At 52.3% G+C, this 115,343-nt stretch carries 96 protein-coding genes and 1 pseudogene; 33 read left to right on the forward strand and 64 right to left on the reverse strand.

The features are described from left to right. Positions 1-400 precede the first annotated feature (400 nt). On the reverse strand, positions 401-964 hold the full coding sequence (gmhB, locus tag DDT52_RS04360; protein ID WP_136155287.1) for a D-glycero-beta-D-manno-heptose 1,7-bisphosphate 7-phosphatase: 564 nt from the start codon (positions 962-964) through the stop codon (positions 401-403). A gap of 179 nt (positions 965-1,143) precedes the next feature. Here gmhB and metN point away from each other — a divergent pair, with 179 nt between their 5' ends. The 6 genes from metN to proS all read left to right on the forward strand — a co-directional run bounded on the left by metN (position 1,144) and on the right by proS (position 6,885). Continuing rightward, on the forward strand, positions 1,144-2,175 hold the full coding sequence (metN, locus tag DDT52_RS04365) for a methionine ABC transporter ATP-binding protein MetN (protein ID WP_136155288.1): 1,032 nt from the start codon (positions 1,144-1,146) through the stop codon (positions 2,173-2,175). Beyond that, the gene (locus DDT52_RS04370) at positions 2,168-2,821 is read left to right on the forward strand and encodes a methionine ABC transporter permease MetI (RefSeq protein WP_136155289.1); all 654 of its coding nucleotides are present in this window, start codon (positions 2,168-2,170) and stop codon (positions 2,819-2,821) included. Before metN ends, DDT52_RS04370 begins: the two co-directional genes overlap by 8 nt. 71 nt (positions 2,822-2,892) lie before the next feature. After that, positions 2,893-3,708 (forward strand): MetQ/NlpA family lipoprotein, encoded by an 816-nt coding sequence (locus tag DDT52_RS04375; RefSeq protein ID WP_136155290.1) that lies wholly within the window; start codon positions 2,893-2,895, stop codon positions 3,706-3,708. A 117-nt stretch (positions 3,709-3,825) separates the two neighbouring features. After that, entirely contained in the window at positions 3,826-4,236 is a 411-nt protein-coding gene (rcsF, locus tag DDT52_RS04380; RefSeq protein WP_136155291.1) for an Rcs stress response system protein RcsF, read from the forward strand. Then, positions 4,233-4,940, forward strand: coding sequence for a tRNA (N6-threonylcarbamoyladenosine(37)-N6)-methyltransferase TrmO (gene tsaA / locus DDT52_RS04385; protein ID WP_136155292.1), 708 nt, complete (start codon positions 4,233-4,235; stop codon positions 4,938-4,940). Before rcsF ends, tsaA begins: the two co-directional genes overlap by 4 nt. A gap of 226 nt (positions 4,941-5,166) precedes the next feature. Further along, positions 5,167-6,885 carry a proline--tRNA ligase gene (gene proS, locus DDT52_RS04390; RefSeq protein ID WP_136155293.1) on the forward strand — a complete coding sequence of 573 codons (1,719 nt, stop codon included), beginning with the start codon at positions 5,167-5,169 and terminating at the stop codon, positions 6,883-6,885. A gap of 109 nt (positions 6,886-6,994) precedes the next feature. Here proS and rpoS read toward each other — a convergent pair whose 3' ends face one another. From rpoS to ftsB, 7 genes are all read right to left on the reverse strand, one after another. Further along, positions 6,995-7,987, reverse strand: coding sequence for an RNA polymerase sigma factor RpoS (rpoS, locus tag DDT52_RS04395; protein ID WP_109052649.1), 993 nt, complete (start codon positions 7,985-7,987; stop codon positions 6,995-6,997). Positions 7,988-8,040: 53 nt separating this feature from the next. Further along, the gene (gene nlpD, locus DDT52_RS04400) at positions 8,041-9,045 is read right to left on the reverse strand and encodes a murein hydrolase activator NlpD (protein WP_168709729.1); all 1,005 of its coding nucleotides are present in this window, start codon (positions 9,043-9,045) and stop codon (positions 8,041-8,043) included. A 275-nt stretch (positions 9,046-9,320) separates the two neighbouring features. Further along, positions 9,321-9,947 carry a protein-L-isoaspartate(D-aspartate) O-methyltransferase gene (locus DDT52_RS04405; protein ID WP_136155295.1) on the reverse strand — a complete coding sequence of 209 codons (627 nt, stop codon included), beginning with the start codon at positions 9,945-9,947 and terminating at the stop codon, positions 9,321-9,323. A 78-nt stretch (positions 9,948-10,025) separates the two neighbouring features. Further along, positions 10,026-11,072, reverse strand: coding sequence for a tRNA pseudouridine(13) synthase TruD (gene truD, locus DDT52_RS04410; RefSeq protein WP_136155562.1), 1,047 nt, complete (start codon positions 11,070-11,072; stop codon positions 10,026-10,028). A gap of 19 nt (positions 11,073-11,091) precedes the next feature. Beyond that, the gene (gene ispF, locus DDT52_RS04415; RefSeq protein ID WP_136155296.1) at positions 11,092-11,589 is read right to left on the reverse strand and encodes a 2-C-methyl-D-erythritol 2,4-cyclodiphosphate synthase; all 498 of its coding nucleotides are present in this window, start codon (positions 11,587-11,589) and stop codon (positions 11,092-11,094) included. Positions 11,590-11,608: 19 nt separating this feature from the next. Further along, a complete protein-coding gene (gene ispD / locus DDT52_RS04420; protein WP_136155297.1) occupies positions 11,609-12,325 on the reverse strand; it encodes a 2-C-methyl-D-erythritol 4-phosphate cytidylyltransferase in 717 nt (238 codons plus the stop codon). 2 nt (positions 12,326-12,327) lie between these two features. After that, positions 12,328-12,654 carry a cell division protein FtsB gene (gene ftsB, locus DDT52_RS04425; protein WP_109052644.1) on the reverse strand — a complete coding sequence of 109 codons (327 nt, stop codon included), beginning with the start codon at positions 12,652-12,654 and terminating at the stop codon, positions 12,328-12,330. A 345-nt stretch (positions 12,655-12,999) separates the two neighbouring features. Between ftsB and DDT52_RS04430 the strand changes: the two genes are divergently transcribed. From DDT52_RS04430 to DDT52_RS04440, 3 genes are all read left to right on the forward strand, one after another. Further along, on the forward strand, positions 13,000-13,770 hold the full coding sequence (locus tag DDT52_RS04430) for a basic amino acid ABC transporter substrate-binding protein (RefSeq protein WP_136155298.1): 771 nt from the start codon (positions 13,000-13,002) through the stop codon (positions 13,768-13,770). 125 nt (positions 13,771-13,895) lie between these two features. Continuing rightward, a complete protein-coding gene (locus DDT52_RS04435) occupies positions 13,896-14,660 on the forward strand; it encodes an amino acid ABC transporter permease (RefSeq protein WP_109052642.1) in 765 nt (254 codons plus the stop codon). Then, positions 14,647-15,369, forward strand: coding sequence for an amino acid ABC transporter ATP-binding protein (locus tag DDT52_RS04440; RefSeq protein ID WP_136155299.1), 723 nt, complete (start codon positions 14,647-14,649; stop codon positions 15,367-15,369). Before DDT52_RS04435 ends, DDT52_RS04440 begins: the two co-directional genes overlap by 14 nt. Before the next feature lie 57 nt (positions 15,370-15,426). Here the strand turns inward: DDT52_RS04440 and DDT52_RS04445 are convergent, their stop codons facing one another. Genes DDT52_RS04445 through cysG form a run of 5 tightly spaced genes read right to left on the reverse strand, consistent with a single transcriptional unit; the run spans position 15,427 to position 20,298 of the window. Further along, positions 15,427-15,771, reverse strand: a complete 345-nt coding sequence (locus tag DDT52_RS04445; RefSeq protein ID WP_136155300.1) for a DUF3561 family protein — start codon at positions 15,769-15,771, stop codon at positions 15,427-15,429. 57 nt (positions 15,772-15,828) lie between these two features. Then, positions 15,829-16,512 carry an adenylyl-sulfate kinase gene (gene cysC / locus DDT52_RS04450; RefSeq protein ID WP_210732673.1) on the reverse strand — a complete coding sequence of 228 codons (684 nt, stop codon included), beginning with the start codon at positions 16,510-16,512 and terminating at the stop codon, positions 15,829-15,831. Beyond that, a complete protein-coding gene (cysN, locus tag DDT52_RS04455; RefSeq protein WP_136155301.1) occupies positions 16,451-17,926 on the reverse strand; it encodes a sulfate adenylyltransferase subunit CysN in 1,476 nt (491 codons plus the stop codon). The genes cysC and cysN overlap by 62 nt, the downstream gene beginning before the upstream one ends. A gap of 11 nt (positions 17,927-17,937) precedes the next feature. Further along, on the reverse strand, positions 17,938-18,846 hold the full coding sequence (gene cysD / locus DDT52_RS04460; protein ID WP_136155302.1) for a sulfate adenylyltransferase subunit CysD: 909 nt from the start codon (positions 18,844-18,846) through the stop codon (positions 17,938-17,940). A 9-nt stretch (positions 18,847-18,855) separates the two neighbouring features. Beyond that, positions 18,856-20,298 carry a siroheme synthase CysG gene (gene cysG, locus DDT52_RS04465; protein WP_136155303.1) on the reverse strand — a complete coding sequence of 481 codons (1,443 nt, stop codon included), beginning with the start codon at positions 20,296-20,298 and terminating at the stop codon, positions 18,856-18,858. Between the two features lie 428 nt (positions 20,299-20,726). On the opposite strand from cysG, the gene DDT52_RS04470 reads away from it, so the two are divergent. Together DDT52_RS04470 and eutR are read left to right on the forward strand one after the other, a co-directional pair. After that, a complete protein-coding gene (locus DDT52_RS04470) occupies positions 20,727-22,106 on the forward strand; it encodes an aldehyde dehydrogenase family protein (RefSeq protein ID WP_136155304.1) in 1,380 nt (459 codons plus the stop codon). A 134-nt stretch (positions 22,107-22,240) separates the two neighbouring features. Next, on the forward strand, positions 22,241-23,281 hold the full coding sequence (gene eutR / locus DDT52_RS04475) for an HTH-type transcriptional regulator EutR (protein WP_136155305.1): 1,041 nt from the start codon (positions 22,241-22,243) through the stop codon (positions 23,279-23,281). Positions 23,282-23,285: 4 nt separating this feature from the next. On the opposite strand, the gene DDT52_RS04480 is transcribed toward eutR, so the two are convergent. The 3 genes from DDT52_RS04480 to cysJ are packed head-to-tail and all read right to left on the reverse strand — an operon-like array spanning position 23,286 to position 27,604. Then, positions 23,286-24,020 (reverse strand): phosphoadenylyl-sulfate reductase, encoded by a 735-nt coding sequence (locus DDT52_RS04480; RefSeq protein WP_136155306.1) that lies wholly within the window; start codon positions 24,018-24,020, stop codon positions 23,286-23,288. Between the two features lie 12 nt (positions 24,021-24,032). Continuing rightward, positions 24,033-25,766 carry an assimilatory sulfite reductase (NADPH) hemoprotein subunit gene (gene cysI / locus DDT52_RS04485; RefSeq protein ID WP_136155307.1) on the reverse strand — a complete coding sequence of 578 codons (1,734 nt, stop codon included), beginning with the start codon at positions 25,764-25,766 and terminating at the stop codon, positions 24,033-24,035. Beyond that, positions 25,766-27,604 carry an NADPH-dependent assimilatory sulfite reductase flavoprotein subunit gene (gene cysJ, locus DDT52_RS04490; RefSeq protein ID WP_136155308.1) on the reverse strand — a complete coding sequence of 613 codons (1,839 nt, stop codon included), beginning with the start codon at positions 27,602-27,604 and terminating at the stop codon, positions 25,766-25,768. The genes cysI and cysJ overlap by 1 nt, the downstream gene beginning before the upstream one ends. Before the next feature lie 281 nt (positions 27,605-27,885). On the opposite strand from cysJ, the gene DDT52_RS04495 reads away from it, so the two are divergent. Beyond that, a complete protein-coding gene (locus DDT52_RS04495) occupies positions 27,886-29,580 on the forward strand; it encodes a hypothetical protein (protein WP_136155309.1) in 1,695 nt (564 codons plus the stop codon). Between the two features lie 11 nt (positions 29,581-29,591). Here the strand turns inward: DDT52_RS04495 and DDT52_RS04500 are convergent, their stop codons facing one another. Continuing rightward, positions 29,592-30,884 (reverse strand): ABC transporter substrate-binding protein, encoded by a 1,293-nt coding sequence (locus DDT52_RS04500; RefSeq protein ID WP_136155310.1) that lies wholly within the window; start codon positions 30,882-30,884, stop codon positions 29,592-29,594. Between the two features lie 626 nt (positions 30,885-31,510). On the opposite strand from DDT52_RS04500, the gene DDT52_RS04505 reads away from it, so the two are divergent. Then, on the forward strand, positions 31,511-32,845 hold the full coding sequence (locus tag DDT52_RS04505; RefSeq protein WP_136155311.1) for a glycoside hydrolase family 28 protein: 1,335 nt from the start codon (positions 31,511-31,513) through the stop codon (positions 32,843-32,845). A gap of 103 nt (positions 32,846-32,948) precedes the next feature. Beyond that, a complete protein-coding gene (gene queD, locus DDT52_RS04510) occupies positions 32,949-33,311 on the forward strand; it encodes a 6-carboxytetrahydropterin synthase QueD (protein ID WP_136155564.1) in 363 nt (120 codons plus the stop codon). A gap of 66 nt (positions 33,312-33,377) precedes the next feature. Here the strand turns inward: queD and queE are convergent, their stop codons facing one another. Beyond that, positions 33,378-34,049, reverse strand: coding sequence for a 7-carboxy-7-deazaguanine synthase QueE (gene queE, locus DDT52_RS04515; protein WP_136155312.1), 672 nt, complete (start codon positions 34,047-34,049; stop codon positions 33,378-33,380). A 201-nt stretch (positions 34,050-34,250) separates the two neighbouring features. Here queE and DDT52_RS04520 point away from each other — a divergent pair, with 201 nt between their 5' ends. Continuing rightward, entirely contained in the window at positions 34,251-35,216 is a 966-nt protein-coding gene (locus DDT52_RS04520; protein WP_136155313.1) for an MBL fold metallo-hydrolase, read from the forward strand. 40 nt (positions 35,217-35,256) lie between these two features. Here DDT52_RS04520 and bglB read toward each other — a convergent pair whose 3' ends face one another. The 7 genes from bglB to rlmD all read right to left on the reverse strand — a co-directional run bounded on the left by bglB (position 35,257) and on the right by rlmD (position 46,490). Then, a complete protein-coding gene (bglB, locus tag DDT52_RS04525; protein WP_136155314.1) occupies positions 35,257-36,396 on the reverse strand; it encodes a beta-galactosidase BglB in 1,140 nt (379 codons plus the stop codon). Positions 36,397-36,439: 43 nt separating this feature from the next. Further along, complete coding sequence (locus tag DDT52_RS04530) at positions 36,440-38,002, reverse strand: MFS transporter (protein WP_136155315.1); 1,563 nt, start codon at positions 38,000-38,002, stop codon at positions 36,440-36,442. Between the two features lie 454 nt (positions 38,003-38,456). Beyond that, the gene (gene eno, locus DDT52_RS04535) at positions 38,457-39,758 is read right to left on the reverse strand and encodes a phosphopyruvate hydratase (RefSeq protein WP_136155316.1); all 1,302 of its coding nucleotides are present in this window, start codon (positions 39,756-39,758) and stop codon (positions 38,457-38,459) included. Between the two features lie 89 nt (positions 39,759-39,847). Continuing rightward, on the reverse strand, positions 39,848-41,485 hold the full coding sequence (pyrG, locus tag DDT52_RS04540) for a glutamine hydrolyzing CTP synthase (protein WP_136155317.1): 1,638 nt from the start codon (positions 41,483-41,485) through the stop codon (positions 39,848-39,850). Between the two features lie 226 nt (positions 41,486-41,711). Next, positions 41,712-42,527 (reverse strand): nucleoside triphosphate pyrophosphohydrolase, encoded by an 816-nt coding sequence (gene mazG, locus DDT52_RS04545; protein WP_136155318.1) that lies wholly within the window; start codon positions 42,525-42,527, stop codon positions 41,712-41,714. A 328-nt stretch (positions 42,528-42,855) separates the two neighbouring features. Beyond that, on the reverse strand, positions 42,856-45,087 hold the full coding sequence (gene relA, locus DDT52_RS04550) for a GTP diphosphokinase (protein WP_136155319.1): 2,232 nt from the start codon (positions 45,085-45,087) through the stop codon (positions 42,856-42,858). A gap of 68 nt (positions 45,088-45,155) precedes the next feature. Further along, positions 45,156-46,490, reverse strand: a complete 1,335-nt coding sequence (gene rlmD, locus DDT52_RS04555) for a 23S rRNA (uracil(1939)-C(5))-methyltransferase RlmD (RefSeq protein WP_136155320.1) — start codon at positions 46,488-46,490, stop codon at positions 45,156-45,158. Positions 46,491-46,626: 136 nt separating this feature from the next. Here rlmD and barA point away from each other — a divergent pair, with 136 nt between their 5' ends. After that, complete coding sequence (gene barA, locus DDT52_RS04560) at positions 46,627-49,398, forward strand: two-component sensor histidine kinase BarA (protein WP_136155321.1); 2,772 nt, start codon at positions 46,627-46,629, stop codon at positions 49,396-49,398. A gap of 41 nt (positions 49,399-49,439) precedes the next feature. Here the strand turns inward: barA and DDT52_RS04565 are convergent, their stop codons facing one another. From DDT52_RS04565 to DDT52_RS04590, 6 genes are all read right to left on the reverse strand, one after another. Further along, positions 49,440-50,582, reverse strand: coding sequence for a glycerate kinase (locus DDT52_RS04565; protein ID WP_136155322.1), 1,143 nt, complete (start codon positions 50,580-50,582; stop codon positions 49,440-49,442). A 139-nt stretch (positions 50,583-50,721) separates the two neighbouring features. Further along, complete coding sequence (garR, locus tag DDT52_RS04570) at positions 50,722-51,612, reverse strand: 2-hydroxy-3-oxopropionate reductase (RefSeq protein WP_281728901.1); 891 nt, start codon at positions 51,610-51,612, stop codon at positions 50,722-50,724. A gap of 56 nt (positions 51,613-51,668) precedes the next feature. Continuing rightward, entirely contained in the window at positions 51,669-52,439 is a 771-nt protein-coding gene (garL, locus tag DDT52_RS04575) for a 2-dehydro-3-deoxyglucarate aldolase (protein ID WP_136155324.1), read from the reverse strand. A gap of 71 nt (positions 52,440-52,510) precedes the next feature. Then, on the reverse strand, positions 52,511-53,851 hold the full coding sequence (gene gudD, locus DDT52_RS04580) for a glucarate dehydratase (RefSeq protein ID WP_136155325.1): 1,341 nt from the start codon (positions 53,849-53,851) through the stop codon (positions 52,511-52,513). A gap of 38 nt (positions 53,852-53,889) precedes the next feature. Beyond that, positions 53,890-55,233: an enolase C-terminal domain-like protein gene (locus DDT52_RS04585; protein ID WP_136155326.1), complete on the reverse strand. Its 1,344-nt coding sequence runs from the start codon at positions 55,231-55,233 to the stop codon at positions 53,890-53,892. 487 nt (positions 55,234-55,720) lie between these two features. Further along, entirely contained in the window at positions 55,721-57,073 is a 1,353-nt protein-coding gene (locus DDT52_RS04590) for an MFS transporter (RefSeq protein WP_136155327.1), read from the reverse strand. Positions 57,074-57,618: 545 nt separating this feature from the next. On the opposite strand from DDT52_RS04590, the gene garD reads away from it, so the two are divergent. From garD to DDT52_RS04605, 3 genes are all read left to right on the forward strand, one after another. Next, positions 57,619-59,193, forward strand: coding sequence for a galactarate dehydratase (garD, locus tag DDT52_RS04595; RefSeq protein ID WP_136155328.1), 1,575 nt, complete (start codon positions 57,619-57,621; stop codon positions 59,191-59,193). Positions 59,194-59,762: 569 nt separating this feature from the next. Continuing rightward, entirely contained in the window at positions 59,763-61,298 is a 1,536-nt protein-coding gene (locus DDT52_RS04600) for a methyl-accepting chemotaxis protein (RefSeq protein WP_168709731.1), read from the forward strand. 210 nt (positions 61,299-61,508) lie between these two features. Next, positions 61,509-61,865, forward strand: coding sequence for a FlxA-like family protein (locus DDT52_RS04605; protein WP_136155330.1), 357 nt, complete (start codon positions 61,509-61,511; stop codon positions 61,863-61,865). Positions 61,866-61,931: 66 nt separating this feature from the next. On the opposite strand, the gene DDT52_RS04610 is transcribed toward DDT52_RS04605, so the two are convergent. Genes DDT52_RS04610 through DDT52_RS04630 form a run of 5 tightly spaced genes read right to left on the reverse strand, consistent with a single transcriptional unit; the run spans position 61,932 to position 69,970 of the window. Then, a complete protein-coding gene (locus DDT52_RS04610) occupies positions 61,932-62,156 on the reverse strand; it encodes a DUF3820 family protein (protein WP_136155331.1) in 225 nt (74 codons plus the stop codon). Between the two features lie 4 nt (positions 62,157-62,160). Then, the gene (ligA, locus tag DDT52_RS04615) at positions 62,161-64,215 is read right to left on the reverse strand and encodes an NAD-dependent DNA ligase LigA (protein WP_168709732.1); all 2,055 of its coding nucleotides are present in this window, start codon (positions 64,213-64,215) and stop codon (positions 62,161-62,163) included. A 29-nt stretch (positions 64,216-64,244) separates the two neighbouring features. After that, a complete protein-coding gene (gene hldE, locus DDT52_RS04620) occupies positions 64,245-65,678 on the reverse strand; it encodes a bifunctional D-glycero-beta-D-manno-heptose-7-phosphate kinase/D-glycero-beta-D-manno-heptose 1-phosphate adenylyltransferase HldE (protein ID WP_136155332.1) in 1,434 nt (477 codons plus the stop codon). Between the two features lie 49 nt (positions 65,679-65,727). Further along, positions 65,728-68,580 (reverse strand): bifunctional [glutamate--ammonia ligase]-adenylyl-L-tyrosine phosphorylase/[glutamate--ammonia-ligase] adenylyltransferase, encoded by a 2,853-nt coding sequence (gene glnE, locus DDT52_RS04625; RefSeq protein WP_136155333.1) that lies wholly within the window; start codon positions 68,578-68,580, stop codon positions 65,728-65,730. Between the two features lie 55 nt (positions 68,581-68,635). Beyond that, positions 68,636-69,970, reverse strand: coding sequence for a CYTH domain-containing protein (locus DDT52_RS04630; RefSeq protein ID WP_136155334.1), 1,335 nt, complete (start codon positions 69,968-69,970; stop codon positions 68,636-68,638). A 359-nt stretch (positions 69,971-70,329) separates the two neighbouring features. On the opposite strand from DDT52_RS04630, the gene DDT52_RS04635 reads away from it, so the two are divergent. Next, positions 70,330-70,950 (forward strand): TIGR04211 family SH3 domain-containing protein, encoded by a 621-nt coding sequence (locus DDT52_RS04635; RefSeq protein WP_109052605.1) that lies wholly within the window; start codon positions 70,330-70,332, stop codon positions 70,948-70,950. A gap of 130 nt (positions 70,951-71,080) precedes the next feature. Beyond that, positions 71,081-72,328 (forward strand): multifunctional CCA addition/repair protein, encoded by a 1,248-nt coding sequence (locus tag DDT52_RS04640; protein ID WP_136155335.1) that lies wholly within the window; start codon positions 71,081-71,083, stop codon positions 72,326-72,328. 50 nt (positions 72,329-72,378) lie between these two features. Here DDT52_RS04640 and bacA read toward each other — a convergent pair whose 3' ends face one another. Together bacA and folB are read right to left on the reverse strand one after the other, a co-directional pair. Further along, complete coding sequence (gene bacA / locus DDT52_RS04645; RefSeq protein WP_136155336.1) at positions 72,379-73,197, reverse strand: undecaprenyl-diphosphate phosphatase; 819 nt, start codon at positions 73,195-73,197, stop codon at positions 72,379-72,381. Between the two features lie 291 nt (positions 73,198-73,488). Next, the gene (folB, locus tag DDT52_RS04650; protein ID WP_109052602.1) at positions 73,489-73,842 is read right to left on the reverse strand and encodes a bifunctional dihydroneopterin aldolase/7,8-dihydroneopterin epimerase; all 354 of its coding nucleotides are present in this window, start codon (positions 73,840-73,842) and stop codon (positions 73,489-73,491) included. Positions 73,843-73,949: 107 nt separating this feature from the next. Here folB and plsY point away from each other — a divergent pair, with 107 nt between their 5' ends. Both plsY and ppa read left to right on the forward strand, forming a co-directional pair. Beyond that, on the forward strand, positions 73,950-74,579 hold the full coding sequence (plsY, locus tag DDT52_RS04655) for a glycerol-3-phosphate 1-O-acyltransferase PlsY (protein WP_136155337.1): 630 nt from the start codon (positions 73,950-73,952) through the stop codon (positions 74,577-74,579). 111 nt (positions 74,580-74,690) lie between these two features. Next, positions 74,691-75,221, forward strand: coding sequence for an inorganic diphosphatase (gene ppa, locus DDT52_RS04660; RefSeq protein WP_136155338.1), 531 nt, complete (start codon positions 74,691-74,693; stop codon positions 75,219-75,221). Positions 75,222-75,410: 189 nt separating this feature from the next. Here the strand turns inward: ppa and DDT52_RS04665 are convergent, their stop codons facing one another. The 3 genes from DDT52_RS04665 to tamA are packed head-to-tail and all read right to left on the reverse strand — an operon-like array spanning position 75,411 to position 81,492. Next, positions 75,411-75,758: a gamma-glutamylcyclotransferase family protein gene (locus DDT52_RS04665; RefSeq protein ID WP_109052599.1), complete on the reverse strand. Its 348-nt coding sequence runs from the start codon at positions 75,756-75,758 to the stop codon at positions 75,411-75,413. A gap of 2 nt (positions 75,759-75,760) precedes the next feature. Next, complete coding sequence (gene tamB / locus DDT52_RS04670) at positions 75,761-79,768, reverse strand: autotransporter assembly complex protein TamB (protein ID WP_136155339.1); 4,008 nt, start codon at positions 79,766-79,768, stop codon at positions 75,761-75,763. After that, a complete protein-coding gene (gene tamA / locus DDT52_RS04675) occupies positions 79,765-81,492 on the reverse strand; it encodes an autotransporter assembly complex protein TamA (RefSeq protein ID WP_247595489.1) in 1,728 nt (575 codons plus the stop codon). Before tamA ends, tamB begins: the two co-directional genes overlap by 4 nt. Before the next feature lie 426 nt (positions 81,493-81,918). Between tamA and msrA the strand changes: the two genes are divergently transcribed. Then, positions 81,919-82,560, forward strand: a complete 642-nt coding sequence (msrA, locus tag DDT52_RS04680; RefSeq protein WP_425591534.1) for a peptide-methionine (S)-S-oxide reductase MsrA — start codon at positions 81,919-81,921, stop codon at positions 82,558-82,560. Between the two features lie 226 nt (positions 82,561-82,786). Continuing rightward, positions 82,787-84,115 carry a polyamine export protein PaeA gene (gene paeA / locus DDT52_RS04685; protein WP_136155341.1) on the forward strand — a complete coding sequence of 443 codons (1,329 nt, stop codon included), beginning with the start codon at positions 82,787-82,789 and terminating at the stop codon, positions 84,113-84,115. A gap of 232 nt (positions 84,116-84,347) precedes the next feature. Here paeA and DDT52_RS04690 read toward each other — a convergent pair whose 3' ends face one another. After that, positions 84,348-84,554 carry a DUF1107 domain-containing protein gene (locus tag DDT52_RS04690; RefSeq protein ID WP_109052595.1) on the reverse strand — a complete coding sequence of 69 codons (207 nt, stop codon included), beginning with the start codon at positions 84,552-84,554 and terminating at the stop codon, positions 84,348-84,350. Positions 84,555-84,888: 334 nt separating this feature from the next. On the opposite strand from DDT52_RS04690, the gene DDT52_RS04695 reads away from it, so the two are divergent. After that, complete coding sequence (locus DDT52_RS04695; protein ID WP_136155342.1) at positions 84,889-85,449, forward strand: YtfJ family protein; 561 nt, start codon at positions 84,889-84,891, stop codon at positions 85,447-85,449. A 6-nt stretch (positions 85,450-85,455) separates the two neighbouring features. Here the strand turns inward: DDT52_RS04695 and cysQ are convergent, their stop codons facing one another. Further along, positions 85,456-86,196 (reverse strand): 3'(2'),5'-bisphosphate nucleotidase CysQ, encoded by a 741-nt coding sequence (gene cysQ / locus DDT52_RS04700; protein ID WP_136155343.1) that lies wholly within the window; start codon positions 86,194-86,196, stop codon positions 85,456-85,458. 242 nt (positions 86,197-86,438) lie between these two features. Here cysQ and DDT52_RS04705 point away from each other — a divergent pair, with 242 nt between their 5' ends. Further along, positions 86,439-88,394, forward strand: a complete 1,956-nt coding sequence (locus DDT52_RS04705) for a bifunctional 2',3'-cyclic-nucleotide 2'-phosphodiesterase/3'-nucleotidase (protein ID WP_136155344.1) — start codon at positions 86,439-86,441, stop codon at positions 88,392-88,394. A gap of 195 nt (positions 88,395-88,589) precedes the next feature. Here the strand turns inward: DDT52_RS04705 and DDT52_RS04710 are convergent, their stop codons facing one another. Then, positions 88,590-88,985 (reverse strand): DUF2502 domain-containing protein, encoded by a 396-nt coding sequence (locus DDT52_RS04710; RefSeq protein WP_136155345.1) that lies wholly within the window; start codon positions 88,983-88,985, stop codon positions 88,590-88,592. A gap of 356 nt (positions 88,986-89,341) precedes the next feature. Further along, positions 89,342-89,962: a BamJ family beta-barrel-assembly machinery protein gene (gene bamJ, locus DDT52_RS04715; protein WP_109052590.1), complete on the reverse strand. Its 621-nt coding sequence runs from the start codon at positions 89,960-89,962 to the stop codon at positions 89,342-89,344. Between the two features lie 257 nt (positions 89,963-90,219). On the opposite strand from bamJ, the gene DDT52_RS04720 reads away from it, so the two are divergent. After that, the gene (locus tag DDT52_RS04720) at positions 90,220-90,912 is read left to right on the forward strand and encodes an OapA family protein (RefSeq protein ID WP_136155346.1); all 693 of its coding nucleotides are present in this window, start codon (positions 90,220-90,222) and stop codon (positions 90,910-90,912) included. 78 nt (positions 90,913-90,990) lie between these two features. On the opposite strand, the gene rplI is transcribed toward DDT52_RS04720, so the two are convergent. The 4 genes from rplI to rpsF are packed head-to-tail and all read right to left on the reverse strand — an operon-like array spanning position 90,991 to position 92,432. Beyond that, the gene (gene rplI / locus DDT52_RS04725) at positions 90,991-91,443 is read right to left on the reverse strand and encodes a 50S ribosomal protein L9 (protein WP_136155347.1); all 453 of its coding nucleotides are present in this window, start codon (positions 91,441-91,443) and stop codon (positions 90,991-90,993) included. Between the two features lie 41 nt (positions 91,444-91,484). Then, entirely contained in the window at positions 91,485-91,712 is a 228-nt protein-coding gene (gene rpsR, locus DDT52_RS04730; protein WP_005974788.1) for a 30S ribosomal protein S18, read from the reverse strand. Positions 91,713-91,716: 4 nt separating this feature from the next. After that, positions 91,717-92,037, reverse strand: a complete 321-nt coding sequence (gene priB, locus DDT52_RS04735; RefSeq protein WP_109052587.1) for a primosomal replication protein N — start codon at positions 92,035-92,037, stop codon at positions 91,717-91,719. Positions 92,038-92,039: 2 nt separating this feature from the next. Continuing rightward, positions 92,040-92,432: a 30S ribosomal protein S6 gene (gene rpsF / locus DDT52_RS04740; protein ID WP_109052586.1), complete on the reverse strand. Its 393-nt coding sequence runs from the start codon at positions 92,430-92,432 to the stop codon at positions 92,040-92,042. A 529-nt stretch (positions 92,433-92,961) separates the two neighbouring features. Here rpsF and DDT52_RS21450 point away from each other — a divergent pair. Continuing rightward, a pseudogene (locus DDT52_RS21450) lies at positions 92,962-93,048 on the forward strand (Hcp family type VI secretion system effector); the annotation flags it as partial. 13 nt (positions 93,049-93,061) lie between these two features. Then, entirely contained in the window at positions 93,062-93,796 is a 735-nt protein-coding gene (locus tag DDT52_RS04745) for a DUF4225 domain-containing protein (RefSeq protein WP_136155348.1), read from the forward strand. 320 nt (positions 93,797-94,116) lie between these two features. On the opposite strand, the gene yjfP is transcribed toward DDT52_RS04745, so the two are convergent. Further along, positions 94,117-94,881 (reverse strand): esterase, encoded by a 765-nt coding sequence (gene yjfP, locus DDT52_RS04750; protein ID WP_136155567.1) that lies wholly within the window; start codon positions 94,879-94,881, stop codon positions 94,117-94,119. Between the two features lie 287 nt (positions 94,882-95,168). On the opposite strand from yjfP, the gene DDT52_RS04755 reads away from it, so the two are divergent. Together DDT52_RS04755 and bsmA are read left to right on the forward strand one after the other, a co-directional pair. After that, on the forward strand, positions 95,169-97,115 hold the full coding sequence (locus DDT52_RS04755; RefSeq protein ID WP_136155349.1) for a methyl-accepting chemotaxis protein: 1,947 nt from the start codon (positions 95,169-95,171) through the stop codon (positions 97,113-97,115). Positions 97,116-97,242: 127 nt separating this feature from the next. Further along, positions 97,243-97,554: a biofilm peroxide resistance protein BsmA gene (gene bsmA, locus DDT52_RS04760; RefSeq protein WP_136155350.1), complete on the forward strand. Its 312-nt coding sequence runs from the start codon at positions 97,243-97,245 to the stop codon at positions 97,552-97,554. Between the two features lie 80 nt (positions 97,555-97,634). Here the strand turns inward: bsmA and rlmB are convergent, their stop codons facing one another. The 13 genes from rlmB to DDT52_RS04830 form a co-directional block, all read right to left on the reverse strand. Then, positions 97,635-98,366 (reverse strand): 23S rRNA (guanosine(2251)-2'-O)-methyltransferase RlmB, encoded by a 732-nt coding sequence (gene rlmB / locus DDT52_RS04765; RefSeq protein WP_109052582.1) that lies wholly within the window; start codon positions 98,364-98,366, stop codon positions 97,635-97,637. 115 nt (positions 98,367-98,481) lie between these two features. Then, the gene (rnr, locus tag DDT52_RS04770) at positions 98,482-100,932 is read right to left on the reverse strand and encodes a ribonuclease R (protein WP_136155351.1); all 2,451 of its coding nucleotides are present in this window, start codon (positions 100,930-100,932) and stop codon (positions 98,482-98,484) included. Positions 100,933-100,973: 41 nt separating this feature from the next. Continuing rightward, complete coding sequence (nsrR, locus tag DDT52_RS04775; RefSeq protein ID WP_136155352.1) at positions 100,974-101,399, reverse strand: nitric oxide-sensing transcriptional repressor NsrR; 426 nt, start codon at positions 101,397-101,399, stop codon at positions 100,974-100,976. A 307-nt stretch (positions 101,400-101,706) separates the two neighbouring features. Then, positions 101,707-102,849: a sigma 54-interacting transcriptional regulator gene (locus DDT52_RS21030; RefSeq protein ID WP_210732674.1), complete on the reverse strand. Its 1,143-nt coding sequence runs from the start codon at positions 102,847-102,849 to the stop codon at positions 101,707-101,709. 3 nt (positions 102,850-102,852) lie between these two features. Beyond that, positions 102,853-104,463, reverse strand: a complete 1,611-nt coding sequence (locus DDT52_RS04785; protein ID WP_247595483.1) for a sigma-54 interaction domain-containing protein — start codon at positions 104,461-104,463, stop codon at positions 102,853-102,855. Positions 104,464-104,796: 333 nt separating this feature from the next. Next, positions 104,797-105,417 carry a Fe-only nitrogenase accessory AnfO family protein gene (locus DDT52_RS04790; protein ID WP_136155353.1) on the reverse strand — a complete coding sequence of 207 codons (621 nt, stop codon included), beginning with the start codon at positions 105,415-105,417 and terminating at the stop codon, positions 104,797-104,799. A gap of 22 nt (positions 105,418-105,439) precedes the next feature. Then, a complete protein-coding gene (locus DDT52_RS04795; protein WP_247595484.1) occupies positions 105,440-105,946 on the reverse strand; it encodes a pyridoxamine 5'-phosphate oxidase family protein in 507 nt (168 codons plus the stop codon). A gap of 36 nt (positions 105,947-105,982) precedes the next feature. Continuing rightward, complete coding sequence (locus DDT52_RS04800; protein ID WP_136155354.1) at positions 105,983-106,381, reverse strand: hypothetical protein; 399 nt, start codon at positions 106,379-106,381, stop codon at positions 105,983-105,985. 198 nt (positions 106,382-106,579) lie between these two features. Continuing rightward, positions 106,580-107,968 (reverse strand): Fe-only nitrogenase subunit beta, encoded by a 1,389-nt coding sequence (anfK, locus tag DDT52_RS04810; RefSeq protein WP_136155356.1) that lies wholly within the window; start codon positions 107,966-107,968, stop codon positions 106,580-106,582. Between the two features lie 12 nt (positions 107,969-107,980). Then, entirely contained in the window at positions 107,981-108,331 is a 351-nt protein-coding gene (gene anfG, locus DDT52_RS04815; RefSeq protein ID WP_136155357.1) for a Fe-only nitrogenase subunit delta, read from the reverse strand. 9 nt (positions 108,332-108,340) lie between these two features. Then, entirely contained in the window at positions 108,341-109,912 is a 1,572-nt protein-coding gene (gene anfD / locus DDT52_RS04820; RefSeq protein ID WP_136155358.1) for a nitrogenase iron-iron protein, alpha chain, read from the reverse strand. Between the two features lie 72 nt (positions 109,913-109,984). Next, positions 109,985-110,812: a nitrogenase iron protein gene (nifH, locus tag DDT52_RS04825; protein ID WP_136155359.1), complete on the reverse strand. Its 828-nt coding sequence runs from the start codon at positions 110,810-110,812 to the stop codon at positions 109,985-109,987. A 455-nt stretch (positions 110,813-111,267) separates the two neighbouring features. Further along, positions 111,268-111,972 carry a glutamine amidotransferase gene (locus DDT52_RS04830; protein ID WP_136155360.1) on the reverse strand — a complete coding sequence of 235 codons (705 nt, stop codon included), beginning with the start codon at positions 111,970-111,972 and terminating at the stop codon, positions 111,268-111,270. A 419-nt stretch (positions 111,973-112,391) separates the two neighbouring features. On the opposite strand from DDT52_RS04830, the gene DDT52_RS04835 reads away from it, so the two are divergent. Beyond that, positions 112,392-113,948, forward strand: coding sequence for a methyl-accepting chemotaxis protein (locus DDT52_RS04835; RefSeq protein ID WP_136155361.1), 1,557 nt, complete (start codon positions 112,392-112,394; stop codon positions 113,946-113,948). Between the two features lie 868 nt (positions 113,949-114,816). Here the strand turns inward: DDT52_RS04835 and DDT52_RS21455 are convergent. Continuing rightward, positions 114,817-115,032 (reverse strand): DUF4225 domain-containing protein, encoded by a 216-nt coding sequence (locus DDT52_RS21455; RefSeq protein WP_136155571.1) that lies wholly within the window; start codon positions 115,030-115,032, stop codon positions 114,817-114,819. Positions 115,033-115,343: the final 311 nt, after the last annotated feature.

Consider the following 115,343-nt stretch of genomic DNA (forward strand, 5'->3'; position numbering starts at 1 on the left):
AACTCTTCAATTTAAGAATGGTTTGATTCGCTTAATTAAAAGCTGTGCTCAAAGAATTAATAACTGTTTATTCGTAATGAATTTACTGTCAGTCACTCTTCAAGACTTTTTATATCATCAAGATACGGTCTTGTGAGTGCCCACACAGATTGTCTGATTAAATTGTTAAAGAGCGTTGCGTTTGGGCCTGAGCCGCTAACGCGAGGTGGCGTATATTACGCTTTCCTCTTTCAGAGTCAACGCTTATTTTCAGCATTTTCTCTTTCTTTTCTCTCCGCACCACTGTGATTAAGCTCACAGTGCCGTGTCGATGGAGGCGCATTATAGAGAGGGAATCTGGAAGCGCAAGCAAATATATTCAACTTCTTTCTGTTTGCACAACTTTCATTCACTTAGTCTATTAACTACGCTTTTTTATCCATTGAGGAAGATCCGCAAGACTATCAATGACGCCATCCGCCAATGTTTCCCCTTGTTCAGAGATCGGTTTGCCACTGCGAACCAGGACCTTGGTTCCAACACCAGCGGCGATCCCCGCCTGCATATCTTCTACTTTATCCCCTACCATATAGGAAGCAGCCATATCGATATTCAGGTGTCGTTGTGCAGCGAGCAGCATGCCTGGCTCTGGTTTACGACAATCACACGTCTGACGATAATCCCCTTCCCCCTGATCGGGAAGGTGTGGGCAAAAATAGATGCCATCCAGATCGACATCGCGGTCTGCCAAAGACCAATCCATCCACTCGGTCAGCTGCATAAACTGATTTTCAGTAAACTTACCACGCGCAATGCCGGATTGATTGGTGACAACCACCAGAGCAAACCCCATTTTCTTCAGTTCTTGCATGGCTTCAATCACACCGTCAATGAATTGAAACTGATCGATCTCATGCACATAACCGTGGTCGATATTGATCGTGCCGTCACGATCAAGAAAAACGGCTGGAACACTTTGTGCCACTTACTTAGCTCCCGATGGCGTAAATTACTCGTTAGTATCGCATGTTTTCACCGACAGAGAGAACGCCCGGTAACATCAATCTCAATTGACTCAGACGTCTAGACGCCCTAACATCCAATGACTATTCCGTCTCCACGGAATCTGGTTTATCCAGCCATAGGCACTAACGATAAAAATATATGATTGAACTTTCTAATATTACCAAGGTTTTTCAGCAAAATGGACGCTCGATTACTGCGCTTGCTGATGTCAACCTTCATGTTCCGACGGGACAGATCTATGGCGTTATTGGCGCATCAGGCGCAGGTAAAAGTACGCTGATCCGCTGCGTTAATCTGTTGGAACGCCCCACGCAAGGTAAAGTGCTGGTTGATGGTCAGGATCTGACCCAACTTTCAGATAGTCAGCTCACGCGCGCGCGCCGTCAAATTGGGATGATTTTCCAACATTTTAATTTGCTTTCGTCGCGCACGGTTTTCGGCAATATCGCCCTTCCGCTGGAACTTGATAACACGCCAAAGAGCGAAATTACCCGCCGGGTGAATGAATTACTGGATTTAGTGGGTCTGTCAGATAAGCACGACGCCTACCCCGCCAACCTTTCCGGCGGACAAAAGCAGCGTGTAGCCATTGCCCGTTCATTAGCCAGTAACCCTAAAGTTTTGTTGTGCGATGAAGCAACCAGCGCGTTGGATCCGGCAACGACCCGATCCATTTTGACGTTACTTAAAGATATCAATCGTCGTCTGGGACTGACGATCCTATTAATCACCCACGAAATGGATGTCGTAAAACGTATTTGCGACCAGGTTGCCGTGATCAGCGATGGATGTCTGATTGAGCAGGACACGGTGGGACAATTGTTCTCCCACCCCAAAACCCCGCTGGCGCAGAAATTCATCCATTCAACATTACATTTGGATATTCCCGAAGATTACGTTGAACGCATGACGCCAACGCAGCGGGAAGGCAGCGTGCCATTGCTGCGTATGGAGTTTACCGGTCAATCCGTAGACGCGCCGTTGCTATCCGAAGTCGCCCGGCGTTTCAACGTCAACAATAATATCATCAGCGCGCAGATGGATTATGCAGGCGGAGTAAAATTCGGCATTATGCTGGCGGAAATGCACGGACAGGAGGCGGATACTCTGGCGGCAATAAAATTCCTGCAAGATCACCATGCAAATATCGAGGTATTAGGTTATGTCTGAAGCCATGATGTGGCTAATGGCCCGTGGTGTGTGGGAAACCGTGGCAATGACATTGGTTTCCGGCTTTTTTGGTTTTGTGCTTGGCCTGCCGGTGGGCGTGCTGCTTTACACCACCCGACCGGGGCAAATTATCTCTAACCCCAAACTTTACCGGGGGCTTTCAGCCCTGGTAAATATTTTCCGTTCCATTCCTTTTATCATTTTACTGGTATGGATGATTCCATTCACCCGCATCATTGTCGGTACATCCATCGGTCTGCAAGCCGCAATTGTTCCATTAACCGTCGGCGCGGCGCCTTTTATTGCCCGTATGGTAGAAAACGCGCTGCTGGAGATTCCAACAGGATTGATTGAAGCGTCACGAGCCATGGGGGCGACGCCCATGCAAATCATCAGAAAAATACTGTTGCCAGAAGCATTACCGGGTCTGATTAATGCCGCGACCATCACGCTCATCACACTTGTTGGTTATTCCGCGATGGGCGGCGCCGTTGGCGCGGGCGGCTTAGGTCAAATTGGTTATCAGTATGGTTATATTGGTTATAACGCGACAGTGATGAATACTGTATTAATATTGTTGGTTATTCTGGTTTATCTGATTCAATTCTGTGGCGACCGCGCAGTAAAAGCCGTCACACATAAGTAAGCAAGCGTTGAAACCCGCATGTGCTTATTTCGAGCACATGCCACGAAGACATTTAATTTAGAGGGAAGGATATGGCGATCAAATTGAAATCCATCGCAGCCGTCGGCGCATTGATTGGCGCTCTGGCTATAGCGGGATGCGGTCAGGAAGAAAAAGACCCCAATCATATTAAAGTGGGTGTCATTGTTGGTGCCGAACAGCAAGTTGCGGAAATTGCTCAGAAAGTGGCAAAAGACAAATATGGTCTGGATGTTGAATTAGTCACCTTCAATGATTATGTCTTGCCTAACGAAGCACTAAGCAAAGGTGATATCGATCTGAACGCTTTCCAGCACAAACCTTATCTGGAGCAGCAAATCAAAGATCGTGGCTACAAATTGGTTTCCGTTGGTAATAGCTTTGTTTATCCGATTGCTGGATATTCAAAAAAAATAAAGTCACTGGATGAATTACAGGATGGTGCACAGGTTGCGCTGCCAAACGATCCAACCAATCTGGGCCGTTCATTGCTGCTGCTGCAAAAAGTAGGCTTAATTAAGCTGAAAGATAATGTTGGTCTGTTGCCGACGGTTCTGGATGTAACGGAAAATCCGAAAAGCCTCAAAATTGTTGAGCTGGAAGCCCCTCAATTGCCACGTTCCCTGGACGATGCACAAATTGCTCTGGCAATCATCAACACCACCTACGCCAGTCAGATTAACCTGACGCCGTCTAAAGACGGTATCTTTGTTGAAGAGAAAGATTCCCCGTATGTAAACCTGCTGGTTTCCCGCGAAGACAATAAAGATGCGGAAAACGTGAAAAAATTTGTTCAGGCCTATCAGTCAGACGAAGTTAACGAAGCAGCGAATAAAATCTTTAATGGCGGTGCCGTTAAAGGCTGGTAACATTCGGGTTACTCGTTTTATTAAAATATATCCTCAAGACGGGCCCCGGCCCGTCTTGTTATTTGTGCAATAGCTTGCTTCAATATCCGCTCTTTAAGAAAAAGCAGAGGTCATTCTATGCGCGTAATCCCTCTTATTCTGTTAACGATGTCGCTAACAGGTTGCTCTCTATTACAAAAACCAACGGAACCGGCTCCTCAACCTGCGAGTGAACCCAAGGCAGCAGAGCCGGTAGCCAAGCCAAAACCTGCTCCGCGCCCGGCACCTGCCGTTTTATATCAAAGCGCTGAAGAACTGGTTGGCAAACCATTCCGTGATATGGGTGAAGTGTCTGGTTCATCATGTCAGGTTACTGCTCAGGACGCGCCACCCAATACGGCCAATGCCCGCAGGCGAATGCAGAACAGGGCAACAGCCATGAAAGCCAATGCGGTTTTACTGCATGAATGCCAGATCATCAGCAGCGTCGCCGGTTGCTATCGTCAGGCGGTCTGTCAGGGCACAGCATTGAAAGTTTCAGATCAATGAGTCAGTTTGTTTTCAATCAGGTCGGTGTTATCCGTTCACCCTATAAAGAAAAATTTGCCATTCCGCGGCAGCCGGGTCTGATTGAAGATGGTGGTGGAGAACTCCAGCTATTGCCGCCTTATAATCAGGCGGAATGCGTGCGTGGACTGGCAGACTTTAGCCATATATGGATTTTGTTCATTTTCCATCAAACCATAGCGGGTGGCTGGCACCCCACCGTTCGGCCGCCAAGACTGGGTGGCAATGCACGCGTTGGGGTATTCGCGACACGCTCTACTTTCCGGCCAAACCCTATCGGGATGTCATTGGTGGAGCTGAAAGCTATCCATACGCAAGGCGATCGCGTCACGCTGGAATTAGGCAGTCTCGATCTGGTCGATGGTACGCCAGTCGTTGATATCAAACCCTATCTTCCTTTTGCGGAAAGCCATCCCAATGCATTGGCAGGCTTCGCACAGTCCGCCCCGGAAGCTAACATGTCCGTTATTTTCTCCCCGCTTGCAGAACAGCAGATCGCCAGCGGTCACCATAAGTATCCATATTTAAAACGCTTTATCAGTCAGGTCTTAGCTCAGGATCCGCGCCCAGCTTACCGAAAAGGAGAGGATGCGGAGCGGGAATATGCCGCTTTATTGCTGGAATTTAACGTGCGCTGGCGGGTATCTGGACAACAAACCGAGGTATTGTCCCTCGAATCCCGTTAAAAAACGTCGCCAGCAACAACCAGCAGGGCGATGGGCACGAATAAATAGCCCACCGTAAAAACGTCAGATGACGGTTACCACGAACGGGCTGCGGCTATTCATGCATAAATTTCTGCCGACTCTCTTTTGACGGACGGTCCACGCTGTTAAACTAAGCCACTTTTTATGCCTTCGGCTGCATTAGGCAGCACGATGCTATTTCTCGTTCTGACGGAACTAAAACACCATGCGTACTAGTCAATATATGCTCTCCACACTCAAGGAGACGCCTGCCGATGCGGAAGTTATCAGCCATCAGTTGATGCTCCGAGCCGGAATGATTCGCAAACTGGCCTCCGGTCTTTATACCTGGTTGCCCACAGGTCTGCGGGTTTTGAGAAAAGTTGAAACCATCGTGCGCGAAGAAATGAATAACGCTGGCGCGATTGAAATTTCCATGCCGGTTGTTCAGCCTGCCGATCTGTGGGTAGAAAGCGGTCGCTGGGAGCAATACGGCCCGGAGTTGCTGCGTCTTGTCGATCGCGGGGAACGCCCTTTTGTTCTCGGCCCTACGCACGAAGAAGTCATTACCGATTTGATTCGTAATGAAATCAGCTCATACAAACAGCTGCCATTGAATTTTTTCCAGATTCAGACCAAATTCCGTGATGAAGTCCGTCCACGTTTTGGCGTAATGCGCTCCCGTGAGTTTCTGATGAAAGATGCTTACTCTTTCCACACTTCACCGGAATCACTACAGGTGACATACGATGCAATGTATGCCGCCTATAGCAAAATTTTTAGCCGCATGGACCTCGACTTCAGGGCCGTTCAGGCCGACACCGGCTCCATCGGCGGCAATGCTTCTCATGAATTCCAGGTACTGGCCGCCAGCGGCGAGGACGATATTGTCTTCTCTACCGGCTCCGACTATGCCGCAAACATTGAACTGGCAGAGGCCGTCGCCCCCCAGTTAGGCCGAGCGGAAGCAACGGAAGAGATGCGTCTGATTGATACGCCAAACGCCAAAACCATCGCTGAACTGGTTGAGCAATTCAGGCTGCCGATTGAAAAAACGGTCAAAACGCTGCTGGTGAAAGCGGCGGAAGAGAGCGGCCATAAACTGGTCGCATTACTGGTTCGAGGCGATCATGAACTGAATGAAGTCAAAGCCGAGAAAATCGCCCTGGTCGCCAGTCCGCTGACTTTCGCAACGGAAGAAGAAATTCGCGCTATCGTCGGCGCAGGTCCTGGTTCCTTGGGGCCGGTGAATTTACCGATTCCCGCCGTGGTTGACCGTACGGTTGCCGCGATGAGCGATTTCGGCGCCGGCGCCAATACGGACGGTAAACACTATTTTGGCATCAACTGGGAACGTGATGTTTCCCTGCCGCTGGTTGCAGATATTCGCAACGTGGTAGAAGGCGATATCAGCCCGGATGGCAAAGGAACGCTGCAAATCAAACGCGGGATCGAAGTAGGCCATATCTTCCAACTGGGCAGTAAGTATTCAGAAGCGCTGAAAGCTACCGTTCAGGGAGAAGATGGACGTAATCAGATCCTGACCATGGGCTGCTATGGCATTGGGGTGACTCGTGTGGTTGCCGCCGCCATTGAGCAGAATCACGACGATCGCGGCATTATTTGGCCAGATGCCATCGCACCGTTCCACGTAGCGATTCTGCCAATGAATATGCACAAATCTTTCCGGGTGAAGGAAGTCGCTGAAGAGATCTATCAGCAGTTGCGCGCCCACGGTATTGAGGTCCTGCTGGACGACCGTAAAGAGCGTCCGGGCGTTATGTTCGCCGATATGGAATTGATTGGTGTGCCACACACGATCGTCATCGGCGATCGTAATCTGGATAACGAAGAGATTGAATATAAGAACCGCCGCGGCGGTGAAAAGCAGATGATTAAAACCAGCGAAATCATCGATTTCCTGCTGGAAAACGTTGTTCGCTAATCTTCATCCAAGCGCCCTTTCTGAATGGGAAGGGCCGCCATAAAAAAAGGTGGGTTACCCCCACCATTTTTATTCTGACGAATACCGCATCGGCTCCGTATTATTCACGTTATTCACGGAACAATTCTTCAATGTTAAGGCCCTGCACCTGCAAAATTTCACGCAGACGACGTAAGCCTTCAACCTGAATCTGCCGGACGCGTTCCCGAGTCAGGCCGATTTCCCGACCAACATCTTCCAACGTTGCGGCTTCATAACCCAACAAACCAAAACGCCGGGCCAAAACTTCACGCTGTTTGGCGTTAAGTTCAAACAGCCACTTCACGATATTCTGCTTCATATCGTTATCTTGAGTGGTGTCTTCCGGCCCGTTGTCTTTCTCATCGGCCAGGATGTCCAGCAGCGCTTTTTCCGAATCACCGCCAAGCGGTGTATCAACAGAGGTGATGCGTTCGTTCAGTCGCAGCATGCGATTGACATCATCAACGGGTTTATCAAGCTGCTCGGCAATTTCTTCCGCGCTCGGCTCGTGATCCAGTTTATGAGAAAGTTCGCGTGCCGTACGCAGATAAACATTCAGCTCTTTGACGATATGGATAGGCAAACGGATGGTGCGGGTTTGATTCATGATTGCCCGTTCAATCGTTTGTCGAATCCACCAGGTGGCATAAGTGGAAAAACGAAATCCTCTTTCAGGATCGAATTTTTCAACAGCCCGGATCAAACCAAGGTTCCCTTCCTCAATCAGATCCAGAAGCGCCAGCCCGCGGTTGTTGTAACGACGAGCAATTTTCACTACCAGTCGCAGGTTGCTTTCGATCATCCGGCGCCGCGACGGAACATCGCCGCGCAATGCGCGCCGGGCAAAATAGACTTCTTCTTCAGCGGTTAAAAGAGGCGAATAACCAATCTCTCCCAAATAGAGTTGCGTTGCGTCTAAAACACGCTGTGGGACGCCTTGTGCTAACAGCTCGTCTTCAGCCGAGTCATTATCAGCGGTTTCTTCCTCTGCCAGCGCCTTATCGTCAAAAACATCAAGTCCATTCTCTTCGAAATCAGCATCTTCCTGTAACTCGTTAACTTTCAGCGTACTTTGGCTCATAAGTGGCTCCTACCCGTGATCCCATGGCAGAATACCGGAATACTCTGCCCGATTTATCGCTGCGGAAGAAAACGCAGCGGGTTTACGGATTTCCCCTTGTAACGAATTTCAAAATGCAAACGAACTGAACTGGTTCCGGTGCTACCCATGGTAGCGATTTGTTGCCCCGCCGTGACCTCTTGTTGTTCCCGGACCAGCATAGTGTCATTATGGGCATAGGCGCTCAGGTAGTCATCATTATGTTTGATGATTATCAGATTCCCGTAACCTCGCAAGGCGTTGCCCGCATAAACTACACGCCCACTGGCGGTAGCCATGATAGGTTGCCCACGTGAACCGGCGATATCAATCCCTTTATTTCCCCCCTCGGATGCAGAGAAACTATCGATGACTTTCCCTTCGGTAGGCCAACGCCAGCTACCGACAGCAGCGGTACTACTTGCATTGCTGCTTGCCGGTGCGGTCACAGGCGCAGTGGCTGTCGCCCCTGCCGTAGGTAACATTTTACCTACATTCTGTTTACCCGAATTATCAGAATACGCGTTAGTTGACTGAGAATCAACCGGTGTAGTCTGTATTTGCGAACTTGACGGCGGCACTGGAACGCCTCCCGTCGTCGCATCCGTCGCGGCCAGCATACCGCCGCCGCTGGTCAAACCGCCGGTTGTACCGGCAGAACCATTGCCAAGACTCAGCGTCTGGCCGACATTCAGACTGTAGGGTTCCGGGATATTATTCCGCTGCGCCAGGTCCCGATAATCGTTACCGGTAATCCAGGCGATATAGAACAGCGTATCGCCCCGCTTGACGGTATAGCTATTGCCGCTATAACTTCCTTTTGGGATATTGTCATAGCTGCGGTTATAGACAATTCGGCCATCACTCGTGGTGGCCACTGCGTCACCCGATGTCGTTCGTGATGAGGACGCAGATAACGTTCTGCTGCCCGTATTTCCGTCGACACTGCTTATCGGTGCGGATTTGGTGTTATTGCTGGAACACCCAGCCACGCCTAAGATAATCACCATACAAGCAGCAATCTGACGCAAATTCATCATTCGGCTTCCCATGCGCCCATTCCCCTATAACTATAAAATTCATTAATCAATTCAGACATTTGCACCTCGCACCCATTGTAGCGCAGCTGATATCAGGTGTTTTTGTTCATCAGTCAGAACGAAAAGCTCGCCATTTCTTCATCACTGGCGCATAAGCAAAACAGGAGAGACAACAATCATTATCTGATGCTAGCAATATCAATGAGTTCGTACCATAAAACAGTTGTATTGAAATTTTAATGAATTAACAACAATACAAAACCATCGCAACGGTATCAGGCTAATTCGCCTTTGACTAGCGGAACAAACCGAACGGCTTCAACAGACTGGATAATGAACTCTCCCGCATGACGTTGCACGACCTGCAACGTTTGTGATTGATCGCCAACCGGCAAAACCATCACGCCGCCTTCATCCAGCTGTGCCAGCAAGGCTTTCGGGATCTCTGGCGGCGCCGCGGTCACAATAATGGCATCAAAAGGTCCGCGAGAAGCCCAGCCCTGCCAGCCATCGCCGTGGCGGGTGGAAACATTGTGCAAATCAAGCTGTTTAAGCCGACGTTTAGCCTGCCATTGCAATCCTTTGATGCGCTCAACAGAACAAACATGCTTGACCAGATGTGCCAGAATCGCCGTTTGATAGCCGGAACCCGTGCCAATTTCCAATACGCGCGAAACCGGCGTCAGGCACAGTAATTCCGTCATCCGCGCCACCATATAAGGCTGCGAAATCGTCTGACCGGAGCCTATCGGCAATGCGGTATTTTCATAAGCCTTGTGTTCAAACGCCTCGTCAACAAAGCGTTCTCTGGGTACAGCCTCAATAGACTTTAACAGGCGTTCATCCTGTATTCCCAACTGGCGCAGCTGCGCCAGCAACGTTTGCATGCGTTTGTTCACCATTCTCCGCTAACCTCAGATTTGGCTAACCCCATCATCATCGTCAAAGATACCCGATCAAGAAAAATAAACCGCAATACATCAGGCAACAATATCCGTTCCCTGTTGCTGGTTGATAATTTCACGCACCACGCTGGTCGCGAAACTGCCGGCCGGCAGCCAGAATGTCAGCCCAACCGTACTTTCATCCAGCCAGTTCCAGTTCATACGCTGCGGATACAACAAGATCGCACGCCGAGCGGGTTCGACCCGTTCACGTTGTAATAATGACCATAACGTTTCTTGCCCGACCAGACTTTGCTGCTCAAAGGCCAGTGCGATATCCTGAGTACCGAGAGCGCCATCACCGGGTAATGGCGCGGTTACCTGAAGCTCGCCCGCATCAAGTCTCGCCTGTAACTCCGCCAATTCATCCGACCTGGCGACAAACCAGCTCCCCCGGCCGGTCAATTGTAACGCATCGCCGGGTAAAACGGTTTTGGCCTGCTGTTGAGCAAGCCTGGCGGCAGCCACCTGATTAAACAACGCGCTACGGCTGGCGGAAAGATAAAAACTGCGTTTAGCGCGTTCTTTTACCCGAATGTCGTTGTTCGCCCAGAGACGAGCCTGCTCGAGATTATTTCCGTCTTTGCCGAATCTTTGGCTACCAAAATAGTTAGGCACCCCTCGTTCGGCAATCAGCCGTAAACGGGATTCCACCGCTGAGCGATCGCTGATCTGACGCAACACCAGCGAAAAATCATTACCTTGCAGCGTACCAATACGCAATTTACGACGATGACGCGCAAATTCAAGTACCTCACAACCTTCCAGTTCGAAGGCGTTCAGGTCAGGTGATGCCTTACCGGGAATATGGAGGCAAAACCATTGTTCTGTAACGGCATGACGGTCTTTCAGGCCGGCATAACTCACTTCGCGTTGAGGCAGGCGGCAAAACTTTGCCAGCGCTTCGGCCACAAACTGCGTATTGCAGCCGCGCTTACGAATACGAACCAGAATATGCTCACCGTCACCATCAGGCTGAAATCCCAGATCCTCAATCACGCTGAAATCTTCTGCTGTGGATTTCAGCATCCCCGATGCCTGCGGCTTGCCATGCAGCCAGATTAGCGCTTCGCTATTATCCATCGTTACCATCAGAGCGTACTTACCATGCGACGATTTCACCCGCTTCATTTTTTACCAGCAGCGCCACGGCTTCGCAGGCAATCCCCTCCCCCCGGCCGGTAAAACCCAACTGTTCCGTTGTGGTGGCTTTAACGTTTACATCATCCATATGGCACTGGAGATCTTCGGCCAGATTGACGCGCATTTGCGGGATATGCGGCGCCATTTTAGGCGCCTGGGCGATAATCGTGACATCCAGGTTTCCCAGACGGTAGCCTTTCTCAATAATCCGCCGCCACGCTTCCCGCAATAATCCACGGCTGTCGGCGCCTTTAAACGCCGGGTCAGTATCAGGAAACAACTTACCGATATCGCCCAACGCCGCCGCGCCTAATAAGGCATCCGTCACCGCATGCAGCACAACATCACCGTCTGAATGGGCCAGTAATCCCTGAGTATGGGGAATACGCACGCCACCGATCACCAGCGGTCCTTCTCCACCGAATTTATGAACATCAAAACCGTGACCGATACGCATTGCGCATTCTCCTTTATGTTTATTCAATCGTATGATTGTGGTGCAAATTCGTTAAATAAAATTCAGCCAATGCCAAATCTTCCGGACGGGTCACCTTAATATTATCAGCCCGACCGCTGACAATCTGTGGGCAATAGCCGCAATACTCCAGCGCCGACGCTTCATCGGTGACCACCACGCCATCGTTTAAGGCGCGTCGTAAACAGGTTTTCAGCAACGCGGACGGAAACAGCTGTGGCGTCAACGCATGCCATAGATCGCTGCGATCAACAGTGTGTTTGATAATCTGTCCTGAACCGCGCTTCATGGTATCACGAACCGGCGCCGCCAGAATTCCACCCACATCACTGTGTCCAACCAGACTCAGTAGCCGTTCCAGATCGTCCTGATGCAAACAGGGACGCGCGGCATCGTGTACCAATACCCATTCCGTCTCCGCAATATCCTGTAGCCCCGCCAATACAGAATCGGCGCGCTGTTTTCCTCCCACAACCACACTGACGCGGGGATCGCGGGCAATAGGTAAAGTATGAAATGAGAGATCGTCGGCGCTAATGGCAATGACAGCGCGATGAATCCGCGGGTGGGATAACAGCGCGCTCACGGCATGTTCAAGAATGGTTTTATTACCAATGGTCAGGTACTGCTTAGGGCAGTCGCTTTGCATCCGGCTGCCATTACCGGCAGCAGGCAGGACAGCGACAATCTCTGGCTGGGAAGCACTCTGTTTTAGCATGTTTAGCGCGATGTGTTGTTAGGTAAGGATGAAGACGTCGTCGCAGTACGATGGCTGGATTCCGGCACCAGACGATAGAAGTTCTCACCAGGCTTAATCATGCCCAGTTCGTTGCGCGCACGCTCTTCAATCGCTTCCTGTCCGCCGTTCAGATCGTCAATTTCGGCAAACAATTGTTCGTTACGGGCTTTCAGTTTGGCATTGTTCCCCTGCTGGACAACAACATCATCTTTTACCCGCACATAGTCGTGAATACCATTCTTGCCCAGCCACAGTGAATACTGAAGCCAGCCAAGCAACACCAATAATAACAGCGTAAGTTTTCCCATCCCGCCCCCTGAAAAAACGCCTAATCATCCCATAACTTTTGCTTCGACTCCACACTGTCAGGCGGCAGACGGAAAGATTCACGTCAGGAATACTCACCATGAACGCCTTCATCCCGGTTCATCATGGAAGGCAACGGCATGAATAACCATATTCATTACAGTGTTTTACTCAGCCATATCGCCTATCGACAGGCCAATCCCCTACCGTGTGATCATCAGCAAATATCCGGTTAAACAGAGACGTAAGTTGAACCCTTAGCACTATCTGTGTATTTTTATGCAGACAAAATGCATAAAAAAAGTGCATACACACAGAAGAAACTCAACCAAACACCAGGAGAGCTCATGTTTAAAAAACTGTTACTGATTGGCGCAATGTGTGCCACAGCCATGTCTGGCAGCGTATTTGCCGCAGAACCTACCTATGTCGTCGGTTCCGGAGGCACCTATCGTCCGTTTGAATTCGAAAACGCACAGAAAGAGCTGGAAGGCTTTGATATTGATATCATCAAAGCGATCGCCAGGACGGAAAACTTTAATATCAAGCTGATCAACACGCCATGGGAAGGTATTTTCGCCACCCTGAACTCCGGCGATCGCGATATTATCATTTCCGGAATAACGATTACCGATAATCGGAAACAAATGGTTGATTTCTCAGCCCCTTACTTCCCCGCCGAACAGGCCATCGTCGTACCTAAAGACTCCGCTATCGACTCAATCGCCGCGCTGAAAGACCACAAAGTCGGCGTTGTCAATTCCAGTACCGGCGATGTAGTCGTTTCCGATGTGCTGGGCAAAAACAGCACATCGATTAAACGTTTCGATAATACGCCGTTAATGTTGCAGGAGTTGTATGAAGACGGTATCGGCGCCGCGATCGGCGATGTCGGCGTGGTGAAATTTTACATTAAGACCCACCCTGAAAAACAATTCAATCTGGTTTCCGATGCCAAGTTTGAGCGTCAGTATTTTGGTATTGCCGTTGCCAAAGGCAATGATGAACTGCGCAACAAGATCAATGCCGGCCTGAAGAAGATTATTGCCGACGGCACCTATGCCAAAATCTATCAAACCTGGTTCGATAGCGATGTACCGGCTCTGCCTGCCGAATAATCCGCCAGTTGGAAACCACAACTGCATCACCTTCAGTAGAATCAAACGCATCAGCCGGACGGGCATCACCCGCCCGGCATCAATAGCAAACCATTACGTTAGTCTATTCACGAAAGGAAACAATCTTGACGGGATTTCGTTGGGAGATCATTCAGGAGTACGCACCATTATTTACGCAGGGTGCCTGGATGACCATAAAATGCACCTTTATCTGTGTCATCCTTGGCACCTGCTGGGGGCTGACGCTTGGCCTGGGGAGATTGGCGCAGGCGCCGCACGGCCCCTGGAAATACATCCTGCATTATGGCGTACAATGGCCGGTTCGCATCTATATCAGCGCGTTCCGCGGGACGCCGCTGTTTGTACAAATCATGGTGGTACACTTTGCGCTGGTGCCGCTGTTTATCAATCCGCGTGATGGCCTGTTGGTCACCAGCAACATCATGTCCGTGGATTTCGCCCGTACGTTGCGTTCCGACTATGGCGCATTTCTCTCCTGCATCGTGGCAATCACCCTGAACGCCGGCGCCTATGTTTCCGAAATTTTCCGTGCCGGCATTCAGTCTATCGATCGCGGTCAGATGGAAGCATCACGTTCGCTGGGGATGAGCTATGGCCGGACGATGCGGAAAGTCATCCTGCCGCAGGCATTCCGCCGCATGCTGCCGCCGCTGGGGAACAATGCGATCGCCATCGTGAAGGATTCTTCGCTGGCCTCGGCAATCGGCCTGGCCGATCTCGCCTACGCCGCCCGTACAGTTTCCGGCGCCTATGCTACTTATTGGGAACCCTACCTGACGATTTCTCTCGTCTATTGGGTTATTACTTTTCTGCTCTCACTGCTGGTTCGGCATATGGAAACGAGGTTCGGTAAAAGTGATTCACGTTAATAACCTGCAAAAAAAGTTTGGCGACACACACGTCCTGCGCGGTATTTCCTGTGATATCGCCCATCAGGAAGTGATCTGCATGATTGGCCCATCCGGCTCAGGAAAGAGTACGTTCCTGCGCTGTCTCAACGCGCTGGAAACGCCGTCAGCAGGCGAGATCACCGTCAACGGCTTTGCCATTCACGATCAGAAAACCAATTTGAACCGTATGCGTGAAAGCGTCGGTATGGTATTTCAGCGCTTTAATCTTTTCCCGCACATGACCGTGTTGGAAAATCTGATTATGGCGCCGATGGACGTCAAGAAATTATCCCGTTCGCAGGCCATAGCACGCGCCAGGGCCTTGCTTGAGAAAGTCGGATTACTGGATAAAATCGACGCCTGGCCAAACAGCCTGTCCGGCGGCCAGCAGCAGCGGGTTGCGATTGCCCGCGCCCTGGCGATGGAACCGGCCATTATGTTATTTGATGAGCCAACATCCGCGCTGGACCCTGAACTGGTGGGTGAAGTGCTGGCGGTCATGAAAACGCTGGCGCAGGAAGGCATGACCATGGTAATCGTCACCCATGAAATGGCCTTCGCCCGGGAAGTTGCCGATCGGGTGATCTTTATCGATCAGGGGATCATTCAGGAACAGGGTAAACCAGAAACGATCTTTACCGATCCCAGTAATCCGCGTACGCGCACTTTCCTGAGCAAAGTGCTGTAAGACGCGTTTACAGAACACGTTGATGTGTTAAGGCCAGCCGATACATGGGCTGGTCACCTACCAGCCGGTCAGGAAGGAGAACACCAGCCAGAACAGGCACACCACTGACAGCCCTGTGGCGGAGAGGGTATAGAAAACGTTTCCCCCCAGCATAAAACTGAGCCCGACGCCCATCAGCACCGACAGCGGCATCAAGGCCAGAAAAAAAGGCCAGGTGTAGAGCATGAAGAACAACGTGGTATTGGAGCCATACACCAGAAAAGGGAGCGTGAAAGCCAGCCAATAAAAAGAAAACCCCGCGACCGCGCCCATAAAGGGATACGAGACACGATCTTCATCATCTCGTATCGGTTTTGTCTTGCTGATCGTTAGCTGCGTGGCATTCGGCATCATCTTTTCCATTATTCTCCCGCATCACTCTACAAATCGTGAAATCTATCGGGTAGAGCGGCGAAAACGTCAGAGATTGATAATAGCTCGGCCACGCAGCAGATCTAATAATTGGTCCGTCAAATTTGTTACTAATTGTTCGCCATCCAGATGAATATCCGGCACTTCGGGTGCTTCATAAATCGAATCGATCCCCGTGAAATTACGCAGCTCACCCGCACGGGCTTTCTTGTATAACCCTTTGGGGTCGCGAGCTTCGCAAATCGCCAAAGGCGTATCGACAAACACTTCAATAAACTGCCCTTGACCCAGCAGGTCCTGCACCATTTTACGCTCGGCGCGATGGGGTGAGATGAAAGCGGTCAGCACGACCAGTCCGGCGTCAACCATCAGTTTGGCCACTTCGCCGACGCGGCGGATATTTTCCCGCCGATCGTCATCGCTGAACCCCAAATCGCGGCACAGACCGTGCCGCACGTTATCGCCATCCAGCAGGTAAGTGCTCACCCCCTGCTGATGCAACGCCTGCTCCAGCGCGCCCGCCAGCGTTGATTTACCGGACCCGGAAAGTCCGGTAAACCAGAGCACGACGCCCTGATGGCCATGCAGTTGCTCGCGCGCCTTGCGTGATACGGCATGTGAATGCCAGACCACATTCTCATCGGCAGATGATGGACGGCCTGAAGACACGTTATTTTCCTCCCAGCAAATCACGGGCGCCCCAGTGTGGGAAATGACGTCGAACCAGCGCATTCAGTTCCAATTCAAACGCACTGTATGCGCCGGGCTCCTGATAAACCTGTTCGATGGGCTCCCTTACCAGACCCGCCCCCACGGTGACATTACTCAGACGATCGATAAAGATCATGCCGCCAGTCACGTGATTTTGCTGATAATTATCCATCACCAGCGGCTCATCAAAGGTCAGTTCAACCAGCCCGATCCCATTGAGCGGCAGATTTTCCGTGACGCGCTGCGTCAGGGAGTTAATCTCCACCTGATACTGGATATTCTCCACCCGGCCGCGCGTTTTCTTACCGCTAATCTTGATATCGTAGCTTTGTCCCGGCACCAGCGGTTGTTCCGCCATCCACACCACATCCACCAATGCATTCTGCACGGCTTTCAGCGTTTCGCTGCTGTCTACCAGCAGATCGCCGCGGCTGATATCGATTTCATCCGCCAGAACCAGCGTAATGGCTTCACCAGCCTGCGCTTGTTGCCGATCGCCATCAAAGGTCACGATGCGGCTGACGGTTGATTCAACCCCGGAAGGCAGCACTTTAACGCGCTGCCCCACACGGACTATCCCCGATGCCAGCGTTCCCGCATAGCCGCGGAAATCCAGATTGGGTCGATTCACGTACTGAACCGGAAAACGCATGGGCAGTTTCAGACTACGCTGCGCCACATTGACGGTTTCCAGCACGTCAAGCAGCGTCGGCCCGGTATACCAGGTCATCGTAGTGCTCGGCGTGGCGACGTTATCGCCATCCAGCGCGGAAATCGGCACAAAGGTAATATTCAGATCGGCCGGCAGCTGCTGGGCGAAATCCAGATAGTCCTGCTTGAACTGTTCAAAAACCGCCTGCTGATAGTCCACCAGATCCATTTTATTCACTGCCACCACCAGATCCCGAATGCCCAGCAGCGTAGCAATAAAACTGTGACGACGCGTTTGATCCAGCACGCCTTTGCGCGCATCAATCAACAGAATAGCCAGTTCGCACGTTGATGCCCCGGTGGCCATATTGCGGGTGTACTGCTCATGTCCCGGCGTATCGGCAATAATGAATTTACGTTTTTCCGTGGAGAAGTACCGGTACGCCACATCGATGGTGATGCCCTGCTCACGCTCAGCCTGAAGTCCGTCAACCAGCAAAGCCAAATCCAGCTTCTCACCCTGCGTGCCAAGACGCTTACTATCACTGTGCAACGTGGTGAGCTGATCTTCGTAAATCTGGCGGGTATCGTGCAGCAAACGGCCAATCAGCGTACTTTTGCCATCGTCGACGCTGCCGCAGGTCAGAAAACGCAGCAGTGTTTTATCCTGTTGAGCATGCAGGTAGGCTTCAACCCCACCCTGTTCAGCAATCTGTTTTGCGATGGTACTGTTATTGACAACCGCATCTTTTACGACCAAATCTTTTACAACGCGCTGGCTCATTCGACGACTCCTCAGAAATACCCTTGACGCTTTTTCAACTCCATTGAACCGGCCTGATCGCGGTCGATCATCCGTCCCTGACGCTCACTGGTAGTGGAAATCAGCATCTCTTCAATGATTTCCGGCAGCGTTTGCGCGTTTGACTCCACCGCGCCCGTCAGCGGCCAACAGCCCAGCGTACGGAAACGAACCATACGTTGTTCGATCACTTCGCCCGGTTGCAAATCGATACGATCGTCATCCACCATCAACAGCATGCCATCACGCTCCAGAACCGGACGCATCGCCGCCAGATAGAGCGGTACAATATCGATATTTTCCAGATAGATATATTGCCAGATATCCAGTTCGGTCCAGTTGGACAACGGGAAAACGCGAATACTTTCCCCTTTGTTAATCTGACCGTTGTAGTTATGCCACAGTTCAGGACGCTGGTTTTTCGGATCCCAGCGATGAAAACGATCGCGGAATGAATAAATACGCTCTTTGGCGCGGGATTTCTCTTCATCACGGCGAGCGCCGCCGAACGCGGCGTCGAAACCATATTTGTCCAGCGCCTGCTTTAATCCCTCGGTTTTCATGATATCGGTATGTTTGGCGCTGCCGTGGATGAACGGATTAATGCCGAGCGCCTCGCCCTGAGGATTACGGTGCACCAACAGCTCACAGCCGTAGGCTTTCGCTGTCCGATCGCGAAACTGGTACATTTCACGGAATTTCCAGCCGGTATCCACATGCAACAACGGGAACGGCAGCGATCCCGGATAAAACGCTTTACGCGCCAGATGCAGCATGACCGAGGAATCTTTACCGATAGAATACATCATCACCGGATTGCCGAACTCTGCCGCAACCTCACGGATAATGTGAATGCTCTCGGCTTCGAGCTGCCGTAAATGAGTGAGTCGTTTCTCGTCCATAACCATTCCTTAAGCCAAATTCACTACCGCCGGACGGCTATCTTGCCGTGCCGCCAGCGTTTGCTGACCAAACCAGGCGATCTGATGATGCAAATTCACCACCTCACCAATCACCAGCAAGGCCGGCGTCGGCGCCTGCTGGGCCAATTGTTCCAACTGTTGCAATGTACCGACCAATACCTGCTGATCGTGTCGGGTTCCGCGTCCAATCACGGCGACGGGCGTTTCCGCCGAGCGACCGTGCGTAATCAGCTGTTGACTGATTTCTGCCGCTTTCACCGTTCCCATATAAATCGCCAGCGTCTGGCGTCCACGCGCCAGCGTTGACCAATTCAACGCATCGCCATCAGGTCGGCAATGCCCGGTAATAAACACCACGCTTTGGGCATAATCCCGATGGGTCAACGGGATACCGGCATACGCGGTGACGCCGGCGGCGGCAGTCACGCCAGGCACCACCTGAAAGGAAATGCCTGCCTGTGCCACCTTTTGCAGTTCTTCACCGCCGCGCCCAAAAATAAACGGATCGCCGCCTTTCAGGCGAACCACCCGTTTGCCTTGCTGCGCCAGCGTCACCAGCAGTTGGTTAATCTCGTCCTGAGAGACGGAATGATTGCTGGCGCGCTTGCCCACACAGATGCGCTCGGCATCACGGCGTACCAACTCCAATACGTCAGCGCTCACCAGGTGGTCATACAACACGACATCCGCCTGCTGAATGACCTGCAAACCACGCAACGTCAGCAGTCCGGCATCGCCGGGTCCGGCGCCCACCAGCACAACCTCACCGCGTGTCGCAGCCGGCTGTTGTTGCTCAGCGTGCTGTTGCTGCAATTGCTGTTGCAGTTCATCCTCTGCCTGCGAGAGTTGCCCCGCGGAAACCAGCGTGGCGAAGCGTCCCACAAACAGCCGTTCCCAGAAACGACGGCGCGCGCTCATCGAATGCAATCGCGATTTGATGCGATCGCGCCAGCTACCCGCGATCCCGGCCATGGCTCCCAGACTGGCGGGCAGCAGCGCCTCCAGTTTTTCACGCAATAGACGCGCCAGTACCGGTGCTTGCCCCCCCGACGAAATCGCCACCATCAGCGGGGAACGATCGACGATAGAGGGGAAAATAAAAGAGCACCTGGGTTGATCGTCCACCACATTAACCAGCAGATGGCGCTGATTGGCAGCATCAAATACCGCGGCGTTCAGCGCTGCATCATCCGTTGCGGCAATGACCAGAAATACGCCGGACAACAATTCCGGCGTAAAGCGCTGGGCCAGCCATTGAATCTTGCCTGCTTCAAGCTGCTCAGCCAGATCGTCCGCCAGCGACTGCGCGACAACCTTCACCTCAGCGCCGGCACGTTGCAACAGTCCAATTTTACGTGAGGCGACCTCACCGCCGCCGACCACCAGCACAGGGCGGCCCCGAAGGTCAGCGAATAAAGGTAGATAGTTCACAAACGCCTTAACTAAGCAAAAAAATAGATAAAGCGACTATACGGTGCGGATATCACACTTATGAAATGCCGAATTGGAATGACAAGTTCCGTAATGGAATAACAACAAACAAAATCAGGCTAAAACCCGCGAACGTCATTCCATGAAATGCCCTGACGATCACAGAAGTTGAAAATCAGTGTATGACATGCGTCAAAGTTGTAAAGAGTTTGCCGATTTTTGATATTTCCTTTCATTGATTCATCGCAACATGCCTACAGCCCACCGGGCAACGGACCAGCGTAAGACAGATGATGTGTTCGTGTGATCACGTTCGACGACCAGGTGGTCGCTGTACCTCACGTTGATAGTGGGATTTCCGTATTCACCTTCGCCCACTATGAACCTGTTAGGTTTTATCTCATTGATATAAAAAGAGGATTGCGCATATGGAACTGTCAACACAAGCGCTAAGCACCCCGGCACACCCGTTTGTCGAGTTTGATGCACAATACGGTGTATTTGAATCGCTTGACGATGCCGTTAACGCCGCGGCTCTGGCCCAGAAGCGATTGGATAACGTTGTCTTGCGTCAAAGCGTAATCGCGGCAATCCGCCAGGCCGGAGAGCGGTATGCTCAGGTACTGGCGGAGATGGCCGTAGCAGAAACCGGCATGGGCCGGGTGGTCGACAAATACGCCAAAAACGTGTCTCAGGCACGCAGCACGCCGGGAACGGAAAGCCTGTCGGCGAAAGTCGTGACCGGAGACAATGGGCTGACGCTGATTGAAAACGCGCCCTGGGGCGTGGTTGCCTCGGTCACGCCCTCGACGAATCCGGCGGCAACCGTGATCAATAATGCCATCAGTATGATTGCGGCAGGCAATAGCATCGTTTTTGCTCCCCATCCCTCGGCGAAAAAAGTTTCGTTGCACACCATAAGCCTGTTGAACAAAGCGATCGTCGCGGCGGGAGGACCGGAGAACCTGCTGGTGACCGTGGAGGATCCCAATATTGAAACGGCCCAGCGCCTGTTCCGCCATCCCGGTATCAGCCTGCTGGTCGTCACCGGCGGTGAAGCGGTAGTGGAAGCGGCGCGTAAACACACTGACAAACGGCTTATCGCCGCCGGTGCCGGCAATCCGCCGGTTGTCGTGGACGAAACCGCCGATATTCACCGGGCCGCGCGGGCGATTGTTCGTGGCGCATCTTTTGACAACAATATCATCTGCGTTGATGAGAAAGTCGTGATCGTCGTTGACAGCGTTGCTGATGAGCTGCTGGCAGAAATGCAGAGATATCAGGCCGTGTTATTGGATGACGAACAGGTAAAACAGCTGCTGCCTGTCTTACTCACCGATATTGATGAGAATGGCAGAGGGCGGGTCAGCCGCGATTGGGTCGGACGCGATGCATCAAAAATCGCGGCGGCGATTGGATTGCACGTCGGCGAACAGACTCGCCTGCTTCTGGCAGAGACCGACGCAAACCACCCGTTTGCCATCACGGAAATGATGATGCCGGTCCTTCCGGTGGTGCGCGTGAGTAATGTGCAGGAAGCCATTGAGCTGGCTGTGCGTCTGGAAGGCGGCTGCCGTCACACCGCAGCAATGCATTCGACCAATATCAATAACCTGCACAAAATGGCCAGCGCTATCAATACCAGTATTTTTGTGAAGAACGGCCCCTGTATCGCGGGGTTGGGTTTGGGCGGCGAAGGCTGTACCTCCATGACCATTTCAACGCCCACCGGGGAAGGCGTGACGTCAGCGCGCACATTTGTGCGTATACGTCGTTGCGTGATGGTGGATATGTTTCGTATCGTTTAAGAATCAATGAAAGCCACGTTGCCGCCGCCGTCAACCGCGTGCGGCAACCAAAGATAACGTATCGGCTCGACAATAACGCCCGGACATGGGGTTATGTGATACGTATCATATTGTTTTATTGGAGGTAAGCGCACATGAGGACAGGTAACCTTACCCAGCTACACCATCTTGATGCTCTGGTTTCTCCTCCAGAAAAGATGTTGTCTTCCTTGAGCGAGGCTCAAAACATACATCAGTATTCAACTCAGGACGTTTACACACAATCCTGTTCCATTACGGCCTGGCAACAGCTTTACGATCAGGTTTCGCCAGGTCATTTCCACGGAGAGCTTCAGGAGTTGCTGTTAGACGGCGTTCAACTCTGTCATGAATATACCAATCTCGCATTACGCCAGTCCTGCATGGTATGGCCGGGCTCTTTCTGGTTCGGCATTCCCGCTGCTCAGGAAAGCATGGGGTTTATTGGCTCACAGCAATTAGACAAATGTTCTATTGCCGTCAGTCCCGGCGGCAAAGAGTTTGAGTTAACGACGCCCGATGATTTTTCCATTATGGGAGTGGTGATCTCTCACGATGTACTCTATCAGTATATCGACGCGTTGAATGACCCTGAATGGTTGACCCAGCGCTTGAATCAGGGAACCGCGTTGATGATGGATCCCCACAAAAAAGCAACGCTCTGCGCTTTTATTCGTCACGCGCTCGGATATGGCTGCCACTCCCCGCAATTGATGAAACAAAAGAATGCGGGAAAAGTGCTCAAACATAACCTGCTGACAACGCTCATTTCCTTTCTGGAAAACGTACAACCCTCTTCCGATCGGGCACAGAACAGAAATCACCGGAAACTGATCTCTTTTGCGCGTGAATACGTGCTGAACCAAACGTCAGAACCGGTGACCGTTCTCGAGTTATGCCGACAACTGCATGTCAGCCGGCGTACATTACAAAATACCTTTCACAGCGAATTGGGGATAGGGCCTAATGCATGGCTTAAAATCATCCGCCTCAATGCGGTACGCCGTGAACTCACCAGTCCATACTCCCAGCACCACACCGTTCAGGATGCGGCAATGCAATGGGGGTTCTGGCATTTGGGGCAATTCTCCAGCGATTACCAGAAATTATTCAACGAGAAACCGTCATTAACGCTACGACGACGTTTGCAGCATTAACGCGTCATCCTTCGTGCAGTCCGCATTCGCGTTTGAGCCCAAAAAATCGCGTTTCTTCCTCGCTCATTCCCGGTTTCCATTTACGGGTGGTATGCGTATCCCCCACGGACAAGTAGCCCTGATCCCACAGCGGGTGATAGCGTAAGCCGTTTTGCTTCAGGTATTGGTAAACCTGACGATTGTCCCAGTCGATAATCGGCAGGAATTTAAATACGCCGCGCTGAAGCGCCAGAACCGGCAGATGCCCACGGCTGCCGGATTGCTCCCGCCGCAACCCGGCAAACCACGTCTGCGCGTTGAGTTCGCTCAACGCGCGATTCATGGGTTCGACCTTGTTTATCTGGTTGTACTGTTCAATGCCTTCAACCCCCTGCTCCCATAGCTTACCGTAACGCGCTTCCTGCCACGCGGGTGACAGAGCGGCACGATACACTTTCAGATTCAGCTTCAGTTGATCGGTCAGCGCATCAATAAACTGGTAGGTTTCCGGAAAAAGATAGCCGGTATCCGTCAGAATGACCGGGATATCCGGTCGTCGCTGTGTCACTAAATGCAGCGACACCGCCGCCTGAATCCCAAAGCTGGAGGAAAGCACATATTCCCCCGGCAGATGCTCCAGCGCCCAACTGACCCTTTCCTGCGCAGACAACGACTCAAGCCGCTCATTCACGGCAGCCAGCGCGGCACTCTGCTCCGCTTTCGGCAAGGCATTAAGCGCGTCAAGATTAAATTCAGACATCAGGATCTCCTGTCAGTCATAAAAATCGCGGGCGGGATCCAGCACCGGTTTGATAATGTTGGTACGGATGGTGAAATCGCCAAAACCTTCATTATCGCGACGATCTTTCGCCCAGAGGCCAATCAGCCGATCAATTTCGGCCAGGATCTCGGTTTCATTAATATTCTCGCGATACATGCGCGGAATACGCGTTCCCTCACGGTTGCCGCCCAGATGCAGGTTATAGCGTCCAATCGCTTTCCCCACCAGGCCGATTTCGGCCAGCAACGCACGACCACAGCCGTTCGGGCATCCCGTTACGCGCAGCACGATATGCTCATCGCCCACGCCATGCCGCTGCATGATATTTTCAACCCTGGTGACGAATGTCGGCAGGAAACGTTCCGCTTCCGCCATCGCCAGCGGACAGGTTGGAAACGATACGCAGGCCATGGAGTTTTTACGCTGCTCGGTCACGCCATCATCAATCAGACCGTGTTCGCGCGCCAGGGCTTCAATCTTCGCTTTGCTACGCGCGGAGACACCGGCAACGATCAGATTCTGGTTTGCCGTCAAACGGAAATCGCCCTTATGAATTTTAGCAATTTCCGCCAGACCGGTTTTCAGCGGACGCCCCGGATAATCCAGAATACGGCCATTCTCGATAAACAGCGTCAAATGCCATTTGTTATCAATACCTTTAACCCAGCCGATGCGATCGCCGCGCCCGGTGAATTCATACGGACGAATCGCCTCAAATTTCACCCCGGCTCGCTTTTCCACTTCCTGTTTGAACGTCTCAACACCAACGCGCTCCAGCGTGTACTTGGTTTTAGCGTTCTTACGGTTGGTACGATTGCCCCAGTCGCGCTGGGTCGTGACCACCGCTTCCGCAACCGCCAGCGTATGCTCAACGGCAATGTAGCCCAGCTCACTGGCCGTGCGCGCATAGGTTGCCTTATCACCGTGCGCAATCGACAGCCCGCCGCCAACCAGCACATTGAACCCGACCAGACGGCCATTGTCGGCAATCGCCACAAAGTTGAGATCGTTGGCATGCAGGTCCACATCGTTCTGCGGCGGGATCACCACGGTGGTCTTAAACTTACGCGGCAGATAGGTCGCCCCCAAAATCGGCTCTTCGTCCGTGGTGGCGACCTTCTCCTGATCCAGCCAGATTTCGGCATAGGCGCGGGTACGCGGCAGCAAGTGCTCAGAGATCTTCTTCGCCCATTCATAGGCTTGCTGGTGTAGTTCGGATTCCACCGGATTCGAGGTACACAGCACATTACGGTTCACATCATTGGCGGTCGCCAGCGAATCCAGCCCTACGCTGTTCAGCAACTGGTGCGCGGGTTTCACATTTGACTTCAGGATGCCGTGAAACTGGAACGTCTGGCGGTTGGTCAGACGGATACTGCCGTACAACGTATTTTCAGCCGCAAATTTATCAATGCCCAACCACTGTTTTGGCGTGATCACTCCGCCGGGCAAACGGCAGCGCAGCATCATCGCATGCCGGGGTTCCAGTTTCTGCTCGGCACGCTCGGCACGGATATCGCGATCGTCCTGCTGATACATTCCGTGGAAACGGATCAGTAAAAAGTTGTCGCCATTGAAGCCGCCGGTCAGGCCATCCGTCAGGTCTTCGGCTATCGTACCGCGTAAAAAGTCACTTTCCCGTTTCAGACGTTCGGCATCAGCGAGTTTCCCTTCTACCACTAATGGGCCGGGATGTTTTTCACTTACAGATAATTTTTCGCTCATTAGTACACATCTCGCTGATAACGGCGCTCAAGGCGCAGATCACTTAAAAATTCGTCGGCTTGCTCGATATCCATGCCACCGTGCTCAACCACCACGTCCAGTAATGCCTGTTCGACATCTTTCGCCATTCGGTTGGCGTCGCCACAGACATACAGGTGAGCTCCCTCCTGGAGCCAGCGCCAGACTTCCGCGCCTTTTTCCCGCAGTTTATCCTGCACATACACCTTGTGCGCCTGATCGCGTGACCACGCCAAATCAATGTTGGTCAGCAAGCCGTCTTTTACGTAGCGCTGCCATTCAACCTGATACAAGAAATCTTCGGTAAAGTGCGGATTGCCGAAAAACAACCAGTTTTTGCCTTCCGCTCCCTCGGCCTCACGCTGCTGCATAAAAGCGCGGAACGGCGCAATCCCCGTCCCCGGGCCAATCATGATGACCGGCGTTTCCGGGTTGACGGGCAGACGGAAATTGTCGTTATATTCGATAAATACCCGAATCTCATCGTCTTCGTTCAGGCGGTCGGCCAGATAGCTGGAAGCACCGCCCGCCCGCGCCCGGCCATCGATGTCATAGCGCACGACGCCAACCGTAATATGCACTTCACTTTCCACTTCGGCCTGTGAAGACGCGATGGAATACAAACGCGGCGTCAGCGGGCGCAGCAGACCGATCAACTGCTCGGCCATGAGTTCCACCGGCGCCTGGCGCACCATGTCCACCAACGGTGTTCGCTGGGCAAACTGCTGTAGCACGGATTTATCGCTCACCAGCGCCAGCAATGTTTCATCACGGGACAGCGCGGCATATTTTTCAACAATCGGTGCGGTGTTCTGCGTCAGTTCAAAGTGGCTTTTCAGCGCCTGCGATAGCGGTAGCGTTTTTCCTTCAACGTTCACCGGTTCATCGCCTTTCAACCATAGCAGTTCGAGAATTTCCTGCACCAGCGCGGGATCGTTATCAAACCACACGCCCAGCGCATCGCCAGGCTGGTAACGCAAGCCGGAATCGCCCAGATCGATCTCGATATGACGTACATCTTTTTCTGAGTTACGTCCGGTAATTTTCTGATTCACCGACAATGTGGCGTGCAAAGGAGCAGTCTTGCTATAGGGGCTGCTGGTAATTTCATCCAGCGCGCCGCGGGTGCTGGCCTGTACCGCGGCCTCACTCTGCGCGGGCAGCCGCGCCTGCAAGAGATCCACCAGTTGGCGCCGCCACTGTTCCGCCGCCGCCTGATAATCCACATCGGCATCCACGCGCTCCAGCAGTCGTTCCGCCCCCAGTTCGGCAAGGCGGCGATCAAAATCCTTCCCCGCCTTGCTGAAAAATTCATATGAGGTATCGCCCAGCCCCAAAACAGCGAACGCGGTATCGTTCAACTGCGGCGCTTTTTTGGAAAACAGGAATTTGTGCAAGGCAACGGCTTCTTCCGGCGGCTCCCCTTCTCCCTGGGTCGACGTCACGATCAGCAGCAGCTTTTCCTGACCGATTTGTTTGAATTTATAGTCGCCCGCGTTAACCAGATTGACCGTCAGTTTCGCCGCCAGCAGATCGTCACGCAGTTGCTCGGCAACCCGACGGGCATTGCCGGTTTGAGACGCGGAAATCAGGGTGATACCAGGAACCGGCGCGGCGGTTGCCGCCGGTGAGCCCGCGCTGGCGGAGCCCGTCGCGATGCCTGATGGCGATTGTTCTGTCGGCTGTTGCAGCAGCCCCCAAAAATAACCGGACAACCAGGCAAGCTGCGCAGGCGAAAAATCACCGGTTGCCGCCTGCAAACGCGTTAATTGATCCGCACTCAACGGGAGCAACGAAGTAGGAGAAACCGGAGTTTTCATTATGATCGCTAATTCCTTGTCTTTGTAGCCGCTACTAATGCAAATAAGTGAAATAAAAAGATGAGTGGCACATAAGGTTAACCATCCGCATCTTAACAATTAAAGAAATGATGGACATATCAAATAACCAAAATGACTAAATGGTTTTTCTGATAATCCTTATTGCTTAAAGTGTTATAGGTCACATTTTACTGCGCTGATGATTTGAATGATTCCAGCGCCATTCCGAATGGGCGCTATACTCGCGATCAACACTCAGGTGACGGATGGAATAATCAAAGATGTGGCAACGCCGCGCGCTGGAATTGAATACTCAGGACATCTGGCATTGGGATCGCGTTATTGAGGTCGTGACGTATGCCCGCCAGCAGGGATTCAACACGCTGGTGCTGGGATCGGCGGATTTACTGGACAAACTGGTGACACCGAAAGCGTATAACCATGCCCGTTTCGACGATCGCATCAGCAGCCAGCAGCGCTCGCGCTGTATTTATCTGAATCAGGTGGCGGCCTACTGCCATGAACAGGGGCTGACATTCTATCTGCAATGTAAAGAGCTGTCGTTTCCTACCGAACTGCTATTGCATCATCCGGAATTGCTGGACGACGAGCACAGCCTCCGGATGGATACCGATTTCTGGTGCGAGTATCTGTCTGCCAAAGTCGAGCTGCTGCTGCAACAGATCCCGCGTTTAAGCGGTCTGTTGCTGGCCATCTCCAACAGCGATAGTCTGCTGCGCTTTTCTGCCCCTTCGGGGGATGAGATGAACGGACTGACGCCCGCCGCCGCACACTGGCCGCCGGAATCTGACAGCGAACAGATCTATCATCGGCTATTTTCCGCCGTGGCGCGGGTAATGCACTATCACCAGCGTCATTTGGTGCTACGCGCGTTCCCCGCCAGTCATGATGATATCAGCAATGTGCTCAATGCCATGAGTGCGCTGCCTGAGTTTGTTTCCGTGGCAATAAAGATGACGCCGGAGCGTTTCTGGCCTGAGTTTCCCAACAATCCGGCCTTGTTGGAGGTCAGCGGACGCGAAATCTGGGTGGAGCTGGATTTGGCCGGGGAAGAGGTCTGCTGGGGCAATCTGCCGTTTATCCGTTATACCGAAGTACAAGGCCGGTTGCTGTGGTGTCAGGAAAAAAACCCCGCCATTGCCAGCGTGCTTTGCCGTATCAGTTGGGAAGGCGTCGATAACCACAGCGTGTTGGGAACGCTGAGCGAATTCACGCTGTTCGCCTGTGCCAGATTACTGAGTAAAAATGCGCCCCCCACCAGCGAAGCCACCCTTTTCGGCCAATGGCTGGCCGAACGCTATCAGTGGCAACCGGACGATGCCGCGCGACAGGCGATGCTCGCTTTACTGGAACAGGCTCATCAGGCGATTTCACTATCGCTGTATGCCCGCCACCATGTTTTTCACCGTCACAGTATGTTGCCGACCAGCTACGGTCAGGCGATCTGGAGCCTGTATGGGCAGTTGAACCGTAATCACTGGCTGCCGGGATCGGGACGGGATATCACCTTCGATCCGCAGCAGTCCGAACTGGCCGCGCAAAACCTGTACCAGATTGCCAAAGAGAAAGATCTCGCCTGGCAGTTGGCGGAACAGTGTCAGCAGGCTGCCCTGCAATTTACCCGCGAGTACACGATGCCAGATGCGCTGAGACAGCGTTGGTTACAGGAGTGGCGAGGACTGGCGCTGTATTGCCGTGCGTTTGTGCATGCGCAGAAAGCGTTTTTTACGCTCCATTACTGCAAACTGGTGGAAAATAACTGGACGCTACGGGAAATCGGCAAAACCAACATTCAGGCGCTGTATGGACTCGGGCATGAGATGGATGATTTTTGCCTGCAACACCGGGATTACCCGGTGAGTATGCATGTCATGTTCGATGCCGAACGCCCCCGTTCACTGGCTGACAGCCTGCAAGAACAGCTGACGGCGTTGGCGAACAGCACCGGTAAATGAGCGTTGTATGGTTAGCGGATGACGCGCTGCAAAATACGATTACCCGAGTTGCTAAAGTTTTTCGCGGAGACTTCCACGCTCTTGTTGCCGTAATCCAACTGCTCGATGGTTTGCAGGATCAGACTGGCGAGCTGCGGATCCTCCAGATAAGAGGATACTGGCGTTTGCATCGGTTTTTCCAGCGCCTGCGTCAGTCCGGCCACCGACAAGTCACTGTTATCCAGCAGTTGCTTCTCCGCCAACGCCTGACGGGCAATACGGCTGAGTGGAATACCGCGCTCGGTGCCCACCAGCAAGCTGCCTTCCGGATCGTTCATCAGGAAATTCAACAACAGGGCCGCTTCTTTCGGATGCCGGGTGTTTTTGCTGATGGCAAACAGCATCGACGGTTTAAAGAACTGCCCTGAATTCTCCGACCCCGGCGTCATAATGTAAGGCCCCAGCTCCAGCTTACCCGGCGCCGTCAGCGGATCGGCATATTTCTTCACGACGGAAATCCACAGATGCGCGCCGCCATACTCGCCGTTAATCCAGGGGCGTGTTTCATACATGCCGACCTTGCCGAAAGCGTTATAGTATTTCGACGAAGGCATCACATGTTCATTCGTCAAACGCTGGTAGAAACGAAAGGCCTCGATCCATTGCTCTTCCGTGTAGTTAAAGCGTTTATTCTTCTCATCGATCATCCCTATCTGATACTTCTGCGTCATGTAGTAGTTAATCAGCTCCAGAATCCCTTCACCGCTGTCCTGAGCCGGCGAGGCGAGAGGAAAATAGCTGTCGCCTAATTTCTCTTTGAATACCTTGCCGGCATGAAACAGTTCATCCCAGGTAGTCGGATACGGTAAGCCGGCTTTTTTCCAGGTTTCTGCGTTGTAGTACATGACCAGGGCATTCAAAGAGGTGGATATGGCATTCACTTTGCCGTCAATCGTGGCTGGCGTCAGCGCATCTTCAGGGAAATCCTGTAAATTCAGCGTGTCTTGCAGACGAGTCAAATCGTAAAAACCCGTGCCGGACTTGGAGAATATCGGCAGCCAGTTCCAGTTCACCTGCAATACATCGGGTTCTTCGCCGCTGGCGATTTGCGTGGTCAGCCGGGACAGGTGCCCGTCCCAGCCGGTGTATTCCGCCTTCACGGTAATATTGGGATATTTTTTCTGAAACGCGTCCAATGCGGCCAATGTTGCCTGATGACGGCTGTTGCCGCCCCACCAGGAAATGCGCAGTTCCACAGGTTCATTCGTCTGTGCCGCACACAGCGCAGAAAAAGCGATGAAAATCAGTCCTATCAGTAATCTCATTTTTCCCCCGACGAGCTTGTTATCGCGCTGCTCCGGTTATGTGCAGCTTGTTATATACCCAATGGATTTCGAGGCGCAGGAAGCCAACGCGCCTGCAACTTGAAAGATGACGGGTATAGCAGTTCAGGATAGGGATCGGGCGGACACTGGCCTCTTCCCGACGATAACAAGATAGGCGGATTGCTGATGTCTTCACCAGACGTAATCCCGGATAAACGCGCGTTCTGCGTGACTGACAGAAGAAATCGTTATACCTCCGCATGATCAGAGGACGTTTCAACGCTATACCGTTCTCCCGTCGGTCAACAATACCGCACGCTCTCACACCATTAACTTACGGAACACATCAAAAGGAGATTTAATTCACAAATTAAAAACACCACACCAACAGGAAGACGTTTCGACACCTGGCCACAGACAGGTACCGTCGTAAAAGTGTGATGAAACACACACGCGTTCCCGACCCCAAAAGACCGGAAGTCAGGTCATTCACACTTCACCGGCGCAATGATGGTGCGCTGTGATTCTTCTCCAGAACCCGGTGATTTTCATCACACCATAGCTGTCAGATGGGAGAAAACGTGCTGCAATAACGCCATCAACGGATGTACAGACAGGATAACAACATGAGGATATCTATTCAGTCGTATTCCCCCGCCGCCGATGGTATCACGCTGGATACCGCCGTTTTTCAGCAGGCGATTGACCAGATCGCCGCTCGCGGCGGCGGTACGCTGATTGTTGAACCTGGGCGCTATCTGCTGGGAGGGCTGCTGCTACCGTCGAATTTCTGCCTGCAATTGGAGGCCGGGGCTGAACTGATCGTCAGCGGGGATTATGAGCAATTCACTCAGGCCAACACCATCAGCGTGGCCGAGCTATCCCACCGCGCATTCCTGTATGCCTGCCAGCAACGCAATATCACGCTGTGCGGTCAGGGTAGAATTATTGGCAATGCCGATGCCTATTTCTCTGCCGAACCCGACGATCAGGGCTATCGTCTGCCCGCCCAATACCGGCCACGCATGGTTGTTTTTGAAGATTGCGAACACATTCAATTGCGCGATTTCACCATTGAACGTGCGCCGATGTGGACCGTGCATCTGGTGAGCTGTCGTCGGATCATCGTTGAACGGCTGACGATTGATAACGATCTGACCATGGCCAATACCGATGCGCTGGATCTCGACAGTTGCCAGCAGGTACAAATCAGCAACTGTTCACTGAGCGCCGCCGACGATGCGCTATGCATCAAGACCACGGCCAAACCCGTTCATTTGCAGCGCAAGGCCCAACAGATGGTGATAACCAACTGTCTATTGCGATCCAAAAGTTGCGCGCTGAAAATCGGCACTGAAACCTTTGCCGATATTGAAGACATTTCCGTCAGCAACTGCGCCATTTATGATTCTAATCGCGGTATCGGCCTGATTTCCCGTGATGGCGGCGCGTTCAGACGCATTCAGTTCAGCAATATTACGTTTCAGTGTCTCGCGGCGCACCCGTGCCACTGGGGAAAAGCCGATCCGGTATTTATTTCCGTGCGCTATCGCGATCCGGCCATTGAACCCGGCCGCATCGAAACCGTCCAGTTTTCTCAGCTCTCGGGCATCAGCGAAGGGGCGATTAATCTGCACAGCACACCGCCGGGCTATATCCGCGATATCCACTTCCATGCCGTATATCTTGAACAACGGCAAAGCCCGTCACCGGAACAAGGCATGTATGACATACGTCCGCCATGCAATCCGGAACGGCCGACCGGGATGGGGTTGGATAATGCCTACCGGGTCAATCCGGCAACCGGCCGCGCCTATGGCGTGGAATATTATCCGCAGGGAATGCCCGGACTGTTTGCGCGCGGGGTCGACAATCTGGTTGTCAGCCACCTGACGCTGCATCGTCCATCGCCTCTCCCCGCGGGCTGGCATCACGACGAGATGGTACAATTGAAGGAATAAGTGGCTTCAGGTTATTTCCGGGTCATGACGAAACGTGCTTCAGGCTACACTTTCCGGTAGTATGCGACGGTTTTCCCGTTTGAAAGAAATTGAGAGCATCGCCATGGCAACCACGCTATTTAAAGATTTTCAGTTTGAAGCCGCTCACCGCCTGCCCCATGTGCCGGCAGGGCATAAATGTGGGCGCCTGCATGGGCATTCCTTTATGGTTCGGCTGGAAATCACCGGCGAGGTTGATCCGCATACCGGCTGGGTGATGGATTTCGCTGAATTGAAAGCGGCGTTTAAGCCGACCTGGGAAAGACTGGATCATCATTATCTGAATGATATTCCCGGGCTGGAAAATCCGACCAGCGAAGTGCTGGCCCACTGGATCTGGCAACAGTTGAAACCCTCCTTGCCGGAACTGAGCGCCGTGATGGTAAAAGAAACCTGCACCGCTGGGTGTATCTACACAGGTGAATAAGCGATCATCCTGACCGTGGGTTCTCTTCAGGCGGCGTGAAACGGCTGCGTCTTCACGCCGCCCGCCTCAGGCAATATTCAAATATTTATGCGTCTGCATGGAAAGCCGCCAGTTACGGGCAATACAGGTCGCAATACACAGTTTGGTTGCTTCGTCTTTCTGACTGATCGGCTGTAGCGCCACAATACGCGACTTGTCATCGTCCAGGCGCGCCAGCAATTCATCCAGCGCCTCGATATCTCGTGCCCTGCCAACCGGATGCTTGATTTCATCAGCCCGTTGCAACGCTTGATCGAGCACCTTCATGCCGCCACGCATATTTACCTTGGGCGAAACCGTTACCCAGGTGTTGGGTGAACAGCGCACGTCATGCGTCCCGCTGGTTTCTATCTGACAGCTGAACCCGTGCTGTTCCAGCAACAGCGTCAGCGGCGCCAGATCGTGAATGCAGGGCTCACCACCGGTGATCACGATATGACGGGCGGTATAACCTTCACGCGCCATCAATGCCAGAATATCCTCGGAAGTGGCGGCTCCCCAGGCATCACTTTCCTGAGTTTTGACGATAATCTTATCCAGCGACGTTTCCCGATCGGCCAGTTTGTCCCAGGTATGTTTGGTATCACACCAGCTACAGCCTACCGGGCAGCCCTGCAAGCGCACGAATACCGCCGGAACACCGGTAAAATAGCCTTCGCCCTGTAATGTCTGGAACACTTCATTAATCGGGTACTGCATGTTTTCCCACTATCACGCTGACTCAAAGAGGCATTATCGCAGATCGCAGGTCTACGCGCCAAACCTCCCACACCATTACCGTTCAGGCTGAAATGCCGGCGTTTGATTTGAGTAATGTTGCAACACGGTTAATAATCAACAGGCAACAAGCATGCCGCATCGACCATTTCAACGCTAACTTATTAACAAGGAACGAAAAACATGAATCGACTGAGATCTTTCGCTTTACTGTTACTGGCGTTTGTTTTCGTCCCCGTTATCGCCACGGCACAACCGGTTCCAAAGGTTAACACGCAGTCGGGGTATTACCGCATGCCGCTGGGGCAATTTGAAGTTACCGCCCTGGCTGACGGTACCAACGCCATGCCGGTCGACAAACTGCTGGCCCGGACATCGCCGGAACAAATCAACGCCCTGCTGGCGGAACAATCGCTGACCGCCCCGGTCGATACCTCCATCAATACTTATCTGATTAACACCGGACAAAACCTGATTCTGGTGGATACCGGCAATGGCAAACAGAACAATCCTTCCGTCGGTAAGGTATTGAATAACCTCAAGGCCTCCGGCTATACGCCCGAGCAGGTGGATACCGTATTAATGACGCATCTGCATGGCGATCACTTCGGCGGCCTGATTACCGATGGCAAACTCACCTTTCCCAACGCCACCGTCTACGTTAGCCAGATCGAGGCCGATTATTGGCTCAGCGAAGCAAATCTGAAACAGGCCAGTGAAGCGCAGAAACCGGCGTTCCAACGGGTGCAGAATACTTTTCGCGCCATCCAGTCAGCCAATAAGCTGAAAACCTTTGCCGCTGAGCATCCGCTCTTTACCGGTATTACGCCGCTGCCCGCGCCCGGTCATACTCCCGGTCATACGGCTTTCCGGGTCGAGAGCGAAGGACAGAAATTGCTGATATGGGGGGATATCATTCACGTTGCGGCGGTGCAGTTCCCCGTACCGGCGACCACCATCAGCTTTGATTCCGATATGGATACCGCGGCGCAAACCCGCAGTAAAGTGCTGGCGGATGCCGCCGCTCAGGGCTACTGGGTGGCCGGAACGCATATTTCATTCCCTGGCATCGGTCACGTTAAGGCGGATGAGAAATCCGGTTATCGCTGGGTTCCGATTAATTACAGCGTGGCGGGACTGACGGACTAGATTGGTAGCGGACATCCCGGCGGGATGTCCGCTGCGGCGATTACAGGTAAACGCGCAGGTACTCTGACAGGCAAAGAATCGCCATCGCCTGCCCGTAAGGCATCGAGGTCAACGGGATCTGGCGGTAATAATCCAGTTCCTGCCCCATCGCGGTTCCGAATGACACCTGAACCAGCTCCCCTTCGGCATTCACGTTGCCAATCACACCGCGGATCGCTTTTTCCGCCATGGGCGCATAGCGTTTATCCACATAGCGCTTACGCACCGCTTTCAAAATACCGTAAGCAAAACCGGCTGTTGCCGAGCTTTCGAGATATGATTTCGGATCGTCAAGCAGCGTATGCCACAGACCGCTGTCGTCCTGATATTTCTCCAACGCTTCAAGCTGGCTTTCCAACACCTGCAACAGGAAACGCCGCGTCGCATTCTGCTCCGGCAATTCCAGCAGTTCGATAAATTCGGGGATCGCGACGGTCAGCCAGCTGTTGCCACGCGCCCAACGCGCTCTGGCAAAGTTATGTTTCCCTTCAAACGTCCAGCCGTGGAACCACAGACCGCTCTCACGATCCATCAGATATTGAACATGCAGCAGGAACTGATAGGTAGCCTCTTCCACAAATTCAGGACGGTTCAGCAGTTTGCCGATTTTTGCCAGCGGCAACACGCTCATCATCAGCGTGTCGTCCCACATCTGCTCGGTGTTTTCATTGTTATAAACAATGTGTTGCAGACCCTGTTTTTGCGTACGCGGCATTTCATACATCACCCACTCGGCCCAGCGCTCCAGATACGGCACCCAGTTGGCATTGCGCGTTTCTTCATAGCGATAAGCCAGCGTCAGGAAAGGACAAACGGTGTTGACGTTCTTGGTCGGCGTTCCCTCAGCCAGACGCGCCGTGAACCAGTCATCAATGATGGCCCGCATCTGTTTATCGCCCGTTTGCTGGTAATACTGATAAATACCGTACAAGCCGATGCCGTGCGTCCATTCCCAGCCTGCCCAACCTTTGGTATCAATCACCCGACCATCGTCCAACCGTAACAAAAACTCGCCGGTTTTATCTTCAATATTCACCAGATTGTCGGTGATACGGCAAATCAGTGCTTTCAGTTCTTCACGGGAAATGAAGTGCTCTGGCTGACGTAATAGCGGGCTATGTTTTACACTGAATACGGTCATAGTCATTTATCCAATTTAGTTATCATTCAACAGTTCAAGACATTCAGGACTGGGTCATCGGCGCGGTGGGTGTCTTGGCCTTCTTGTGGCGGTTAAGGTAGCCGATATTGTTATTGCCCCACAGGGATTCATACGGCATCCCCGCCAGCGTTTCGACCACAGCTCGCGCTTCCGGCGTGATTTTTTCGGGAATCGGGCGTCCGGCTTCACGCATTTTCAGCGTTTCTTCCCGCAGAATGCTGTGCGTATGCAAATTGAGTTTGAAGCGCAGAGAAACCAGGAATCCCAACGCCAGAACGCCTACGGTGCCAAAACTCAGGATCATCAGAATAGTATGGCTAACGCCCGGCGCCTGTACGCTCTGGCCCGAGACAAAACCGGATAGCTGCAACACGATCCCCACCAGCATCACCGCGCCGGCCTGAGAAGCCTTGCGGGTCAACGTCATGATGCCGGCGAAGATCCCCTCACGACGCTGGGCGGTAATCACTTCATCCACATCGGCGATATAGGTGTAGGTGTTCCACGGTACATAGTTGATCCCGCCGCGGCCCAAACCCGCCAGCGCAGAGATCAGCAGCAGCAGTGAGAAAGTATCTTGCAGGCCGCTGTACCACAGAATGGAGTAGGAAACCGCACTCAATCCGAACAGGCAGACGACCAAACGGTAAGACGGCGCAGGTCCGAAACGAATGCACAGCGGGATCATCGCAATCACGGAAATAAACTGTAGAATCGCCATCGTCCCCATCAGGTTGGAAGCGACGGTCGGACTCTGCATCAGCACAAAGACCACATAGTAGGTAAATACGGCGTTAAACACGTCCTGCGCAATATAACCGCCCAGATACATCCCCAGATGCTGGCGGAAAATACGGATGCGCAACGTAGACAACAGTTCGACATTCAATCGCTTCAGACTATCAACCAGCGACAAGGACTGACGCTCTTTTTCCGCCCGCAGCGACGCTTCCGACATTTGATCGCGCGGCCGTTCCCAGGTGAAGAAATAGACCAGCGTCAGCACCATCGCGCAGATGATGGAGAACACCAGGCTGGAATAGAAGAACGAAACCGCATTGTCTTTGCCGAAATAGCCCAGCAAAATCCCCGGTAAAAACGCGGCCAGAATAGCGGACAGCTGAGCTAACGCGATGCGCGCGCCGGAGAATTTGGTTTTCTGTTTGAAATCGTCGGTCATTTCCGGCACCAGCGTTTCATACGGCACCAGCACCATGGTATAGACCACATCAAACAGTAAGTAGGTCAGCAGGTAGTACCAATATCCCATATCGCCCACCCACATAAAGCTGTAGCTGAAGACGCAAGGGATACCGAGCAGAATAAAGAACTTACGGCGACCAAAGCGTTTACCCAGCCAGGTCGAACCAAAGTTATCGGTCAGGAAGCCCATTAACGGACTGACGACGGCATCCAGTACACGGGCCATCGCAAAGATAAAGGTTGCCTCAATCGGTGTTAAGCCACAAAACGTGGTGTAAAAGTAGAGTAACCAGGCGGCCGTCAGCGCGGTAGTGCCAGCCCCAAGAAAGTCGCCCGAGCCATAGGCTAAATAGTTAGCCAACCCGATTTTACGTGTTTTCATTCCCATCCTTCCTCGGTCATTTTTATTTATGAAGGTGTCATGGCGGGTTACAAGAGCCGTATCTCACTGCGTTCAAGATGGCAGGTATCCTGCCGCCATGGCATTAAGGTAACGTCCGGCACTACTGAAAACCTTTGTGCTTTTGCCACCGAATGCCATCCACTGGCACCACGAGGAAGAATTACCCGATCGGCTTCAAAGATTTTATAAAAAGCCATTTTAATTTAAAGGAACCTTAGGTTCGTTTATGGCGATCACAAGAAATGAGGCGGGAACGACCGGGATGGATAGAAACGCGCATAAAAAACGCCGCTTGCGACGGCCTGCAAGGTGGCGGGCAGGAAAAGCTCGCCATAAAAAAATCCAGAAACGAATTAACGCTTCTGGATTCTGCGGTTAACGCGATGCGTTTGTCAGACCCGATCCGGCTTCCGACAAACGCAGCAGGCGGTGATTACTGGCCTTTAACTTCTTTCAGACCGTTGAACGGCGCGCGGCTGCTGCCCAGCGCTTCTTCAATACGGATCAGTTGGTTGTATTTGGCAACACGGTCAGAACGGCTCATAGACCCTGTTTTGATCTGGCCGGCCGCAGTCCCTACCGCCAGATCGGCAATGGTTGCATCTTCGGTTTCGCCAGAACGGTGAGAGATAATAGCAGTGTAGCCGGCATCTTTCGCCATCTTGATTGCAGCCAGAGTTTCGGTCAGAGAACCGATCTGGTTGAATTTGATCAGGATGGAGTTAGCGATACCTTTTTCGATACCTTCTTTCAGGATTTTGGTATTGGTTACGAACAGATCGTCACCAACCAGCTGGATTTTGTCGCCCAGAACTTTGGTCTGATAAGCAAAACCATCCCAGTCAGACTCATCCAGACCGTCTTCGATAGAAACGATCGGATATTCTTTGGTCAGGCCTTCCAGATAGTGAGTGAATTCCTGAGAGGTAAAGGTTTTGCCTTCGCCTTTCAGTTCGTAGTTACCGGTTTCTTTGTTGTAGAACTCGGAAGCCGCGCAGTCCATGGCCAGAGTCACATCTTTACCCAGTACATAACCGGCTTTTTCCACCGCTTCTTTGATAGCAGCCAGTGCCGCAGCGTTGGATTCCAGGTTCGGCGCATAGCCGCCTTCATCACCAACCGCGGTGTTCAGGCCCTTGGCTTTCAACACTTTTGCCAGATTGTGGAAAATTTCAGAACCGATGCGGATCGCTTCTTTAACGGTTTTCGCGCCAACAGGCTGAATCATGAATTCCTGAATATCAACGTTGTTGTCCGCGTGTTCGCCGCCGTTGATGATGTTCATCATTGGCAGAGGCAGAGAGAATTTGCCCGGAGTGCCGTTCAATTCAGCGATGTGTTCATACAGCGGTTGGCCTTTGGAAGCGGCGGCGGCTTTGGCGCTAGCCAGAGAAACTGCCAGAATCGCGTTAGCGCCGAAGTTGGATTTGTTTTCAGTACCATCCAGGTCGATCATGATTTTATCGATGTTCGCCTGATCTTTCGCATCTTTACCCAGAACGGCCTGAGCAATCGGGCCGTTAACCGCAGCAACCGCTTTGGTTACGCCTTTGCCCAGAAAACGGGATTTGTCACCGTCACGCAGTTCCAGCGCTTCGCGAGAGCCAGTGGAAGCCCCTGATGGCGCAGCAGCCAGACCAACAAAACCACCTTCCAGATGAACTTCCGCTTCAACAGTTGGGTTTCCGCGTGAGTCGATGATTTCACGGCCGATGACCTTAACAATTTTGGACATTAGATTTTCCTCAGTACAAGTTAAACTAAAACCTCAGACGAACAACGCGCGATCTATTGGGTACAGATCGCGCGTTGCTGGCAAAACCCTTACTTCAACTGACGCTTTTGATAAGCGCCAGCGGCTTTTACAAAGCCGGCAAACAGTGGATGTCCATCACGCGGCGTTGATGTAAATTCCGGATGGAACTGACAGGCCACGAACCATGGATGATCGGGTAATTCGATGATCTCCACCAGCTTGCGGTCGGCGGAAAGGCCAGCAACCCGTAATCCCGCCGCTTCAATCTGTTTCAACAGCATATTGTTGACTTCATAACGATGACGGTGACGTTCAACAATCGTCGTTTCACCGTAAAGCTGACGAACCAGGCTGCCTTCGGTCAGGTGACATTGCTGCCCGCCAACACGCATGGTTCCCCCCAGATCGCTCGCTTCATCGCGTACTTCGATATTACCGTCTTCATCACGCCATTCCGTAATCAGCGCAATGACCGGGTACTTACAGTCTGGCACAAACTCAGTGGAGTTTGCCCCATCCATACCCGCCACGTTACGGGCAAATTCCATTAATGCGACCTGCATTCCCAGACAAATGCCCAAATAAGGGATGTTGTTTTCACGGGCGTAACGCGCCGCCATCACCTTACCTTCCACGCCCCGATAGCCAAAACCGCCGGGAATCAGGATAGCGTCCAAATCTTTCAATACTTCGACACCACGGGTTTCAACGTCCTGTGAGTCGATAAGCTTGATGTTTACCGTCACCCGGTTCTTCAATCCGCCATGTTTCAGCGCTTCAATAACCGATTTATAGGCGTCCGGCAGGGCGACATATTTGCCAATCATTCCGATGGTCACTTCGCCGCCCGGATTCGCTTCTTCGTAAACAACCTGCTCCCATTCGGACAGATCCGCTTCCGGGCAATCCAAGCTGAATCGTTTACAAATATAATCGTCCAGACCCTGTGATTTCAATAGCGCCGGGATTTTATAAATGGAATCAATGTCTTTAAGGGATATTACTGCTTTTTCCGGCACATTACAGAATAAAGCAATCTTTGCACGCTCATTGGCAGGGACGGTTCGGTCAGAACGGCAAATCAGCACATCCGGCTGAATACCGATGGAAAGCAGCTCTTTCACCGAGTGCTGAGTCGGTTTGGTTTTCACTTCTCCGGCCGCCGCCAGGTAAGGCACCAGCGTCAAATGCATGAACAGCGTATGTTCCCGGCCGACTTCCACCGCCATCTGGCGAATCGCTTCAAGGAATGGCAAAGATTCGATATCCCCGACCGTGCCGCCGATTTCAACCAGAACGACATCATGGCCTTCGCCGCCTTCCAGAATACGTTCTTTAATGGCATTGGTGATGTGGGGGATAACCTGAATCGTGGCGCCCAGATAGTCGCCGCGGCGCTCTTTGCGCAATACGTCAGAGTAGATACGGCCGGTGGTGAAGTTGTTACGGCGCGACATCTTGGTGCGAATGAAACGCTCGTAGTGGCCCAAGTCAAGATCGGTTTCGGCGCCGTCTTCGGTGACAAACACTTCGCCGTGTTGCGTCGGGCTCATCGTGCCCGGATCCACGTTGATATACGGGTCCAGTTTCATGATGGTAACGTTGAGGCCACGGGCTTCAAGAATAGCCGCCAGAGAGGCTGCGGCAATGCCTTTACCCAGAGAGGAAACGACCCCGCCGGTCACAAAAATATAATTAGTTGTCATGCTGAACCTGAGAGTTTAGGTTTAAAGACGATGGAAGTACCAAGACGGGAAAGTAGTATACCGGAACCTGATGAACGCCACAAATGTTCGTTTTACTCATCGCGGCGATTCCAACCCGTCGGCCACAGGGGTTTATCCTCGTCCATAATTAATCAATAATCATTTTAAAATCATTTAATTACGAATTAAAAACCATAAAAATGATGATATAGGGATAAAAATCAAATCAACGGTCTTTTTCCTGCTGTTTGACCTGCTGCCACGCGGCTTCCATCTCTTCCAGCGTTGCCTGCTCCAGCGTTTTGCCGGATGCCGTAACAATTTGTTCTACCTGACGAAAACGCCGGCTGAACTTGCGATTGGCCTCTTGCAGCGCGCGTTCAGCCTTGTGCCCCAGGTGACGGGAAAGGTTGACCGTCGCAAACAATAAATCACCGATCTCTTCACGCAGTTTTTCTTCATCAACAACGGCTTGCCGGGCTTCATGCATCACTTCATCAATTTCTTCGTAAACCTTGTCGACAACCGGCCCTAAACTGTCCCAATCAAAACCCACGGACGCGCAGCGCTGCTGAATTTTTTGTGCTTTCATTAACGCAGGCAACGCCTCGGGAATATCATCCAACTGTGAGTGGCGATCTTTTTCAGACCTTTCCTGAGCCTTGGTCTGCTCCCAGCTTGCCAGTGCGGCTTCACTGTCCACCGGCGTCGCCGCATCGGCGAAAATATGCGGATGGCGCCGCTCCAGCTTATCGCTGATGGCGTCGCAGACGTCGGAAAAATCGAACAACCCTTGTTCCTGCGCCATCTGCGCATAAAACACCACCTGAAACAGCAGGTCGCCCAGCTCACCACGCAGATCGTCAAAATCTTTACGGCTGATGGCATCCAGCACTTCGTAAGTTTCTTCCAGCGTATAGGGCGTAATGGTGTCAAACGTCTGCTTGCGATCCCACGGACAACCGTTTTCCGGGTCGCGCAGGGTTTTCATGATAGTGAGCAGGCGCTCAATCGCGGGTGAGTTCATTGCAGATACAGTCATAATATTCCTGAAAATTAAACGATTATTGTTCTACGGCGGATTATGAGGGTAAGGGGAAGGTTTCGTGCGCGATAAATTCCGAGCATCTTTTCCGCATCTGCGACGCGCCCGACACGGGGCGTCCAATCGACGCCGCCCCGTGACCCCGGTCTTTTTCGCGAGGATTGCGCCGCTTCGCGGTGCCTTCGGAAAAACAATCTCCTGACGGACCGCCGCTGACGCGTTCCCTACGCGGCAGCGGCTTTCGTGGCATCCATGCCACTCATCCTGGAGATTGTTGTTCCTCAGCGCAATTTTTACGCGAAGGGAAATACCCCATCATCACCCGTCATCCCCCTTGCTGGCGGCGGGCATCAATCACATCCGGCAGTTGGTTGAGTTTGGCTAAAACGCGGCCCAGAACCTGTAGATTGTATATTTCGATATCCATATCAATCGTCGCCAACTGCTGTTTGGTATCGCTGCGGCTTGCCACGCCCAACACATTGACTTTCTCATTCGCCAGAATGGTGGTGATGTCACGCAGCAGACCGCTGCGATCGTTCGCTATCACCCTCACCACCAGCGAATAACCGCTGGAATAGCTTTCGCCCCACACCGCGTCAACTATGCGCTCCGGCGCATGACTGCGCAGCTCGTCCAGTTGCTCACAGTCGGCGCGGTGAATGGAAATTCCCCGACCGCGGGTAATAAATCCGGTGATCTCGTCACCCGGTATCGGCTGACAGCAGCGGGCAATGTGATGCATCAGATTGCCCACCCCCTCCACCACCACGCGGCCGTTGTCTTTACTGCGCGCCGGCGGCTGCTGTGATTTTTGCGTCAGCTGGCGTAACGCCTCACGATCCTGCTCTTCAGCGCTGGGTTGGTTAAGCTGCGATTGCAGAAAATTAACCATCTGATTGAGACGCACGTCGCCGCCGCCAATACCGGCCAACAGCTCGTCCAGCGAGTTCACGTTATAACGCGGCAACAGCAGTTTTTCCGCCGCCTTCAGGCTAATGCCCAAATGCTCCAGCTCGTTATCCAGAATCTGCCGCCCCGCCAGAATGTTCTTGTCGCGATCCTGCTTGCGGAACCAGTTGTGAATCTTTGAGCGTCCGCGGCTGGTCGTGATATACCCCAGGTTCGGATTCAACCAGTCACGACTCGGGTTCGGCTGTTTCTGGGTGATCACTTCAATCTGATCGCCCATCTGTAACTGGTAGGTAAACGGCACGATACGTCCGCCGATTTTCGCCCCGATGCAGCGATGGCCGATATCGCTGTGAATGTGATAGGCAAAATCGAGCGGCGTCGAGCCCGCTGGCAAATCAACCACATCGCCTTTGGGCGTAAACACATAAACACGATCGTCAAACACCTGACTGCGGACTTCATCCAGCACTTCATCGGAATCCGCCATCTCCTCCTGCCACGCAATCAGCTTGCGCAGCCAGGCGATACGGCCTTCATAACCGGAACGCCCGCCGGCAACCGTGCCTTCTTTGTATTTCCAGTGCGCGGCGACGCCCAGTTCGGCATCCTCATGCATTTGACGGGTACGAATCTGGATCTCAAGGGTTTTTCCACCCGGCCCCAATACCACGGTATGAATGGATTGATAACCGTTCGGTTTCGGGTTGGCGACATAGTCATCAAATTCATCCGGCAGATGACGGTAATGGGTATGCACGATCCCCAACGCGCCGTAGCAATCCTGCAAGCGCTCCACCACGATACGTACCGCGCGTACATCGAACAGTTCATCGAACGACAGGGCTTTTTTCTGCATCTTGCGCCAGATGCTGTAGATATGCTTCGGCCGGCCATAAATCTCGGCCTGAACCCCTTCCGTTTTCATTGCCGCGCGCAGCGTTTTGACGAAATCGTCAATGTACTGTTCGCGATCGATACGGCGTTCGTGCAGCAACGTCGCGATACGCTTGTACTCATCGGGATGCAGATAGCGGAAGCAAAAATCCTCCAGCTCCCATTTGAGCTGGCCAATCCCCAGCCGGTTGGCTAACGGCGCATAGATGTTGGTACATTCTTTGGCCGCCAGCACCCGTTCTTCTTCAGGGGCGTCCTTCACTTCGCGCAGATGCGCAATACGCTCGGCAAGCTTGATGACCACGCAGCGGAAATCTTCCACCATCGCCAGCAGCATACGGCGTATGTTATCCACCTGTTCCGAGGCAACCGAATCATGCTGCGTCGCCTTCAGCTGGCGGATCGCATCCATATCGCGTACACCGTGCACCAGATCGACGATATTTTTGCCAAATTCTTCCTGCAATGTGGCTTCATCCACCACATTGGCATCGGCCAGGGGGAACAGCATGGCAGCACGCATGCTGTCATTGTCCATACTCAGCGTGGAGAGGATTTCCACCATTTCGATACCGCGCCATAACAGCAGCAAGGCATCGGGATGAGCTTGCGTTTGCCGTTCACAGTAGCGCCAGGTTTCGGCTAAACGTTCACATGACTGTTGACTGGCGATGCCAAGCGAAGCAATCCACGCGTCAGGTACGAATTCACCAGCCGTATTCAAATGCGCACTTCTTACCGCAACCATAATTTCTCCCTACGTTATACCCGTCGTCTTTCAAATCGCAGGCGCTCTGGTTTCCTGCATCCTGAAATTTACCGGGTATCCGCCCCACCCGAACCGGGCAAAAACAGCGCCATCGACTCAAGGTGTCCGGTATGTGGAAACATATCCAGCATAGCAACATTCGCCAGCCGATAACCGGCAGCGAGCAATATTTTGCTGTCACGCGCCAGCGTCGTGGGATTACAGGAAACGTAAACCACACGTTGGGGCGCAAGTCTGACAATCTGCGTCATCACGCCTGCTGCGCCAGCTCGTGCCGGATCAAGCAATATCTTATCAAAACCCTGGGCTGCCCAGGGCTGTAGAGTGACGTCATCTTCAAGATTTTGGTGAAAAAATGTGACATTGCCGAGTCCGTTACGCCGGGCGTTCTCGCGCCCTTTTTCCACCAGCGCCGTCACGCCTTCCACACCAACGACGCTGGCCGCCCGCTGCGCCAGCGGGAGCGTAAAGTTGCCCATGCCACAGAACAGATCCAATATTCTATCCTGTGGCTGAACGTCCAGCCAGGCCAGTGCCTGCGCGACCATCTGCTGGTTAACCGCGTCATTGACCTGAATAAAATCCCGCGGGCTGAACGCCAGATCCAGTCCCGCAATCTGATACACCGGCGTTGATCCGGAAAGACACGTCAGAGACTCCGCATCGGGCGCCAGATAAACCGCGACATCCTGCTGTTGCGCGAAATCACGCAGCGCCTGCGTGTCGGCCGCGCTTAGCGGATCGAGATGGCGCAACACCACCAGCGGCCCATTGTCCGCCAAAACCAATTCGACATGCCCTAACCGTTTTGCCGCTTGCAGGCGGCTCAGGCAGTCATGCAGCGGCGGCAGCAGATTTCCCAGTTCCGGGCGTAACACCGGGCAGGTTTTAATGTTCACCAGGTCGTGGGACCCCGACTGTCGGTAGCCCATAAACAACCGTTGCTGTTTCGCCTGGAAGTATAACGCAAGCCGGGCGCGCCGCCGGTAGGCATAAGATGGCCCGGCGATAATCGTCACCGCCGGCGACGACCCCATTTCATGGGCCATCATGCGCGTCAACGCCGACGCTTTGCTGCGCTGTTGCAATTCAATGCCGGCATGCTGTTGCTGGCAACCGCCGCAGGTGCTGAAATGCGGGCAAGCTGGCTCAACCCGTTCTGCGCTGCGCGTCAAAATGCGTTTAAGTTTAGCATGGGCAAACTGGCGCTTTTCGTCCGTCAGTTGGATTTCCGCCTGTTCTCCTGGCAGGACACCCGGTATAAAAATGGTTTTTCCCTGATGCCGTGCCACCCCTTGTCCAAAAGGATCCAGGGAGTCCACCGTCACAGTGATCACTTGCCGGGTCGTCACGCGCCGGTTTGGAGAGTAGAATTGCGCCATAGTTTACGATCGTTTTATCAGTACAATAATTTTTAAACTTTATATACCCAATAGATTTCAAGATGCAGAGAACCCAATATCTGCAATTTGGAAGACGACGGGTAAGCCGTGCTTAATTCTCCCACATTGGAACCTCATGACCAAATACAGTCTGCGCGCACGCATGTTGATAATGATTTTGGCACCAACATTAATGATCGGGCTGCTGCTCAGTGCCTTTTTCGTCATCCATCGCTATAACCAGCTCCAGACGCAGTTGGCCGAGGCTGGCATGAGCATCATCGAACCGTTGGCCATCACCAGCGCCTATGCCATTACGCAGCAACAACAGAAGACAATCCAGCCGCTGATTAATGCGATCCACCGGAGCCACTCCGGTATTATCCGAACCATCAGCGTGTTTAATGAGCAAAACCAACTGCTGGCGACCACCAATGCGCGCCACCATGAATTGCTGTCGCCGTGGATAAAGGACGTCTCCGACTATCACGGTTTGCACCAGCACCATACGAAAAATTCGCTGATTCTGCATATGCCCATCACTGCCGATAGTGAATTGACCGCCGGGGAGTTCCTCCCTTCCGTCCATGACGGCAGTGCGCCGCTCGGCTATATCGTCATTGAGTTGGACATCACTGCGATCGAGCTCCAGCAGTATCAGGAGATTTTCGTTGCGGCCCTGTTGCTACTGCTTTGTCTGGGCGCCGCCGTGTTGTTTGCCTATCGTCTGATGCGGGACGTGACCGCGCCGATTCGCAATATGGTCGAAACGGTCGATCGCATCCGGCGCGGACAGCTGGACAGCCGGGTGGAAGGCCGCATGTTGGGCGAGCTCGATATGCTGAAAAATGGCATCAACTCCATGGCCATGTCATTGACCGCCTATCATGAAGAAATGCAGCAGAATATCGATCAGGCTACCTATGATTTACGTGAAACGCTGGAACAGATGGAGATCCAGAACGTTGAACTGGATATTGCTAAAAAACGCGCTCAGGAAGCGGCACGTATTAAATCCGAGTTTCTGGCCAACATGTCGCATGAGCTCAGAACCCCGCTGAACGGCGTGATTGGTTTTACCCGTCAGACGCTGAAAACGCCGTTAAATACCACGCAAACCGATTATTTGCGCACCATTGAGCGCTCCGCCAACAACCTGCTGAATATCATCAACGACGTGCTGGATTTCTCGAAGCTGGAGGCCGGCAAACTGGTTCTGGAGCATATCCCGTTTTCTTTGCACAACACGCTGGATGAAGTCGTTATGCTGTTGGCCCATACCGCCCATGAAAAAGGGTTGGAGTTGACGCTGGATATCCAGAACGATATCCCGGAACAGTTTGTCGGCGATCCGCTGCGGATCCAGCAAATCATCACCAATCTGCTGGGTAACGCCATCAAATTTACCGAGCAGGGCAACATTGATATTCGGGTAGAGAAACGCCGACAGGAACACAATGAGGTTCAGTTGGAAATTCAAATCCGCGATTCCGGGATCGGCATTGCCGAATTACAACAGTCTCAGCTATTTCAGGCCTTCCGTCAGGCAGACACCAGCATCTCCCGCCGCCACGGCGGCACCGGACTCGGTCTGGTGATTACCCAGCGCCTGGTCAGGGAGATGGACGGAGATATCGGTTTCCAGAGCCAGTTAAATCAGGGTTCGACGTTCTGGTTCCATATCAGTCTGCCGTTAAACCCGCATGCGATTCCCACCAGGCCGGTTTATCGTCTGCTGTACGGCAAACATCTGGCGTATGTTGAATCCAATCCGGCGGCCGCTCAGGCTACGCTGAATCTCCTGGGTCAGACGCCGCTGACTATCAGCTACAGCCCGACGCTGGAACAGCTCCCCGAAAGCTCGTTCGATATCCTGCTGCTCGGTATTCCAGTGCATTATCGCAACACCCTGCTGGACTACATGCCGAAATTGCGTGATGTCTGCCGTCGTGCGCCTTGCGTTATTCTGGCGATTCCCAGTCTTGCACAAATGGACGCGGAGCAGCTCAAGCTATTTGGCGTTCACGCCTGCCTGAGCAAACCCATCTCAGCGCCGCGTTTATTACCGCTGCTGCAAGACCGTTCACTGTTCCAACTTTCACTACTACCGGAGACAGCCCCGCCAATTCGCCCTCACACCGCCCGGCTGCCGCTGAGCGTGATGGCCGTGGATGACAATCCGGCCAACCTGAAGCTGATCGGTACGTTGCTGGAAGAGCAAGTCGAAACCATTATCCTGTGTAAAAACGGTGCCGATGCCATCGATCAGGCCAAACACCACGCGATCGACATCATTCTCATGGATATCCAGATGCCGGGAATGGATGGTATCCGTACCAGCGAACGGATCCGCCGGCTACCCCATCATGCCAAAACCCCTATCGTCGCCGTTACCGCACACACCATGGATGACGAACGAGAACGCCTGCTGCAATCGGGCATGGACGATTATCTGGCCAAACCGATCGACGAGCAGATGCTGAGAAACGTGCTGGCCAAATACTCGCCTGTCGAAGCGGTTATTTCGCCGTCAAATGAACACGATGATGATAGCCAGCTATCGCTGGACTGGACGCTGGCGCAACGTCAGGCGGCCAATAAACCACAGTTGGCACACGATCTGTTACAGATGCTCCTGGATTTTCTGCCGGAAGTTCGCGGCAGGATAGCGGACATATTGAACGGTCAGGTAGACGATAACCTTGTTGATTTAATTCATAAACTACACGGCAGTTGCAGTTATAGCGGCGTTCCGCGATTAAAGCGCATTTGCTGCTATCTGGAACAGCAGTTACGCAAAGGCATTGATGCCAGCGAGTTGGAACCGGAATGGCTGGAACTGTTGGATGAGATAGACAACGTCACTGAAGCGGCGAAATTGCATTTTCAACAGGTCTCTTCGCAGTAAGCGGGCGCTTTAAAAAAGCGCCTGCCTCTTATCCTGCCGCACTACGATAAATCCTTCGATAGCTTAATGGTGGCGGCAATATTACGCGCGGCCATACGCACATTGTCAGCGGCATTATCCAACGCCTCTTCCAGCGAACAGATGTTGTACAGCACGCTGAATACGGCATCCAGACCATGTTCATGCACCACACCCACATCCGCGGTCAAGCTGCCGGCAATGCCGATCACCGGTTTATTGTAGCGTTTGGCGACCCGGGCAACGCCAATCGGCACTTTGCCATGAATCGTCTGGCTATCAATCCGACCTTCACCGGTAATAACCAGAGAAGCGTCCTTGACCAGCTCATCCAGTCCCAATGCTTCGGTCACAATTTCGATGCCCTGCCGTAATTCGGCACCGCAGAATGCCTGCAACGCCGCCCCCATACCGCCTGCCGCGCCGGCGCCGGGCACCTGCTCAACGTCCATATCCAGATCGTGACGGATAATCGAGGCGTAATGCTTCAGGGCGTTGTCGAGTTGTTCGATCATTTCAGTCGTCGCGCCTTTTTGCGGACCAAATATCGCCGATGCCCCCTGTTTTCCCGTCAGGGGATTGGTCACATCGCAGGCCACCTCAAAACGGCAATCCTTGATGCGCGGATCCAGTTCACAAATATCGATACTTGCCAGTTCATCAAGCGCGCCGCCGCCATAACCAATCTGGTTGCCGGCGTCATCCAGCAACTTTGCGCCCAGTGCCTGCGCCATTCCCGAACCGCCGTCATTGGTTGCACTGCCGCCAATGCCGATAATGCAATGCTTGACGCCATGGTCCAATGCACAGCGAATCAGTTCTCCCGTACCATAGCTGGTGGTCAGCAGCGGGTTGCGCTGCTGTGCGGGCACGCGCTCCAGTCCGCTGGCCGCCGCCATCTCGATAAACGCCGTGTTCTCATCGCCCGACAGGCCAAAAAACGCATCAATCCTGTCGCCCAACGGTCCTGTCACTTTCACCTGTACAATCTTACCGCTGGTGGCCGCCACCATGGCCTCCACGGTGCCCTCGCCGCCATCGGCGACAGGCAATTTGACATAGCTTGCATCGGGAAAGATGTCGCGAAATCCCTTTTCGATCTGAGTGGCGACCTCTTGTGCAGATAAGCTCTCTTTATAAGAATCCGGTGCGATAACTATTTTCATAAACGATCCGATTTCATAAACGTCCCGATTGCATTTCAATAATCCATGCGCTACTGAATCGGCGTTTATCAGAATGATTACCCCGACAACCAGACCGGCATACCATCATGTATGCCGATCCGACAACCCTCACACCGGCCTACCGTGTGACTTCAATCTTAGCCAATTTTTCATAATAACAGGCCAACGCACTGTGGTCGGCCGATCCCAGATCGTCTGCTTTCAACGCCTGCATCATCTCCATAACCGCGGCCGTCAGCGGCAGTTGCGCCCCTACACCGTGTGATGTATCCAGCGCATTGGCCAGATCCTTGATATGCAAATCAATACGAAAGCCGGGCTTGAAGTTTCGATCCAGAACCATCGGCGCTTTGGCGTCCAGCACGGTGCTGCCCGCCAGACCACCGCGTATCGCCTGATAAACCAACTCCGGGTTGACGCCCGCTTTGGTCGCCAGCACCAGCGCTTCCGACATCGCAGCGATATTTAGCGCGACAATCACCTGATTAGCCAGCTTGGTGACATTCCCGGCGCCGATGTCCCCGGTGTGCACCACCGATCCCGCCATCGATTTCAGGAGGTCAAAACAGCGTTCGAACAGTGCTTTATCGCCGCCGACCATAACCGACAAGGTGCCGTCAATCGCTTTCGGCTCACCGCCGCTGACGGGTGCATCCAGCATATCGATCTTTTTTTCCGCCAGCGCAGCGGCAATTTCCCGGCTGGCGAGTGGCGCAATCGAGCTCATGTCCACCACAATACTGCCGGCCCGCGCACCTTCGATAACGCCATTTTCCCCCAGCACCACCTCTTTCACATGGGGAGAGTTAGGTAACATGGTGATGATCACATCACTCTGTATCGCCACCTGTTTCGGCGTTGCCGCCGCCGTTGCGCCCGCGGCAACAACCTCGGCGACGGCCTCCTGATTTCTATCCATCACGACTAATGAGTAACCTGCTTTCAGCAGATTTTTACTCATCGGTTTTCCCATGATTCCCAGTCCAATAAAACCAATTTTCATCGCTATAACCTCATTGTCTGATGTATTTATCACTACCGGTGTACGCTCGACGCACAGCGGAACTACGCCTTAAACTTGTCGCATAGCGCCTGCGTGGCGCCGCGAAACACGCCCAGATCGCTGCCGACCGCCACGAAAGTCGCGCCCCATTCCAGATATCGGCGGGCATCGGCTTCTGCCGGAGCCAAAATACCGCAGGGTTTGTGGTGCGCCGCGGCGCGTTCAAAGATATGGCGGATAACCCGCTGGGCTTCAGGATGATTAGGCTGCCCCAGATACCCCAGCGCGGCGGAAAGATCGCCCGGCCCGACAAAAATACCGTCCACACCGTCAACGGCCGCAATCGCATCCAGATTGTCGACGCCTTCCTGACTTTCAATCTGCACCATGACGGTAATGTTTTCGTTAATCGTGGCGAAGTAATCAGGCTCGGTTCCGTAGCAGTTACTACGATGCGACACCGATACGCCCCGAATGCCGGCAGGCGGATAGCGGGTTGACGCTACCGCGCGTACTGCATCCGCCTCTGATTCCACAAAGGGGATCAGGAAGTCATTGAAGCCAATATCCAACAGGCGTTTGATGATGACCGGCTCATTACAAGGCGGGCGAACAACGGGCGCACTGCGGCTGCCTTTCAACGCCATCAATTGCGGAATAAACGTCGCGATATCGTTAGGTGCGTGTTCGCCATCCAGTACCAGCCAGTCAAACCCTGCCAGCCCCAACACTTCGGTTGAAATGGGATTACCCAGCGCACACCAGCAGCCAATCAAGGTTTTACCCTGCCGTAAATTTTGGCGAAAACGGTTAGGTAATATCGGAGTATTCATTTTTTATCCTCGGTCATTCCGGCGCCGTTCCGTTTGACACGGCGCCATTGAAAATCCAGTAAAATAACAGGTTAACGAACCAGACAAGGCCGTTTGTTATCAAACGCCCAGCCGGGGATCAGATACTGCATTCCCATGGCATCGTTACGCGCTCCCAGCCCCATGCTTTTGTACAGTTCATTCGCTTTCATCACCTGATCCATATCCAGCTCAACGCCCAGACCCGGTTTCTTCGGCACTTCCACCATCCCCCCCACGATCTGCAACGGTTCTTTGGTCAGACGCTGATTACCTTCCTGCCAGATCCAATGCGTATCAATCGCCGTGATTTTTCCCGGGGCTGCCGCCGCAACATGCGTAAACATGGCCAGAGAGATATCAAAGTGGTTATTGGAATGCGAACCCCAGGTTAATCCCCACTCGTGGCACATCTGCGCCACGCGTACAGAACCTTGCATAGTCCAGAAGTGCGGGTCTGCCAATGGAATATCGACCGATTGCAGGGAGATGGTGTGTCCCATTTGCCGCCAGTCGGTAGCGATCATGTTCGTTGCGGTCGGTAAACCTGTGGCGCGACGGAATTCCGCCATCACTTCACGACCGGAGAAGCCCTGCTCTGCGCCGCATGGATCTTCCGCATACGCCAGTACGCCACGCAACTGTTTGCCAAGTTGGATGGCCTCATTCAATGACCAGGCGCCATTGGGATCCAGCGTAATTCGAGCCTGCGGGAAACGTTGAGATAAAGCAGTCACCGCTTCCGCTTCTTCACTGCCCGCCAGCACGCCACCTTTCAGTTTGAAATCATTAAAACCATATTTTTCGTAAGCGGCTTCCGCCAGACGAACCACGCTTTCCGGCGTGAGCGCTTCTTCATGGCGCAGACGATACCAGTCGCATTTCTCATCTGGCTGGCTCTGATAAGGGAGATCGGTTTTATTGCGGTCGCCGACGTAGAACAGATAACCCAACATTTCGACGGCGTCGCGCTGTTGGCCATCGCCAAGCAGAGAAGCCACGCTGACATTGAGGAACTGCCCCAGCAGATCGAGCATAGCGGCTTCGATACCGGTCACGACATGGATAGTGGTGCGCAGATCGAACGTCTGTAGACCACGACCGGATGCATCACGATCGGCGAACTGATTACGCACCGCCGACATCACATTTTTATATTCGCCCAGCGTCTTACCGACCACCAGTTCAGCGGCGTCCTCCAGCGTCTGGCGTATTTTCTCTCCGCCCGGAACTTCCCCCACGCCCGTATGCCCGGCGTTATCCTGCATAATAACGATATTGCGGGTGAAATACGGCGCATGCGCGCCGCTGAGGTTCAGTAACATGCTGTCATACCCGGCAACGGGAATAACCTGCATATGGGTAATAACCGGAGTCGTACTTTGCAACGTCATATTCTTATCCTTTTTTCACTTCACGAGGTCGCGTAGGGTTAGCGGCCAAATACCGGGCGTTTACGATCAAACGTCCAACCGGGAATCAGGTATTGCATCGCAGCCGCGTCATTACGCGCACCGCTGGGTAATTTTTTGTGCAGATCATGCGCCTTCATCACCTGATCCATATCTAATTCAATACCGAGCCCCGGACGATCCGGCACACGGATCTTGCCATTGACAATTTGCAGCGGTTCTTTGGTCAGATGCTGGCCTTCCTGCCAGATCCAGTGCGTATCAATCGCCGTTGGATTACCTGGCGCCGCCGCCCCGACATGGGTAAACATGGCCAGCGAAATATCAAAGTGGTTATTCGAGTGACAGCCCCAGGTGAGGCCCCATTCATCGCACATTTGCGCGACGCGGACCGCGCCGTGCATAGTCCAGAAATGCGGATCCGCCAGCGGAATATCGACGGCTTGCAGCATCACGGCATGATTCATTTCACGCCAGTTGGTGGCGATCATATTAGTGGCGACCGGCAACCCCGTAGCCCGGCGGAATTCCGCCATCACTTCACGGCCGGAGAAGCCCTGTTCAGCGCCGCACGGATCTTCGGCATAAGTCAGAATGCCCTGCATGTCTTTACATAGACGAATGGCCTCATCCAGTAGCCAGGCTCCATTCGGATCGACGGTGATGCGCGCCTCCGGAAAACGTTTTTTAAGCGCTTTGACCGTGTCGATTTCCTGCTCGCCCGGTAACACGCCGCCTTTCAGTTTGAAATCTTTAAATCCATAGCGATCGGTTGTTGCCTCGGCCAAACGAACAACCGCTTCGCTATCCATCGCTTGCTGGTGACGCAGGTGATACCACTCATGCTTGCCTTGTTCACCGCTCAGATAAGGCAAATCGGTTTTTGTACGATCGCCGATGTAGAACAGGTAACCCAGCACCGTGACTTCGTCTCGCTGTTTACCTGGTCCCAATAGCTCCGCCACCGGCACCCCCATGAACTGCCCCAGCAGATCAAGCAATGCGGCTTCCAGCGCGGCAACCGCATTGACCCGTAACTCAAATGTCCAGGCGCCTTTACCAAAGGTATCGAAATCTGAAGATTGGTTACCCTTGTGCACGTCATGAACCAGACGATTCATTCGCGCAATCTGCTGGCCTTTCACGCGGGGGATCGCCTCCACCAGCGTGGTGTAAATCACCTCGCCGCCGGGCGCTTCCCCCACCCCGGTATGACCGGCATTATCGGTCAGAATAACGATATTTCGCGTAAAGTAAGCGCCATGCGCACCACCGATATTCAGTAACATGCTGTCATAACCTGCGACGGGAATAACTTTCATATCGATAATGATGGGAGTATCCGAAACGCTATTGCTGCCCATTACACTCTCCTGAAATTAAATCGGTGAATGATGCGTATCTTTACGTTGAAAAGAAAAAGGACCGTTGATAATACGAAACAAGCGATCGGCGTTATCAATACAACAGCACAATCATGACGTTGCCCTGCCAGCGTTGATTAAAATTATAAGTTTTCTTATTTCACAACTCATTGGGCAATAGCTCAGTATTCAAGGGCAAAAAGCAGATTAAATATGTCATCGGCACAAACTAATGGGAGGTATTTCACGAAAAACCACTTATCGTCATAACAATGAAAAAGCGCTCCGCCAAGGCTGCAAAAAGCGCATTGAGTAACCGCCATGTCCGCAGCGTGCAAAAAAAACAGGAATAGACTCTCAAGGTTCGCCGGTGACAGAAAAACAAAGCGGAAAACAGGTTTTCATACCGGGATGGGGCAACAGACCAATAAATAATAGATAAAACGCCGCGCTATTTGAAAATAGCGCGGCGTTTTAATCCCGACCGTTATTTGCGAAATGGCGTCAGCTCAATACGCTTAATCTCACCCACAATAAACAGGTAGCTGACAATCGCGACAAGCGCATGAATGCCCACATATACCAACCCACCATTGAACGAGCCCGTCATCCCGATGATGTAGCCAATAGCGATAGGCGTCACAATGCCTGAAGCGTTACCGAACATATTGAATAACCCGCCGCTTAGCCCGCTGATTTCCTTCGGCGCCGTATCGGCCATGACAGCCCAACCCAGCGCGCCAATCCCCTTACCAAAGAAGGCGGCAGCCATGATGGCGACAACGATCCATTCTGTTTCGACGTAATTACAAATAACCATCGACATGGAGAGAAGCATCCCCAATACAATCGGTGTCTTACGGGCGAAAGTCAGGGAGTTCGTTCGACGCACCAGGTAATCGGAAATAACGCCGCCCAGCACGCCGCCGACGAAACCGCAGATAGCCGGCACGGAAGCGACAAACCCGGCTTTAAGAATGGACATGCCGCGTGCCTGCACCAGATAAACCGGGAACCAGGTGATAAAGAAATAGGTCAGGGCGTTAATACAGTATTGTCCGATATACACACCGACCATCATGCGTGACTGCAACAACTGCTTGACCTGATGCCATTTCTCACCTTTTACGATAACCTTTTTCTCGCTTTTGGCATCCATGTTGGTCAACGCGCCACCCGCCTCAATATAATCAATCTCGGCCTGATTGACGCCGGGGTGATCTTTCGGATCGTGAATGACTTTCAGCCAGAGGAAACTGATGATGATCCCTAATCCACCCATGAACCAGAACACATGCGCCCAGCCAACGGCATGGGTAAGCCATCCCATAATCGGCGCAAAAATAACGGTGGCGAAGTATTGTGCGGAGTTAAAAATAGCGGCCGCGGTGCCACGCTCTTGCGCCGGGAACCAGGCGGCAACGATGCGACTATTCCCCGGGAAAGAGGGGGATTCACACAGCCCGACCATAAAACGCAACAGAAACAGCGCAATCACGATGGTTGCCGTTGTCGGGAACAGATCGACAAATCCTTGCAACAGGGTAAACAAAGACCAGGTAAAAATACTCCAGAAATAGACACGCTTGGAACCAAAGCGATCCAGCAGCCAGCCGCCAGGGATCTGTCCAATCACGTAGGCCCACGAGAAGGCAGAGAAAATGTATCCCATGCCCACCGCATCCAGTCCAATCTCTTTGGTCATCGCCGAACCGGCAATGGATAACGTGGCACGATCGCCATAGTTAAATGACGTGACGATAAATAACATCACGACAATCCAGTAGCGGGCGTTTGTTCGCTTCTGTATAGCACCTGCTGCTGAGTTTACTGTATTCATGATGAACTCCTGCTTCGATCGCGGTTAAGCGCATTCATTCCGAATAACAGATAACATGTTGTAGGGTTATCAGAATGAAGATTGGTGAATAATAAATTGCTATTCTTATTTTTTACGAATAGTCAGGTTATATGGCATCGGAGTAATTAATCGATATCCATCACTCGCCAGAAGAGTATAAATTTTACCCAGCGTTTGCTCACTAGATAAAAGCACAACATTAAAATAATCCTTTTGAATATGTTGGTGCACTTGCCCTATACAATGCGAGGTATTTCACGAAAAACAGCCTTCCCACTTAATTGAAAGCACATTTATTCTCTTTTTTTTATCGAAAATAAATCAGGCAAAAAAGAATGTGACAAATATCACCAATAACTGGATATTAGCCCTGTCAGGAATAGAAAAAAACGAAATACTTTAGTCAAATGCACAGTGCGCAATGACTTATCGTTCACGTATACTCATCAATGAGCAATGAAGTTAATAAAATATGATTGCAATCGTAAATCGCATCTTATAAATACAGAAAAAAGGGTTGCACCATGTCAGATAAATCAGAGATTAATGCTGAAAAAGAAAAACCGCTTTATATTAAGGTTCATGATTCTGATAATGTTGCCATTGTGGTTAATAATAATGGCTTACGTGCCGGGACCCGTTTTAATAATGGGTTCGAATTAATTGAACATATCCCGCAAGGCCACAAGGTTGCCTTAGTCAATATTGCCAAATCCGACGCCATTATCCGCTATGGCGAAATTATTGGTTATGCATTACGCGATATTCCGCAGGGAAGCTGGATCGATGAATCGCTTGTCGACCTCCCTCAGGCACCGGAACTGGCATCCCTGCCGTTGGCAACCAGAGTTCCCGCTCCGTTGCCTCCGTTAGAAGGCTATACCTTTGAAGGCTACCGTAATGCCGATGGCAGCGCGGGAACTAAAAACCTGCTTGGCATTACCACCAGCGTACATTGCGTCGCCGGCGTTGTTGACTATGTCGTCAAGATCATTGAGCGGGATTTATTGCCGCGCTATCCGAATGTGGATGGCGTCGTTGCGCTCAACCATCTGTATGGCTGTGGCGTTGCCATTAATGCGCCTGCGGCGGTGGTGCCTATCCGGACGATCCATAATCTGGCGCTGAACCCCAATTTTGGCGGTGAAGTGCTGATTGTCGGCCTCGGCTGTGAAAAGTTACAGCCAGAACGTCTGCTTGAAGGCACGCCTGATGTTCAGCCCATCGCGCTGGACGACAGCAGTATTGTACGTTTGCAGGATGAACAACATGTCGGCTTCAAATCGATGGTTGATGATATTCTGACGATGGCCGACCGGCATCTGCAAAAGCTGAACCAGCGCCAGCGTGAAACCTGTCCGGCAGCTGAATTGGTGGTTGGCATGCAGTGTGGTGGCAGCGATGCCTTTTCCGGCGTGACGGCCAACCCCGCCGTTGGGTTTGCCTCCGATCTGCTGGTGCGCTGCGGCGCTACCGTCATGTTTTCCGAAGTCACCGAAGTGCGTGACGCCATTCATTTGCTGACGCCGCGCGCCATCAACGAAGAAGTGGGTAAGCGTCTGCTGGAAGAGATGGCCTGGTATGATAACTATCTCGATAGCGGCCAGACCGATCGCAGCGCCAACCCCTCGCCCGGCAATAAAAAAGGCGGGCTGGCCAACGTCGTGGAAAAAGCGCTCGGTTCGATCGCCAAGTCAGGCACCAGCGCCATCGTTGAAGTGCTATCGCCCGGCCAGCGCCCAACCAAACGCGGCCTGATTTATGCCGCCACCCCAGCCAGCGACTTTGTCTGTGGAACACAACAGCTCGCTTCCGGCATCACCGTTCAGGTATTTACCACCGGACGCGGTACGCCCTACGGTTTACTGGCCGTACCGGTCATCAAGATGGCTACGCGTACAGCATTGGCAAACCGCTGGTATGATCTTATGGATATCGATGCGGGTACGATTGCAACGGGCGAAGCCACGATTGAAGATGTCGGCTGGCAGCTTTTCCGCTTCATTCTGGATATTGCCAGCGGCAGAAAGAAAACCTGGTCAGATCAATGGGGTCTTCACAACGCGCTGGCCGTGTTCAATCCGGCTCCCGTAACCTGATTGAAACAATGCGTTTCTTATGGGGCCAGAAAATACTCTGGCTCTTTCATTTATTAATTCAATAACCCATTTTTTGACCGGAAGTTAACTTAATATCCATTAACCATTAAAAACGGCAGTAGAAAAAACCATAATCAGTAACAATCTTGACTAAAAAGCCAAATATTACTCAATATAATTTAACAAACAAAATATCTTTCAGTACCTGACGCAAAGCCATTTAGCGCTTACCGGTCATTTACAATTACTTCTTTTAATAATTATTTTCTACCAATGATTTATTTATAATAAAATGAATTAATTGACAGAAGATCCCCATCATCATAGATTTACCTATACTGATAACCGTGTGATTGTATTCGGTAAATGATTCTCAAAAAGAAGGATTTATCGTCGCTCACCCAATAAGAGCCGGCATCCTGTTCGCAATGAAAAAAACGCTCACCATAAAACCGTGCATGCCGTTAATTTTTGATGTACAGATGCAAAAAGCTCAAAAAAGAAATCAGCGTACCCACTTGAATATATTGATTAATTTAAACAGCAATAAAAAACTACCGGGGTTCCCAATGAGGTTGAATACACCTGTTACACAGCAGGAGTATCTGTTAGATATGGATACGACATTAATGTCCACGACAGATATTCAAAGTCATATCACCTACGCCAATTCCGCATTTATCAAAGTCAGTGGATTTTCTGAAGATCAATTAATTAATCAACCACATAACATTGTGCGCCACCCGGATATGCCTACCGAAGCATTTTCAGATATGTGGTTTACATTACAACAAGGTGACAGTTGGACAGGCCTGGTGAAAAACAGGCGCAATAATGGCGACCATTATTGGGTAAGAGCCAATGTCACTCCGGTTTATCACCAGGATCAACTGACAGGTTATATCTCCGTTCGTAACACACCCGCGGCAGATGAAATAAAATTTGCCGAATCACTCTATGCGGCCGTACAGAAAAAACAGGTTAAACATCGTAAATTTTACAAAGGACTGGTTGTCAGAACCGGCCTGTTTTCACCGCTGTCGCTATTTCAGAAACTCTCCGTCCGCTGGCGACTGCGGCTGGCGATCCTGATCGCGGGCATTTTCCCCGCGGCGCTGGCGCTTAATGGCGTTAACCCGCTGTGGTTAGCCGCCTTTACTCTCCCTCTCATTGCGCTTCTTGATCTGTTCTTGCAAAAACAAATCGCCAACCCACTGAAAATGATTCTGAAACAGGCACAGCATGTGGTTTCCGGCCGTAAAGTGAAACATATGCACCTGAACCGGGTCGATGAAATCGGTCTGCTGCTTCGTGCGATCAATCAGTTCGGGCTTAACCTGCACTCGCTGGTTGACGATGTTGGTACACAGATACAAGGCATGACGGGTGTCAGCCACAAACTGGCGGGAAACAATATTGCGCTGAATACCCGTACCGAAGAAACCTCCGCCAATCTGCAACAGACGGCGGCCGCCATTGAGCAGATTACCGTTGCGGTTCAGCAAAGTTCGCATACCACCACACAGGCCACACAAATGGCTGAACTGGCGAGTAATACGGCATTGAAAGGCGGCGAGATCATGAAGGAAACCATCGGAATGATGGATTCCATTTCCAGCGCCAGTAACAAGATTGTCGACATTATCGGCGTTATTGACAGCATTGCGTTCCAGACCAATATCCTGGCGCTGAATGCCGCAGTAGAAGCCGCGCGCGCCGGGGTACAGGGACGAGGGTTTGCCGTGGTCGCTTCGGAAGTCCGCAATCTGGCGCAGCATTCCGCCTCTGCCGCAAAAGAGATCAAAACCCTGATTGATGCCAACGTGGCAAGCGTCAACTCAGGCAGCGTGATGGTTGAGAATGCAGGTAAACATATCAATGACATGGTGAATGAAGTCCTACAGGTTGCCACCATGCTCAAGGAAATCAGCAATGCCACCCATGAGCAGACGTCCGCACTGGAATTAATCAACACCTCTATTGCTCAGATAGAGGAAATGACGCAACGCAACACCGATATGGTGATGCAATCCACCGAAGCGGCCGAAGGGTTAAACCGTCAGGCAATGCGGTTGAATAGCGCGATTAATGTCTATGGCAGTTAAACGTCAGACATTTTGCATGTAACGCCGTCGCATATAAGACTGATAAAAAAGCGGGCGCACGGCAAGGGCTAAAAAATACACTTTCTGTTACATCTGTTATGAATAAATGGCGGCAACCCTTCGCGTTACCAGGCAAAACCTTAACAAAGCGAAATGGATATTAGCCGATAATAAAGATCACACCTTGTGTGATCTTTATCAGGAGGGAAAATGTCCACCATCAGTGCGGTTTCATCATCAACAACATCATCAGCAGTTAGCTCACAAAGCTATACGCAGAAGATTAGCCAATTAAATCAGCAACTGGAAAAATTGACGGAACAACTCAAAAGTGTATCCAGTTCATCTGGAGACTCAGAAACGGCGGCCACACAGAGCCAAATGTTGCAGGCTCAGATTCAAACCATTGAAGCGCAGATCGCTCAGCTTGAAGCCCAGCAGGCCCAGCAAAGCGCTCAGGCGCAAAAATCAGCCGAGGATACGGTTGCTGCTGATTTCGGGACAAAATCTCAGGCTGACGGCGTTAATCGCCCGACCGAAGAAAACCAGATTAACGTTTACATCTAAACCATATCGACATATACCCGTCATACAGCAACCCGAATCAGTTAGGGCACAAGGCATAATGTAAAGTTATGCCTTATTTTTATGTTTCAGTGGCTTCACCAGCCCCTGCAACCCTTCTATTTTTATCGCCAGCGTTAATTGCATCAGCTCGCCTAAACGGCCTTTCGGAAACTCCCCTTTGCGGGCAAACCACAGCAGGTATTCTTCCGGCAGATCAATCAGAGAACGCCCCTGATATTTACCAAAAGGCATCGGCGTATTGGCAATCTCAAGCAGATCCTCTTTTTCCATCTGTTTATGCCCCCAGCAGGCGAATCATTTCGGCTTCATCAATCACCGGAATACCCAGCTCTTGTGCCTTAGCCAGTTTCGATCCCGCGGCTTCGCCGGCAATCACCATATCGGTTTTTTTCGAGACGCTGCCGCTGACTTTTGCCCCCAGTGTCGTTAGACGATCTTTGGCTTCATCACGGGACAGGATACTCAATGAGCCGGTCAGTACCAGCGTTTTCCCTGCAAACGGACTATCGATCTCTTCGGCCTTCACCACCACCGGAGCCGGCCAGTGAACGTTGATCCCCTCGGGATCGGTCAACTCGCCGATCACTTTCCGATTGTGATCTTCATCGAGGAAGTGACGCACATGAGCGGCGACCACTTTCCCCACATCAGCCACTTCAAGCAATGCTTCTTCGTCTGCGGCAAATAATGCCTCAAGCGAGCCAAAGTGTGCCGCCAGGTTGGCCGCCGTCGCTTCACCGACATCACGAATCCCCAGCGCGTACAGGAATCGCGCCAGCGTGGTGCTTTTCGCTTTTTGCAATGCATTAACCAGATTCTGTGCGGACTTCGGTCCCATACGATCGAGGCCGGTCAAGATGCCCGCACTGAGTCGAAACAGATCGGCCGGCGTTTCGACATACTGTTTTTCCACCAGTTGATCGATAATTTTGTCGCCCATGCCATCCACATCCAGCGCACGACGGGAAACAAAATGCTTCAGCGACTCTTTGCGCTGCGCACCACAGATCAGCCCGCCGGTACAACGCGTAACGGCTTCGCCCTCCACACGCTCCACGTCGGAATGACACACAGGACAGTGAGTGGGAAATTCAATCGGCCGGGTATCCTCCGGCCGTTCAGATTCCACCACGCCCACAATCTGCGGAATGACATCCCCCGCACGGCGGACAATGACGCGATCGCCAATCTGTAATCCGAGGCGTTCGATTTCATCGGCATTATGCAGCGTCGCATTACTGACCATCACCCCAGCCACCGCGACAGGTTCAAGACGGGCAACCGGCGTTATCGCCCCGGTACGCCCAACCTGAAATTCGACATCACGTATCCAGGTCAACTGTTCCTGGGCTGGAAATTTGAAGGCCACGGCCCAGCGTGGCGCTTTAGCAACAAAGCCCAGACGCTCCTGCAACGCCAGATCGTCAACCTTGATCACCACACCATCAATATCGAACCCCAGCGAACCGCGGGTCTGTTCAACCTGATGATAGAAAGCGAGAACTTCCGCGCTGCCGGTACAAAGTTTGATACGATCGCTGACCGGCAATCCCCACTGTTTAAACTGCATCAGACGTTCCCAGTGGCTGGCCGGCAACTCGCCGCCCTCCAGCAGACCAACGCCGTAACAGAAAAAGGTCAGCGGGCGCCTGGCCGTAATTCGGGGATCGAGCTGACGCAACGATCCAGCGGCGGCATTACGAGGATTGGCGAACACTTTACCGCCGGTACGCCGCGCTTCCTCATTCAGTTTCTCGAAGCCGCTATGTTTCATGAACACTTCACCGCGCACTTCCAGTCGTTGCGGGATGTTTTCACCCTGAAGACGCAGCGGAATGGCGCCAATCGTACGAATGTTACTGGTGATGTTTTCTCCGGTGGTGCCATCTCCGCGCGTCGCGGCACGAACCAAAACGCCCTCTTCGTACAGCAGACTCACCGCCAGGCCGTCCAGCTTCAGCTCACAGCAGAACGTCAGATCCTCGGCATTTTTCAACCGGTCGCCAATACGCTTACTAAACGCCAGATAGCTGTCTTCATCAAAGACGTTATCCAGTGATAACATCGGTACTTCATGCCGCACCTGCTCGAAAGCGGCCAACGGCGCGGCCCCTACGCGCTGAGTCGGTGAATCGGTTGTCACCAACTGCGGATAGGCCGCTTCCAGCGCCTTCAGTTCCTGCATGAGGCGGTCATACTCCGCATCAGGAATTTCCGGCGCATCTTCGACGTGATATTTGTATTCATGATGGCGCAACAACGCGCGCAGTTCTGCGACGCGCAATGTGGCTTCACGCATTTCGACTGACTCTACATTCAATGGTTTCATACCTGTTTTTAATGACGCGACATCATCGGTTATTCAGACTCACCCGCTTTGATACGATTAATGATGTTGGTTGTGGAGCACCCATCCTCAAAATTCAGGATCTTAACCTCTCCACCGTTGGCCCATACTTCTTCGCTGCCGGCAATCTGATGCGGTTGATAATCACCGCCTTTCACCAGTACGTCTGGCAGCACTTCGGCAATCAGACGCTGCGGCGTGTCTTCCTCGAACGCCACCACCCAATCCACGGCTTCCAGCGCACCCAGCACGATCATGCGCTGAGGCAGCGGATTCACCGGACGGGTCGGCCCTTTCAGACGCTGTGTCGAAGCATCGCTGTTTACCGCAACAATCAGCCGATCGCCAAGCCTGCGGGCATTCGATAAGTAGGAAACGTGCCCCGCATGAAGAATATCGAAACACCCATTCGTCATGACAATCTTTTCGCCACGCTGGCGCGCCAGCGCAACCGCATCCTTCAACTGCTGCTCGCTCATCACGCCAAAACCTGTTTCAGCACGGCCGCGAATCGCATTTTCCAGCTCAATCGGCGTCACCGTAGACGTCCCCAGCTTACCGACCACAACCCCCGCGGCGGCGTTGGCCAGAAAACAGGCTTCCTCCAGCGAATTGCCCGCTGACAGCGACGCCGCCAGAACCCCGATCACCGTATCCCCCGCCCCGGTCACGTCATACACTTCCTGCGCTTGCGTCGGTAAATGCAAAGGCGCTTTGTCCGGCTGCAACAAGGTCATTCCCTGTTCTGAACGGGTGATCAGCAGCGCTGACAGTTCATAGTCAGCCACTAACTTCATACCACGGGATACCAATTCATCTTCATTCTGACAACGACCCGCGACGGCTTCAAACTCGGACAGGTTCGGCGTCAGCAATGTCGCGCCACGGTAGCGTGAAAAATCGGTTCCTTTGGGATCGATCAAAACGGGTACGCCGGCGGCCTTCGCGGTCTGGATCATGCTCTGGACATGAACCAACGCCCCTTTTGCATAGTCGGACAGTACCAGCGCGCCAATATTGGGCAGTGCCTGCTGAATACGTTCAATCATCGGCTGTGGGTCAACGCCATCAAACCCTTCTTCAAAATCCAGGCGAATAAGCTGTTGATTACGAGACAGAACACGCAGTTTGGTGATCGTCGGATGCGTCGGCACGGACACAAAATCACACTTCACGTTAACCTCACCGAGTTTCGCACTTAGCGCTCGTGCAGCGTCATCGATCCCCGTCAAACCGACCAGACGCGAACCGGCGCCCAGCGATGCGATATTCATCGCCACGTTTGCCGCCCCGCCGGGACGTTCTTCTATCGTGTCGACCTTGACCACCGGCACCGGGGCTTCGGGGGAAATCCGACTGGTTGGCCCGTACCAGTAACGATCCAACATCACATCACCAACCACTAACACCCCCGCTTGGCGGAAGTCAGGCAGCGTAACTTTCATCCCATACTCCAAAATTATTTCGCATATTGCGCGTGATAATATCACAGCCTCAGCCTAACCACTTATTCCAGCTCTGTTGTACCAGCTGTCGTTCGGCAACGAATCGGTTCTGACTGACCCGGCCCGATAATTCCTGTAATGCCAGATGGTGCAGCTCATTGCGCAGTGTGACATAGGCCAGTTTGAGCGCGCTCGCTTCGCTCTCCTCCATCACGCCATACTGCGCCATCAAGTCCAGAATGCGGACGTTATCCGACCAGCGGGTGAGGCGCGGTTCGTGTGCGGCATAACGCAGCACCAGATATTGTACGATAAACTCAATATCGGTAATGCCGCCGGCATCCGTCTTCAGATCAAACAGTGAACTGTCTTTGTTAGCCAGGTGTTGACGCATTTTTTCGCGCATTTCACGGACTTCCGTACGTAAGGCGTCCGCGTCACGTTCCCGACAAAGGATCGCGCGCCGAATAGATTCAAACTGCTGCTGTACGCCTGATTCACCATAAACCATACGCGCCCGCACCAAAGCCTGATGTTCCCAGGTCCAGGCCTCGTTACGCTGGTACTCATCAAACGCTTCAACGGTACTGACCAGCATGCCGGCCGCGCCCGATGGCCGTAGGCGGGCATCCACTTCATACAAAATGCCAGATGACGTCCGCGTACTGAACAGGTGCATCACACGCTGAGCCAGACGCAGATAAAATTGGCGGCCATCAATACTGCGCTCACCATCCGTCATCACATCGGCCGGACAATCAAGCAGAAAAACCAAATCAAGATCTGAACTGTAGCCAAGCTCCCAACCGCCCAATTTTCCGTAGGCGATAACCGCAAAGCCGCGGCCTTCACGCTGTTGCAGATGTGAAGGCTGACCATAGCGAGCCACCATTTGTCCCCATGCCTGTTGCACGACGGCAGCAATGATGGCTTCAGCCAGATAGGTTAAGTGATCGCTCACTTTCATTACGGGGAGCACGCCCGCAATATCCCCGGCAGCAATGCGCAACTGCTGCGCTTGTTTAAACTGGCGCACCGCCTCCAACTGCTGCTCTTCATCCTCTTCGGGTACTCGCATCAGGTACTGACGCAATTCGTCGGAATACGCATCCGGCGCGATCGGTTGGTACAGCGTCGCAGAATCGAGCAGTTCATCCAGCAGTAAGGGATAGCGGGCCAACTGGCTGGCCACCATGGGTGAGGCGGCACACAGCCGAATCAGCTGGGCCAGCGCGGCGCGCGACTCGAGTAACAATTCCAGATAGGTGGTACGCGTCATGATCCCCAGCAAGAGCGGGGTCAGCCGTGACAGAATGGTATCGGCTTCCTGACGGGCGCACACTTCCGCCAACAGATTCGGCATCAGTTGATCCAGGACATCCCGACCCCGCGGGCCGATCGTCCGCTTCGCGACGTCCTGACGAAACCCGATGATCTCATGCAGTAATTTCTCCCGTACCGGCTCGGTCAAATGCGGCGTTAGCAGCGCCAGATCGCTATCGTCCAATGTATCCTGCCACAGGCTGCTATAGCTGCCATAATCGGGAATATCATTGCTATCCGACGCATCGTCACCGATCAAGTCATTGAAAACACCGCGCACCGCCTGCATATGCCGCGATAATGTCTCCTGCAACGCGGTCCAATCGTTACATCCCATTCCCCACGCCAGCCGCTGCTGGTTCAGTTCATCATCGGGCAAGGTTTGGGTTTGCTCATCGGCAATCGCCTGCAACAAATTTTCCAGACGACGCAAAAACAGATAAGACTCGCTGAGCGCAATCACTTGCTCAGGGCCTAACAGCCCCAGCACGCCAATATGCTGAAGTGTAGGAAGCAGCGCACGCTGCTGTAGGCCGGGTTCGCGACCGCCGCGAATCAGTTGAAAGACCTGGGTGATAAATTCAATTTCACGAATGCCGCCGGCCCCTAATTTGATGTTGTTCCGTAAATCCCGGCGGCGGACTTCACGGGCAATCATACCCTTCATGTTCCGTAACGACTGGATCACGCTGAAATCAATGTAGCGCCGGAAAACAAAAGGCTTCAGGGTGCTGCGCAACTCCTGGCTGTAGGCGTCATCCATTCCCCCCAGCAGGCGTGCCTTGACCATAGCGTAGCGTTCCCAGTCACGCCCCTGTTCCTGATAATAATCTTCCATGGCTGCAAAACTGAGCACCAGCGGCCCACTGTCGCCAAAAGGACGCAAACGCATGTCAACGCGATAGACAAAACCATCCACCGTTGGCTGATCCAGCACTTTAATCAACCGCTGTCCCAATCGGGTAAAGAACTGGGCGTTATCCAGCTCACGCCGCCCTCCGTGCGTTTGGCCGTTTTCAGGGTAGGCAAAAATCAGGTCGATATCAGAAGAGAAATTCAGTTCACCCCCGCCCAGTTTCCCCATGCCGAGGATCAACAAGGGTTGAGGAACGCCCTGAGCATTACAAGGGGTTCCCCATTCACGGCAACATGCCTGATACAGCCAGTTTCTGGCGGCAACAATCAACGTTTCCGCCAGTTCGCTAAGCTGCTTGAGGGTTTGCTCGGTTGTACTGGTGCTAAGTATCTGTGACCAGGCAATCCGTACCAGAATCCGGCGGCGGAACTGGCGCAGCACGTTCATCAGCGCCGCTTCATCATTGACCTCCGCCAGCGCCGTATTCAACCAATCGGGGTAGTGCCGCCATTCCTCTGGCTGCGGTGGTTGCTGATGGAGCGCCTGCCACCAGTCGGGATGCATCGTCAGGGCGTCGCCGACAAAATCGCTTAACGCCAGGACCGCCAGATCGCACTCTGCGGCGGGAGCAAGATCGGGGAGCGTTTCCCGTAAGCGTAATAAAACCCGTTGAGACTGTTCCGCCAATAGTGCAGGTAATGATGGCAAAGGAAGTGTCGACATGGTGATTCCCTTGGTATGCCACCCACCATCATTGGCGGGTGAACGCAATTAACAATTAATTCCCGGCACTGTGTAACCAGAATGGTGATTGGGCCAGAGCTTGTTTGCGGCAGGTTTCCAGATAGGGTGACGGCGAGTGGTCGACGGTAAACTGCTCAATTGAGCGAATCAGTGCCCGCCAGCGTTCGATATATTCTTCCACCTGTTCTGTCGGATAAGCGCCCGACAGCAGATAAAAGGCCGAAATATTGCGATGCAGCCGGGGCAATTGCTGCTCGTATTGCACTTCGCTCAACGTGTTGTTGAACGTACTCCGCAGGTCGGCGGCGCTTCGGCTCAGCATAATATCGGCAAAACGTTTATAGGAGCCCTGCAACCGGATACGATCTTTGTTATCCATATAGGCGCGCCAGCCCGCATTGATCAACCAGGAAGTGAGCACCAGCTTACTTTGCAGATACTCCACGCTGTAGCACAGTGTTTCCGCATCGCCCTGCTCCTCAATTTTCGCCTCCAGATTGGTCAGCGCGGCCCGGAAAAGCGTCGTTACCTTACGGGAAACGAGCCCGCCAACCAGCACCAGCATCTCGCGAATCAGCGCGCTGGCCTGCGGCAACGCCTCGCGCGCGGCGGCATCGCCTCTGACCCAGAGCTCTTCATGATATTGCCAATGCGCCAACGCATACTCCAGCGCTGCATTGATCGCCTGATCGATATTGGTCTTGGGCTCTAGCGCCAGCACCGTGACAGGACGACACTCACGCGCCGGATTCCCTTTGGCAAGATGATATCCCCGTGCGGCCTTGCTGAGACTTCCCTGCCGCAATCCCCCAAAATCAGCAATTTCCTTCGCCAGTTCCAGCAGGTGTGTCGTCTGCCCGATTTTGAGTTCCATCTCCAGTTCGCAAAGCGGTTCACTCAGTTCGCCCGAACGAATCTCTCCACGGTCAAAGGCGATTTCAATAATGCTCTGGTAGTAAGTGATCACCCACTTTTCGCGCGTAAAGTCTGTACTGAACAGAGGGGCAAGCGACTGCTGCAATGCCGTCACATCACAATTTTCCGGCCAGATATCCGCAGGCAACAGGCTGAGATCCAGTTCTGCTTTTTCCAGCGCCACATTGTATTCCGGATGCTGATGCAATCCGCCGACCACTTTACCGGCAGTTTTCACCGTCATTTCATAGCGTTCATTCTCGCCACGAATCCGCAGACCAATCCCATTCTGACGCAGATAATTGTCAGCCGTTTCATAATAGGTATTCGTCAGCCGATGGGCCCGCAGATGTTCACTCTGGCTGTACTCATTCTGCCAGTCAGTCAGCTGTTTCAGCAGCGAATCAACGCTGTCAGGGTGAACGATAAACTTCAGTTCTATTTCTTCACTCATAACATTTACTATGCCCAATAGATTCCAGGATGCAGGAAGCCAACACGCCTGCAACTGAAAAGATGAAGGGGGTAACACCGGGTCAGCGCCAATTACGCCAGTAAATAACATTTTACTTCAGCTTGCCACTGTTACGGCACTCTCTCTTTTTCACCTGCGAACAGGCGCGCATTTCTTACCCGCCGTCAGGCTGGCATTTCAATCCTGACTACCGAAAAAAACCAGTAAAAACGCGGTATTCCGGCTTACCGGGCCGCGGTCGACCCAAGAGTAAGATAGTTCTCATTTCGGTTTAATTATTGCCTCGTCAGACTTAAGCCTCTACTATCAGCCCACAATTCACGCAACATGATGATCTTATGCAGAAATTATGCCTAATTTGTTTTACCTTGATGACCTTCACGCTGAGTTGGACTGCTCATGCTGAAGAAAAACGCTATGTTTCCGATGAGTTACTGACCTACATACACAGTGGCCCGGGTAACCAATATCGCATCGTCGGCACACTGAACGCCGGCGATCAGGTCACCGTACTCAGCGTCAATGAAGGGGCGGGTTACGCCCAAATTCGCGATGACAAAAACCGCACCAGTTGGATCCCGCTCGATCAGCTAAGCGAAACCCCCAGCCTGCGTACGCGCGTACCTGAACTGGAAAATCAGGTTAAAGACCTGACCGATAAACTGAATAATATTGACCAGAGCTGGAATCAGCGCACGACCGAGATGCAGCAAAAAGTGGCGGCCAGCGACGAAATTATCAATGGGCTACGTAACGAAAATCAGGATTTGAAAAATCAGCTGATCGTTGCCCAGAAAAAAGTCAGCGCCGCCAATGTTCAGCTTGATGACAAACAGCGCACGATCATTCTGCAATGGTTCATGTACGGCGGCGGGGTTGCCGGAGCGGGTCTGTTACTGGGCCTGTTGCTGCCGCATATTCTCCCGCGCAGAAAAAAGAACGATCGCTGGATGGGATAAAACCATCGCCGCCCAAACGCCGCTTAATCAATCATGCCTGCATACGCAGGCATTTTTACGTGCAGGCAATAATGTGAATCAAAGATGTTAATATGTAGTGAATATCATGCGCTACTTCAGGAGCCCGGCATTGAATATTTATCTTGTCGGCGGTGCTGTCCGGGACAGCCTGCTTAATTTACCCGTCACCGAGAAAGATTGGGTGGTTGTCGGTGCCACGCCGGAACAATTACTGGCACAAGGCTATCAACAGGTAGGAAAGGATTTTCCGGTCTTTCTGCATCCTGTCAGCCGTGACGAGTACGCACTGGCACGTACCGAGAGAAAATCGGGTCAAGGCTACACCGGTTTCGTCTGCCACGCCGAGCCAGACGTCACGCTGGAGCAAGACCTGCTGCGCCGGGATCTGACGATTAACGCCATCGCCCAAACCGAACAAGGGGAGCTGGTTGACCCTTACCATGGCCGTCGCGATTTGGACAATCGCCTGCTCCGCCACGTTTCCGACGCCTTCAGCGAAGATCCGTTAAGGGTTCTGCGCGTCGCCCGTTTCGCCGCCCGCTTCGCCTCTCTTGGCTTTCAGATTGCGGAAGAAACCATGGCGCTGATGCAAAGAATGACCCGGGAAGGAGAACTGGCCTATCTGACGCCTGAACGCGTCTGGAAAGAAACCGAAAAAGCGCTCGGCACCCGTTCGCCGCAGGTGTACTTTCAGGTGTTGCGCGACTGTGGAGCCCTTGCAGTGTTGTTCCCCGAAATCGATAAACTTTATGGCATCCCGGCACCGGCCAAATGGCATCCGGAAATTGATACCGGTATTCATACCCTGATGACGCTGGCGATGGCCGCCCGCCTCAGCCCGGATATCGACGTCCGTTTTGCCACACTGTGCCACGATCTGGGAAAAGGCCTGACCCCGCCAGAATTATGGCCCCGGCATCACGGCCACGGCCCCGCCGGCGTTCAACTGGTTGAGTCGCTGTGCCAACGCCTGCGCGTGCCTAACCACATACGGGATCTGGCAAAGCTGGTGGCGGAATACCACGATCTGATTCATACCGTCCAGATACTACAGCCCAAAACGTTGATGAAACTGTTTGACGCTATTGACGTCTGGCGCAAGCCACAGCGTCTGGGACAGCTGGCGATCGCCAGCGAGGCGGATGCCAGAGGCCGAACCGGCTTTGAAGAGAGCCCCTATCCGCAGGGAGATTATCTGCGTGACGCGTTTCGGGTGGTCAGTCGTGTCACCAGCGCGGACGTCGTCGCCGACGGTTATCAGGGAATTGAGGTTCGCAACGAGTTGTCTCGTCGTCGGACTAACGCGCTGGAACAGTGGAAAACGCAACAGCAGGACCACGCCTCCCCTACGGCATAACCGGCAAAAGGCCACGCACGCTGGTGGCCTGTTATCTCATCCGTTCAGGCTTACATAAACACCATGTACACCACCGCCGCCACAATAAAACGGTAAATAGCGAACGGGACGAAAGAGATGCGTTTAATAATTTGCAGGAAGGTTTTAATCGCGATCAACGCGACCACAAACGCCGTCACAAAGCCAACCGCAAACATCGGCAGATCCGCCAGCGACAGGAAATGCCAGCTTTTATAGAAATCCAGAACGGTCGCGCCCATCATCATGGGCACCGCCAAAATGAAAGAGAACTCTGATGCGGCGTAGCGGCTAACGCCCATCAGCATGCCGCCGGAAATGGTCGCGCCTGAACGGGAAAACCCAGGCCACAACGCCAGACACTGAAAGCAGCCGATCATGAATGCCTGACGATGCGTAATATCATCCAACCCGACTGACCGCGGCTGTTTCGGTTTTAACCATTCCGCAGCCAACAGCAGGAAGCCCCCGACGACCAACGCATACATCACATTTGGGGGGGTAAATAATGTTTTGATGACTGTATGGAAAACCAGACCAAGCACCACGGCCGGGATCATGGCCAACAGAATATGGGTCAGCTTCAAGCGGCCGGAAGTTTGCCCTTCATGCGGAACCTGGCCGAAATGAATCCCGATAAGCCCGAATAACCGACGCCAGAACACCACGACAACCGCAAGAATAGATCCCAACTGAATAATAACTTCGAAGGTTTTGGCTTTCTCGTCAGCGAAACCTAACCAGTGACCAACAATAATCATGTGCCCAGTCGAAGAAACGGGTAGAAACTCGGTCAACCCTTCAACCACCCCAAGAATAAACGCGATGAACAACGAATGCAGGTCTGCCATCTAAAATCCCTTGACTCTTGTTGTAAACAATGAAAAACACAACCCATAAAAAACGGCAACGCAATTTTCAACGTCGCTTGCGACGGCCCGTCATAAAAAAGCGGCTACGCTGCTGAGCGAGCCGCTATATTCCCGCCTGGAGCATGACGGGTATAAACGTTATAGACCTTTCAGGTTACCGTTTAGTTGCACGTAAATCAGTATTAATTAAGTCAAATCAGATTTATACCCGCCATCTGCAAATTGCACCCGGAGACGGGCAGAGTAGCCCGCCATAAATCTATTGGGATATCATCGCGTACCGCGCTCGATAATCACCCCGACCTGACGCGCCTGCGCTACCGCACCCGGCTTACCGACCTTGATACGTAACCAGGGGATCGGGAAACGCTGCATCAGGATCTGCGCCACCTCTTCAGCAACCCGTTCCACCAGCGCGAAACGTTGCCCGGCGACGTGCTCAATCACGGCCTCACTGACCTCGGCATAGCTCAGGCAGTCGTTAACATCATCGCTGGCCGCCGCCCGGCGATTATCCCATCCCATTTCGATATCGAACACCAGCTTCTGCTGAATGGTCTGTTCCCAGTCGTAAACACCAATGGTGGTTATGACGGTAAGTTCCTCAATAAATACGATATCCATCACGTCGTTCTCTGTTTTTGTCGTTGTCGGATACCACTTCCGACGGAATATGCGTATTATCCACAGATGCGAAGAGTAAAACGACTCCTATTAAACGGAACTGCGTTATGAGTGCAACCGCGCTTGGTATGATGTTAATCGCGTATCTGTGTGGCTCGATTTCCAGTGCGATTCTGGTGTGCCGAATCGCAGGGCTGCCGGATCCGCGCGAACATGGTTCGGGAAATCCTGGGGCCACCAACGTTCTGCGTATCGGTAGTAAAGCTGCCGCTGCCGCCGTACTGGTTTTTGATGTGCTGAAAGGCATGTTGCCCGTCTGGATGGCTTACGCGCTGGGCATTCCCCCGCTATATCTTGGTCTGACCGCTATCGCGGCCTGTCTGGGACATATCTATCCGATCTTTTTTCGCTTTCGCGGTGGAAAAGGGGTTGCCACTGCCTTCGGCGCCATTGCGCCTATCGGTTGGGATCTGACCGGTCTGATGACCGGAACCTGGTTACTTACCGTTCTGCTGAGCGGCTACTCATCCCTCGGGGCCATCATCAGCGCGCTGATTGCCCCATTCTACGTCTGGTGGTTTAAACCGCAGTTCACTTTTCCTGTCGCAATGCTGTCCTGTCTGATTTTAATGCGCCATCATGACAACATTCAGCGCCTGTGGCGCGGGCAGGAAGGGAAAATCTGGAATAAGCTCGGCAAGAAAAAGAAATCCGATGCCGACAAAAAAGACGAATGAAGAAGAGGCGGTATCGCCAGCCGGTAGTCACCTAAAAATGGGGACATTGGGCGTGATTTGGCTATAATGACCGCCACTCCATTTCAGGTTTGAAGAGAGAAGGAAACCGACATGAGTCTGAACAATGTCCCGGCGGGCAAAGATCTTCCGGAAGATATTTACGTAGTTATTGAAATCCCAGCTAATGCTGATCCGATCAAATACGAGATTGATAAAAACACCGGCGCTCTGTTTGTAGACCGTTTCATGTCTACCGCCATGTTCTACCCGTGCAACTATGGTTACATCAACCACACCCTGTCTCTGGATGGTGACCCGGTTGACGTATTGGTACCGACTCCGTATCCGTTACAGCCGGGTTCAGTGATTCGCTGCCGTCCAGTCGGCGTATTGAAAATGACTGACGAAGCAGGCGAAGATGCCAAACTGGTTGCCGTCCCGCACAGCAAACTGACCAAAGAATACGATCACATTAAAGACGTTAACGATCTGCCGGAACTGCTGCGCGCGCAGATCGGCCACTTCTTTGAACATTACAAAGATCTGGAAAAAGGCAAGTGGGTTAAAGTTGAAGGCTGGGATAACGCCGAAGCGGCCAAAGCAGAAATCGTCGCCTCCTTCGAACGCGCCAAGAACAAGTAAGCTGATTGATCCCCCGCGCTGTCGGGAATAACGGCAGAGAACATCCGTTATCCGCCGTCAAAAACACCGCCTTGCGCGGTGTTTTTTTATGACAGGCCGCGCCGCAAGCGACGTTGAAAAACGTTCCTGCGTTTTTTTATGACGGGCTATCCCTGCCCGTCCCCCTTCGAACCATCACGATATGGCGTTTCAGGGTTCTTCATCGCGTTTCAGCCAGTCCCCGCTGGTGATACGCGGTAATCCTTCCACCGAATGCTTATAAAGATAGATCCAGGCGCTCCCCAAAGGGGTCGGGATCAGCTCACGCTGGTACTCGTGGCCGTCTCGCTTTAACGCATCAAGCTCTGTCAATATTGATGAACTGATGCGATACACCTCGCAATGAATCTCCCCATCACCGGCAACCACCGCCGGATAATGGCCGAGATTATACAGCTCGTACCCGACGAGCTGACAATCTCCCAACCATTGGGCGTTGGTCATCCAGTGACTATTTCCCTGTTTGCGCCGTAAACTGCCGTAGACAATAATTCGCATCGCTAAAACTCAAACTGATAGAGCACATCTAATGCCTGGCTAACCCCAGACACCGCTTCCAAGTATAGCTTTGGCATTAAACGGTAACGCAACGTTAACGTTGCCAAAGAATCAAATATACCCACGCCATATTTGACTTGCAGGCCAGGAAGAACGTAACCGCTGACCACAACCTGAGAATTGTCGCCAACGCCCTGTGTATCCAGAGCTAAATTACTTACGCCAAAAGCCTCGCCGATTTTACCCACAACTTGACCACTTTGTGCAACCCCTAAACCAACCAACATCGATGTCATGGCAGAACTATCCGCGCCGCTGCTATCCAGACCTTGCCCGCGGAGCAGGTAGGACAAGGCTTCCTGCTGCGACATCGCAGGATCGGAGAAAACTTCGATTTTCGGCGCGCTTGCCATGCCGGTAACCCGGACGCCCGCCGTCACGTCATTTTCAGTATTGTCAGGATTACGGATCGCCTCAATGTTCAGCATAGGTTGATCCGGCGGACCGGAGAACTGTATCAGACCTTTACGGACAATCAGATCCTGCCCGTAAGCCTTGAAGCGGCCGGAAGGGATATCTATCTGGCCGTTTAAGCCCAGTCCCCGCTCATCCTGAACCATTTTCAGGTCGCCCTGCAAACGGGCGATCAGACCGAAAGCATCCAGCCGCACATCATTTCCGATACGGATAATCAGATTGCTGTTAATGGGGATAGATGTGGAAGCCTGCTCCAATGGCTGGCGTTGCGCATCCAGCAGCACTTCATCTGACGAAACGTCCACCGCACTTTCCGGCATATCCTTAACCACGATACGCGCCCAGGGGATACTGACCGAGCCGTTCAGTGCGAACAGCTGCGGCGTTGCCTCAAATACGATATCCGGCGAAACATCAAGACGCACCATCGGCGGCACCGTTACCCGCAACCGCTGGCCTTTTGCCGCAATACGCGCCCGCCAGGCGTCTGGCTGCGACCAGTCCGCGTTACCGCCCAGGTTCAACTGTCCGTTATCGGTTTTCAGAAATCCCTGCAAGGTGGAAGACATGCCGTTAAAACTCACCGCCAACCGGCCCGTGGTGAGATCAATCGGCATCCAACTCCCATCAATATCCAGTTTTTCCAATACCATTGGACCCAATATCTGAGGCCGTTCTGCATTTCCGGCCAGGCGCAGATTCGCATTCAGCAGCCCTTCCACTTTTTCCCCTTTTTGCAAAACCGGGTTAAGCAGCGCCAGAGAAATATTGTCAATGGTGATAGTCCCGCCAAGATTACGTCTTCCCTGCGGGTCGGTTACCTGAACATCACCACTGAACCGTCCGTTATCCCGAATGGCCATCAGCCAGCCGAGCTGCGCACGTCCACGGTCGAGACCGGCATTCAGCGTAAAGGTGTCAAACGCCACAGGCAGCGTGTTCCCTTGCACCTGCTGACGCACGCTAATATTGTTTCCCACCAGAGTGATTTTCGCCTGCGGCAGCCCCTGATCGGCCTGCCAACTGACATCTGCGCCGCCGCTAAATGTTCCTGACAACACCGTATCCGTACCCAGGAACGGCTTAATCATCGCCAAATCAAAGCGGTTCAGGCGGATGCTGGCCTGACCGCTCGGCCCGGCTTCAATGGTTTTCGGTACACAGAGTTCCGCATTCGGGTTGCGCCAGCAGTGCGTGCCGATGCTGACTTTTTGCGGTTCATTCTGATAATCCAGCGCGATTTCCTGTGTCAACCGCCATTCGCCAACCGGGGTATCAAACCGGGTATTGCTCAGTGAGCCGTGCCAGCGCTGCGCCTGACGATCGAAACTGCCAGACAGGGCCAATTGGCCGGAAACCGGTTCTCCCTGGAGATTCAAACGCAGCTGATGCTGTTTCTCGTTGCCTTCGGCATTCAACGTCAGCAAACCGATGTTCAGGCTATCCTGACGCAGCTGTTCAAGCCGAACCGCAAGTTTGCCCGCAATCTGTTGCGTTGAGGACGATGAATCGGAAGACGATGGTTCTGAACGGATGTCGCCATCGATCTTTATCTGGCTAATGGTCATCGCCTGCCAGCGCAGCCCCGACGCCGTGATATCCGCCAGAATCTGCGGTTCCCCCAAATCGCCGCGCAGCTTCAGGGTTCCCAACGCCCGACCGGCGAGGCCGGGCAGCATGCCGGTCAACGAGGGCGCATTGATGTCAGCATCCAGTTGCCACTTATCGTTCAAATCACCTTTGATATTCAGCTGGTTACGTCCCAGAGCCAGATTCAGCCCCGGTATTTGCCACTGGCCGGCCGCGTTCCCGCGCAGTTCGCCTCTGGCTGTCAGCTTGTTCTCCTTCACATTGCCATCCAGATGCAGTTCCGGCACCTGTAGCTGCCAACTCCCGCCATAAACGCTGCCGCGAGTGGTAATCTTACCGTCCACTTTGGCAGGCCACTCAGGCCACTGCTTGACGGTATTAATGCCGCTGATCAGCAGCTCGCTGCGCCAGCTGATGGCTTTGCTCCAGTCCACCACCGCGCTCAGATCGGCATTCCCCTGCAATGCCGCTATACGCAGGCGGGTCAGATTGAATTGCTGCACATTGCCTTTACCGTCCAGCAGCAACGTAGCCGGAGGCAAATCCGTTCCACGAATGTCACTGCGTAACGACAGCGCATAGTCCGTCGCTTTACCGTTGAATCGCAAACGCACATCATTTGCCTGATATTGCGCTTCCCCCGTCAGCGGCCAACGAACCTGTCCGCTTTCCAGCGTCAGCGCCAGGGGTAATCCCACTTCCGCCAGTTCGGTCTGCATCGTTAACTGCGCACGCTGCGGACCAGACAGATTCAGGGCCACGTTAAGCTGTTCGCGCAACCCGCCGTCTACCGTCAGCTTGAGTTTTTCGCCCTTCAGCGGATCAATATTCAGTACGCTATTTGCCGACAGTGATACCGGCCAATTTTCGCTGAGCGTCGCCTCGCCCCGCACATTGAGTCCGCCCTGTGGCGATTGAACCACCAGCCGATCCAGACGCAGATGCTGATTTTGCGTTGAAGCCTGAATCATCAGGTCAGAAATCAGAATGTCCTGATCGCCCGTCAGTCGCAGCTGTTCCCCGTGGATTTCTGGAATATTCAAATCCAGCGGCAATGTGAACTGCGGTAAATCCGGCAGAAGCGGTTTGGAGAACAGTTCCGTCAGGCGCTCACCCAACGGTTGTTCCGGCGGCGTCGGTTCCTGACTGGCTGACTTATCCGCCGGCTGGGCCGGCGCACCCGGAAGGGTTTTATCAATCTGAATGGTTTGCGAGGTTCCATTCTCAACCGATTCGCGTACCGTTGCAGCCGTTTCCTTCACCGCTGCGGCGACTTCGGCCGCCGTCACTTTTCCATCTTCCAGCACATCAACCGGCGTCTTCGGTAATGCGATCAAAAGCGCGCTGATTTGGGTTGGCAACAGCGTGAACGCCCGTTCTTTCCACTGCATGCCCGTGCGGAACGATCCCAGCGAAATGGCCGTGTCATCCACGGTCACCTTCACGTTATCCAGCGTCAGCCGATTGAGCGAAATAGGGAACGGCGTGGACAATTCCGTCAGTGGCTCACTGGGCGCGGCCGGCTCTTCTGTCGCAGGGAGCGCCGCGGTATCTACCACCACGTCCACATCTTTTGCCGACAGGTCGTTAATGCAAATCTGGCTTTTTCGCAAACAGCCAGGCGCCAGCGATAAATGGAACGTCCCCGCTTTCACCGTTACGCCCGGCATCTGATAGCTGACCTGACTGAGCGTCAAATCGCGCCAGCCGCCGCTGACATTCGCAATATCCAGACCCGGAACAAAACGCGCCGCACCGTTCAACAACAGGTGCAAACCCGGCGTTGTCCCTACCAGCAAGGCCAGCGAGATCAGGATTAACAACAGGAAAGCACTAATGCCGATGCCCAGTTTTTTAAGCCACTTTCCACTTTTCTTTTTGCTCACTTCGCGTGTTGAAGCGTCATCTTGTGTCGAGGGTTTATTCTCTTTCATCTCTGTCATAATTCAGGCCCCAACGCGATATAGAACTGCACGCCATGTTTTTCAGGATCGCCTACAGGCGTGGCAATATCGAACTTTACCGGGCCAATCGGGGATGACCAGCGAACACCGATACCGGCCCCCGTTTTGAAATCGTTTTGCTTGATGTCATTCACCGCTTCGCCGGAATCGACAAACACGGCGCCCCACCATTTTCCGGTCACGTTGTACTGATACTCCAGCGATCCGGTCGCCAGTTTGGACGCCCCGGTCAGTTTGCCGTCGCTGTCCCGCGGTGAAACCGATTTGTATTTATAGCCGCGAATACTACGATCGCCGCCCGCGAAGAAACGCAGCGAAGGGGGAACGCGGGAAAAGCTATTGGTTTCAATCCACCCCAGATTGCCACGGGCAACAAAGCGGTGTTTCTCCGCCAGCGTTCTGATCCAGACGTTTTGTGCCTGAAAAACCACGAAATCAATATCCGATCCCCACAGGGTGTCGGAAACATCGATCGAATAGCGCTGAGTGTCACCCCATACCGGCATCAGCCCGCCGCGCTGGCGGGTTCGATTAATGCTAACGCCGGGATAAAGCAACATGGTGGTATCGGTCACGCTCCCCTGCGTAAAGTGGTCAAGGCTCCAGCGCATGTTGATCGCCCGCTGCCAGCCGCTGGAGAGATCCCAGTAGCGCGCCACATTCAGCGTGGTTGAATCGGATTGCGTGTCATTAAGGTCTTCCCGCTTAAAGCCGCCCTGTAACAGGTAATACTGTTCCAACGGGTTCTTCAATAACGGGATTTTGTAACTCAGATCGAGCGACTGTTCCGGCGCCGAAACGCTCAGACTGCTCGAGAGGCTATGGCCGCGTGAGTTGAGCCAGGGTTTATTCCAGGTCGTTTTAAAGCGAGGTCCCACATCTGTCGCATATCCTACCCCGGTTTCCACCTGATTACGGGTTCGCGGCGTGACGACCGCTTCCAGTGGCAGGATCTTGGTCGTTTTCGATTGTTCAAAATCAGGCGAAACCACCACGGAATTGAACCAGCCCGTCGCGGACAGACGGCGATTTAATTCGCCCAGTTCTTCACTACTGTAAGGGTCGCCAGTGTGGAATGGCACCAGATTTTGCAGATAATCGTCGCGGATTTGCGCACCCTGAAACTTCACCGCCCCAAAGCGGTAACGTTCACCACTGTCATAGTCGATGTCCCAGAATGCCTTTCTCTCTTCGCGCATAATCCCCAGTTGGCTGCGCTGAAAACGAGCATCAAAATACCCTTTACGCAGGGAGAGATTATTCAGCCCGCTTTTAAAGCTATCATAATCACCGTGGTTCAATACCGAACCGATCGCCGGGAGATCGTCCCGCAGCCGCTGTTGATAATCGCTATCGTCGCGAGCGCCGCCGCGCAAATCTACATTCACTTCGGCTATCCTGACCGGTTCGCCGGGGGCCACGCTGGCAATCAGAACCGGCCGTCCACCGTTGACCGCAGGTCTGAATTCAAAGGCGATTTGTGGATCGTAATAGCCTAATGCCCGCAGTCCCTGACGAATCGCCTCATCAACCCTGGCACGAAAGCGCCCATCGGCGTTAACTTCATCAACCGCAATGGTGGATAAGCGCGCCCGCACATTTTTTTGCAGCGCGCCTTCCAGTCCCGTTACCTGTAAACGGACATTGGCGGCGTAAGTCGCCGGTGCAAATAGCAATACGCCCAATAAACCGAATGCGCACAATAGGCCGAAGGTACGATACCGTGGCACACCAAAGCCAGAAAGGCTGTGTTTTTGTCCTGTAAGAATGGTCACTTAGCTCCCTGATTACATCAATCTGTCACACCAAATCTATAGCATGACTTTTATAACATCGCCGCTTTAGCATCGGTTTTATCACCGCGTTCGACCGCACTGACCAGAGAATGAAACCCGCCGCCAGCAACGGTAGACATGGCATGGCCTATTAAGGTTAGCGATAAATGCTGGTATTTTCCCTTAAAAATAGATTTAAACCTGCAAACATTAAAATGCAGCATTATAGGTAAACACTACCTTAACATTAAACACCCCCGGCTTATAAAGACAGCGCAAAACTTCTCAGTTATGCTCTAAACACGACATTATCCAGATACCATGATATCTACCGCTATACCGGGAGCTGACAAAGTGACATTTCATGCCGATAAAACGTTGCGAATAAAATCCTCTGACGCCTTGCCTGGACGAACAACACCGATGCCAGTCGCCAGACTGCATGCGGTCAACGAACACTCAATGACGCATGTTCCAGATAATATGGATGTCGCCCTTTTTGCCATGGGGTGTTTCTGGGGAGTCGAGCGTCTGTTCTGGCAGCAGCCCGGTGTCTACAGCACCGCGGCGGGCTATACCGGTGGCTACACGCCTAATCCGACTTATCGGGAGGTTTGCAGTGGAAAAACCGATCACGCTGAAGCGGTGCGGGTGGTTTTCGATCCAGCGGTAATCAGCTACCCCCAGCTACTGACGCTATTCTGGGAAAACCACGATCCCGCCCAGGGAATGCGGCAGGGAGGAGATATCGGCACCCAGTATCGCTCGGGTATTTATACGCTGACGCCAGAACAAGAAGAGGCCGCTCAGGAAAGTTACCGGCAATTCCAGCAGGCAATGAAAGCGAGTGGCGATAACCGGACCATCAGTACCGAAATCGCGCCTGCGGGTCCTTTCTACTATGCCGAGGACGAGCATCAGCAATATCTGTACAAAAATCCCGACGGCTACTGCGGATTAGGCGGTATCGGGGTTTGCCTGCCGCCTCAACGCTGATCTCTGGCGGTACTTTCACCACTCCTGTTATACTGCGCACGTTATACCAATAGATTTCAAGCTGCCGGAAAACCAACTCGCCGGCATCTTGAAAGATGATGGATATATTTAATTTAAATAATTTGGGCAGACTTCCTGCCCTGTTAGCGGCTTGCTATGCGTTATCTGAAATGATCTACCTTTCTGAGGATCGCCGGCTCCCTTTCAGAGCCAATGCGAAAAAACCATGTTAAACAGTCTATTACTGATAATTTTTCTTATTGCCGTCAGTGCATTTTTCTCAATGTCCGAAATATCGCTGGCTGCGTCACGTAAAATAAAACTTAAATTGATGGCCGATGAGGGGAACCTCAACGCCGACCTGGTATTAAAGTTTCAGGAAACACCGGGTATTTTCTTTACTGTTATTCAAATTGGCGTTAATGCCGTCGCCATTCTGGCGGGTATTATTGGTGATGCCGCATTCTCACCCACGTTTTTCGTTTTGTTTGAACAGTTCATGTCCCCTGAGGCAGCCGATAAAGTCAGCTTTATCTGTTCATTCGTACTGGTCACCAGCCTGTTTATTCTGTTTGGCGATCTCACGCCGAAACGCATCGGTATGATTGCACCGGAAGCCGTCGCTATCCGCATAATCAACCCCATGCGCTTCTGCCTGTTTATCTTCCGTCCGATGGTCTGGTTTTTCAACGGCCTGGCAAACATGATCTTCCGTTTACTGAAATTGCCCATGGTGCGTAAAGACGACATCACTTCTGATGATATCTACGCCGTGGTCGAAGCCGGCGCGCTGGCCGGTGTGCTGCGTAAACAGGAACATGAGCTGATTGAAAACGTATTTGAGCTTGAATCACGCACGGTTCCCTCTTCCATGACCTCACGTGAAAGCGTCGTCTTCTTCGATTTGCATGAAGCGGAAGAGCAAATCAAAGAGAAGATTGCCGAACAGCCGCACTCAAAATTCCTGGTTTGCGACGGCCACATCGATCAGATTGTCGGCTATGTCGATTCAAAAGACCTGCTGAACCGGGTTCTGGGCAACCAGAGCCTTGAGTTGCACAGCGGCGTGCAGATTCGTCCTGCGCTCATCGTGCCCGATACGCTCACGCTCTCTGAAGCGTTGGAAAGTTTTAAAACCGCTGGTGAAGATTTCGCCGTCATTCTGAATGAGTATGCGCTGGTGGTCGGTATTATTACGCTGAACGATGTCATGACCACGCTCATGGGAGATCTGCTCGGACAGGGACTGGAAGAACAGATTGTTGCCCGTGACGAGAATTCCTGGTTAATCGAAGGCGGCACACCGATAGAAGATGTGATGCGTGCCTTGAATATCGATGATTTCCCTCATTCGGGCAACTATGAAACCATCGGCGGCTTCATGATGTACACGCTGCGCAAGATCCCGAAACGCACGGATTTTGTCCGCTTCTCCGGTTATAAATTCGAAGTGGTGGATATTGATAGCTATAAGATCGATCAGCTGCTGGTCACGCGTCTGGAAGAACGCCCAAACGCCGCGAAAACCGAAGAGATAAAAGAAGAGAAGCGATAAACCGACCGGCGGTGCCCGCCATAAAAAAACGCAGGGGCGTTTTTCAACGTCGCGTAGTGACGGGCAGGATAGCCCGTCATAAAAAAACGCAGGAGCGTTTTTCAACGTCACGTAGTGGCGGCCCGCAGGGTGGCGGGCAGGATAGCCCGTCATAAAAAATACCCGCCTGATAAGCGGGTATGTGTCAAATAACCTGATAATACGTGTCAGCAACCTGCTGGAACGATGCCCGTTATCCCATTTCGGCCTGTAGCCTGATGACCTGACGGTTCACTTCAGACATGACCAGCAAATGCTGTTTATCCTGTTTTTTCGGCAGTAAAATTTTGCCGTAGTCGAACTCAAAAGCACCAACTCCCTTGATATACAACCGCCCGCGAAACAAGGTTTTCACATACTTGGCGACTTTCATAGGGTTGTAACGTTCGAAGATCTTCATTGTTTTTACTCTCCTCCCGCTTTATTTTTCTACGCGTTTCCTCTCGCCAAAATGGGGACAGGGTTAAGCGCGCTAATAAATATCGGATACGTTAGTTAGTGTCGTGGAATCGTGTTTAGTTCCCACCAATATAGTATCCCTAACTGCTTTTACACATTTTTACAGAACAATTTTAAATTAATCAGCTTAGTGTCAGTATAAACCTTCAAAAAGTAGGTGTTTGTGCCCTCTGGCACAAACTGACTCTCAAATCGCAGGACAGACCTGTTTCCTGGCTCTACGCTTATTCCAAAGCCTGACATCGAATCAGGCCAATCCCTGCTAAGGAAACACTATGATAAAACTCCGTCATCTCTGCATCGCATTAGGTTTTATTCCGTTGCTGGCCTCCGCTCACAATCTTCAATCCGGACAGTCGATCCCGCCCGTTGGCGTCGCTGACCGGGGTGAACTTCAGTACCAGGATAATAAGTTTAGCTATAAAAACTGGAATAGCGCGCAGCTGCCGGGCAAAGTGCGGGTGGTGCAACATATCGCCGGGAGGACATCGGCCAAAGAAATGAATGATCCGCTGATGACCGCGCTAAAGGCCGCCAATCTAGCACGCGAATATTACCAAACGACGACAATCGTCAATACCGATGACGCCATTATCGGTACCAGCATGTTTGTCCGTAGCAGCCTCGAAGATAATAAAAAGGCGTACCCCTGGTCGCAGTTCATTGTGGACGGCCAGGGGTACGTGCGTAAGGCCTGGCAACTGGAGCCCGCAAGCTCGGCCATCATCGTACTGGATAAGCGGGGTAACGTTCGCTTTGTCAAAGACGGCGCCCTGAGCGGGCAGGAAGTGCAGCAGGTCATATCCCTGCTGCATCAGTTGCTGAATGAAAAATAGCGGTATTCAGAACAGCGATACGCGAAAGCCGGGGTTCAGGAACGATTCACGCGGCGAGTAAGACAAGGGTTTTCCCTGCCAGTCATGAATCTGCGCCCCGGCGGCCACGGCAACCGCATGCCCGGCGGCCGTATCCCAGATATTGGTAGGCCCGAAGCGGGGATAAAGCTGGGCCTTTCCTTCCGCAACCAGACAGAATTTCAGTGACGAACCGATTTCAACGGTCTGATGTTCCCCCAACTGACTGAGGTAATCCTTCAATTCCTGATCCGTATGGGAACGGCTGACCACAACCAACGGCGGACGCGCGTCCTGAACATGAATCTGACGACGCTCACCCTGCTCTTCTTTCCAGGCTTTACCTTCCGCGGCGGAATACATCACATCGGTTACCGGGACATACACCACGCCCAGTACCGCCTGCCCATTTTCGATCAGAGCAATATTTACCGTAAATTCACCGTTGCGGTTGAGAAATTCTTTAGTGCCATCCAGTGGATCAACCAACCAATAGCGCTGCCAATGCTGGCGTTCCGGCCACTGCGGCGGATCCTCTTCCGACAGTAACGGGATATCGGGAAATGCCGCCGCCAACCCTTCACGGATAACCTGATGGGCAGCCAGATCGGCCGCCGTCACCGGCGAATTATCCTTTTTATGCGTGACTTCAGTGGGCTGATGTCCCTCATAAACCCGCATAATGGCAGCGCCAGCATCGCGGGCCAGTCGGCAAATATGTTCTAGCATTTTCTACCTCATCGTTACGGGTTAGATACAGAGTAACGGATGCCGATATGTCACTCAGGCTTCCCCCTCGTACTCATTATACAACTGTGAGCTCACTTACGATTATTGCCGTTATTCTATGTCATCGTCACAATTTACTGTGATAATTCCCCCTGAATTCATAATTATATGAGATATATCCCGGATAATTAACCTTCACGGACAGATTCACGCCCCGACAATACTCGCAAAGGAGTTAAGTAATGAAGCATTCGCTGGCGCTCAGCCTGCTCGCCATGCTGGTGACCTCCACCACTCATGCCGCCATCGTTGATTTACGGGTAATGGAAACCACCGATCTGCACAGCAATATGATGGATTTCGATTATTACAAGGATACCCCGACCGATAAATTCGGCCTGGTGCGTACTGCCAGCCTGATTCATGCGGCGCGCGAGCAGGCGACCAACAGCGTACTGGTGGATAATGGCGATCTTATTCAGGGTAGCCCGCTCGGGGATTACATGGCAGCCAAAGGGCTGAAAAAAAATGAAATCCATCCCGTCTATCAGGCGCTGAACACGCTTGATTACTCCGTAGGTAATATCGGCAACCACGAATTCAACTATGGTCTGGATTATCTGCATCAGGCATTGTCTGGTGCGAAATTCCCTTATGTGAATGCCAACGTACTCGATGCCAAAACAGGGAAACCGTGGTTTACCCCCTATCGGATCGAGAATAAATCCGTCCAGGATCGTGAAGGTAAATGGCATATTCTGCGTATCGGCTACATCGGTTTCGTTCCGCCGCAGATCATGGAGTGGGATAAAGCCAACCTTGCGGGGAAAGTTACCGTTGAAGACATTACGGAAAGCGCCAAAAAGTGGGTACCGGAAATGCGTAGGCAGGGCGCCGATCTGGTCATCGCTATTCCACACTCCGGGCTCTCTGCCGAACCTTATAAAGCCATGGCAGAAAACTCCGTCTATTATCTGAGCCAAATTCAGGGCATTGATGCCATTATGTTCGGCCATGCACACGCCGTGTTCCCCAGCACTGATTTTTCTGCCATCAAAGGGGCGGATATCAAGCAGGGTACGCTTAATGGCGTGCCCGCCGTCATGCCAGGACAATGGGGCGATCATCTTGGCGTGGTTGATTTTATTCTGAATAATGACAGTGGACAGTGGGTTGTCGAACAGGCGACGGCGGAAGCGCGCCCCATCTATGACAAGGCCCGGAAAAAATCGCTGGCGGCCGAAGATGCAAAGCTGGTCGACGTTCTATCGGATGCACACCAGAATACGCGTGATTTCGTCAGCAAACCGATTGGTAAATCAGCGGACAACATGTATAGCTATCTCTCGCTGATTCAGGATGATCCGACAGTACAGATCGTCAATAACGCTCAGCGCGCCTACGTCGAACATTTCATTCAGGGCGATCCCGATCTGGCCGATCTGCCGGTTCTGTCCGCCGCGGCGCCGTTTAAAGCCGGTGGTCGCAGAAATGATCCGGCCAGCTATGTCGAGGTAGAAAAAGGCCAGTTGACCTTCCGTAATGCCGCCGATTTGTATCTGTACCCCAATACGCTGGTAACGGTTAAAGTGAATGGGAAAGAGGTTCAGGAATGGCTGGAATGTTCCGCGGGCCAGTTCCGGCAGATCGATGTCAACAACAGCCAACCACAGTCTCTGCTCAACTGGGATGACTTCCGTACCTATAATTTTGATGTCATCGATGGCGTTGATTATCAAATTGATGTCACTCAGCCCGCACGCTATGACGGTGAGTGCGCCCTGATCGATGATAGTGCCCACCGCATCAAAAATCTGACGTTCAAAGGCAAACCCATCGATCCCAAAGCGACTTTCCTGATCGCCACCAATAACTACCGTGCTTACGGTGAAAAATTTGCCGGCACCGGGGAAAAACACGTGGCTTTTGCGTCTCCGGATGAAAACCGTTCTGTTCTGGCGGCCTACATCAGTGCTGAAAGCAAAAAATCAGGGGAAGTGAAACCGCAGGCGGATAATAACTGGCGGCTGGCGCCTATCACCAGCAACACGCCGTTAGATATCCGCGTTGAAACGTCGCCGTCTGACAAAGCCACCGCGTTTATTAAAGAAAAAGCGCAATACCCGATGACCGCCGTTGGCACTGACGACACCGGGTTTGCGGTCTATCGCATCGACCTGCAAAACAGCAGGCCATAAAACGCCAATACGGATGCAATAATCCTTTCAGGAAAGAATGAAGCCGCGCAGTTGCGTGGCTTCAGACCGTTGACAAACCTATTTACGGAATCAGAACGGTGATAATGGGATAGAAGAGTAAAGCGTCCGCGCCAGGGATGGCGCGGCCCGAGCTTACAGGGATGTACTTGCAGCGCCTTTACGATCTACCCATTATCACCGCCCATCGCGATCGTGTCGATTATCCCCCCGCTCGGGTCCCCGGGCCTGACGATAGTCCCGGTTATCCCGACGCGGACTGCGATCGTCAAAACGGCGGTGATCAAAACCTCTGGACTGATGCGCTCGCCACCAGCCTACATCGCGCCAACGCCAGCCGTCCCAATAGTAGCCATGACGGTTACGTTCCCCACGGTGATAGCCACGATGCTCATGCCACCAACGTTCGCTTCGCCAGTCATAACCATCCCAGTAGTAACCCCGGCGATCCCGATCGCCAATATTCAGCGTCACGCCGGGCATAAGATCAATGCTGACGCTGGCCGCTTCTGCCGCTGGCGTCATAGCAAACATTCCAACGAATAACGTACTGACTAACAGTGGCTTAAACATAGGGTAACTCCTTCCTTGCCGCTACTGCGGATTGGCAAAGATATACGGAGAATCATTCCCCTCCACTATCAGACAATCGCCCATTTGCCTGGTTTTACGCTTCTTAACGAATTGCTGACAGTACGATTCATCCATCCCCGGCGTTCCCTATTCATTAAAAAATCATCAATAGGCATTTTATTACCCGAGAGGAGGTCTCGCGCTAAATGCGGCATATGTCACCGGTGGACGTGGCTACGGTACTACCGCACACGGGACGGGGTTTCGCAGGGCCGCCTCATACCGTGGCAGCCCGGGGATATAAGCCGCTTAAGAGGCATTACTCAAATAAGCGCCTTCTTTTTACCGCATTGAGATTACAGAATCTCCAGCAGCTCAACTTCAAAAATCAACGCGCTGAACGGCGGAATAGAGGCACCAGCGCCACGTTCGCCATAGGCCAGATGGTGAGGGATATACAGTTCCCATTTCGAACCGACCGGCATCAGCGTCAAGGCTTCAATCCAGCCCGGGATCACGCCACTGACCGGGAATTCTGCTGGCTGACCGCGTTGAACGGAACTGTCAAACACGCTGCCGTCGATCAAACGGCCAGTATAGTGCACACGAACACGATCCTGACGCGCGGGGATTTCACCTTCACCCTGAGTCAGCACGCGGAATTGCAGACCAGATTCGGTACTGCTCACGCCCTCTTTCTGGGCATTCTCAGCCAGGAACTGCTGACCTTCTACCGCCATCGCCTGCTGGCGCTCACGGCGTACCGCATCAGCACGTTCGTGAATTTCACGCAGAGCACGATGAACCACATCCACTGGTACCGCTGGCGCATTGCCTTCCAGCGCATCGCGCAAACCAGCGACCAGGGCTTCCGGGATCAAACCTTCAAGACCAGATTCCTGTAGTTGTTGACCAACCTGTAAGCCGATGCCGTAACTTGCCTGCGCTTCGACGCTATCAAAAGAAGGGGTTGTCATGGATGTTCCTTTTAATCTGTAAAAAACCGAAAGCGCAGCATAACAGCGCCGGAGATTAGGGTAAAATCCTGTGTGCGGATCAATACGTGGTTCGTCAGTCAAACCGGGTAATCCTGGCCAGCTAACCTATACTAGTAAATCGAACGCTGTTGAATCGCCGTTACCTTAAGCATCAAAGAGTTAACTGGTCATCATCCAGTGGTTACCGATATACTAAATCGTGTTTTTATTTTTATACCGTTGCAAGAGAGGTCACCATGGGCAGAATTGCGCCCAGGAAGCGAAAAACAACCTGGGATTACCAAGCGCTATTACGCTTCTGCCAGCGTTTTATCCGTCGCGGCCCGGAACGCTCTGGCGAGGATGATCCAGAGAATCCTGCATCGCCAGCAACATCATCTGGCCAGCGGATTAAAGCGTCATTGAAAAAACTCTGGCATCTGCCCGACGGCTATCGCTGGATGGAGCCGCTTCCTCTCTTCCATCGCCGCTGGATTTTAATCGCTATCGGTTTACTACTGGTGATACTGCTGTGGCCCTATAGCCCCCCTCAGACATCGCCTCCTCCGCCATTTACCGTGCCGATAGAGCAAACCGACAACAGTGTGCCGATGCAGGCCGAAATCATTGAAAATCGGCCAGTGGCGGAACAACCTGATTCCCCGCCGCCACCACCCAGTACGGAAACAAACTGGCGCAGCTATCAAATCGTTGCCGGTCAAACGATGGCGCAGCTCTTTCGTGATAACAACCTGCCGGTTGGCGATGTTTTCGCGATGGCGCAGGTAGAAGGTCAGGATAAACCACTCAGTAACTTGCGGGCGGGACAGGAAGTAAAATTGCAGGTTAATACGCAAGGGATGGTGACGACGCTGGAAATCACGACGACGGATAATCAGACCGTTAGATTCACCCGTAACGACGATGGCACTTTTACGCGTATGCGCTAACGCCGATTTTTCTGCTCCAGAAATGCAAAACGCCGGCGCAAGGCCAGCGTTTTACGCGTTGTCAGCAAAAAGCGTTAATTACGCTTCAGCAACGACAACGACATTCAGCGTAGCGAACACATCGCTGTGTACCTGGAAGCTCACTTCGTGATCGCCCAGAGTACGCAGAACGCCGTTCGGCAGGCGAACTTCGCTCTTGGCGATTTCAACACCGGCCGCCGTTACCGCATCAGCGATATCACGGGTGCCGATAGAACCGAACAGTTTACCTTCGTCGCCGGCTTTAGACGCGATAGTAATCGTTGCCAGTTCAGTGATCTTGGCAGCGCGAGCTTCGGCAGCGGCCAGAACTTCAGCCAGTTTGGATTCCAGTTCAGCACGGCGTGCTTCGAAGAACTCAACGTTTTTCTTGGTTGCCGGCACGGCTTTGCCCTGCGGAACCAGGAAGTTACGGGCATAACCCGCTTTAACGTTTACCTGATCACCCAGGCTGCCCAGGTTTGCTACTTTATCAAGCAGAATAACTTGCATTACCTTATCCTCTCAAAGTCTCGTTAATGGACAGTGGCCGATTACTGATGACGATCAGTATACGGCAACAAAGACAAGTAACGCGCACGCTTGATAGCGCGGGCCAGCTGACGCTGGTATTTTGCACGAGTACCGGTGATACGGCTCGGAACAATCTTGCCGCTTTCAGTGATGTAATTTTTCAGCGTAGCGATGTCTTTATAGTCGATCTCTACAACGCCTTCCGCGGTGAAACGGCAGAACTTGCGACGACGGAAATAACGTGCCATTTGGCTAGTCTCCAGAATCTATCAATTCAATCTGCTCGGCATGTAACACCAGCTTGCTCAGGCCATTGCGTGCTTGATGGCAGCTAATAAACCCGTGCACGGTGAGTTGCGTGCCGACCGTTATACTGTGGGTAAATGCTTGTGACGTTGGTCCACTGACAATCACGGGCATACGACACCATGCTTGCCGGTTAAATCCGGCTTCCTCCTGCGTTGATTTGTGCTCAAGCACAAACTGACAGTGAGGAATACCCGAAGGACTGACTTTACGAATGGGGGTCTTACACACTGTGCCGGACAACACCAGACGATTGGTCGTCACCACAATTACTCTTCAGAATCCCCAGCATCTGCATCATCGCCGGCTTCTGCGAAATCTTCACGACGCTCACGGCGTTCGTCTTTCGCTTTAACCATCGGAGATGCTTCGGTTACCGCGTGTTTAACGCGCATAATCATGCTACGGATAACGGCGTCGTTGAAGCGGAAGTTTGTTTCCAGCTCATCGATCACTTCCTGCGGCGCTTCAACGTTCAGCAGAACGTAGTGAGCCTTGTGCAGTTTGTTGATCGGGTAAGCCAGTTGACGGCGGCCCCAGTCTTCCAGACGGTGGATCGTACCTTCCGCACCGGTGATAGCACCAGTGTAGCGTTCGATCATGCCCGGAACCTGTTCGCTTTGGTCAGGATGAACCATAAAAACGATTTCGTAATGACGCATCGAATTGCTCCTTACGGATTATTCAGCCTCCTGTCAGGGTCAACCGCGGCCCATGGAAGCAAGGAACGTGTGTATGTGTGCGGCTGAAAAAATGACGCGTAAGTATAGTGCCCCACCACGGCAATAGCAAGATGGCGTTTAGCTCACAACCCTGTTGCGAACGGAGGGCTTCAGTGACAGGCGAACCTGCCAAATTAATAAATATGAGATTGATGACAACATGCGATGAGCAGCGATAATGGACAGAGATCGTAAAGACGCTGCAAGTACATCCCTGTAAGCCTTGGCGCGGACGCTTCGCTCTTCTATCCCATTATCACCGTTCTGATTCCGTAAATAGACTTATTAACAGTCTGTAAATATAAGTTATTCACTTAATTAAAAAGCATAATTTATTATCATTAAAATAACAGACAACGCTCCTCTGAACTGCCATAAAAACACATTAACCAGCCGCCTAATTATTAATGATGCCCGGATTGTCGAATTAAGACTGTCAGCCCCGCATTCAATGACACAAAATGAAATGCCGCCGCAGGAAAGCGTGTCCTTTAAATACGCGAGTATAGAATGGGAACACTGCAAAGCGGGCACCAGCGCCTATTGTTTATGGTGATATGATGCCAACCATGGATCTGGAAAGAAAAATAACCCAACTGAACCGGCTGACGGATGAGCTGGCGTTGCTTTATATCCACGGCTATGAGGCCCGCCGGGGGTTTCTGAAAGAAATCGCCGTGTTAACCAGCCAGCTAAGACAGGATGTGCTTAACTCTTGTTTAACGGAAAATGGAGCTATCCGTTTACTCGATAAAGAAATAAACAATCTGCAAAAACAGAAATTTGATTTGTCGACGCAAAAGATGATGCAGTATTATATTTTTGAAAAAGAGAGGGAAGATCGCCGACTTAACATCATATTGAAACAGGTTGGCTTTGTCGGCGGGGGAACACAAGTAGTGGCCGGTATTGCAACCTGTACCGCTTCGCTGGGCTATCTTTGTGCCGGATTCGGATCATTAAATGTCTCCCACGGCTTAAATAATCTGTATGAGAACGGCTATTACCTGCTGTTTAGAGAAAACCGGTCAGGCTGGACAAGGGATGCCTATAGAGCGATAGCCAAATCAATAGGCCAAAGCGGAAATCATGCTGATTTAGCCTACACCAGCGTCGATTTAGGGATTTCCGTTTATGGGTTATCCCGAAATGTAGTAAGAGAGGATACTTTCCGGCTTTTCAGATATATTAATAGTGATTTTGTTCGCGGATGGAAAACCATGGGTCCAGTACCTTTAGTCGCTGAAATTTTTGTTGACGCATCAACAATCAATGGAATTTACACATTATACAAAAATGAATGATATCATTATTTACTCATATGTCTGGCCTGTCTATGTATATATAGTTGCATCCATAATTTTCTTTTTTTTATTTTACAAAAGCAGAGTGATTTTAATCATACTCGGCTGTTTCCATATGACCGTTTTCAGATATGGTTTAAAAAACGCACCTTTTTTCACACTTCTCGACATCCCTATAAACTCAAGCATAAGCATTAACTATTTATCCTTATTCTTTTGCGGCGTATGTTTATTTCTTTATTATTTAGAAAACAAGAGAAATCTTTAACCTCTTTTATTCTGGCAGAACCTTCCTGCCAGAATCCGGTTTCAATAACACACTACGATTGTTCTAACAGATGCTGCTGAAAAAAGTCCGTTCCCGCCAGCAAAGCGGAGGGGGTAATACGATGCCCGACGCCCGCTTCGGTCAGATAGAGCAGCTTCCGATCCTGCCGGCTTGCGTGCAATGCACGATAGAGACGGGCGCTTTCCTCCGCCGGCACCACCTCATCCGCCTCACCGTGCCACACCAGTAAAGGCCGGTCGGACAAGGCCGTCAGCCGGGAGGAAACATCATAGTCGGCCAGCGTGGCTGACAGTTGCCGTAATACTTCCCCGGCCCCCTCTTCTCCAGCCACTACCGGTGGAAACAGCGTGCGCGACAGCGTTGAAAAATAGCCCGACCCCATAAACGCGGCCACCGCAGAAATCCAGGGATAACGCGCCATGCAACCCAACGCGCTCATCCCGCCCAGCGAAGCGCCGCACACGCCAATACGTTCTCCGGCAATCAGACCGCGCCGCCGGTATTCATCCACATAGCCGGGCAGTTCTTTGATATTTGACTGCAAGATATCCCAGAAATGGCGCAACCGATGGGCTTCATCACCGTCATAGCGGGCGCCGTGCATCAGGGCATCCGGCAGGATCACGCGGAACCCCGCTTTCGCCAACGCATAGCCAAAATAGGAGTACACCTCTTTTGAAGAGGTATAACCATGAAAGAAAAAAATCGTAGGTAATGCCGCTTCACGTTTACCCGCCGGAACTGCATGAATCGCTTCAATGCCGCTATTGATCATATCGACCGACATTTCAACCATCGTCTCCCCCTGGTTTCTGCTCATGTCGCTAAATCCTGTGCCCCCTGCACGCAGGCGCACTGACGACAAACCAACGCCACGATACCTGGACTATGGCTTATCTCAAAATGCCGCTTCCGGCAACCTACTGACATCATTGCTCATTTCACAAAAATAGAAAAATAACATTGATTGAAATCAATTACCGAAATGGATATTTACACACCGGCATTAAATTTTTTTCATTTAATGCCGTTAGAACTTTTGTAACAAGACTAAAAAAACAACCTTTTTAGAAGAGATCAATTATGTTGGGATTTTCCTTTAAACGCTGGGGCCTGGGCATCAAGTTATCTGTCATCGCTTCACTAAGCGTGGCGATCTTGTTTATTGCTTTTACACTTTCACTCACTCGTTCCGCGGGTGAACAACTTAAATCGCTAACGCTCAGCGACATGCAAAGCCAGGTCTCGGGCGTGACCGATATGATAAGCATGTATGACACGGGGCTTCAGGCGGAAGTCAGTAATTATTCCCGTCTGTTTGCCAGCTTTTTACCGACGCGGTTTACGCTGGATACGGCTAACCGTACTGCTTTCGACAATACCGATATGCCAACGCTTAGAGCCGGGGATACGGTATTAAATCTGAATACCATTGTGCCGGACGATTTTCTCAGTCGCACCAGTGCTATTTCTACCATTTTCGCGCGTGACAGCGACGATTTCATTCGCATCACCACCTCACTGAAAAAAGAAGATGGTTCCCGGGCCATCGGCACAAAACTCGACCGGGACAACCCGGCTTACAGCCTAATCATCAAGGGAGAAAGCTACAGCGGGCTGGCCACGCTGTTCGGTAAACAGTACATCACGCAATATCAGCCAATACTCGATAGTGAAGGAAAAATCATCGGTATTCTGTTTGTGGGTGTCGATATCACCCAGCAGTTCACCATCATGCAACAGCGGATTCTGGATAAGAAAATCGGTGAAAACGGCCACTTTTTTGTCATTAACACCAAAAAGGGCAAGGACGCAGGCAATTACCTCTATCACAAAAGTAATGCCAATCAACGTCCAGACTGGTCAGAAGGTACGCTGGATCAGATTTTGACAACGGAAAGCGGCACACTCGAGTATGAAGACAATACCCTGCCAGAGCAGGAAAAAATGCAGGTTATGGTGTATCAAAGTATCCCTCAGTGGAACTGGGCCGTAATCGGCACCACCAGTAAAGAAAGCCTGCTGGCCGAAGTCAATCATACCCGGAATCTGTTTCTCTTTGGCGGTATCGCGCTGGTAGCCCTGTTTGCCGCCTTCTTTGTTCTTCTGACGCGCAAATGGCTCAGCCGTCCACTGCTTGAAGTCGTTGGCGTTGCTGAACAGTTTGCCGCGGGTAATCTTCAGGCAACATTGCTGACGCAGCGCGAAGATGAAGTCGGCCGTTTGATCGATGCGATTAATGGTATCGGGCAGGGCCTGACCACCATCGTCGCGCAGGTCAGAAACTCCGCCGGGGAAATTAGCGCAGGGACGGACGCGCTGGCGGCCGACAGCGAAAACATCAGCGAACAGATCGCCCGTCAGGCGAGCAGCGTAGAAGAAACCTCTGCCAGTATGGAGCAGTTGTCCGCCGCCGTTAAACAGAACGCGGATAATGTTTCCGCAGTTAAAGATCTGGCCGGGCAAAGCGCCGCCGCCGCACAGAGCGGTAGCCAGACCGTCACCGATTCGGTCACGACGATGAGCGATATCAAAAACTCATCCCAACGCATTGCTGATATCACCACCGTGATTGAATCCATCGCTTTCCAGACGAATATACTGGCGTTGAACGCGGCGGTTGAAGCGGCGCGCGCCGGCGAACATGGAAAAGGCTTTGCGGTTGTCGCCGCAGAAGTGCGGGCGCTGGCGCAACGTACCTCCACGGCGGTTAAAGAGATTGAGACATTGATTTCAGAATCGCTGGCAAAAATCGAAGCCGGTTATCATTTTTCCGAGAAAACACAGGCGGTCATGGATGATTTGCGTAACCGTATTCAGCAGGTCAGCACCATCGTTAACGACATTGATATCGCGTCACGCGAGCAATCCGCCGGTATCGGTCAGGTCAATATTGCCATTGTGCAGATTGGTCAGGCGACACAGGAAAACACTATTCTGGTCAGCAACTCGGAACAAACCGCGCACGTCTTGCGTCAGAAAGGTCATCACCTGAGCGAACTGGTCAGCGTTTTTCGTATTCAGGAATAAAGGTTCAGCTCATCCGCAGCGGCCGATCCGCTCACGCGCGTCGGCCCGCGTTATTTCACGCTCCCCTGTCGGAACGTGGCTGATAGCGCTACATTAGTACAAATCGTTATCTCTCAGGTTCAAACCGATGAACAAAGCACACCTTCTCTTACTGCCGCTGTTTATACTCATGCTGCCCGCCTGCCAGGTGTTACAGGGAAAACCTGAACCCGCGCCCGCGCCGGCTGACCACGCCATTGAAATCAGGCATACTCAGTCCCGCTCGCTGGAAAAGACCGGTGCGATCTCTGTCACCGTATACGGTAGTCCGGATGACGCTGAACGGGCTATTCAGCAAAAAGCCAATGCCTACGGCGCCCATTACTATGTGATTGTCACGAAAACAGAAGAGAATGCCCGGCCCGGCGTCTGGTATGCGCGGGCCGTGTTGTATCGTTGAGGGGTCTTTCTCACCAGAGTAAGAGAATAATCACACCCAGGCGATGATCCTGACGGTGCCGACGTGCGTTTCGCCGATTATCAGCCGCGCTGACGCACCGCTTCAAACAGGCACACGCCCGTGGCTACCGACACGTTCAGTGATGATACGCTGCCCGCCATCGGGATACTGATCAACTCATCGCAGTGTTCGCGGGTCAGACGGCGCATACCATCGCCTTCAGCCCCCATCACCAGCGCCATCGGCCCTGTCAGCTTGCTTTGGTACAGCGTATGATCGGCTTCGCCTGCGGTCCCCACAATCCAGATATTGTGTTCCTGCAACAGCCGCAGCGTGCGGGCCAGGTTGGTAACGCTAATGAGCGGGACGTTTTCCGCCGCGCCACAGGCCACCTTCTTCACCGTTGCATTCATCTGTGCCGAACGATCGCGTGGCACGATGACCGCATGTACCCCCGCGGCATCGGCATTACGCAAACAGGCGCCGAGGTTATGCGGATCGGTCACGCCGTCCAGCACCAGTAAAAAAGGCGTGTCCAGATTCTCCAGCAGCGCCGGCAGGTCATTCTCCTGATACTTTCGCCCTTCTTTGACTTTGGCGACAATTCCCTGATGAACCGCCCCCTCGGCCTGACTATCCAGCCACTGACGGTTAGCCAACTGAATCACCATACCTTGCGCTTCCAGTTCGGCAATCACAGGTTGCAGGCGACGATCGTCTCGTCCTTTTAGAATAAAGACTTCCAGAAAGCGCTGGGGATCTCGCGCTAATAACGCTTTAACAGCATGAATACCGTAAATAATTTCGCTCATTGATACTCTTCAGATTAATCATGAACGGCACGATTCACCGTACCGTTCGGTCAAGCATTCAAACGCCAAAACAACCGCACGGTCTGGCGACGCCGTCATCAGACCGTGATTTGCCTTACTCTACAGACTTTTTCCTGGCGCGTTTGGCTTTGGTTGCCGCGGCAATCTTACGCGTTTTTTCAGCGTTCTTTTTCGCTTTATCCGCGTTCTTTTTAGGCTTCGCATTCGCCGGTTTGGCCTTGCGTTCACCTTCCTTACGGAAAGCGGCGTCAGGCTCGAAATTAGCCGGAGATCTGGCGGCGTTGCGACGGCGGCGACTCGGTTTCGCTTCCCGATTATCCGGCTTCTTGGCCCGATCGCGGGCGGTTTTACCTTCACCTCGCGGTTTGCGCGTGCTCGATACCAGTGCAAAATCAATGTTGCGCTCATCCATATGGACCGCCTCAACACGAATTTCCACTTCATCGCCCAAACGGTAAACCTGACCGCGAGACTCGCCGATCAAACGCTGGCCGATATTATCGTAACGATAATAGTCATTATCCAGTGTGGAAACGTGCACCAGTCCATCGATAAACAGATCGTTCAGGCGCACAAAGAAGCCAAAACCGGTAACGCTGGCGATAATCCCCGTAAACACTTCACCCACATGATCCTGCATGAAATCGCACTTCAGCCAGTCCGCCACGTCACGCGTCGCTTCATCAGCCCGGCGTTCGGTCATTGAACAATGCATGCCCAGTTGCAGCATTTCATTCATATCGCTGTGCCAGCCGCCGCTCGGCGTCCAGCGCGTCTTACGGTCGCTCAGCAGATATTTGATGGCGCGGTGCAACGACAGGTCGGGATAACGGCGGATAGGCGACGTGAAATGCCCATAAGAGGTTAAAGCCAGCCCGAAATGCCCACGGTTTTCCGGATCGTAAACCGCCTGCTTCATGGAACGCAGCAGCATGGTCTGCAACATTTCATGGTCGGGGCGATCGGCGATCTCCACCATCAGTTCAGCATAATCTTTCGGCTGTGGCTTCATGCCGCCTTTCAGCGTCAGGCCCAGTTCCCCCAGAACGCTGCGCAACGCCAGCACATGATCTTCGCTCGGCCGATCGTGAACGCGGAACAGCGCCGGCTCTTCATTTTTCTCCACAAATCTTGCCGCAGCGATATTTGCCAGAATCATGCATTCTTCAATCAGCTTGTGCGCATCATTACGCACCACCGATTCAACACGTTCAATCCGGCGCTCAGCGTTGAAAATAAATTTCGCCTCTTCCGTTTCAAACGCGATGCCGCCACGCTCTTCTCGGGCGTGCTCCAGCACCTTGTACATCTTGTGCAGTTCCTCCAGTCCGCCCACCAGCGGCTTATAGTGCTCGCGCAGTTCGGCGTCACCCTGAAGAATACTCCACACTTTGGTATAGGTCAGACGGGCGTGTGAACTCATCACCGCTTCGTAGAACTTGTACGACGTCAGTCTGCCCTGCGCCGATACGGTCATTTCGCAGACCATACACAGGCGATCCACCTGCGGGTTGAGCGAACAGAGGCCGTTGGACAGCACTTCCGGCAGCATGGGGACGACCTGCGACGGGAAATAGACCGAGGTTCCACGCGCCCGCGCTTCGTGATCCAGCGGCGTATTCGGACGCACATAGTAGCTGACATCGGCAATCGCCACCCAAAGACGCCAGCCGCCGCCGCGTTTCCTCTCGCAATAAACCGCATCGTCGAAATCGCGCGCATCTTCACCGTCAATCGTCACCAGCGGCAGTTTACGTAAATCCACGCGGCCTTTCTTCGCTTCCTCAGGCACGTTTTCGGCGAGATCTTTGACCTGCTCTTCCACTTTCGGCGGCCAGGTATGCGGAATATCATGAGTCCGCAGCGCGATATCGACCGCCAGCCCGGTCCCCATGTTATCGCCGAGGATCTCGACAATCTTCCCGACCGCTTTGGTACGTCGGGTCGCACGCTGGGTCAGTTCCACGACAACGACAAATCCCATCCGGGCGCCGTTGATCTCTTCTTTCGGGATCAGAATATCAAAACTTAACCGGCTGTCGTCCGGAACGACGAACCCGACGCCGGCATCAACGAAGTAACGCCCGACAATCTGCCCGGTGCGCGGTTCAAGGACACGCACGATGCGGCCTTCACGACGACCTTTACGATCGGCGGCCAATGGCTGAGCCAGCACCACGTCTCCATGAATGGCGCGTTTCATTTCCTCTGCGGACAGGTACAGGTCATCTTTGCGTCCCTCGACGCGCAGGAAGCCAAAACCGTCGCGATGGCCGATTACCGTACCGCGCAGCAGGTCCAGCTTTTCTGGCAGCGCATAGCATTGACGACGGGTAAACACCAACTGCCCATCGCGCTCCATCGCACGCAGGCGACGACGCAACGCTTCAAGCGCGTCTTCACCCGTTAATTGTAAATCGGCAGCCAGCTCTTCGCGGCCGATCGGGGTATCCCGTTTGGCAATATGCGCCAGTATAAATTCACGACTCGGGATGGGGGATTCGTATTTTTCTGCTTCGCGTTCCAGGAATGGATCTTGTGACATTGCGGTTCCTCCGTTGTCATCAGCAGGAGGCTGAACATAACTCATTCAACCAACAACAATTTGTAAAGCGGTGGGTTTTCTTTGACCATATCAGCCAACGTGTATTGATCGAGCTCCTGCAAGAAATTTTGTACTGCCTGCTGGAGTACCTGTTTTAGTCGGCAAGCCGGAGTGATATGACAGAAATCGATACTACAGTTAACCAACGAAAGCGGTTCCAGCTCACGCACCACATCACCAATCCGGATTGAATCTGCCGGTTTTCCCAATCGAATCCCGCCATTTTTTCCACGCACGGCCATAACAAATCCCGCACGACTAAGTTGATTGATAATTTTGACCATATGATTACGCGACACGCCATACACTTCCGTCACTTCCGAAATGCTGGTCATTTTTCCGCCGGGTAAAGACGCCATATAAATCAGCGCCCGCAAGCCATAGTCCGTGAAACTTGTTAACTGCACATAAACCTCGGATACCTCTGGGTATCATTGACCGACGACCTGAAGCCGTCCCAAAGAAATAGATCAAGCGACTTATCGGTAAACTGCCTGACATTTCCGATATATTTTAAGGCAAGAGGCAACAACAGAACACGCCAAACCGACATGGCAGGCGAAGCCTGGGTGTGAAGCCATCCCACCGTAACGTGAAAGATACGGATATATAAGTAGATAATAAACCAGCAACAAACACTACGGCTAATTATTTAGCCGCAGCCGCGGTATATCTTCAGAGACACGGCGTGAAGCGCTGCTCAAAAGCCACGAATCAGAACTTTTTGACAGCTATCTGCAATTTTTGCATGGCGTAATACAGCTGGCGGGGGGTGAGATTTAATAAACGCGCCGCTTTGGCTTTGACCCAGCCGCTTTTTTCCAACGCGGCGATAATGCGATGGCGGATCTCATCGCTGGGATCGCAACCGCTGGGGGTATCCATCACGGACATGGAGATATGCGGCAGCGTGGCGCAAGGCTGCCAGTGCGGGAGGGGATTCGTCATGGCAAAAGGCATCGCTGGCGAATCCGTCTGCGTTTGCGCATAACTGCCAATCTTCAGATTCAACTGCTGCCGAAGACAGCGTTCAGACAGGCAGGGAAGCTGTTTAATCACCTCCCCGTCACGATGCAGCGCCGCATATTCCAGACAATTTTCCAAATCGCGAACATTTGCCGGCCAGGCGCACAGGTACAACGGCGAACGCGCCTCTTCCGTCATGGAAACATTCAGGTGGTTGACCCGGTTGAAGCGCTCAAAAAAATAGTCGACCAGCCCCGGAATATCCTCATGACGATCGCGCAATGCCGGCAGAACAATGGTCGCGACATGTAATCGGTAATAGAGTTCAGGCAGAAAATCGCCGTTTGCCACACGCTGTTCAAGATTCAGCTCCGTTGCGCAAATCACCCGCATTTTGCATGGCAACGCCTGGTTACCCGACAGCGGAATATACTCTTTTTCCTGCAATAGACGCAGCAAACACTTTTGCAAACGCAGCGAAAAAAAACCGATCTCACTCAAAAACAGCGTACCGTTGTTCACCTCCGCAATCGCCCCGGAATGGGGGTTGTCGCGCGCGTCACTTCCCAGTAACGCCAGCATCATTTGTTCATCGGACGTGTAATCGCAGCTCACTTTGATAAAAGCGCGGCGAGCGCACGGCGATTGGGCATGTATGGCTCTGGCGATAACATCTTTACCGGTGCCGGGCTCTCCACGCAGCAGCACCGGCGATAACGTGGGCGCAAAGCGCGCCACCTTTTCCATTACGCGTTTCATGGCAAAAGAGTGGGTGATGATATGGTTGATATCATGCTGCGAATGCGCTTTCTTCTTTACACCTTTACGCCCGGCGCCAACCGGCGTGGCGGGAAGCGCCGTGCCGATGCCGGCGGGTTTCGTGTTATCCATACGCTAACGCCCGCATCGATAGATTTTGTAATCCAGCTGATATTTTTCCATTCTCAAACTCAGCGCACGGCGTGTCATATTCAGCTGCGCCGCTGTCCGGGAAATATTTCCCTGATGGCGCGAAAGCGATTCGACAATAATGTCATACTCGATTCTGGCCAATTGAGCTTCCAGCCCGGTTACGGCTTCACCCAGCACCACGGGTTGAAGATCGATCGGTAAATGATAACTGTGGATCACCCCCTCATCCGCCAGCAGAACCGCCCGCTCCATGGTGTTTTCCAGTTCCCGCACATTGCCCGGCCAGCTATAGTTCAGCAGCAGATTCAACGCCGGTGTGGCAATCGAAGGCACATCAACCCCTTGCTCCCTGGCAAAATACGCGTTGAAGTGATCGGCCAGGATCAGAATATCATTTCCGCGCTCACGCAATGGCGGGATGGTGATCGGGAAAACATTCAGGCGATAGAACAGATCTTCGCGAAACGTTCCGCTGGCAACCATATCCTGCAAATTGCGGTGCGTTGCCGCCAGAATACGGACATTCACCTTGATGGTTTCGTTACTGCCCACCCGCTCAAAACAGCGCTCCTGTAACACCCGCAGTAGTTTGGCCTGCGCCGAGGGCGTCAGTTCGCCGATCTCGTCAAGAAAAATGGTTCCCCCATCCGCCTCTTCGAAACGCCCGGCCCGGCGTGATAATGCGCCGGTAAACGCCCCTTTTTCATGACCGAACAGCTCGCTTTCAATCACCCCTTCAGGCAACGAAGAGCAATTGAACTTCACGAACGGCCCATTGGCGCAATGACTGTTATAGTGAATCGCGCTCGCCACGCGCTCCTTGCCTACTCCGCTTTCTCCCAGAATCAAAACGGTGGTACGGGCGTGGCTGACTTTTTCGATCATCTGATAAACTGACTGCATCACCCGCGAATTACCAATAATGTTCGCCGGCTTGAATTTTTCCTGTAGCGCCTGCTTCAGCAGAGAATGCTGTTCTCTCAGCACTCTTTGATGCGCTCTTTCCAGCAGGTGCAACTCCACCGCCTGGGCGATGGTCGTGGCGATAATCCGTAAGACCTCCAGATCCAGATACAGCAGTTGTTCGTTGTTGTACAACCGCTCAATGCCGATCGTGCCCATGACTTTCATTCCGCGCATAATCGGCACACAGATAAAGGAAAGATGGCGATCTTCGTGTTTATCCCAGCTGCCGGTACGATTCAAAAACCGGGGATCGTCCGCAATATGCGGCACAATAATGGGCTGTCTGGTTTCAACCACCTTCCCGGTAATCCCTTCACCGGGATAATAGACGCCCCGTTCGGCTTCCTCTTGTGACAGTCCGAAACTTTCGTGAATAAAGATCTGGTCGCAGCTCGCATCATAGAGCGTAATCATCGCGCGGGTGACCTGAAGGTGTTGCTTCATCAGTTCCAAAACCAATTTCAATGTCTTGGATAACGATCCTTCCGCGCTGACCACCTTGCTGACTTCCGACAGTAGCGGCAATAACTCAGAACGACATTCTCCCAACAGACAGGTAAACGACAGCGGTTTTAAAATATGCCGCCCTGAATCCGCCTCTGTCATACTGCCTTTTCTGCAACTCATGGCTTTTTCTCCGGAAGACACAACGGCGCCCCACCGAGTTCACGCCCTTGTCCAAACACCCTCCGCCCGCGCCGCCATCATATTTCGGCGTTACCGCAAACGGCTTGGATATGGATATAGAACCATTGCAAAATAGACGCCATCTTCACCGGTAACCAATAGATTTTATTACCTTGATTTAAAAGTGATTTAAATTTATTCGCCGGCGGCGATGAGGCAAAAGTGTTCTCATGTGAACACTCGTGTTGGAGAATGTACGTTTTAGTACATTCCATGTGGGGACAGGCGGTCTGAGCAAATTGCGTATCAGCGATCGTGTTTCAGTAAGCGGTATCAGGAAGCGCCCGTCGCTGGGTGGATCGTGGCAAGGAGATATCCCTGAGGTTGATGTTCAACCTCGACCACCAGATTTAACGCCGGCAGCTTTTGCGTAAACCATTTTGGCAGGTGGTCACAGATAACATCGAGTCGGCTAAATTCCTGAGCCTGTAAAAAAGGCAACAATAGCTGTTTTGACGTCAATCCGGCATCGCTTGCCAGCGCCGTCATCAGATTGATGTGATACTCACCGTCATCCGTGCCGGCCTGAATAAACGTCTCTTCCACGGCAACCCGCTCCGGGGGGGGTTGCCCGATCGCATCATGAATGGCGCTCAAACACGCTTCCGGCATACCGCGGCATTTCCACATGGTGATCCCCATTCCATCAAACCAGGCGAGTAGCGCGCCATGAATATTCAATGCGACAAAGTGCCGGCACGCCGCAAGCTCCGCCAGCATGGTCAGCGTCCGGGTACGGATTTCCTCTAATCCCATGTCCTGACAAAGCTCATAAGGAATGTCGCTGATCGGCTGCCAATGCTTGCCGCAACGGGTAAATACGCGCACTACGCCGGGCGTAAACAAAGGGGCAATCTCGCCATGCGGGTCAACAAAGACGGCAATTCTCATCATGGGTTCCTTCTTGCTGTCCGGCTCAGAATCCGTGCTTCTTCCCCTTCAGGGAAAGGATATTGATTCGGATGACCTGCGTGGCCTTGAGGTTGGCCGCTGGAAAACCAGACGGTCGCGTCGTAAACCGTTTTACAATGCGGTTTAACGCCGTTATTTTTTCTTGTTCATCGTCGACAAAGACGACTTCGCCAAAACCGATTACCGTACGGTGACGGGCTTCGAAATTACACACCATCGCATCTTCAATAACGCCCTGATCGACGGAGATCACGAAACTGGCCTTGTTATTGCGTTTCATGATATCGATTTTGGTACCGCTTCTTGCCGAATGAAAATAGAACGCCTGTCCATCCCAGGCATAAAACACCGGAACGACAAAAGGAATATCGTCACTGGATAGCGCAAGGTACATCACCCGGGAAGCCTGAATAATTTGTTCGATTTCCAGCGCATCGGTAATTTCCCGGTCATCCCGGCGCATCTCGCCGTGAGGACAGTATTTTTCCGCAGAGGGGGACGGCGTTGACATGGTTGCTCCTGATGATAGTGACGCAGTCAGAATGCGTTATTCCGCTGATTCCAACAGCGAGGAAAGCTCGCGACAGACAGAGAGAATGGACGTTTTGTCTTCAACACCCGGCGTACCGTGGTGATAATTGTCCACAGAACAAATGCCAAAAATGCCGTCCAGTTGGCGAATGCCGTGACAGAGCGACGCAGGCAACGGCATGACCTCGGTCACCGAGCTCAGCAAGCTGGCATAGTTATGATTGAACGGCATATTTCCATGCTTCGCACAGAGGGCGATCAGGTAATTTTCAACCGCCAACGCCGCCACGTTAAACACCAGACTGGGCGACTGCTGCTGTTCGGAGAACAGCATCGCTCGTCGATGATAGCCGCGGGCATCCTGCAAGCAGCGCGAGAACCGTTCTTCATCCGTTTCAAAAATGTATTTTGACATGGGCGCATTCCGTTCAGATCAAAGGGGCGATGCCCGGCCAGACAGGGAAGCCGCGGGCAAGCGCATCGTGCCGATCCTCAAGATTCGAGATTCCGACGCAGAGACGGCGTGCGGCAGCGTAAACCGCCCATCCGATCTCCCGTCCAAAGCCAGACGCAAATGCCCCCGGGATCGGCCATTTGCCCGTCGAACACGGTGCTACCAGACATTCAGAATCCATTCTTTGTTTTTCTTGTATTCCATATCCGTAAACAGAGCATTGGCCATTTGTTCCGCCAGCCAGGTCGCGCCCGCGTAGCCAACAACCGGATGACGATATAACCCGGCGCGGTCATAGGTTGGAAATCCAACCCGGACCATGGGAATCTGGTTATCAATCGCCGTAAACCGCCCTTTGGAATGACCAAGAATCAAATCCAGTTCCAATGACTGCTGAGTAATACGATTTTCCAGCTCCCACAGATCGGCGTTGGTGACAATTTCCATCCCGAAACTCACTTTTTCCTGCAACGCCGTCACTCTGGGATCGCTGCCATAGCTGGCGTTATCATCCCCCAGCAGCAGCAGTACCGGTTTCATTTCCAAATCCAGACAAAACTCCGCCAGCCCAATCACCAGATCAGGATTACCGTAAATGGCGACTTTTTTATCCGCGAGAAACATATGAACCAGATCGGTGAGCGCATCAATGGCGATCCCTCGCTCACGAACCAGCGCCGGCGGGATCGGTTTACCCGTCATTTTCTTCAGGTTTTGCAGAAAGGTATCCGTATTGCGAATGCCAATGGGCGAAGGTCCAATAATGGCCGGCACATTAAATTTATCCTCAAGATAGCGTGCCGCTTTGGCGCCCTCATAGCGATTCAGCGCGATAGTGCCAAGCGCATTGGCCGTACCGGTCAGGTCCTCGATGGTCGTATTGCCATGAGACACCGTATTTCCGGCAGGCATCAGCGGTGAATCAAAATCCTCGATTTCAAACAGTACCGTCGCCTCGATCTCCATCGCCGCCAGCAGATGCTTAATGGCCGTCACGTCACCGGGATTGGCCCAACCGGTAATCACGTTCAGCTTGCCGTTGGGCTCCCCTTTTTTGGCAAAGTATTTGACGAAATCTCTTACCGCTACGTCATAACCGCTGACCATGCTGCCGACAAAGCTGGGAGAATGGATCGGAATAAGGTGGATCTCACGATCGGCAAACTTCTCCTTTAACAGCCCTTCGTTCAGCTTGATCACCACACCGTCAACATCATCGCCGATAACTTCCGTTGAACAGGTGGTGATGATCGGAACCACCTTCACGTGGGGATAGCGCATCAGCAACACGTCCACCGCCTGCTCCACGCGATCCAACGCACCGAAAACCGCGCCATCTTCGTGTACCGAAGAAGATGCGATTTCAAAACTTTCCTTCAGGTGCTGAGAGATCAGCAAACGGACGAACATCACGCAGCCCTGCCCGCCATGCACGATCCCGATACAGTCCTTGATACCGATACTGGCGTACTGCACCCCGGCTGGCTGACAGGTAAAGATCGGATTGATCACGCCGACGCGATCTTTGGCTTTCAATTCACAAGACATTTCAGGCACCTCTTAATAGCGTTGGTCAGTGAGCTCTGCGTTCAGCGACCCCGTAATCGTCAAATAATCCATCCGCTCATGCAGTGCCTTCATCAGCACACGAATAGCATCGTGATCCATATCGTTAAGCCAGGGAAAACGCGATCGGTAGGCGTCAACCAGCACGACCGCATCCACCCAATAGCAGCGATCGGCCGGGGTGCTCAGATCGACGGGTTCATCGCACAGCAGCTGCTGTGTTTTCAGCAAGATACCGGCATTTTGCTTTTCACGATCCCACGCCCTGGAGTGAAACTGCCAGAGACAGTTCTTCATGATGTAGTCCACCAGCGCATCAATCTTTGCCTCATCTGGATTGCTCATAACGCCCCCCTACTCACCAACGGCTACGGATGATTGAACGGCGGCAAACGTGGGATAAACCCGTTCGCGCAGTTTGGATACGCTGTCATAGCCGCCGCTGTATTCGCGCAAATCCGGCGCGTTACGGATCTCATCGCTCAGGCTGGCGTCAGAGAGCATTTTGGCGGTGACAAAACCACTGTCTGTGGGGATCTCGTCCTGACTGATATCCAGTTTTGCCAGTTGGTGAATCGGTGAATAAATGGCGTTGTAAATATCGCGGGCAAAGCGTACCCATCCCTCGAATCCTTTATAGGGTCCATTGTGATAGGCGTGGGCATTCAGGTACGGCACGCGGATTTTCTTCGCCACTTCACCAGGGCGTTTCCCGGTAAAAATGACGTCCGGTTTCAGCCTATACATGGCTTCAATCGATTCCAGCTCATTGGGATCATCAATGGCTAACGCCCCAGCCTCACAGCGGGCAATGCCTTTTTCCATATCCCCCTGATGGCCGAATTTGGTATAGACCGACACCACTTCCACGCCCATCTCTTCATGAATCACATGCGCCCAGTGCCACAATTTCGAACCGCCCGGCCACAAACAGACCTTTTTTCCTTTCAGGCGAGCCTTATACCAGTCCAACTCCGGTTTCCAGCGGGCGATCTCTTCATCAATAATCGCCTGGGCCCGATCTTCGATGCCGAAAAACAAACCGATTTTTCGTAATGAATCGGCGAGAGGAGTAAAGCCGAAGCCATCAATATCCAGACGAGGGATCCCGTAACGGACGCGCAGCTCATTACAGATATATTCGGCGGAGCGTGCGCACTCCAGCACGTTCAGGTGCGCCCGGTGCATGGCCCTCAGATCGTCATAAGAACCATTGCCGGTAAAGGTGGACAACACCTGAATGCCCATACGTTTAAAATAATCGACCATCACTTCCTGATCGCCCTGGATGTTGTATTCACCGACGTAGTTGATGACGTAATCGCTGGTGATCGTCGGCTCGACCGTCCCCACCTTCTGATTAATCCAGGCAATATTGATTTTGTGATGCCCGCCAGACTGGCTTGGACCGGCAAAACCCGGAGAGTTGCAGACAAAAATATCCACCTCGGGCCGCTCATCCATCACCTCCTGCGCCACGGCGGCAATATCATCGCCGATCAGCGCCGAGGCGCAGGTCTGATAAATCGTCATCCGTTTAATCGTCGGATGCGCATCAAAGGCTTCAATGATATTTTTCTTCAGAACCCCTTCCGCGCCGAACACGATATGTTTTTCTTTCATATCCGTGGCGAACGTATATTTAAGCTGGAAGTTATCATTGTCACTGATATAGCGTTTTGTCTGCCAGGTATCATAAGTACAGCCGACCGGTCCGTGACTGATGTGAATAACATCCTTCATCGGCGTGCCAATGACATGCTTCGCCCCGCAATAGGCACAGCCGCGCTCAGAAATACTGCCCGGAATGGTATTTAAATATCCCAGCGGCAAGGCCGACGTTAAATCTTCGCCCGGGTCTTTTACGACCGCATGTTGTTTCCTTTCAGGAATACACTTACTACAGTCAAACTCATGGTAAGGCATAATACATTCCCCACGCTAAATGAAAATCATCAATAAAGCCGAATACGGCATTTATTCAGAACAATGAATAATCTAGTCGGAAAGACCATATTTAACGACCATGGACTCCAGTTGATCCATCGTTAACGGACGAGGAATAACCAAATCTTTATTTTCAATAATCTTGCGGCCTAATTCGCAATATTCTTTTGCCTGATTGGCTTCAGGCTCATATTCCGTCACCGTTTTCTTATTAAACTCCGCCTTTTGTACAATATTGTCGCGTGGGACAAAATGAATCATTTTCGTTCCAATGGCGGCGGTGAATTCTTCCAGAAACGCTTTCTCACCGTCCACATTACGGCTGTTGCAAATAATGCCGCCCAGACGGACGCCACTCTGTTTGGCATACTTCACCAACCCTTTACAGATATTGTTGGCAGCGTAGATCGCCATCATCTCACCGGACGCCACGATATAGACTTCCTGCGCCTTGCCATCGCGGATCGGCATGGCAAACCCGCCACAGACCACGTCTCCCAGTACATCAAAGAAAATAAAATCCAGGTCATCGGTATAGGCATTATTATTCTCCATCAAATCAATGGCGGTAATAACACCACGGCCAGCACACCCCACGCCGGGTTCAGGGCCACCAGATTCGACGCAGCGGATATCAAAAACGCCTTTTTTCACCACCATGTCATTGGTAACCTTTTCCGCGCCCTGATCGCGCAACACGTCCATTAATGTTTCCTGTGGTTTGCCTCCCAGGATTAAACGGGTAGAATCCGCTTTCGGATCACAGCCATGAATAAAAATCTTTTTTCCATGAAAATAGGCTAATGCCGCCGCTGTATTTTGGGTCGTGGTTGACTTACCAATCCCCCCTTTACCATAAATCGCTAATTTACGCGTCATCACACACCTCTATTTTAATAAACGTTAACAAGCAACGCATTCTGGTTTCAATGTTCAAAACCAATAGAGCAAAGGGTGTGCCAGACCTGGCGTTATCATGAAAAAATAAAAGTTCACATTAGCCGGCGTTTGATAAATATGATCATTTATCAAACGCACTATTTAAAAAAGACCGAATCTGCAACACAACGCGGATATTTATTCACGCCATCAATAATATTTCGTTCATTCACGTACAATTTTATTGGCGAATGTTCCCGAATGTCATATCCCCTAAGCTGAACGCGGCCAACGCGCATGCAGCTTGAAGTATGACGAGTATGTACTCTAAATAATTCGAGTTGCAGGAAGGCGGCAAGAGAAGGAATCCCGATGAGCTTACTCAGGTAAGTGATTCGGATGACTGAACGCAGCCAACGCGCATGCAACTTGAAGTATGACGAGTATAAGGACGATTATTGAGCTTGCTCGCATTGCGTCAGCCAATCATCCATCATGCGATAGGTTGCATCGGCCAGTACCGCGCAATAACGTTCCGCCTGTTCCCGTAATAAACGCGGATCGATGCCTGCCTGTCCCAGTTCGCAGGCATGCCCTACCAGCCAAGACGCCAGATTGCCGGGGGCCACCTCCGGGTGAAATTGCAGACCCAGCGCATAATTGCCAATCGCAAACGCCTGATGCGGACAAACCGAGGTCCCTGCCAGCAGTTGCGCTTCATCGGGAACGTCAAACTGATCGCCATGCCAATGCAGAACCGCGACGCCGTCCAGAGCAGCTAACACCGAACGTTCTCCGGCTGACGTGAGCGTCAAAGGACTAAAACCGATTTCTTTGACTCCCATTGGCGCCACGCGCTTACCCAGCGCCCGCGCCATCAGCTGAGCCCCCAGACAAATCCCCAGCACCGGTTTTCTGCTGTCCAGGCGTTGACGGATCAGGCTTAATTCCGCAACCAAAAAAGGGTAAGTATCATGATCGAACGCGCCAATGGGGCCCCCCAACACCACCAGCAAATCACAGTCAGCAAGATCGACCGACGACAGATCGTCTACCGCGGAGTCAAGATAACGACAACTGTAGCCACGCTGCTGTAAGAATGGCGCCAGAATGCCCAAATCTTCAAAGTGAACATGACGCAAAGCCACCGCTGTTTTCATCAGTTATTCCCCCAGAAAAGATCGGACCGGCCGCCGCACTCAGACCTCGTTTGATTCAACCGGCACGTATTGGTTCGCCATCCGATATTGCCAGAGCTGGTCCTCTCTTTTAAATAATGATTTTTTTATCGCTGACTCCCGACAGGGCCGTTTTCCTGCGGAGAGCCGGGACGCTTATTCCGCGGCTAACCCGGCTATCCCCCCCTTGACCGGCAAGCGATGAACAGATTGTTCGCTTTTTCTGCGCTGCCATATATTTTTAATTTTATCTTTGTTTTACAGTCATCAAGTATGCTCTCACAGCAGTGACCCCGTATTTTCTGTTTTATTAATCGCCTCAAGGGCAACGTGATGTTTAACGAGTCGACAAGGTTTACGACGTTTGTCGTTTATGCTGTACACACAAGGAAAAGGAAACCATGGGCCTGAAAAATATCTCCATTCGTGCCGGATTACTGACATTATTGTTATTAATGACTCTGTTGCTGCTTATCGTCAGCAGTATGGGTATTCTGGCCATTAAAAAGGACAAGGAAGCGCTGCTGGCGCTGAACCAAATCCAGGGAACCGAACTCAGTAGTCTGATGAATGGATATAACCTGACGCTCAGAGCCAGAGCATCGGCTACGCTTGCCGTCAGAAAAATTGAAATGGGGCGGCTTGAAGAAGGGACGCAGGAAACAGGAATAATGGAAAAAAACCTGCTCCAGTCCCAGCAGGACATCTCTCACGTTATGGCGTCTGTCGAACCCGATACCCAGAGAAGCGTTCTGGCGCAGGAAGTACAAAAAACCTATCAGGCTTATCTCGAACAAGGCATGATGCCGATGCTGAGTTCACTGCAAAAACAATACACCGATGAATATTACGACGTGCTCGAAAAACAGCTCGGGCCGTTGAGCGATGCCTTTGATCAATCCATTCAGACCTTTCGTCTGTACGCGCAACAGCTCTCCGAACAGCGGCTGGCGCTATCGGAACGCAATGAACAATTAATGTTGCTGCTCATCGTTATTTCCTGCCTGCTGTCGGTCGCGCTGGCCAGCCTTGCCTGGATCGCGCTGCGGCACATGCTGTTAAAACCGCTGGATCATGCCATTAAGCAACTGGAACACGTTGCCATGGGCGATCTGACACATCGTCTGATGCTGGGGGGCAGTAATGAGCTGGGACGGCTTAACGATGCGATCGGCCGAATGCAAGGCGCACTGCTGGATTCCGTCAGTCAGGTACGTGATGCCAGCACCCAGATCGACCATGCCAGCCACGAACTCTTTGAAAGCAATATCCGTCTTTCTCAGCGCACCGAAGAGTCCGCCGCGTCACTGGAGCAAACCGCAGCCAGCATGGAACAACTGAGCGCTACCGTGAAAAACAATGCCGAGCATGCGGAGTTAGCGCATCAGATCGCCAACGGCGCGGCCGATACCAGCGGCCTCAGCAGTGAATCTGTCTGCTATGTCATCGAAAAAATGCAGGAAATCGACACCAGCGCCAAACGGATTAATGACATTCTTGGCGTGATTGACGGCATCGCTTTCCAGACCAATATTCTGGCGTTGAACGCCTCGGTAGAATCGGCCCGCGCAGGCGAACAAGGCCGGGGATTCGCCGTCGTTGCCGGAGAAGTCCGCAATCTGGCGCAGAACAGCGCGCAGGCCGCCAAAGAGATCCGCGCCCTGATAACGGATTCGCAAACGCGCATTTCAGAAGGGCTGGATCTGGCTTCACGTGCCGGCGAAACCATGGATGAAATGGATGAGGCGATTATGCGGATCACCCAACTGATGAAAAACATTTCCAACGCGACACAAGAACAGTACCGGGGCATTGAACAGGTCAATATCGCCTTCACCCAAATTGATAAAGCGGCGCAGCAAAACACCCAATTGGTGAAGTCGTTTTCAGCCACCACCCAATCGCTGGAAGAACAATCCATGCAGCTGATGCGTTCCATGGCGGCATTCCAGATGTAGCCGTCGATAGCCCGCAAGCATTCGGGAAATTCTACCGGCTGCTTGCGGGCAAACACGCTGCCAGAAATAGCGGACTCACTAACGTCCCGATTTATGATCGTTTTCAGGTACTCAAACCTGCATCCTGAGGTTTATTGGGTATATAAGAGGTTAAAGGTTTCTTTTGTTTTCTAAAAAATAGAGAAATAGACATAAAAAAAAAAGAATAAAGAGATATAGTTAATACTCACGTTCGAATTTATAGGAATATCGAGAAGTGTAAAAAAAGGTGTATTTTTTAAGTCATATCTGAAAGCGTACAGATGATATGCACTCAATAAAAATAAAATCACTCTATTTTTATAAAGTAAACAAAAGCAGACTACAGATGCAAATATGTATACATAAACAGGCCAGATGTAAGAGTAAATGGTTATATCGTTCATTTTCATATCTCGTATGGATTCCCTGTATGAATTATAGATATAAGGTAAGTTTTATAAAAGAGATTAAACATTTCTTTTATGTTCCAGATAATATAAATATATACCCACCCCCCAAAAAAACAAAGATATATATCTAACCCCCATACTGTTATAGATAAAAATATCGAGATGATTGAAGAGGAATGATTCTTTTAATCCATCTTTGAAAGTGATTAAATGGAAACATGATAATAATAATAAAACAACCCTGCTCCTGCGAAATAAGAAAAAGCAGATTATGGATACAAAGATGTATGCATAAATAGGCCATATTGAAGAAGAGATGATAACGTCATTCATTTTTATATAATATGTAAATATCAGTGAACGTAACAGCATCTACTGTGAATTCAGTGGTTAAAGATACTGGCCCCATCGTTTTCCAACTCCGAACAAAATTGCTGTTAATATCTGAAAAGCCGGAAGCTATCCTCTCTTACAACATTCCTGAATAACCCATAAGCGGAAATATCTAAATCGACGCTAGCATAGGCTAAATCTGCATGGTTTTCGCTTTGACCTATCGATTTGGCTATCGCCCGGTAGGCATCCCGCGTCCAGCCCGACCGGTTTTCCCTAAACAGCAGGTAATCATCCGTCAGCCTGTGTAATTGGGCTATTTACGTTTATGAGAGCCTGTTAAGTTCTCTTGTTGTATTCCAGGCACGATAAGAGTAAGCATACTCCCCCAAAAAATAAAGATAAATAGCGAATATCCATGCTATCATAAATAAAAATATCCAGGTAATTGAAAGGGATAGAGTCTTTTAATCCATTTAAGAAAGTAATCATATGAAAATACGCCAATAAGAATAAACAAAAAATGCTTCTGCGAAAGAAGATAAAGCAGGTTATGGATGAAACCATGTATACATAGACAGGCCAGACATAAGAACAAATAATTACATCATTCATTTTCATATCGCGAGTG

The organism is Brenneria roseae subsp. roseae (assembly GCF_003115845.1).
GTDB classification, from domain to species: Bacteria; Pseudomonadota; Gammaproteobacteria; order Enterobacterales; family Enterobacteriaceae; genus Brenneria; species Brenneria roseae.

Excerpts from the sequence above, each read along its gene's own strand:
- metN (WP_136155288.1), top strand. The coding sequence starts at position 1,144 with ATGATTGAACTTTCTAATATTACCAAGGTTTTTCAGCAAAATGGACGC.
- DDT52_RS04370 (WP_136155289.1), top strand. The coding sequence starts at position 2,168 with ATGTCTGAAGCCATGATGTGGCTAATGGCCCGTGGTGTGTGGGAAACC.
- DDT52_RS04375 (WP_136155290.1), top strand. The coding sequence starts at position 2,893 with ATGGCGATCAAATTGAAATCCATCGCAGCCGTCGGCGCATTGATTGGC.
- rcsF (WP_136155291.1), top strand. The coding sequence starts at position 3,826 with ATGCGCGTAATCCCTCTTATTCTGTTAACGATGTCGCTAACAGGTTGC.
- tsaA (WP_136155292.1), top strand. The coding sequence starts at position 4,233 with ATGAGTCAGTTTGTTTTCAATCAGGTCGGTGTTATCCGTTCACCCTAT.
- proS (WP_136155293.1), top strand. The coding sequence starts at position 5,167 with ATGCGTACTAGTCAATATATGCTCTCCACACTCAAGGAGACGCCTGCC.
- rpoS (WP_109052649.1), bottom strand. The coding sequence starts at position 7,987 with ATGAGCCAAAGTACGCTGAAAGTTAACGAGTTACAGGAAGATGCTGAT.
- nlpD (WP_168709729.1), bottom strand. The coding sequence starts at position 9,045 with ATGATGAATTTGCGTCAGATTGCTGCTTGTATGGTGATTATCTTAGGC.
- DDT52_RS04405 (WP_136155295.1), bottom strand. The coding sequence starts at position 9,947 with ATGGTGAACAAACGCATGCAAACGTTGCTGGCGCAGCTGCGCCAGTTG.
- truD (WP_136155562.1), bottom strand. The coding sequence starts at position 11,072 with ATGGATAATAGCGAAGCGCTAATCTGGCTGCATGGCAAGCCGCAGGCA.
- ispF (WP_136155296.1), bottom strand. The coding sequence starts at position 11,589 with ATGCGTATCGGTCACGGTTTTGATGTTCATAAATTCGGTGGAGAAGGA.
- ispD (WP_136155297.1), bottom strand. The coding sequence starts at position 12,325 with ATGCTAAAACAGAGTGCTTCCCAGCCAGAGATTGTCGCTGTCCTGCCT.
- ftsB (WP_109052644.1), bottom strand. The coding sequence starts at position 12,654 with ATGGGAAAACTTACGCTGTTATTATTGGTGTTGCTTGGCTGGCTTCAG.
- DDT52_RS04430 (WP_136155298.1), top strand. The coding sequence starts at position 13,000 with ATGTTTAAAAAACTGTTACTGATTGGCGCAATGTGTGCCACAGCCATG.
- DDT52_RS04445 (WP_136155300.1), bottom strand. The coding sequence starts at position 15,771 with ATGGAAAAGATGATGCCGAATGCCACGCAGCTAACGATCAGCAAGACA.
- cysC (WP_210732673.1), bottom strand. The coding sequence starts at position 16,512 with ATGCGCTGGTTCGACGTCATTTCCCACACTGGGGCGCCCGTGATTTGC.
- cysN (WP_136155301.1), bottom strand. The coding sequence starts at position 17,926 with ATGAGCCAGCGCGTTGTAAAAGATTTGGTCGTAAAAGATGCGGTTGTC.
- cysD (WP_136155302.1), bottom strand. The coding sequence starts at position 18,846 with ATGGACGAGAAACGACTCACTCATTTACGGCAGCTCGAAGCCGAGAGC.
- DDT52_RS04470 (WP_136155304.1), top strand. The coding sequence starts at position 20,727 with ATGGAACTGTCAACACAAGCGCTAAGCACCCCGGCACACCCGTTTGTC.
- eutR (WP_136155305.1), top strand. The coding sequence starts at position 22,241 with ATGAGGACAGGTAACCTTACCCAGCTACACCATCTTGATGCTCTGGTT.
- DDT52_RS04480 (WP_136155306.1), bottom strand. The coding sequence starts at position 24,020 with ATGTCTGAATTTAATCTTGACGCGCTTAATGCCTTGCCGAAAGCGGAG.
- cysI (WP_136155307.1), bottom strand. The coding sequence starts at position 25,766 with ATGAGCGAAAAATTATCTGTAAGTGAAAAACATCCCGGCCCATTAGTG.
- cysJ (WP_136155308.1), bottom strand. The coding sequence starts at position 27,604 with ATGAAAACTCCGGTTTCTCCTACTTCGTTGCTCCCGTTGAGTGCGGAT.
- DDT52_RS04495 (WP_136155309.1), top strand. The coding sequence starts at position 27,886 with ATGTGGCAACGCCGCGCGCTGGAATTGAATACTCAGGACATCTGGCAT.
- DDT52_RS04500 (WP_136155310.1), bottom strand. The coding sequence starts at position 30,884 with ATGAGATTACTGATAGGACTGATTTTCATCGCTTTTTCTGCGCTGTGT.
- DDT52_RS04505 (WP_136155311.1), top strand. The coding sequence starts at position 31,511 with ATGAGGATATCTATTCAGTCGTATTCCCCCGCCGCCGATGGTATCACG.
- queD (WP_136155564.1), top strand. The coding sequence starts at position 32,949 with ATGGCAACCACGCTATTTAAAGATTTTCAGTTTGAAGCCGCTCACCGC.
- queE (WP_136155312.1), bottom strand. The coding sequence starts at position 34,049 with ATGCAGTACCCGATTAATGAAGTGTTCCAGACATTACAGGGCGAAGGC.
- DDT52_RS04520 (WP_136155313.1), top strand. The coding sequence starts at position 34,251 with ATGAATCGACTGAGATCTTTCGCTTTACTGTTACTGGCGTTTGTTTTC.
- bglB (WP_136155314.1), bottom strand. The coding sequence starts at position 36,396 with ATGACCGTATTCAGTGTAAAACATAGCCCGCTATTACGTCAGCCAGAG.
- DDT52_RS04530 (WP_136155315.1), bottom strand. The coding sequence starts at position 38,002 with ATGAAAACACGTAAAATCGGGTTGGCTAACTATTTAGCCTATGGCTCG.
- eno (WP_136155316.1), bottom strand. The coding sequence starts at position 39,758 with ATGTCCAAAATTGTTAAGGTCATCGGCCGTGAAATCATCGACTCACGC.
- pyrG (WP_136155317.1), bottom strand. The coding sequence starts at position 41,485 with ATGACAACTAATTATATTTTTGTGACCGGCGGGGTCGTTTCCTCTCTG.
- mazG (WP_136155318.1), bottom strand. The coding sequence starts at position 42,527 with ATGACTGTATCTGCAATGAACTCACCCGCGATTGAGCGCCTGCTCACT.
- relA (WP_136155319.1), bottom strand. The coding sequence starts at position 45,087 with ATGGTTGCGGTAAGAAGTGCGCATTTGAATACGGCTGGTGAATTCGTA.
- rlmD (WP_136155320.1), bottom strand. The coding sequence starts at position 46,490 with ATGGCGCAATTCTACTCTCCAAACCGGCGCGTGACGACCCGGCAAGTG.
- barA (WP_136155321.1), top strand. The coding sequence starts at position 46,627 with ATGACCAAATACAGTCTGCGCGCACGCATGTTGATAATGATTTTGGCA.
- DDT52_RS04565 (WP_136155322.1), bottom strand. The coding sequence starts at position 50,582 with ATGAAAATAGTTATCGCACCGGATTCTTATAAAGAGAGCTTATCTGCA.
- garL (WP_136155324.1), bottom strand. The coding sequence starts at position 52,439 with ATGAATACTCCGATATTACCTAACCGTTTTCGCCAAAATTTACGGCAG.
- gudD (WP_136155325.1), bottom strand. The coding sequence starts at position 53,851 with ATGACGTTGCAAAGTACGACTCCGGTTATTACCCATATGCAGGTTATT.
- DDT52_RS04585 (WP_136155326.1), bottom strand. The coding sequence starts at position 55,233 with ATGGGCAGCAATAGCGTTTCGGATACTCCCATCATTATCGATATGAAA.
- DDT52_RS04590 (WP_136155327.1), bottom strand. The coding sequence starts at position 57,073 with ATGAATACAGTAAACTCAGCAGCAGGTGCTATACAGAAGCGAACAAAC.
- garD (WP_136155328.1), top strand. The coding sequence starts at position 57,619 with ATGTCAGATAAATCAGAGATTAATGCTGAAAAAGAAAAACCGCTTTAT.
- DDT52_RS04600 (WP_168709731.1), top strand. The coding sequence starts at position 59,763 with ATGAGGTTGAATACACCTGTTACACAGCAGGAGTATCTGTTAGATATG.
- DDT52_RS04605 (WP_136155330.1), top strand. The coding sequence starts at position 61,509 with ATGTCCACCATCAGTGCGGTTTCATCATCAACAACATCATCAGCAGTT.
- DDT52_RS04610 (WP_136155331.1), bottom strand. The coding sequence starts at position 62,156 with ATGGAAAAAGAGGATCTGCTTGAGATTGCCAATACGCCGATGCCTTTT.
- ligA (WP_168709732.1), bottom strand. The coding sequence starts at position 64,215 with ATGAAACCATTGAATGTAGAGTCAGTCGAAATGCGTGAAGCCACATTG.
- hldE (WP_136155332.1), bottom strand. The coding sequence starts at position 65,678 with ATGAAAGTTACGCTGCCTGACTTCCGCCAAGCGGGGGTGTTAGTGGTT.
- glnE (WP_136155333.1), bottom strand. The coding sequence starts at position 68,580 with ATGTCGACACTTCCTTTGCCATCATTACCTGCACTATTGGCGGAACAG.
- DDT52_RS04630 (WP_136155334.1), bottom strand. The coding sequence starts at position 69,970 with ATGAGTGAAGAAATAGAACTGAAGTTTATCGTTCACCCTGACAGCGTT.
- DDT52_RS04635 (WP_109052605.1), top strand. The coding sequence starts at position 70,330 with ATGCAGAAATTATGCCTAATTTGTTTTACCTTGATGACCTTCACGCTG.
- bacA (WP_136155336.1), bottom strand. The coding sequence starts at position 73,197 with ATGGCAGACCTGCATTCGTTGTTCATCGCGTTTATTCTTGGGGTGGTT.
- folB (WP_109052602.1), bottom strand. The coding sequence starts at position 73,842 with ATGGATATCGTATTTATTGAGGAACTTACCGTCATAACCACCATTGGT.
- plsY (WP_136155337.1), top strand. The coding sequence starts at position 73,950 with ATGAGTGCAACCGCGCTTGGTATGATGTTAATCGCGTATCTGTGTGGC.
- ppa (WP_136155338.1), top strand. The coding sequence starts at position 74,691 with ATGAGTCTGAACAATGTCCCGGCGGGCAAAGATCTTCCGGAAGATATT.
- DDT52_RS04665 (WP_109052599.1), bottom strand. The coding sequence starts at position 75,758 with ATGCGAATTATTGTCTACGGCAGTTTACGGCGCAAACAGGGAAATAGT.
- tamB (WP_136155339.1), bottom strand. The coding sequence starts at position 79,768 with ATGACAGAGATGAAAGAGAATAAACCCTCGACACAAGATGACGCTTCA.
- paeA (WP_136155341.1), top strand. The coding sequence starts at position 82,787 with ATGTTAAACAGTCTATTACTGATAATTTTTCTTATTGCCGTCAGTGCA.
- DDT52_RS04690 (WP_109052595.1), bottom strand. The coding sequence starts at position 84,554 with ATGAAGATCTTCGAACGTTACAACCCTATGAAAGTCGCCAAGTATGTG.
- DDT52_RS04695 (WP_136155342.1), top strand. The coding sequence starts at position 84,889 with ATGATAAAACTCCGTCATCTCTGCATCGCATTAGGTTTTATTCCGTTG.
- cysQ (WP_136155343.1), bottom strand. The coding sequence starts at position 86,196 with ATGCTAGAACATATTTGCCGACTGGCCCGCGATGCTGGCGCTGCCATT.
- DDT52_RS04705 (WP_136155344.1), top strand. The coding sequence starts at position 86,439 with ATGAAGCATTCGCTGGCGCTCAGCCTGCTCGCCATGCTGGTGACCTCC.
- DDT52_RS04710 (WP_136155345.1), bottom strand. The coding sequence starts at position 88,985 with ATGTTTAAGCCACTGTTAGTCAGTACGTTATTCGTTGGAATGTTTGCT.
- bamJ (WP_109052590.1), bottom strand. The coding sequence starts at position 89,962 with ATGACAACCCCTTCTTTTGATAGCGTCGAAGCGCAGGCAAGTTACGGC.
- DDT52_RS04720 (WP_136155346.1), top strand. The coding sequence starts at position 90,220 with ATGGGCAGAATTGCGCCCAGGAAGCGAAAAACAACCTGGGATTACCAA.
- rplI (WP_136155347.1), bottom strand. The coding sequence starts at position 91,443 with ATGCAAGTTATTCTGCTTGATAAAGTAGCAAACCTGGGCAGCCTGGGT.
- rpsR (WP_005974788.1), bottom strand. The coding sequence starts at position 91,712 with ATGGCACGTTATTTCCGTCGTCGCAAGTTCTGCCGTTTCACCGCGGAA.
- rpsF (WP_109052586.1), bottom strand. The coding sequence starts at position 92,432 with ATGCGTCATTACGAAATCGTTTTTATGGTTCATCCTGACCAAAGCGAA.
- DDT52_RS04745 (WP_136155348.1), top strand. The coding sequence starts at position 93,062 with ATGGATCTGGAAAGAAAAATAACCCAACTGAACCGGCTGACGGATGAG.
- yjfP (WP_136155567.1), bottom strand. The coding sequence starts at position 94,881 with ATGGTTGAAATGTCGGTCGATATGATCAATAGCGGCATTGAAGCGATT.
- DDT52_RS04755 (WP_136155349.1), top strand. The coding sequence starts at position 95,169 with ATGTTGGGATTTTCCTTTAAACGCTGGGGCCTGGGCATCAAGTTATCT.
- bsmA (WP_136155350.1), top strand. The coding sequence starts at position 97,243 with ATGAACAAAGCACACCTTCTCTTACTGCCGCTGTTTATACTCATGCTG.
- rlmB (WP_109052582.1), bottom strand. The coding sequence starts at position 98,366 with ATGAGCGAAATTATTTACGGTATTCATGCTGTTAAAGCGTTATTAGCG.
- rnr (WP_136155351.1), bottom strand. The coding sequence starts at position 100,932 with ATGTCACAAGATCCATTCCTGGAACGCGAAGCAGAAAAATACGAATCC.
- DDT52_RS21030 (WP_210732674.1), bottom strand. The coding sequence starts at position 102,849 with ATGGATAACACGAAACCCGCCGGCATCGGCACGGCGCTTCCCGCCACG.
- DDT52_RS04785 (WP_247595483.1), bottom strand. The coding sequence starts at position 104,463 with ATGAGTTGCAGAAAAGGCAGTATGACAGAGGCGGATTCAGGGCGGCAT.
- DDT52_RS04790 (WP_136155353.1), bottom strand. The coding sequence starts at position 105,417 with ATGATGAGAATTGCCGTCTTTGTTGACCCGCATGGCGAGATTGCCCCT.
- DDT52_RS04795 (WP_247595484.1), bottom strand. The coding sequence starts at position 105,946 with ATGTCAACGCCGTCCCCCTCTGCGGAAAAATACTGTCCTCACGGCGAG.
- DDT52_RS04800 (WP_136155354.1), bottom strand. The coding sequence starts at position 106,381 with ATGTCAAAATACATTTTTGAAACGGATGAAGAACGGTTCTCGCGCTGC.
- anfK (WP_136155356.1), bottom strand. The coding sequence starts at position 107,968 with ATGTCTTGTGAATTGAAAGCCAAAGATCGCGTCGGCGTGATCAATCCG.
- anfG (WP_136155357.1), bottom strand. The coding sequence starts at position 108,331 with ATGAGCAATCCAGATGAGGCAAAGATTGATGCGCTGGTGGACTACATC.
- anfD (WP_136155358.1), bottom strand. The coding sequence starts at position 109,912 with ATGCCTTACCATGAGTTTGACTGTAGTAAGTGTATTCCTGAAAGGAAA.
- nifH (WP_136155359.1), bottom strand. The coding sequence starts at position 110,812 with ATGACGCGTAAATTAGCGATTTATGGTAAAGGGGGGATTGGTAAGTCA.
- DDT52_RS04830 (WP_136155360.1), bottom strand. The coding sequence starts at position 111,972 with ATGAAAACAGCGGTGGCTTTGCGTCATGTTCACTTTGAAGATTTGGGC.
- DDT52_RS04835 (WP_136155361.1), top strand. The coding sequence starts at position 112,392 with ATGGGCCTGAAAAATATCTCCATTCGTGCCGGATTACTGACATTATTG.